Annotated in this window: 99 protein-coding genes and 2 pseudogenes (2 of these 101 cut by a window edge); 57 read left to right on the forward strand and 44 right to left on the reverse strand. The window is 70.8% G+C overall.

Features of this window, described 5'->3' with window-relative positions; genetic code table 11:
* Positions 1–370, forward strand: partial view of a DNA-binding response regulator gene (locus tag ACFXJ8_RS10965; RefSeq protein WP_379643664.1) — the 3' portion only. It extends 236 nt beyond the left edge of the window; 370 of the gene's 606 nt are visible here — the last part of the coding sequence; the start codon falls outside the window, past its left edge; it ends in the stop codon at positions 368–370.
* Positions 371–810: 440 nt separating this feature from the next.
* On the opposite strand, the gene ACFXJ8_RS10970 is transcribed toward ACFXJ8_RS10965, so the two are convergent.
* Both ACFXJ8_RS10970 and ACFXJ8_RS10975 read right to left on the reverse strand, forming a co-directional pair.
* Complete coding sequence (locus tag ACFXJ8_RS10970) at positions 811–1,071, reverse strand: hypothetical protein (protein ID WP_379643665.1); 261 nt, start codon at positions 1,069–1,071, stop codon at positions 811–813.
* Positions 1,072–1,393: 322 nt separating this feature from the next.
* A complete protein-coding gene (locus ACFXJ8_RS10975) occupies positions 1,394–4,948 on the reverse strand; it encodes an AAA family ATPase (RefSeq protein ID WP_379643666.1) in 3,555 nt (1,184 codons plus the stop codon).
* 107 nt (positions 4,949–5,055) lie between these two features.
* On the opposite strand from ACFXJ8_RS10975, the gene ACFXJ8_RS10980 reads away from it, so the two are divergent.
* Positions 5,056–5,874, forward strand: coding sequence for an MOSC domain-containing protein (locus ACFXJ8_RS10980; RefSeq protein WP_379643667.1), 819 nt, complete (start codon positions 5,056–5,058; stop codon positions 5,872–5,874).
* 116 nt (positions 5,875–5,990) lie between these two features.
* Here ACFXJ8_RS10980 and ACFXJ8_RS10985 read toward each other — a convergent pair whose 3' ends face one another.
* On the reverse strand, positions 5,991–7,952 hold the full coding sequence (locus ACFXJ8_RS10985) for an ATP-dependent DNA helicase (RefSeq protein ID WP_379643668.1): 1,962 nt from the start codon (positions 7,950–7,952) through the stop codon (positions 5,991–5,993).
* Positions 7,953–8,275: 323 nt separating this feature from the next.
* Between ACFXJ8_RS10985 and ACFXJ8_RS10990 the strand changes: the two genes are divergently transcribed.
* Positions 8,276–9,493 carry a hypothetical protein gene (locus tag ACFXJ8_RS10990; protein ID WP_379643669.1) on the forward strand — a complete coding sequence of 406 codons (1,218 nt, stop codon included), beginning with the start codon at positions 8,276–8,278 and terminating at the stop codon, positions 9,491–9,493.
* A gap of 58 nt (positions 9,494–9,551) precedes the next feature.
* Entirely contained in the window at positions 9,552–11,120 is a 1,569-nt protein-coding gene (locus tag ACFXJ8_RS10995) for a Na+/H+ antiporter (RefSeq protein ID WP_379643670.1), read from the forward strand.
* Here ACFXJ8_RS10995 and ACFXJ8_RS11000 read toward each other — a convergent pair.
* Entirely contained in the window at positions 11,117–11,374 is a 258-nt protein-coding gene (locus ACFXJ8_RS11000) for a ubiquitin carboxyl-terminal hydrolase 14 (protein ID WP_379643671.1), read from the reverse strand. The two genes, ACFXJ8_RS10995 and ACFXJ8_RS11000, sit on opposite strands and share 4 nt — an antisense overlap.
* A 112-nt stretch (positions 11,375–11,486) precedes the next feature.
* Here ACFXJ8_RS11000 and ACFXJ8_RS11005 point away from each other — a divergent pair, with 112 nt between their 5' ends.
* Genes ACFXJ8_RS11005 through ACFXJ8_RS11035 form a run of 7 tightly spaced genes read left to right on the forward strand, consistent with a single transcriptional unit; the run spans position 11,487 to position 18,711 of the window.
* Complete coding sequence (locus ACFXJ8_RS11005; RefSeq protein ID WP_379643672.1) at positions 11,487–12,263, forward strand: ABC transporter ATP-binding protein; 777 nt, start codon at positions 11,487–11,489, stop codon at positions 12,261–12,263.
* A gap of 35 nt (positions 12,264–12,298) precedes the next feature.
* Positions 12,299–13,048 (forward strand): ABC transporter ATP-binding protein, encoded by a 750-nt coding sequence (locus tag ACFXJ8_RS11010; protein ID WP_379643673.1) that lies wholly within the window; start codon positions 12,299–12,301, stop codon positions 13,046–13,048.
* Positions 13,045–14,889, forward strand: coding sequence for an AMP-dependent synthetase/ligase (locus ACFXJ8_RS11015; protein ID WP_379643674.1), 1,845 nt, complete (start codon positions 13,045–13,047; stop codon positions 14,887–14,889). Before ACFXJ8_RS11010 ends, ACFXJ8_RS11015 begins: the two co-directional genes overlap by 4 nt.
* Positions 14,886–15,773: a branched-chain amino acid ABC transporter permease gene (locus tag ACFXJ8_RS11020; RefSeq protein WP_379643675.1), complete on the forward strand. Its 888-nt coding sequence runs from the start codon at positions 14,886–14,888 to the stop codon at positions 15,771–15,773. The genes ACFXJ8_RS11015 and ACFXJ8_RS11020 overlap by 4 nt, the downstream gene beginning before the upstream one ends.
* Positions 15,770–16,954: a branched-chain amino acid ABC transporter permease gene (locus ACFXJ8_RS11025; RefSeq protein WP_379643676.1), complete on the forward strand. Its 1,185-nt coding sequence runs from the start codon at positions 15,770–15,772 to the stop codon at positions 16,952–16,954. The genes ACFXJ8_RS11020 and ACFXJ8_RS11025 overlap by 4 nt, the downstream gene beginning before the upstream one ends.
* A gap of 14 nt (positions 16,955–16,968) precedes the next feature.
* Entirely contained in the window at positions 16,969–18,270 is a 1,302-nt protein-coding gene (locus tag ACFXJ8_RS11030; RefSeq protein ID WP_379643677.1) for an ABC transporter substrate-binding protein, read from the forward strand.
* Positions 18,271–18,324: 54 nt separating this feature from the next.
* Positions 18,325–18,711 (forward strand): hypothetical protein, encoded by a 387-nt coding sequence (locus tag ACFXJ8_RS11035; RefSeq protein WP_379643678.1) that lies wholly within the window; start codon positions 18,325–18,327, stop codon positions 18,709–18,711.
* Here ACFXJ8_RS11035 and ACFXJ8_RS11040 read toward each other — a convergent pair.
* The gene (locus ACFXJ8_RS11040) at positions 18,708–19,610 is read right to left on the reverse strand and encodes a DUF3500 domain-containing protein (RefSeq protein WP_379643679.1); all 903 of its coding nucleotides are present in this window, start codon (positions 19,608–19,610) and stop codon (positions 18,708–18,710) included. The genes ACFXJ8_RS11035 and ACFXJ8_RS11040 overlap by 4 nt on opposite strands.
* 67 nt (positions 19,611–19,677) lie before the next feature.
* Between ACFXJ8_RS11040 and ACFXJ8_RS11045 the strand changes: the two genes are divergently transcribed.
* The 3 genes from ACFXJ8_RS11045 (at position 19,678) to ACFXJ8_RS11055 (ending at position 20,758) form a co-directional block, all read left to right on the forward strand.
* Entirely contained in the window at positions 19,678–20,010 is a 333-nt protein-coding gene (locus ACFXJ8_RS11045) for a YidH family protein (RefSeq protein ID WP_379643680.1), read from the forward strand.
* A 2-nt stretch (positions 20,011–20,012) separates the two neighbouring features.
* Positions 20,013–20,354, forward strand: a complete 342-nt coding sequence (locus ACFXJ8_RS11050; RefSeq protein ID WP_379643681.1) for a DUF202 domain-containing protein — start codon at positions 20,013–20,015, stop codon at positions 20,352–20,354.
* A gap of 95 nt (positions 20,355–20,449) precedes the next feature.
* Entirely contained in the window at positions 20,450–20,758 is a 309-nt protein-coding gene (locus ACFXJ8_RS11055; RefSeq protein ID WP_379643682.1) for a hypothetical protein, read from the forward strand.
* 279 nt (positions 20,759–21,037) lie between these two features.
* Here ACFXJ8_RS11055 and ACFXJ8_RS11060 read toward each other — a convergent pair whose 3' ends face one another.
* From ACFXJ8_RS11060 to ACFXJ8_RS11070, 3 genes are all read right to left on the reverse strand, one after another.
* Entirely contained in the window at positions 21,038–22,858 is a 1,821-nt protein-coding gene (locus tag ACFXJ8_RS11060; protein ID WP_379643683.1) for an ABC transporter ATP-binding protein, read from the reverse strand.
* Positions 22,855–24,561 carry an ABC transporter ATP-binding protein gene (locus tag ACFXJ8_RS11065; RefSeq protein WP_379643684.1) on the reverse strand — a complete coding sequence of 569 codons (1,707 nt, stop codon included), beginning with the start codon at positions 24,559–24,561 and terminating at the stop codon, positions 22,855–22,857. Before ACFXJ8_RS11065 ends, ACFXJ8_RS11060 begins: the two co-directional genes overlap by 4 nt.
* A 93-nt stretch (positions 24,562–24,654) precedes the next feature.
* A complete protein-coding gene (locus ACFXJ8_RS11070; RefSeq protein ID WP_379643685.1) occupies positions 24,655–25,104 on the reverse strand; it encodes a DUF1772 domain-containing protein in 450 nt (149 codons plus the stop codon).
* Between the two features lie 157 nt (positions 25,105–25,261).
* Between ACFXJ8_RS11070 and ACFXJ8_RS11075 the strand changes: the two genes are divergently transcribed.
* Positions 25,262–26,602 (forward strand): sensor histidine kinase, encoded by a 1,341-nt coding sequence (locus ACFXJ8_RS11075; protein ID WP_379643686.1) that lies wholly within the window; start codon positions 25,262–25,264, stop codon positions 26,600–26,602.
* Positions 26,603–26,623: 21 nt separating this feature from the next.
* The gene (locus ACFXJ8_RS11080; protein ID WP_379643687.1) at positions 26,624–28,045 is read left to right on the forward strand and encodes a pyridoxal phosphate-dependent decarboxylase family protein; all 1,422 of its coding nucleotides are present in this window, start codon (positions 26,624–26,626) and stop codon (positions 28,043–28,045) included.
* A gap of 3 nt (positions 28,046–28,048) precedes the next feature.
* On the opposite strand, the gene ACFXJ8_RS11085 is transcribed toward ACFXJ8_RS11080, so the two are convergent.
* Complete coding sequence (locus tag ACFXJ8_RS11085; RefSeq protein WP_379643688.1) at positions 28,049–29,164, reverse strand: ferritin-like domain-containing protein; 1,116 nt, start codon at positions 29,162–29,164, stop codon at positions 28,049–28,051.
* A gap of 81 nt (positions 29,165–29,245) precedes the next feature.
* On the opposite strand from ACFXJ8_RS11085, the gene ACFXJ8_RS11090 reads away from it, so the two are divergent.
* Entirely contained in the window at positions 29,246–29,890 is a 645-nt protein-coding gene (locus ACFXJ8_RS11090; protein WP_379643689.1) for a TetR/AcrR family transcriptional regulator C-terminal domain-containing protein, read from the forward strand.
* Between the two features lie 48 nt (positions 29,891–29,938).
* Here ACFXJ8_RS11090 and ACFXJ8_RS11095 read toward each other — a convergent pair whose 3' ends face one another.
* Entirely contained in the window at positions 29,939–30,472 is a 534-nt protein-coding gene (locus ACFXJ8_RS11095; protein WP_379643690.1) for a lytic transglycosylase domain-containing protein, read from the reverse strand.
* Between the two features lie 364 nt (positions 30,473–30,836).
* Here ACFXJ8_RS11095 and ACFXJ8_RS11100 point away from each other — a divergent pair, with 364 nt between their 5' ends.
* Both ACFXJ8_RS11100 and ACFXJ8_RS11105 read left to right on the forward strand, forming a co-directional pair.
* Positions 30,837–31,322: a glutathione peroxidase gene (locus ACFXJ8_RS11100; protein ID WP_379643691.1), complete on the forward strand. Its 486-nt coding sequence runs from the start codon at positions 30,837–30,839 to the stop codon at positions 31,320–31,322.
* On the forward strand, positions 31,319–31,717 hold the full coding sequence (locus ACFXJ8_RS11105) for a YchJ family protein (protein ID WP_379643692.1): 399 nt from the start codon (positions 31,319–31,321) through the stop codon (positions 31,715–31,717). Before ACFXJ8_RS11100 ends, ACFXJ8_RS11105 begins: the two co-directional genes overlap by 4 nt.
* On the opposite strand, the gene ACFXJ8_RS11110 is transcribed toward ACFXJ8_RS11105, so the two are convergent.
* Entirely contained in the window at positions 31,683–32,744 is a 1,062-nt protein-coding gene (locus ACFXJ8_RS11110) for a LacI family DNA-binding transcriptional regulator (protein ID WP_379643693.1), read from the reverse strand. The genes ACFXJ8_RS11105 and ACFXJ8_RS11110 overlap by 35 nt on opposite strands.
* Before the next feature lie 167 nt (positions 32,745–32,911).
* On the opposite strand from ACFXJ8_RS11110, the gene ACFXJ8_RS11115 reads away from it, so the two are divergent.
* The 3 genes from ACFXJ8_RS11115 (at position 32,912) to ACFXJ8_RS11125 (ending at position 36,031) form a co-directional block, all read left to right on the forward strand.
* Positions 32,912–34,126 carry an ABC transporter ATP-binding protein gene (locus ACFXJ8_RS11115; protein WP_379643694.1) on the forward strand — a complete coding sequence of 405 codons (1,215 nt, stop codon included), beginning with the start codon at positions 32,912–32,914 and terminating at the stop codon, positions 34,124–34,126.
* A gap of 124 nt (positions 34,127–34,250) precedes the next feature.
* Complete coding sequence (locus ACFXJ8_RS11120; RefSeq protein WP_379643695.1) at positions 34,251–34,805, forward strand: ArsR/SmtB family transcription factor; 555 nt, start codon at positions 34,251–34,253, stop codon at positions 34,803–34,805.
* Positions 34,802–36,031, forward strand: a complete 1,230-nt coding sequence (locus ACFXJ8_RS11125; protein WP_379643696.1) for an MFS transporter — start codon at positions 34,802–34,804, stop codon at positions 36,029–36,031. The genes ACFXJ8_RS11120 and ACFXJ8_RS11125 overlap by 4 nt, the downstream gene beginning before the upstream one ends.
* Before the next feature lies 1 nt (position 36,032).
* Here ACFXJ8_RS11125 and ACFXJ8_RS11130 read toward each other — a convergent pair whose 3' ends face one another.
* Entirely contained in the window at positions 36,033–36,785 is a 753-nt protein-coding gene (locus ACFXJ8_RS11130) for an SDR family NAD(P)-dependent oxidoreductase (RefSeq protein ID WP_379643697.1), read from the reverse strand.
* 85 nt (positions 36,786–36,870) lie between these two features.
* On the opposite strand from ACFXJ8_RS11130, the gene ACFXJ8_RS11135 reads away from it, so the two are divergent.
* A complete protein-coding gene (locus ACFXJ8_RS11135; protein ID WP_379643698.1) occupies positions 36,871–37,329 on the forward strand; it encodes a flavodoxin family protein in 459 nt (152 codons plus the stop codon).
* On the opposite strand, the gene ACFXJ8_RS11140 is transcribed toward ACFXJ8_RS11135, so the two are convergent.
* Entirely contained in the window at positions 37,319–37,612 is a 294-nt protein-coding gene (locus ACFXJ8_RS11140) for a carboxymuconolactone decarboxylase family protein (protein ID WP_379643699.1), read from the reverse strand. The two genes, ACFXJ8_RS11135 and ACFXJ8_RS11140, sit on opposite strands and share 11 nt — an antisense overlap.
* 330 nt (positions 37,613–37,942) lie before the next feature.
* Between ACFXJ8_RS11140 and ACFXJ8_RS11145 the strand changes: the two genes are divergently transcribed.
* Both ACFXJ8_RS11145 and ACFXJ8_RS11150 read left to right on the forward strand, forming a co-directional pair.
* Complete coding sequence (locus tag ACFXJ8_RS11145) at positions 37,943–38,611, forward strand: hypothetical protein (protein ID WP_379643700.1); 669 nt, start codon at positions 37,943–37,945, stop codon at positions 38,609–38,611.
* A 10-nt stretch (positions 38,612–38,621) separates the two neighbouring features.
* Positions 38,622–41,564, forward strand: coding sequence for an AAA family ATPase (locus ACFXJ8_RS11150; RefSeq protein WP_379643701.1), 2,943 nt, complete (start codon positions 38,622–38,624; stop codon positions 41,562–41,564).
* Positions 41,565–41,797: 233 nt separating this feature from the next.
* On the opposite strand, the gene ACFXJ8_RS11155 is transcribed toward ACFXJ8_RS11150, so the two are convergent.
* From ACFXJ8_RS11155 to ACFXJ8_RS11165, 3 genes are read right to left on the reverse strand one after another with little or no spacing between them, the layout of a single operon-like run.
* Positions 41,798–42,445: an HAD family hydrolase gene (locus ACFXJ8_RS11155; RefSeq protein ID WP_379643702.1), complete on the reverse strand. Its 648-nt coding sequence runs from the start codon at positions 42,443–42,445 to the stop codon at positions 41,798–41,800.
* Positions 42,442–42,789: a YybH family protein gene (locus ACFXJ8_RS11160; protein WP_379643703.1), complete on the reverse strand. Its 348-nt coding sequence runs from the start codon at positions 42,787–42,789 to the stop codon at positions 42,442–42,444. The genes ACFXJ8_RS11155 and ACFXJ8_RS11160 overlap by 4 nt, the downstream gene beginning before the upstream one ends.
* Before the next feature lie 10 nt (positions 42,790–42,799).
* Positions 42,800–43,327: a hypothetical protein gene (locus ACFXJ8_RS11165; protein ID WP_379643704.1), complete on the reverse strand. Its 528-nt coding sequence runs from the start codon at positions 43,325–43,327 to the stop codon at positions 42,800–42,802.
* 54 nt (positions 43,328–43,381) lie between these two features.
* Between ACFXJ8_RS11165 and lysS the strand changes: the two genes are divergently transcribed.
* Both lysS and ACFXJ8_RS11175 read left to right on the forward strand, forming a co-directional pair.
* Entirely contained in the window at positions 43,382–45,067 is a 1,686-nt protein-coding gene (gene lysS, locus ACFXJ8_RS11170; RefSeq protein WP_379643705.1) for a lysine--tRNA ligase, read from the forward strand.
* A 9-nt stretch (positions 45,068–45,076) separates the two neighbouring features.
* A complete protein-coding gene (locus ACFXJ8_RS11175) occupies positions 45,077–45,463 on the forward strand; it encodes a thiol-disulfide oxidoreductase DCC family protein (RefSeq protein WP_379643706.1) in 387 nt (128 codons plus the stop codon).
* On the opposite strand, the gene ACFXJ8_RS11180 is transcribed toward ACFXJ8_RS11175, so the two are convergent.
* From ACFXJ8_RS11180 to ACFXJ8_RS11195, 4 genes are all read right to left on the reverse strand, one after another.
* A complete protein-coding gene (locus ACFXJ8_RS11180) occupies positions 45,359–46,222 on the reverse strand; it encodes a hypothetical protein (protein WP_379643707.1) in 864 nt (287 codons plus the stop codon). The two genes, ACFXJ8_RS11175 and ACFXJ8_RS11180, sit on opposite strands and share 105 nt — an antisense overlap.
* Entirely contained in the window at positions 46,207–46,650 is a 444-nt protein-coding gene (locus tag ACFXJ8_RS11185; protein WP_379643708.1) for a hypothetical protein, read from the reverse strand. Before ACFXJ8_RS11185 ends, ACFXJ8_RS11180 begins: the two co-directional genes overlap by 16 nt.
* 73 nt (positions 46,651–46,723) lie before the next feature.
* On the reverse strand, positions 46,724–47,377 hold the full coding sequence (locus tag ACFXJ8_RS11190) for a potassium channel family protein (protein ID WP_379643709.1): 654 nt from the start codon (positions 47,375–47,377) through the stop codon (positions 46,724–46,726).
* A 1-nt stretch (position 47,378) separates the two neighbouring features.
* Positions 47,379–48,722 (reverse strand): TrkH family potassium uptake protein, encoded by a 1,344-nt coding sequence (locus ACFXJ8_RS11195; RefSeq protein WP_379643710.1) that lies wholly within the window; start codon positions 48,720–48,722, stop codon positions 47,379–47,381.
* Between the two features lie 226 nt (positions 48,723–48,948).
* Here ACFXJ8_RS11195 and ACFXJ8_RS11200 point away from each other — a divergent pair, with 226 nt between their 5' ends.
* A complete protein-coding gene (locus ACFXJ8_RS11200) occupies positions 48,949–49,302 on the forward strand; it encodes a hypothetical protein (protein ID WP_379643711.1) in 354 nt (117 codons plus the stop codon).
* 37 nt (positions 49,303–49,339) lie between these two features.
* Here ACFXJ8_RS11200 and ACFXJ8_RS11205 read toward each other — a convergent pair whose 3' ends face one another.
* Complete coding sequence (locus ACFXJ8_RS11205; protein ID WP_379643712.1) at positions 49,340–49,939, reverse strand: TetR/AcrR family transcriptional regulator; 600 nt, start codon at positions 49,937–49,939, stop codon at positions 49,340–49,342.
* A gap of 59 nt (positions 49,940–49,998) precedes the next feature.
* Here ACFXJ8_RS11205 and ACFXJ8_RS11210 point away from each other — a divergent pair, with 59 nt between their 5' ends.
* The 9 genes from ACFXJ8_RS11210 (at position 49,999) to glnII (ending at position 59,767) form a co-directional block, all read left to right on the forward strand.
* On the forward strand, positions 49,999–51,078 hold the full coding sequence (locus ACFXJ8_RS11210) for a calcium:proton antiporter (RefSeq protein WP_379643713.1): 1,080 nt from the start codon (positions 49,999–50,001) through the stop codon (positions 51,076–51,078).
* A 40-nt stretch (positions 51,079–51,118) separates the two neighbouring features.
* Complete coding sequence (locus ACFXJ8_RS11215) at positions 51,119–51,424, forward strand: hypothetical protein (protein WP_379643714.1); 306 nt, start codon at positions 51,119–51,121, stop codon at positions 51,422–51,424.
* The gene (locus tag ACFXJ8_RS11220; RefSeq protein WP_379643715.1) at positions 51,418–52,518 is read left to right on the forward strand and encodes an adenosylhomocysteinase; all 1,101 of its coding nucleotides are present in this window, start codon (positions 51,418–51,420) and stop codon (positions 52,516–52,518) included. Before ACFXJ8_RS11215 ends, ACFXJ8_RS11220 begins: the two co-directional genes overlap by 7 nt.
* Entirely contained in the window at positions 52,515–54,116 is a 1,602-nt protein-coding gene (locus ACFXJ8_RS11225; protein WP_379643716.1) for an ABC transporter ATP-binding protein, read from the forward strand. The genes ACFXJ8_RS11220 and ACFXJ8_RS11225 overlap by 4 nt, the downstream gene beginning before the upstream one ends.
* A gap of 18 nt (positions 54,117–54,134) precedes the next feature.
* The gene (locus tag ACFXJ8_RS11230; RefSeq protein WP_379643717.1) at positions 54,135–54,704 is read left to right on the forward strand and encodes an ECF transporter S component; all 570 of its coding nucleotides are present in this window, start codon (positions 54,135–54,137) and stop codon (positions 54,702–54,704) included.
* A gap of 3 nt (positions 54,705–54,707) precedes the next feature.
* Positions 54,708–55,529, forward strand: coding sequence for an energy-coupling factor transporter transmembrane component T family protein (locus ACFXJ8_RS11235; protein ID WP_379643718.1), 822 nt, complete (start codon positions 54,708–54,710; stop codon positions 55,527–55,529).
* Positions 55,526–56,761, forward strand: coding sequence for an amidohydrolase family protein (locus tag ACFXJ8_RS11240; RefSeq protein ID WP_379643719.1), 1,236 nt, complete (start codon positions 55,526–55,528; stop codon positions 56,759–56,761). The genes ACFXJ8_RS11235 and ACFXJ8_RS11240 overlap by 4 nt, the downstream gene beginning before the upstream one ends.
* A 3-nt stretch (positions 56,762–56,764) precedes the next feature.
* Positions 56,765–58,663, forward strand: a complete 1,899-nt coding sequence (locus tag ACFXJ8_RS11245) for a nitrate- and nitrite sensing domain-containing protein (protein ID WP_379643720.1) — start codon at positions 56,765–56,767, stop codon at positions 58,661–58,663.
* A gap of 84 nt (positions 58,664–58,747) precedes the next feature.
* Positions 58,748–59,767 (forward strand): glutamine synthetase, encoded by a 1,020-nt coding sequence (glnII, locus tag ACFXJ8_RS11250; RefSeq protein WP_379643721.1) that lies wholly within the window; start codon positions 58,748–58,750, stop codon positions 59,765–59,767.
* Between the two features lie 585 nt (positions 59,768–60,352).
* Here glnII and ACFXJ8_RS11255 read toward each other — a convergent pair.
* The 5 genes and pseudogenes from ACFXJ8_RS11255 to ACFXJ8_RS11275 form a co-directional block, all read right to left on the reverse strand.
* Positions 60,353–60,493, reverse strand: a pseudogene (locus ACFXJ8_RS11255) (NUDIX domain-containing protein); the annotation flags it as partial.
* Positions 60,494–60,726: 233 nt separating this feature from the next.
* Positions 60,727–61,587 (reverse strand): hypothetical protein, encoded by an 861-nt coding sequence (locus ACFXJ8_RS11260; RefSeq protein WP_379643722.1) that lies wholly within the window; start codon positions 61,585–61,587, stop codon positions 60,727–60,729.
* Between the two features lie 53 nt (positions 61,588–61,640).
* A complete protein-coding gene (locus ACFXJ8_RS11265; protein WP_379643723.1) occupies positions 61,641–63,626 on the reverse strand; it encodes a CehA/McbA family metallohydrolase in 1,986 nt (661 codons plus the stop codon).
* Between the two features lie 116 nt (positions 63,627–63,742).
* Positions 63,743–65,275 carry an aldehyde dehydrogenase family protein gene (locus ACFXJ8_RS11270; RefSeq protein ID WP_379643724.1) on the reverse strand — a complete coding sequence of 511 codons (1,533 nt, stop codon included), beginning with the start codon at positions 65,273–65,275 and terminating at the stop codon, positions 63,743–63,745.
* Between the two features lie 69 nt (positions 65,276–65,344).
* A complete protein-coding gene (locus ACFXJ8_RS11275) occupies positions 65,345–65,890 on the reverse strand; it encodes a cupin domain-containing protein (RefSeq protein ID WP_379643725.1) in 546 nt (181 codons plus the stop codon).
* A 77-nt stretch (positions 65,891–65,967) separates the two neighbouring features.
* Here ACFXJ8_RS11275 and ACFXJ8_RS11280 point away from each other — a divergent pair, with 77 nt between their 5' ends.
* Genes ACFXJ8_RS11280 through ACFXJ8_RS11300 form a run of 5 tightly spaced genes read left to right on the forward strand, consistent with a single transcriptional unit; the run spans position 65,968 to position 72,868 of the window.
* Positions 65,968–66,966 carry a hypothetical protein gene (locus tag ACFXJ8_RS11280; RefSeq protein WP_379643726.1) on the forward strand — a complete coding sequence of 333 codons (999 nt, stop codon included), beginning with the start codon at positions 65,968–65,970 and terminating at the stop codon, positions 66,964–66,966.
* A 5-nt stretch (positions 66,967–66,971) separates the two neighbouring features.
* Positions 66,972–68,303 carry a DUF5691 domain-containing protein gene (locus tag ACFXJ8_RS11285; protein ID WP_379643806.1) on the forward strand — a complete coding sequence of 444 codons (1,332 nt, stop codon included), beginning with the start codon at positions 66,972–66,974 and terminating at the stop codon, positions 68,301–68,303.
* Positions 68,300–69,367 (forward strand): AAA family ATPase, encoded by a 1,068-nt coding sequence (locus ACFXJ8_RS11290; RefSeq protein WP_379643727.1) that lies wholly within the window; start codon positions 68,300–68,302, stop codon positions 69,365–69,367. The genes ACFXJ8_RS11285 and ACFXJ8_RS11290 overlap by 4 nt, the downstream gene beginning before the upstream one ends.
* A complete protein-coding gene (locus tag ACFXJ8_RS11295; protein WP_379643728.1) occupies positions 69,364–71,742 on the forward strand; it encodes a DUF5682 family protein in 2,379 nt (792 codons plus the stop codon). Before ACFXJ8_RS11290 ends, ACFXJ8_RS11295 begins: the two co-directional genes overlap by 4 nt.
* On the forward strand, positions 71,735–72,868 hold the full coding sequence (locus ACFXJ8_RS11300; RefSeq protein ID WP_379643729.1) for a VWA domain-containing protein: 1,134 nt from the start codon (positions 71,735–71,737) through the stop codon (positions 72,866–72,868). The genes ACFXJ8_RS11295 and ACFXJ8_RS11300 overlap by 8 nt, the downstream gene beginning before the upstream one ends.
* Positions 72,869–72,984: 116 nt before the next feature.
* Here ACFXJ8_RS11300 and ACFXJ8_RS11305 read toward each other — a convergent pair whose 3' ends face one another.
* The 10 genes and pseudogenes from ACFXJ8_RS11305 to ACFXJ8_RS11350 form a co-directional block, all read right to left on the reverse strand.
* Positions 72,985–74,316 (reverse strand): MFS transporter, encoded by a 1,332-nt coding sequence (locus tag ACFXJ8_RS11305; protein WP_379643730.1) that lies wholly within the window; start codon positions 74,314–74,316, stop codon positions 72,985–72,987.
* Positions 74,313–75,986 carry an amidohydrolase gene (locus ACFXJ8_RS11310; protein ID WP_379643731.1) on the reverse strand — a complete coding sequence of 558 codons (1,674 nt, stop codon included), beginning with the start codon at positions 75,984–75,986 and terminating at the stop codon, positions 74,313–74,315. The genes ACFXJ8_RS11305 and ACFXJ8_RS11310 overlap by 4 nt, the downstream gene beginning before the upstream one ends.
* 1 nt (position 75,987) lies before the next feature.
* A complete protein-coding gene (locus tag ACFXJ8_RS11315; RefSeq protein WP_379643732.1) occupies positions 75,988–77,676 on the reverse strand; it encodes an urease subunit alpha in 1,689 nt (562 codons plus the stop codon).
* Positions 77,673–78,251: an urease subunit gamma gene (locus tag ACFXJ8_RS11320; protein ID WP_379643733.1), complete on the reverse strand. Its 579-nt coding sequence runs from the start codon at positions 78,249–78,251 to the stop codon at positions 77,673–77,675. The genes ACFXJ8_RS11315 and ACFXJ8_RS11320 overlap by 4 nt, the downstream gene beginning before the upstream one ends.
* Before the next feature lie 125 nt (positions 78,252–78,376).
* Positions 78,377–79,564, reverse strand: a complete 1,188-nt coding sequence (locus tag ACFXJ8_RS11325) for a PucR family transcriptional regulator (protein ID WP_379643734.1) — start codon at positions 79,562–79,564, stop codon at positions 78,377–78,379.
* Positions 79,565–79,620: 56 nt separating this feature from the next.
* Positions 79,621–80,139 (reverse strand): GNAT family N-acetyltransferase, encoded by a 519-nt coding sequence (locus tag ACFXJ8_RS11330; protein WP_379643807.1) that lies wholly within the window; start codon positions 80,137–80,139, stop codon positions 79,621–79,623.
* Positions 80,140–80,162: 23 nt separating this feature from the next.
* Positions 80,163–80,468 (reverse strand): cupin domain-containing protein, encoded by a 306-nt coding sequence (locus ACFXJ8_RS11335; protein ID WP_379643808.1) that lies wholly within the window; start codon positions 80,466–80,468, stop codon positions 80,163–80,165.
* 79 nt (positions 80,469–80,547) lie between these two features.
* Positions 80,548–82,632: pseudogene (locus tag ACFXJ8_RS11340) on the reverse strand (alpha-L-fucosidase); the annotation flags it as partial.
* Positions 82,629–84,764 carry a family 20 glycosylhydrolase gene (locus tag ACFXJ8_RS11345; RefSeq protein WP_379643735.1) on the reverse strand — a complete coding sequence of 712 codons (2,136 nt, stop codon included), beginning with the start codon at positions 84,762–84,764 and terminating at the stop codon, positions 82,629–82,631. The gene ACFXJ8_RS11345 and the pseudogene ACFXJ8_RS11340, both read right to left, overlap by 4 nt.
* A 78-nt stretch (positions 84,765–84,842) precedes the next feature.
* Positions 84,843–86,279 (reverse strand): MFS transporter, encoded by a 1,437-nt coding sequence (locus ACFXJ8_RS11350; protein WP_379643736.1) that lies wholly within the window; start codon positions 86,277–86,279, stop codon positions 84,843–84,845.
* Positions 86,280–86,398: 119 nt separating this feature from the next.
* Here ACFXJ8_RS11350 and ACFXJ8_RS11355 point away from each other — a divergent pair, with 119 nt between their 5' ends.
* Positions 86,399–87,118: a TetR/AcrR family transcriptional regulator C-terminal domain-containing protein gene (locus ACFXJ8_RS11355; RefSeq protein WP_379643737.1), complete on the forward strand. Its 720-nt coding sequence runs from the start codon at positions 86,399–86,401 to the stop codon at positions 87,116–87,118.
* 187 nt (positions 87,119–87,305) lie between these two features.
* On the opposite strand, the gene ACFXJ8_RS11360 is transcribed toward ACFXJ8_RS11355, so the two are convergent.
* Positions 87,306–88,514, reverse strand: a complete 1,209-nt coding sequence (locus ACFXJ8_RS11360; RefSeq protein ID WP_379643738.1) for an ROK family protein — start codon at positions 88,512–88,514, stop codon at positions 87,306–87,308.
* A 137-nt stretch (positions 88,515–88,651) separates the two neighbouring features.
* Between ACFXJ8_RS11360 and ACFXJ8_RS11365 the strand changes: the two genes are divergently transcribed.
* The 7 genes from ACFXJ8_RS11365 to ACFXJ8_RS11395 all read left to right on the forward strand — a co-directional run bounded on the left by ACFXJ8_RS11365 (position 88,652) and on the right by ACFXJ8_RS11395 (position 95,545).
* Positions 88,652–89,674 (forward strand): substrate-binding domain-containing protein, encoded by a 1,023-nt coding sequence (locus ACFXJ8_RS11365; protein WP_379643739.1) that lies wholly within the window; start codon positions 88,652–88,654, stop codon positions 89,672–89,674.
* A gap of 32 nt (positions 89,675–89,706) precedes the next feature.
* Entirely contained in the window at positions 89,707–90,681 is a 975-nt protein-coding gene (locus ACFXJ8_RS11370; protein ID WP_379643740.1) for an ABC transporter permease, read from the forward strand.
* Entirely contained in the window at positions 90,678–91,454 is a 777-nt protein-coding gene (locus ACFXJ8_RS11375; protein WP_379643741.1) for an ATP-binding cassette domain-containing protein, read from the forward strand. The genes ACFXJ8_RS11370 and ACFXJ8_RS11375 overlap by 4 nt, the downstream gene beginning before the upstream one ends.
* A gap of 37 nt (positions 91,455–91,491) precedes the next feature.
* On the forward strand, positions 91,492–92,376 hold the full coding sequence (locus tag ACFXJ8_RS11380; RefSeq protein ID WP_379643742.1) for a sugar phosphate isomerase/epimerase family protein: 885 nt from the start codon (positions 91,492–91,494) through the stop codon (positions 92,374–92,376).
* Positions 92,373–93,062, forward strand: coding sequence for a nucleoside/nucleotide kinase family protein (locus ACFXJ8_RS11385; protein WP_379643743.1), 690 nt, complete (start codon positions 92,373–92,375; stop codon positions 93,060–93,062). Before ACFXJ8_RS11380 ends, ACFXJ8_RS11385 begins: the two co-directional genes overlap by 4 nt.
* Positions 93,063–93,155: 93 nt before the next feature.
* Positions 93,156–94,532: an MFS transporter gene (locus tag ACFXJ8_RS11390; protein ID WP_379643744.1), complete on the forward strand. Its 1,377-nt coding sequence runs from the start codon at positions 93,156–93,158 to the stop codon at positions 94,530–94,532.
* An 8-nt stretch (positions 94,533–94,540) separates the two neighbouring features.
* Positions 94,541–95,545, forward strand: a complete 1,005-nt coding sequence (locus ACFXJ8_RS11395; RefSeq protein ID WP_379643745.1) for an enolase C-terminal domain-like protein — start codon at positions 94,541–94,543, stop codon at positions 95,543–95,545.
* Positions 95,546–95,568: 23 nt separating this feature from the next.
* Here ACFXJ8_RS11395 and ACFXJ8_RS11400 read toward each other — a convergent pair whose 3' ends face one another.
* Entirely contained in the window at positions 95,569–96,594 is a 1,026-nt protein-coding gene (locus tag ACFXJ8_RS11400; protein WP_379643746.1) for an NADP-dependent oxidoreductase, read from the reverse strand.
* Positions 96,595–96,611: 17 nt separating this feature from the next.
* Here ACFXJ8_RS11400 and ACFXJ8_RS11405 point away from each other — a divergent pair, with 17 nt between their 5' ends.
* On the forward strand, positions 96,612–97,019 hold the full coding sequence (locus tag ACFXJ8_RS11405) for a MarR family winged helix-turn-helix transcriptional regulator (protein ID WP_379643747.1): 408 nt from the start codon (positions 96,612–96,614) through the stop codon (positions 97,017–97,019).
* On the opposite strand, the gene ACFXJ8_RS11410 is transcribed toward ACFXJ8_RS11405, so the two are convergent.
* Positions 97,016–98,443, reverse strand: a complete 1,428-nt coding sequence (locus ACFXJ8_RS11410) for an LCP family protein (RefSeq protein WP_379643748.1) — start codon at positions 98,441–98,443, stop codon at positions 97,016–97,018. The two genes, ACFXJ8_RS11405 and ACFXJ8_RS11410, sit on opposite strands and share 4 nt — an antisense overlap.
* Positions 98,444–98,672: 229 nt before the next feature.
* Between ACFXJ8_RS11410 and ACFXJ8_RS11415 the strand changes: the two genes are divergently transcribed.
* Positions 98,673–99,596, forward strand: coding sequence for an alpha/beta hydrolase (locus tag ACFXJ8_RS11415; protein WP_379643749.1), 924 nt, complete (start codon positions 98,673–98,675; stop codon positions 99,594–99,596).
* Positions 99,597–99,602: 6 nt separating this feature from the next.
* Here the strand turns inward: ACFXJ8_RS11415 and ACFXJ8_RS11420 are convergent, their stop codons facing one another.
* On the reverse strand, positions 99,603–101,096 hold the full coding sequence (locus tag ACFXJ8_RS11420; protein ID WP_379643750.1) for an alpha/beta hydrolase family protein: 1,494 nt from the start codon (positions 101,094–101,096) through the stop codon (positions 99,603–99,605).
* Positions 101,097–101,252: 156 nt separating this feature from the next.
* Here ACFXJ8_RS11420 and ACFXJ8_RS11425 point away from each other — a divergent pair, with 156 nt between their 5' ends.
* From ACFXJ8_RS11425 to ACFXJ8_RS11440, 4 genes are all read left to right on the forward strand, one after another.
* A complete protein-coding gene (locus ACFXJ8_RS11425; protein ID WP_379643751.1) occupies positions 101,253–102,365 on the forward strand; it encodes an exonuclease SbcCD subunit D in 1,113 nt (370 codons plus the stop codon).
* Complete coding sequence (locus ACFXJ8_RS11430) at positions 102,366–107,291, forward strand: AAA family ATPase (protein ID WP_379643752.1); 4,926 nt, start codon at positions 102,366–102,368, stop codon at positions 107,289–107,291. It abuts the gene before it with no gap.
* A gap of 78 nt (positions 107,292–107,369) precedes the next feature.
* Positions 107,370–107,741, forward strand: coding sequence for a VOC family protein (locus ACFXJ8_RS11435; RefSeq protein WP_379643753.1), 372 nt, complete (start codon positions 107,370–107,372; stop codon positions 107,739–107,741).
* Between the two features lie 83 nt (positions 107,742–107,824).
* On the forward strand, positions 107,825–109,123 hold the full coding sequence (locus tag ACFXJ8_RS11440; RefSeq protein WP_379643754.1) for an MFS transporter: 1,299 nt from the start codon (positions 107,825–107,827) through the stop codon (positions 109,121–109,123).
* On the opposite strand, the gene ACFXJ8_RS11445 is transcribed toward ACFXJ8_RS11440, so the two are convergent.
* Positions 109,100–110,314 (reverse strand): LeuA family protein, encoded by a 1,215-nt coding sequence (locus ACFXJ8_RS11445; RefSeq protein ID WP_379643755.1) that lies wholly within the window; start codon positions 110,312–110,314, stop codon positions 109,100–109,102. The two genes, ACFXJ8_RS11440 and ACFXJ8_RS11445, sit on opposite strands and share 24 nt — an antisense overlap.
* Before the next feature lie 53 nt (positions 110,315–110,367).
* Between ACFXJ8_RS11445 and ACFXJ8_RS11450 the strand changes: the two genes are divergently transcribed.
* Complete coding sequence (locus ACFXJ8_RS11450; RefSeq protein ID WP_379643756.1) at positions 110,368–111,543, forward strand: citrate/2-methylcitrate synthase; 1,176 nt, start codon at positions 110,368–110,370, stop codon at positions 111,541–111,543.
* Positions 111,544–111,605: 62 nt separating this feature from the next.
* Here ACFXJ8_RS11450 and ACFXJ8_RS11455 read toward each other — a convergent pair whose 3' ends face one another.
* The 3 genes from ACFXJ8_RS11455 to ACFXJ8_RS11465 form a co-directional block, all read right to left on the reverse strand.
* Positions 111,606–111,962: a hypothetical protein gene (locus ACFXJ8_RS11455; protein ID WP_379643757.1), complete on the reverse strand. Its 357-nt coding sequence runs from the start codon at positions 111,960–111,962 to the stop codon at positions 111,606–111,608.
* 167 nt (positions 111,963–112,129) lie between these two features.
* On the reverse strand, positions 112,130–113,425 hold the full coding sequence (locus ACFXJ8_RS11460; protein ID WP_379643758.1) for a threonine/serine exporter ThrE family protein: 1,296 nt from the start codon (positions 113,423–113,425) through the stop codon (positions 112,130–112,132).
* Positions 113,426–113,540: 115 nt separating this feature from the next.
* Positions 113,541–114,357 carry the 3' end of a chromosome partitioning protein ParA gene (locus tag ACFXJ8_RS11465; RefSeq protein ID WP_379643759.1) on the reverse strand. The gene runs 2,342 nt beyond the window's last position, so the window shows 817 of its 3,159 coding nt (coding positions 2,343–3,159); its start codon lies beyond the right edge, outside the window; its stop codon occupies positions 113,541–113,543.

Here is a 114,357-nt window from a genome sequence, read left to right on the forward strand (position 1 = left end):
GATCCTCACCGGGCTGGGCAGGCCGGGCAACCTGCGGCGGGGCGTCGATGCGCACGTCTCCGGCTTCATGCTGAAGGACTCGCGGCCGCAGGATCTGGTGGAGGCCATCCGCACGGTCGCGGCCGGCGGCCTCGTCGTCGACCAGCAGCTCGCCTACGCGGCGCTCAACGTCCCCGGCAACCCGCTGACCGAGCGCGAGGCCGAGGTCCTGCGCCTGACGGGTGGGGGCGCCACGCCTCGCGACATCGCCCGAGACCTGCACCTCAGCTACGGCACCGTGCGCAACTACCTCGCCTCCGCCGTGACCAAGCTGAACGCCCGCACCCGCATGGACGCGGTCCGCATCGCCACCGAGGCGGGCTGGCTTTGAGACGTGTGCTGCGCGCCGTCACATGGAGTGGCGGTGCCGGTGCTTCCGGCATGCCGATTTCGCTCATGACGGCCCCATCGGCTCGGTGCACGCCGCCCTGGCACGGTGGCAACTCCAGGGGCAACCGTAGTCCGCGACGGTGCATCGAGTGACGCCTCGGTGGTGCTGAGGGTGTCGATGCTCGCGGCACACGCCCATGGCATGTCGCGACAGCTGGATGCGGCCGACGGTCCTCGCCATGTCGGTGCCCGTCTACAGACCCCGGGTTGCCTGCCGGTCCAGAGCAGCGGCGCCCGGCAGCCGGTCCGATACCGCCTGCGGTGTCGGCCCGCGAAAACCGCCGGCATTCTCCTTCCTTCGAGCCGAGTAGGTGAATGGTGTTCGGCGGTTACATTGCGCGGTGTTGCTGGAAACTGGTCGAACTAATTGGTCGGCGCTCTCTAGTCCCAGTACCAGTAGGTCCAGGAACCGTTGTGCTTACGGCAGTCCCACCGGTCCCAGCGCTGGTCTTCCGCGTATGACATGCATCTCGATCTCTTGCCGAACGTGGGCCCCCTGTTCCAGTCGGCCTTCTCGGCCGTGCTCGTCGGCGACGATGCCGCGGCGCTGGCAGGCGCGAGGAGGGGTGTGGCGGTCATGGCGACTGGGGCGACGAATGCCGAAGCCACCATGACACCGGCGGCGAACAGGTTTCTGACCATGATTAACCCCTTTCCGAAATGGTTGGTTAATCTGACCGAGTTACCAGTACCGACCATTGAACACGCTAGATTTCCGGCCTGTGAGTGTCGATCCAGGTCCCGCTAATGGAGGGTCAGGCCTTCGGAAAGTCCCTGAGTGTCTTTTCCTTGGCTATTCACGGCTCCAGGGCGGCCGGGGGCCGTGGCCGGGTGTCCGGTTGGACGTTGAGAGCATGGCGTGGCGGCATGGAGCGAGGGGCCAGGTCCGCCGCGTCGAGCCGCCGGTCGATGCCATGGCCGCTGGACCGACCCACCCGCATCGGTGCGCTGCCGCAGGTCGGGGTCACAACCGCCAGGTGATGGCACTGCCAGGGTCGTAGCGGCACGTCGCGCCGGTGGAGACGGTGGCACGGAGGTGAGCGGCGAGCTCGGGATGGAGCGTGTCGAGCTTCCTCAGGACGTCGCGGATCCTCGCGGTGACCGTCTTACGGGCCCGTTCCGCCTCATCGCCGAGCCTGCGCGTCCGTCCTCCGAGCCCTGCGGCGGCTCGCAGCTCGGCCAGCAAAGCCTCGCGCTCCCCGTCGAGGCGCGCCGCCCGCTCGTCGTCGCCCAGCTCCAGCGCGCGGTCGGTCTCCTCGTCGAGTCTGGCCAGGTGGCGACGGTAGTGAGCCTTTGCCTCCTCGTCGAGCATCGCGTCGCCGCCCATCTGGCGCGCGGCCACCACCACCTCGCCCCCGTCGGGTGCGAGCAGCTGTACGGCAGGCAGGTCGGTCCCCGGCAGGCTCAGCAGGTGGTGGAGGTCCCTGAGCCCCTTCGCGTCAGGAACGTGAACAGTGCGACCGCCGAACGACAGTGACCACACCGACCCCTGCCTGGTGAACTCATGGTGAGCACCAACCGGCACCTGCCGCGCGAACTCAGGGTCGGGGTGCGCAGGCCCGTGCCTCGCGGACTCAGGGTCGGCGTCTGTCGATGACGCGGCCGGATCGCGGTCTGCCGAATGTGCCTGGCGCTCGCCAAGCTCCACGGCCTGGGTGTGGATGGGGGTGTGGGCCTGACGCTCACCTGGCCCGGTGGCCTGCGCGCCGGACGTGCGGGCTTGGTCGGGACCTGCTGTGGTGCTGTGGCCGGACGTGCGGGCTTGGCCGGGACGTGCTGTGGTGCTGTGGTCGGATGGGCGGGCTTGGTCGTGACCGGGTGTGGTGGTCTGGGTCTGATGGTGAACCGGCCCGAAGGCCTGAATGTGGTCGGGGGTGCGGGACTGGTGGTGACCTGGCTTGGTGGCCTGGGCGTCAGCGGGTTCGGTCGGTTCGGTGGGGTGCGCGCTGTCGGCGGCGGCGCGGTGGGCCTGCCGTACCCGATCAAGGCGGTCGGGGAGGTGGCGCATGTCCAGCGTGGCGGCCTCGGCGGCCAGGTCGTCGAGCAGCCGGTCGGCGCTCGCCACGTCGCCGGGGTGAGCGCGGGCGAGCAGGGCCGCACTGAGGTGCAGGCGGGCTTCCGCCGACCAGAGCCGCGCCTGCAGCCGGTCGGCCGAGCGCTGGGCGGCACGGAAGGCAGCGATCGCCTCGTCCCAGCGTTCTTCGGCCGCCTCCACGAGGCCCTGCCAGAGGATCATGGGGCCGCTGACGTCCCAGCCGAAGAGGGAGACCGCCCACTCGTCGAGATGGGGTTCCAGGAGCTCTCTCGCCCGCGCGCACAGCCCGGGATCGCGTGCGGCCGCGGCCGCTTCGGCGAGGTACCGCAACCACAGCGGCCGGATCGACCCGTCGGAAGGCTCGTCGACGACCCGCGCCGACGTCGCCCCGGCTCGCCCCTGCCGCAGGTCGGTGAGCGATTCGAGCAGAGTCGCGTAGGGGTGGCGGCCCAGGCGCAGCTGCTCGTGCAGCGCCCGCAGCTCGTCGAACCGCCCCTGCGCCAGCAGCAGCGCCCAGCGGTGGTGGTCGAGCATGTAGGCGAAGTGGGCGTGGCGGTCTGCACTGCTGACCTCGACGACCTCGTCCAGCAGCGACTCGGCCGTGGCGAAGTTGGCCGACATGAGCTCGATGATGCTCTGGTCGATCGACGTGGACAGGCTGATGTGGGCCTGGTCGCTGCGCCTGCCCGCCGTGATGTAGCCCCTGAACTCGTCGAGGAAACGAGGATCGCCGAGCTCCAGCAGCGCCACCCAGTGGAGTGAGGTGGTGAAGTGTTCCATTCCGGCGTCGTTGCCGCGGCGGGCGAGCGAGCGCAGCTCATCAGTCAGCTCCACGCGCTGCTTGGCGGTGCCGGGGCCCCAGATGGTGTCGTGCAGCGCCCACAGACCGACCGCCAGCGCCTCGTCGTCGTCGCTGTCGCGCGCGCGGAGGGTGATGCGGACCGCGAGGTCCTGCGCGAGGCGGTCGGCGGATTGCCGGTCGTCGTCGCCGTGGTCGGGGGCGAGCCTGCGGTGCGCGTCGCGGAGCAGTTCGAGGCTGGTGCGGGATTGGTCGACGCCGCAGGTGCCGTAGAAGGTCAGCGCGGCGCGGGCCAGCAGCCCGGGGTCGTCGAGCCGGCGGGCGACGGTGATCGCCCGATCGAAGACGCGCGCCGACTCGTCGGCCTCGCCGCCGTGGTGCAGCTCCCTGCCGAACTCGAGGCCTATCTTGACGAACGGCTCAGGCGGCCCCTTCTCGGCCAGCTCCATCGCCCTGCGCCAGTGGATCAGCGACTCGTCCCTGGCCAGCCGGTGTATGGCCTGCCTGGCCGCGGTCACGAGCAGCTCGCACGCGAGCACGGGATCGAGGGCGTCGCCCGCGAGATGGGCGTGGCGGGCCAGCTCGCCCGGCAGCACCTCGGGCAGGCCGCGTAGCGCGTGGACGGTGGCCGCATGCCTGGCGCGCAGGTCGGTCTCGTCGAGCGAGTCGTAGAGCGTCTCTCTGACCAGGTCGTGGGCGAAGGTGAACACGCCGCCGCCGTGGGAGACGACGAGCCTGGCGGCAGCGGCCTGCGCCAGCAGCCGGTCGACATGGGCGGCCGGAGCCGCGGCCGCGGCCGCGAGCACTCGCCGGTGGAACTCGCGGCCGAGCACCGCCGCGGTGGTCAGCAGGTGGACCACGGTCGCGGGCAGCAGCGACAGGCGACGCCAGAGCGTGTCGCGCACGCCTGGCGGGATCGCCGCCACCGAGCCGTTGCTGCGCCACAGCCGGGCGGTCTGCTCGACGAAGAACGGATTGCCGCCCGTGCGCAGGTGGATCTCCTCCACCACGTCGCCGTCGGGCTCGTGGCCGATCGTGCGGGCGATGAGCGCGGCCACCTGCGCCCTGTCGAGCCCGGTGAGAGTGATCATCGTGGCGCGCGCCGACAGCGAGGTCAGCTGCGGCCGCAGGGGATGCTCGCCCTGCTCGACCTCCACGTCGCGGTAGGTGCCGAGCAGCAGGAGCCGCTCGAACCAGGTGTGCTGCGCCGCGAACTCCAGCAGCCGCAGCGACGCCCCGTCGGCCCAGTGGAGATCGTCGAGCACCACCACGACCGGCCGGGTCTGCGACAGCGTCACCAGCGCCGTGGTCACGGCGTCGTAGACCTGGAAGGCGTCGCCCGCCTCGCCGCCCACACCGTCACCGAGCAGCGCGGCGAGGCTGCCGCCCGCCGCCTCCTCGACGGCGGGCCATTCGCTGGTACGGCGCAGCGCGCGGATGACCTGCACCCACGGCCAGTAGCCCGGCGCGGCCTCGGAATCCCAGCAGGACCCGCTCAGCACCAGCGCGCCCTCGTGTCTCGCCTGCTCGGCGGCGCTGGTGGCCAGCGTGGTCTTGCCGATGCCCGCCTCGCCCGTGACCAGCACCAGGCCGCCGTGGCTGGCGGTCACCCTGCTGATCTCGGCACGCAGCAGCTCGGCAGGGTGCTCCCTGCCGATGAGTGCCTGACCGTCATGAATTCGCATCGTGCTCAGAAGGTAGCCGTTGGTGCCGACAAAAACGGTGCCGGATCTCAGGGTACGGCGCGGCGTCAAACCGAGAGAGCGCTCTCCCGGATCGCTACAGTGAAGTCGTGCTGATCACGCAGATCCGTATATATCCCATCAAGTCCATTACCGGACGCGCGGTGGACGGGGCGTATGTCCACCCCTGGGGCCTGGACGGTGACCGTCGATGGGCGGTCGTCGATCCGCACGGCGACAACCTCTGGCTCGGCGAGTATCCCCGCCTGCTGGCCGTCACCGCCGTCGAGCGACCCGACGGCGGCCTCCTGCTGTCCGCGGACGGGCTGCCCGACCTCGTGGTGCCCCCTGCGACGGGGGAGAGCGTCCCCGTGGGGTTCTCGGGACTGGACCGGGCCGTGCTCGCCGCCGACGCGGCCCACGACTGGTTCACCGCGCTGCTCGGCGTACCCGCCAGGCTGGTGTGGCTCGACGACCCCGCCCGCCGTACCATCGACCCGGCGCACGGCGGGCTGCCGGGTGAGGTGGTGACGTTCGCCTGGGACGCGCCGCTGCTGCTCACCTCCGCCGCCTCCGCGCGCAGGCTCGACGAATGGATCGAGGAGGGCGCACGGGAGCGGGGCGAGCCGCCGCCGGAGCCGCTGTCGCCGTTGCGCTTCAGGCCGAGCGTGATCGTCGACGGGGGCGAGCCGTTCGAGGAGGACGGCTGGCGGGAGGTCCGGATCGGCGGCGTCGACTTCCGGGTGTCGGAGCTGTGCGACCGGTGCGCGGTGACCACCATCGACCCCGTCACCCGGCTGAAGGGCAAGGAGCCGCTCCGGACGCTCGCCCGGCACCGCAGGTGGGACGGCAGGACGTGGTTCGGCATCCGCCTGGTCCCGCGCACCCGGGGACAGATCCGCGTCGGCGATCCGGTGTCCCCCCGCTGAACCGCCTGCGGGGCACGCGGGTCGGGCCTGACGGCCCAACGGGCAGCCGCGCCAACCGGATCCCAGAGCCCTGGAGGCTGAGAAGCCGGTTGCCGCAGGTGTCGATGGCAGCCCGGTCAGCCGGTGAGACGGTTCAGGGCAGTACGGACCACTGCGGGGTCGCTGGTCCGCCAGAACGGCGGCAGCGAGTTGAGCAGGAACCCGCTGTAGCGCGCCGTGGCCAGCCGCGGGTCGAGCACCGCGACCACCCCCTTGTCGTCCTGCGCCCGCAGCAGCCGCCCCGCTCCCTGCGCCAGCAGCAGCGCCGCGTGGTTGGCCGCCACCGCCATGAACCCGTTGCCGCCCTTGGCCATCACGTGCCGCTGCCGCGCCGACGTCAGCGGATCGTCGGGCCTGGGGAACGGCACCCTGTCGATGATCACCAGCCGCAGCGAGGGCCCGGGCACGTCGACGCCCTGCCACAGCGACAGCGTGCCGAACAGGCAGGTCGCCTCGTCCTCGGCGAACTGCTTGACCAGCAGCATCGTCGAGTCGTCACCCTGGCACAGCAGCGGCACGTCGAGGCGGTCGCGCAGCGCCTCCGTGGCGGCCTTGGCCGCCCGCATCGAGGAGAAGAGTCCGAGCGTGCGCCCGCCCGCCGCCTCGATCAGCTCGGCGATCTCGTCGACGTAGGCCTGGGGCAGCCCGTCGCGGCCCGGCTGGGGCAGATGCTTGGCGACGTAGAGGATGCCGGCGCGCGGATGGTCGAACGGCGAGCCGACGTCGATGCCGGTCCACCCCTTGTCGCCGAGCCCCCACTGGGCGGCCAGCCCGTCGAAGGTGCCGCCGAGCGCCAGCGTGGCCGAGGTCAGCACGACCGTCCGCTCGCCGAACAGCTTGTCGCGCAGCATCCCGCCCACGCTCAACGGCGCCACGCGCAGGGTCGCGGGACGCCGGTCGGTGCTGCCGTCGAGCCACACCACCTCGGCCCTGTCGACCTCGGAGGCGTGGCCGTAGGCCTCCAGCATGCGCACGGCCGTGTCGTGCACCTCGTCGAGAGCGGTGAAGGCCGCCTTGCGCTGGCCCGCCTTGTCGGGATCGTCTTTGTCGGCCCCGCGCGGCCCCATCGCCGTGATGCACCTGGCCGCACTGTCGCGCACGAGCGCGAGCGTCAGCCCCAGCACCTCCGGCAGGACGTCGATACGGCCGGGCGGCGCGGCCTCGAGCAGCGCCTTGAGGTCTTCGCCCGCCTCCATCAGCTGGTCGGCGATCGGCTGCTCGATGAGCCGCCCGACCCGTCGTACGGCCAGCGAGACCGACGCCTCCGACAGCTCGTCGGTCACCACCGAGGTCACCCTGTCGACCAGCTCGTGCGCCTCGTCGACGACCACGACATCGTGGTCGGGCAGGATCGCCATGCCCTCCATCGCGTCGATGGCCAGCAGCGCGTGGTTGGTGACGACCACGTCGACCTCTCCGGCCCGCGCCTTGGCCTGCTCGGCGAAGCACTCGGCGCCGCTCGGGCAGCGCTGCGCGCCCAGGCACTCCTTGGCGCTGACCGAATACTGCCGCCAGGCCTGCTCGTTGACGCCGGGGACCAGCTCGTCACGGTCGCCCGTCGTGGTCTCCTCGGCCCACTCCTGGATGCGCTGGACCATCCGGCCCGTTGCGCTGACCTCGCGCGGGTCGAACAGCTGGTCCTGCTCCTCCTCGGGCCAGCCCGCCGTCACCTTGTAGCGGCACAGGTAGTTGCGCCGGCCCTTGAGGATGGCGAACGTCGGCTCATGGGGCAGGTCCTTGCCGAGCGTCTCGGCCAGGCGCGGCAGGTCGCGGTCGACGAGCTGCCGCTGCAGGGCGATCGTGGCGGTGGAGACCACCACGGGGGAGTCGGACTCCATCGCGTGCCTGATCGAGGGCACCAGGTAGGCGAGGGACTTGCCCGTGCCCGTGCCCGCCTGGACGGCGAGGTGCTCCGAGGCGTCGATGGCCTGCTGTACGGCCTTGACCATGGTGATCTGCCCTGGCCTGTCGCTCCCTCCCAGGGCGCCTACGGCGATGGACAGCAGCTCTTCGACTGGTGGGAGTGTGGAGTCCGGCACGGCAGAAACCGTACCTGGTCGCGGCGACAGAATTCGCAGCCTTGCGGCGGGGCCACGTCGAGACGCCCCCAGAGCCGTCACAAGAGTCGCCCAAAGGGTGGCAAACGACTGGTCACCTCTCCGTACGGAGGCGAACACATCCTGGCGTTCCAGGCACCCCTGCAGTAGCGGCGTGGCACACTTGCGGGGCGTAACCCGCCCGGTCATAGAAGATCTTCTCGCTGTGTCGCCTGGGGCACATGGTGGGTGTGGAAAGCCCGTTTCGGTAGGGTTTCTCAAGGTTGAGTGGACGAATAAAGGCTGGTTAAAGCAATATGTCTGCCATGTCAGAAGTTGTCCCGTTGCCGTCGTTCGGCGAAGTGTTCTTCGATGCACGAGGTCAGGAGCGGTGTCTCCGGGTCACCTGGCACGAGGGCACCCTGGTGCTCAGCCTGTGGCGAGGGGAGATGTGCACCGGCAGTTTCCGGATGCCGATGGACGACGTCGGGCGGCTGCTCGACACCCTCGACGACGGCTACGCGGAGGCCGCGGGCGAGCAGCCCGACGCCCCTGCCGCCGAACCCGTCGCGGAACCCGTGGCCGCGCCCGTCGAGTACCCGGGCACGGGCCAGTACCACCGCCCGCCGCCCTTCGAGCACGAGCCGCAGCGCGCCCACGACGAGCGGCCGACGGCGACGCTGTCGCCCAACGACGTGCTCGTGGCCCGCGGCGCGCCCGCCGCACAGCAGGACAAGCTCGTCGCCTCCTACAGTGACCAGCGCGAGACGCCCATCCCCGCCGACGGCAGGCCCCGCCTGGCCGAGCAGCCTCCCGTGAGCGCCGAGCCGATGGCCGCCGCGGGCCCCGGCTACCAGATGCCCGACTACCAACTGCCCGACTTCCAGGCGCCCGCCGAGCGCCAGGCCGCCAGGGGCCCGCAGTCCACCGACCCGGTGGGCTTCCCCATGCAGTCGGCAACGCCGTACTCGACCCACTCAGACCCTTTCGCAGCCCAGAGCAACGCCCAGAGCAGCGCCCAGGGCAGCCCCCAGAGCACTCCGCGAAGCACCCACTCCGATCCGTTCGGGAGCACCCAGGGCCACACCCCGCCCAGGCAGGCCCAAGAGCAGTACGGCCAGGATCCCTACACCCAGCCGCCCGCACCGCCGTACACCGACCCCTTCGCGCCGCCGCAGCGCACCGTCCCCACCTCGGCCGGACTCGGCACGCCCATGCACGGCATCCCCGGCGCGGGCCGCAGGGCCGCGGCCCCCGAGCAGTACCCGCAACCCGACCAGTACCCCCAGGCCGACCAGTACGGCCAGCAGGACCAGTACACCCAGCAGGACCAGTACACCCAGCAGGACCAGTACGGCCAGCCGTCCTACCAGCCGATGAACCCCGCCGACCCGCTCGGCCTCGGCCCCGACGCCTACCAGCACCAGCAGCCCGACCCCGCCGTCCACCGCCCCTACGTGACCGACCAGATGTACGTCACGGGCGAACGTCTGCGCCCCGAGCAGCAGTACCGCGACGACAGGACCGACCGCAGGGAGTGGTGACCGCACGCGTGTGAGAAACTGGCCGCCGGGTCAGGCCCGGCGGTAACAGGGGGAGCACGTGGACGCGTCAACGGGTCTGTACTGGCTGCTCGTGGCCGGCGGCTCGATCATCGTGGCGTGGGTCGCCAGGCGAAGGGGCTGGCCCGCGCCGCTGCTGCTGGTGCTCGTGGGCCTGGCGGTCTCGCCGCTGGTGCCCTCGATCGCGCTGGATCCTGAGCTCATCCTCTACGTGTTCCTGCCGCCGCTGCTCTACTCGGCGGCGCTCGACAGCTCCTATCTCAGCCTGCGCGAGAACAAGCGGGCGATCGGCCTGCTGTCGATCGGCCTGGTGCTGTTCACCACGGTGGTCGTCGGCGGCGTGGTGCACCTGATGCTGCCCGACCTGCCGCTGGCCGCAGCGTTCGCGCTGGGCGCGATCGTCGCCCCGCCCGACGCCGTGGCCGCGGTCGCGGTCGGGCGGCGCCTGGGTCTGCCGCGCAGATCGCTGACGATCCTCATCGGCGAGAGCCTGTTCAACGACGCGACGGCGCTGACCGCCTACCGGGTGGCGATCGGCGCGGCGGCCGGACACGGCATCAGCCTGCTGCAGGGCTTCGGCGAGTTCCTCTACACCGCGGTCGGCGGCGTGGTGATCGGCGTCGTGGTCGCCGTGGTGTCCGGCTGGCTGCTGGAGCGGGCGCGCGATCCGCTGGTCGAGAACACGGTCATGCTGCTGATCCCGTTCGCCACCTACCTGGGTGCCGAGTCCGTCCACGCCTCGGGCGTGATCGCGGTGGTGATCGTCGGCCTCTACCTGGGCCACCGGATGCACCGCACGGGCGCGGGCACCCGCCTGGTGCTCACCTCGGTGTGGAAGGTCACCGACTTCCTGCTGGAGTCGATCGTCTTCGCGCTGATCGGCCTGCAACTGGTGCCGGTGCTGAGCGGCCTGGTGGGGCGCAGCCCGTGGGAGGTCGCGGTCTATGTGCTGGTCATCTTCGTGGTGACCGTGCTGGCCAGGTTCGTGTGGGTCTTCCCCGCCGCGTACCTGCCGCTGCTGCGGAGCAGGACGGCGGCGCGGCCGCCATGGCAGGACGTCGTGGTCGTCGGCTGGGCGGGCATGCGCGGCGTGGTGTCGATGGCCGCCGCCTTCGCCATCCCCGACGACTTCCCCGAACGCAACCTGCTGCTGTTCCTCACCTTCACCACCGTGATCCTCACCCTGCTGGTGCAGGGCCTGACCTTCCCCACCCTGATCAGGAAGCTGCGCGTCTCCAGCGAGCGCGAGGAGTACGAGGACAACCTGTCGGAGGCGGCCGCCCAGCAGGCGGCCGTCGAGGCGGGCCTGGCCAGGCTGGAGGAGATCCTCGAGCAGGAGGAGACGGACGAGATCCACCGCGAGGTGATCGACATGCTGCGCGCCAAGTCCGAGCGCAGGGCGCTCACCGCGTGGGAGCGGCTGGGCGGCGGCACCGGCCAGGGCGGCGTCGAGACGCCGAGCCGCCTCTACCGGCGGCTGCGCAGAGAGATGCTCGACGCCGAGCGCGCGGTGTTCGTCCGGCTGCGCGACGAGCGGCGGCTCGACGACGAGGTGCTCCGCCGCGTCACGGCGGAGCTCGACTTCGAAGAGGCGATCCTGGAGCGCTAGCCCATCTTGCTGTCGGCGAAACACCACCGCCAGTCTTCGCCGGGCTCGAAGGACTGCATCACCGGGTGCCCCGCCTCACGGTAGTGCGCGGTGGCGTGCTTGTTGGGCGAGGAGTCGCAGCAGCCGACGTGGCCGCACTCCAGGCAGCGGCGCAGGTGCACCCATCGCGCCCCTGTCGCCAGGCACTCCTCGCAGCCGTCGGGCGTGCGCGCGGGTGGGTCGCCGGCCTTGGAAAGATGCTCGCAAATTGCCATGGCAAGAAGCTTAGGACCAGAACACGGTTCCAATTTGGTCGCACCTATTGATCGGGCGCGTGGCGGAGGCGACTCTTTTCCTCATCGGGGGGTCCCCACCTAGGAGGCCCGCGTGCTTGAGGTTCGCAATCTCGAGGTCGTGTACGACGATGTGATGCTCGTGCTGCGCGGAGTGAGCCTCGCCGTGCGCCCAGGCTCGATCGTCGCGCTGCTCGGGGCGAACGGCGCGGGCAAGACCACGCTCCTGCGCGCCCTGTCCGGCCTGCTCGACGTCCACGACGGCGAGATCACCAAGGGCTCCGTCACGCTCGACGGCGAGCCCATCCACACCATGAGACCCGCCCAGATCGTACGGCTCGGCATCAGCCAGGTCATGGAGGGCCGCCGCATCCTCGGCGAGCTCACCGTCGAGGAGAACCTCAAGGTGGGCGGGCACACCTCGGCCACCTCGCACCTGGACCGGGTCTACACCCTCTTCCCCGTGCTGAAGCAGCGGCGCAGGAGCGTGTCCGGCTACCTGTCGGGCGGCGAGCAGCAGATGCTGGCGGTCGGCAGGGCACTGATGGCCGGGCCCCGCTACCTGCTGCTCGACGAGCCCAGCCTGGGGCTGGCGCCCGCGCTGGTGGCGCAGATCCGCGACCTGGTCGTCGAGATCAACCGGCAGGGGACGACGGTCCTGCTGGTGGAGCAGAACGCGACGATGGCGCTGTCGATCGCGGCCCACGGCTACGTGATGGAGACCGGCAAGATCGTGATGGACAAGCCCGCGGGGGAGCTGCTGGCCGACGAGGACATCAGGGAGTTCTACCTGGGCCTTGGCGCCGAGGGAGCCGCCAGGTCCTTCAGGGACGTCAAGCATTACAAGAGACGGAAGCGGTGGCTCTCATGACCGCCCCCACATCAGAACAGAGCAACATTCTCGACGTGCGCGACATCCGGCTCTCCTTCGCCGGGGTGAAGGCGATCGACGGTGTGTCGTTCGACGTCCGCCCCACGGAGCTGTTCGCCGTCATCGGCCCCAACGGCGCGGGCAAGACCTCCGTCTTCAACGTCCTGTCCGGCGTCTACCGCCCCCAGCGCGGCTCGGTCACCTTCCGGGGCGAGGACCTCCTCACCAAACGCCCCCACGACATCGCCGCCATGGGTATGGCCCGCACCTTCCAGAACGTCGAGCTGTTCGACAACCTGACCGTGCTCGACAACCTGATGCTCGGCCGCCACTGCCACTTCCGGTACGGCGCCCCCGCCGCCATCGCCTGGTTCGGCCGGGCCCGGAGGGAGGAGCTGGCCGCCAGGGCCAGGATCGAGGACATCATCGACTTCCTGGAGCTGGAAGCCTGGCGCAGGCACCCGGTGCGGCTGCTGCCGTACGGGATCCAGAAGCGGGTGGAGCTCGGGCGCGCGCTGGCGATGGAGCCGCGGCTGCTGCTCCTGGATGAGCCGGTCGCCGGGATGAACCTGGAGGAGACCGAGGACATGGCCAGGTTCGTCCTGGACATCCGCGACGAGCTGGGCATCCCCATCGTGCTCGTCGACCACGATATGGGACTGGTGATGGACCTGGCCGATCGGGTGCTCGTGCTCGACTTCGGCCGTCCAGTCGCGCTCGGCACGCCCGCGCGGGTGCAGCAGGACCCGAAGGTCATCGAGGCGTACCTGGGAGGCGCCGCATGACAACGACCCTCACGAGGACGCAGACCGTCGCCACAAGGGTGCGCCGCAGGGCGCAGGAGACTCCTGGCGCGGTCGCGATGCGCCACAAGGACTTCGGCATCTGGAAGGAGGTCGGCTGGCGCGCCTACTGGGCGAACGTGGAGCTGGTCGGCCACGCCCTGCTCGCCCTGGGTGTCGAGCCGGGCGACCGGGTGGCGGTGCACTCGGAGAACCGGCCCGAATGGCTCTACGCCGACCTCGGCATCGTCGCGGCCAGGGGCATCACGGTCGGCCTGTATCCGACCAACCCGCCGGCCGAGGTGGCCTACCTGCTGTCGGACTCCGGCGCGAAGATCCTCCTCGCCGAGGACCAGGAGCAGGTGGACAAGGCGCTGGCCGTCCAGGACGAGTGCCCCGCGCTGGAGCGGATCGTCTACCTGGAGCCGCGCGGCATCAGGGGGCGCTACACCGACCCGCGGCTGCTGTCGTGGCCCGAGCTGCTGGCGGTCGGCGCCGAGCACATGGCCGCGCACCCGGAGGCGCTGGAGGCCAGGATGGCGAGCGCCGAGCCGGACGACGTGGTGACGCTCATCTACACCTCAGGCACGACGGGACCGCCGAAGGGCGTGATGCTCACGGTGGCCAACGTGGAGTTCGCGGTGACGACGCTGGTCGAGAACGGCGGCTTCACCTCGCCGCCGCCTTCCGAGCGCGATCTGGTCGTCTCCTACCTGCCGCTGTGCCATGTCGCCGAGCGTGCGTTCACCGTCTGGTTCAACGCGGCGGCGGGCGTGCAGGTCAACTTCGCCGAGTCGATCGACACCGTCCAGGCGAACCTGCGCGAGGTGCAGCCGACGATCCTGTTCGGCGTGCCGCGCATCTGGGAGAAGGTCCTGGCCCAGGTCAACATCAAGCTCGACTCGGCGTCGCCGCTGAAGCGCGCCGTCACCCGGTTCTGGCTGCGCGTGGCCGACCGCATCGGCGACACGCTGGTACGCACCGGGGGCGTCCACACCACCGGCACGCGGCTGCTCTACGGTGCCGGCTGGCTGATGTGCTACCGGTCGCTGCGCGAGCGGCTCGGGATGCGCCGCGTCCGCTACGCCGCCTCCGGCGCCGCGCCGATCGCGCCCGCCGTGCTCAAGTTCTACATGGGCATCGGCGTGGCCATGCACGAGGTGTACGGCATGAGCGAGAACACCGCCATCGCCACGGGCAACAGGCCTGGCCGCATCAGGCTCGGCACGGTCGGCGAACCACAGCCGGGCACCGACCTGCGCATCGACGAGCTCACGGGCGAGATCCTCACCCGGCATCCGGGCACGTTCGCCGGGTACTGGGGCAATCCGCGCGCCACCGCCGACGTGCTGGACGAGGACGGCTGGCTGCACACCGGCGACGTCGGCGAGTGGGTGGAGGGCACGCACGTCCGCATCACCGACAGGATGAAGGACATCCTGATCACCGCGGGCGGCAAGAACGTCGCGCCCAGCGAGGTGGAGAACGCGCTGAAGGCCTCGCCGTACGTGAAGGAGGCGGTGGTGATCGGCGACCAGCGGCCCTACCTGGTCGCGCTGATCGGCATCGAGCTGGACACCGTGGGGGAGTGGGCGCGCAGACGCGGCCTGTCCTACACGACCTACCGCGACCTGTCGGACAAGCCGGAGGTGCGCGAGCTGGTCCAGGGCATCGTCAACGACGTCAACGCGCATTTCGCCCGGGTCGAGCAGGTCAAGCGGTTCGCGTTCCTGCCCAAGGAGCTCGACCACGAGGACGGCGAGCTGACCGCCACCCAGAAGGTCAAGCGCAGCGCGATAGCCAAGCTCTTCGAGGAGCAGGTCGAAGGGATGTACCGCGGGTGATAGACGTTTTGGAGTCGGTCATCAGGGGGCTGGGCAACGGGTCGGTGTACGCGCTGCTCGCCCTCGGCTTCGTGATCATCTACAAGGCGACGAGGGTGATCAGCTTCGCCCAGCCCTCGCTGATGCTGGCGGGCGCGGTCGCGGTCAGCTACCTGGCCGAGGTCACCGGGTTCTACGCCGCCGTGCTGCTGGCCGCGCTGCTGATCGCGGGGGTCGCGCTGGCGATCGAGCGGATCGCGATCAGGCCGATGGTGGGCAGGCCTGTCTTCGTCGTCGCGATCATCACGCTGGGCGTCGACGTCGTGGTGCGAGTCGTCGTCAACGCCTTCATCGGCAGGGACGTGCGGCAGATGGGCGACCCGTGGGGCTTCACGCAGGTCTCGCTCGGCCCGCTGGTCGTGCAGACCAGGTGGCTGGCCATGCTCGCGGTCACGGCCCTGCTCGTGGGGCTGCTGTTCGCCTTCTTCCGCTTCACCAGGTACGGCCTGGCGATGCGGGCCGCCGCCTTCGACCAGGAGACCGCCCTGGCCCAGGGAGTGTCGGTCGGCATGGTCTTCGCGATGTCGTGGGGGCTGGCGGGCTTCCTGGCGGCGATCGCCGGGATGTTCGTCGGCACCGGCCAGGGCGTGGAGCAGCTCACCTGGATCATCGCGCTCAAGGCGCTGCCGGCGATCATCGTGGGCGGGCTCGACTCCCTCGGCGGCGCGGTCGTCGGCGGGCTGGCGATCGGCGTGGTCGAGTCGCTGTTCCAGAGCTACCAGGGCGAGTTCGCGCCGTGGCTGGGGCAGAACTTCGCGGTGGTCACGCCGTACGTCGTGATGCTGCTCGTGCTCCTGGTCAGACCCTACGGCCTGTTCGGCACGAGAGAGGTGGAGCGGGTATGAGCGAGAGCGAGACGCCGACGAAGGAGCGCGCCCGCGAGCAGGCGCGGGCCCGCGACATACCGACCGGACGGTCTCGGCGGCCGCGCGGGCGGCCGCTGCTCTACACCGCCTACACCCAGGACATGGCGCTGTTCGACACCAGGGCCAAGAAGGTGTGGACCGCGCTGCTCGTGCTGGCCGCCTTCGGGCTGTCGGTGGTCCTGGCCGACCGCTCGCTGGAGGTGCTCGCCGGGGCCTACGTGCTGGCGATCGGCGCGATCGGGCTCAACATCGTCACCGGCTACGCCGGTCAGGTCTCGCTCGGCCACGCCTTCTTCGTCGCGATCGGCGCCTACACGGGGGCCGCGCTCTCGGGCCCTCCAGGCGGCAGGACGATCGGCCTCGGCGTCGCGGAGATCTGGATCTGGCTGCCCGCCGCGGGCCTCGCCGCCGCCGTGGCGGGCGTGCTGGTCGCGCCGCTGGCGACCCGGCTGCGCGGACTCTACCTCGCCGTCGTGACGCTCGGCCTGGTCTTCCTCGGCGAGCACATCTTCAAGGAGTGGGACAGCCTCACCGGCGGCCCAGGCGTCGGCCGCTCGGCCGCGGTGCCCCAGCTCTTCGGCGTGCGGCTGGACGAGGACGGCCCGCTCGGCACCCGCGAGCAGCTGCTCTACCTGCTGATGCTGACCGCGCTCGTGCTCTTCGCGCTGGCCGCCCGCAACCTGGCCCGCTCCCGCGTCGGCCGGGCCTTCATGGCCATCCGCGACCGCGACATCGCCGCCGAGGTCATGGGCGTGCCGCTGACCCGCTACAAGGTGCTGGCCTTCGGCATCTCCTCCTTCTACGCCGGCTGCGCGGGAGCGCTGCTCTACAGCATCACCGGCTTCGTCGAACCCGGCTCCTTCAGCCTGCTGCTGTCGGTGCAGTTCATCGCGATGGTGCTGATCGGCGGGGTCGCCACGGTGTCGGGCGCGATCGCGGGCGCGCTGTTCATCTCGCTGCTGCAGCCGCTGACCAGGTCGCTGCCCGCGCTGGTGCCCTTCGTCAGCGGCGACACCACAGTCACACCCAACGTCTTCCAGGTCGAGACGGTCCTGTACGGCCTGCTGATCATCCTGTTCCTCGTCTTCGAGCCGCGCGGCCTGTTCGGCATCTGGATCCGCGTGCGCAACTACTGGAAAGCCTGGCCGTTCTCCTACTAAGAAAGGAAAATCGAGTGAAGAGTCGCTATGTCGTGACCGGCGTCGCGGTAGTGGCCCTTCTGTCCGCTTGCGGCGTCATCCGGGGGGACGACGAGGGCAGCAAGGGCGGTGGCGGCGCAGCCGTGGCCACGGGAGTCACCAGCGAGCCGTGTCCCAAGGCGGTCGACAAGAACAAGGGTTGCATCTACCTCGGCACGATCTCCGACCTCACCCAGGGGCCCTTCGCGGCGCTGGCCGTCCCCATCACCGACGCCCAGAAGGCCTTCTGGAAGCGGGTGAACGCCGCGGGCGGCATCGGCGGCAAGTACGAGGTCGACGTCGAGACCTACGTCAGGGACAACAAGTACAACCCCGAGACCCACCGGCAGGTCTACAACGAGATCAAGGACAAGGTGCTCGGCCTGGCGCAGACGCTCGGCTCGCCGACCACCGCCGCGATCATCGACGACCTCAAGGCCAACAGCGTCGTGTCCGCTCCCGCCTCGTGGACCTCGGCGTGGGAGTTCGAGGATGTCATCGTCGAGACCGGGTCCAACTACTGCATCGAGGCGATGAATTCCGTCGACTACGCGATGGAGGTCTACCAGCCCAAGAGCGTGATGGCGGTGCACCTGGCGGGCGACTACGGCGCCGACGCCGCGGCGGGCGCGAAGATCGCCGCCGAACGCAACAAGCTGGAGTTCACCGCGGTCGAGACCCCGCCGGGAGCCACCGAGCAGGGCCGCGCGATCACCGAGATCACCAAGAACAAGCCCGACCTGGTGATCCTGACGACCGGGCCCGCCGACGCGGCGGCCATCATCGGCCAGTCGGCCGCGGCGGGCTACAAGGGGCGCTTCATCGGCACCGGGCCGACGTGGAACCCCGCCCTGCTCAAGTCGCCGGCCGCGCCCGCGCTGAAGGCGCTGTACGAGCAGTCGTCACCGGGCAAGCCGTACGGCTCGGACACCCCGGGACACGAGGCCATGCGTGAGGCGCTGCCCGGAGTGACGCCGAACGACGGCTACACCTCGGGCTGGGCCTGGTCCTACCCGCTCAAGGCGGCGCTGGACAAGATGGTCGCCGGGGGCGACGTCAGCCGCAAGGGCCTGCTGGCCGCGGTCAAGACGCTCTCGACCGTCGACTACGAGGGCATGCTGCCGGCCGAGGCGGGCAACTTCGCCGGCGACGCCAACGCCGCCACCTTCCGCCAGACGCTGATCAACAAGGTGGACGAGTCGGCGCCCACCGGGGTCGCGACCGTCAAGGACTTCTTCACGGGAGCGACCGCGCAGGGATACACGATGGACGGCCCCTGCTTCACCAAACTGTCCTGATCAGCACGGTCCTGATCGGCGCGGGGGGCGCGGCCGTTGGCTAGTGTCGGAGACATGCGACTCGTTGCCAGCAGGTTCGTGCCCCTTGCGGCTTTCGCCGTGGTCGTCTTCGCCAGTGGATGCAGCGAGATCAACGCGACGGTCGACAAGGCCCAGGCTTGCTTGGAGGCCCCCAAGATAGTCTCGGAGACCGTCGCCAAGATCAGCGGCCTGGTCGACGACCCCGCCGCGATGGAGAAGGAGCTCGACGCCGCCGCCAAGAAGCTCGGCGAGGTGGCCGACACGGCGTCCAACACCACGCTCAAGCAGGCCACGGACGATCTGGCGGCCAGCCTGGGCAAGCTCGACGTCACCAGCGCCAACCAGGCGGTCGACGCCGTTCAGCAGGTCGGCAACGAGACCGCCGCGTACCTGACCAAGCTGAAGGAGGCCTGCAGCTAGGCCTCGCCCGACAGGTGGGCGGCCAGCAGTCCGGCGCCGAAGTCGGCGCCGGGCCGCCTGATGACGGTGTGCGCGTGGTTGGCGGCGTCCTGGGTGTTGTCGTACTCCACGAGCAGCCCGGGGCCCTGGATCCGGTAGTAGTGGCCCGCGCCCGGCGAGAGCGCGCCCGCCCACGCGAAGGAGAAGGCGGCGGGCTCGTGCGCGCCGCGCAGCGACGGGGCCAGGCGATCCAGGTAGACCTCCAGCAGCCTGCCCAGCAGGTCGCGCTGGGCCGGGGCGAGCGAGCCGCCGCGCACGCCTGCCGGCTCCAGCGCCGCGACCACCGGGGAGGTGCCGGTGAGGATGTCCGACGGCGCCACGTCCGCGACGACCGCCTGATCGCGCAGCGTCGGCGGCAGGCCGGTCACCAGCGCCCTGGCCAGCTCCTCCTCCAGCGGCAGCGGTCTGACCACGGCCGCCGCGCCGTACCGGACGGTCGCCGGGTTCGCGCCGAGGAACAGCGGCGCGACCTCCACCCGCCCGCCCGCGATCGTCGCCGTGACCGACACGTGGTGGCCCTCGAAGCGCCAGCCCCACTCCTCGGCCCCCGGCCTGCCGAAGATCGCCAGGTGGTAGTCGTCGCTGTGGCGGCCGTTGCGTCCTCCCTCGTCGAGGTCGAGCACCTCCTCCATCGCCATGATGGTCACGACCTGCGCGAACGCGTGCCGTGACAGCGCGGTGGCCAGCAGCAGGTGCGCCGCCTTGCGCGCGTCGCGGCCGAGCCCGAGCAGCGACGCCCCGGGCCTGGACGTGGGCAGATAGGTCCAGCGCAGCCGCAGCGGGTCGCCGAACTCGTGGGCGGCCGCCAGTCGCTGCTCGGGGGTCAGGCAGGCAAGGAACCGGGACGCTGTCTCCGCCATGAGCATGGCACCAGGATCGCCTATCCCGGCTTCTCTAGGGGAAATGGGGTCGATTTAGCGTGGACCCATGAACGGCACCGAGCCCGATCCCCGGTTCACCCTCGCCAACGAGAGGACCTTCCTGACCTGGTTGAGCACGTCGCTGGCGCTGTGCGCGGGCGGCGTGGCGATGGCCGCGGTCTCCGACGACATCTTCGTGCCGTGGGTGCGCACCGCGCTGGCCGTCCTGCTGGTCCTGCTCGCCGCGCTGGCCGCGGGCATGGCCTACCCGCGCTGGCGCAACATCCAGCGCGCGCTGCGCAACCAGACGCCGCTGCCGCCGCCGGCACTGGCCGCCGTCTTCGGGTACGGCGTGGCCGCCGTCGCCGTCGTGGCGCTCGTGCTCATTCTGATGGCCTGACCGTGTCGACCGAGATCTGGGATCCGGGGCTGCAGAGCGAACGCACCCGTCTGGCCTGGGTGCGTACCGCCGTCGCCCTGTCCACCGGCGGCCTGGCCGCGGCGGGGCTGGGCGCGCGCGCCGGGCTCGGCCCGTTGTTCATCGCGGTGTTCGCGCTGGCCGCGCTGTGCGGAGGGATCCTGCTGGCGCGCACCGCCGCCCGCTTCCGCCACGTCCAGCGGGCCCTGCACAACGGCGATCCGCTCGACAGCAGGCCCGACGCGCTGGCGGCCTGGATCGGCACCCTGTGCGTGGTGGGCGGCTCGGTCTGCCTGGTCGTCACCATGAGCCTGGCCCACCGCTGAGCACTCCTCCAGGGCGTTTCTTGCCATGTCAACGGGTTGCGAGGGCGGCTGGTAGAGGCGGACACTCGTAGAAGACCAGCTCGGAGGTGATCCACGTGCACGAAGGGTACGACGCACGGGAGACGTGGCCGTTCGAGTGTCAGTGCTGCTGGCACACCTGGCAGGAGGAGTACCTCGTCAAGCACACCACCGACAGCCACGGCAACGACGTCGAGGTGTGGCTGAGGTCCGGGGTGGCCGTCCAGCCGGCGACCTCCGACAGGAGCTGTCCGAAGTGCGGGGCGGTCCAGATCACGACCTTCCCCCCCGGATACGCCACGCACCAGGAACCACCCGTGCCCGCCCCTCGCGAGGTGACACAGGACATGCCGCTGAAGTTCACCTGGCGCGCGGCGATCATGTGAACCACGCCTTCCACGGGCGCGGGGGGGGGGGGGGGCCCCCCCCCCCCCCCGGGGCGGGCCCCCCCCCCGCGCGGGGGGGGGGGGCGGCGGTGGGGGCCGGGCCGGGGGGGGGCCCCCCAGGCCCTCCCCCCGCCGGCCCCCCGCTGGCCCTTCCCACGGCGGGGGCGTCCTCGGCCCGGGTGGCGGCCTTCCTCCCACGCCCCCCCCCGGGGGGGGGGGGGGGGGGGCGCGCCCCCCCCCCCCGCGCCCGAGTAGGACGGCCCGAACAGGCGGAAGGGGTCAGGCCAGGCTGTCGAGCCAGGCCTGGTGCAGGCCCGCGAAGCGGCCCGCCGAGGCGATGAGCACCTCGGGCGGGCCGTCCTCGACGATCGTGCCCCGCTCCATCACCAGCACCCTGTCGGCGATCTCCACGGTCGACAGCCGGTGGGCGATGATGAGGGCGGTCCTGTCGGCCAGGATCGTGCGCAGCGCCCGCTGCACCAGCCGCTCGCTCGGCACGTCCAGCGACGAGGTCGCCTCGTCCAGGATGAGCACCGCCGGGTCGGCCAGGAAGGCGCGGGCGAAGGCCACCAGCTGGCGCTGGCCCGCCGACATCCGGCCGCCGCGCTTGCCGACCTCGGTGTCGTAGCCCTCCGGCAGCGCCGCGATGAACTCGTGCGCGCCGATCGCCTTGGCCGCCTCGACGACCTCGTGGAAGGAGGCGCTGGGCCTGCCGAAGCGGATGTTGTCGGCGACCGTGCCGGAGAACAGGAAGTTCTCCTGCGTCACCATCACCACCGCCCTGCGCAGCGTCGTATCGTCCAGCTCGCGCAGGTCGACCCCGTCGAGCAGCACCCGCCCGCCCGTCGGGTCGTAGAAGCGCGAGATGAGCTTGGCCAGCGTGGTCTTGCCCGCGCCCGTGGCGCCGACCAGCGCCACGCTCTGACCGGCGGGGATGGTCAGGTCGAGGCGCGGCATGATCGGCATCTCCGGCACGTAGGAGAACTCCGCGGCCTCGAAGCGCACCTGCCCGCGCGCCCTCGGCAGCTCGGCGCCCCGCGGAGGCTCGGGCACCGACGGCTCCTCCTCCAGCACGCCCGACAGCTTCTCCAGCGCCGCGCCCGCCGACTGCAGCGTGTTGTAGAACTGGCTGATCTCCTGCATCGGCTCGTAGAACTGGCGCAGGTAGAGCAGGAACGCGGCCAGCACGCCGACCGTGACCTCGCCGTGGAAGGCCAGCCAGCCGCCGTAGATCAGCACACCGGCGATCGTGAGGTTGCCGATGAGCTTGATGCCGGGCATGAACAGCGCGATCAGCTGCATCGCGCGGGCGTTGGCGTCGCGGTAGTCGGTGTTGAGCCGGCCGAAGATCTCCTGGTTGCGCGGCTCGCGGCGGAAGGCCTGGACGGCCTTGATGCCGGTCATCGACTCCACGAAGTGCACGATGACCAGCGCCACCGTCTCCCTCGTGCGCCGGTAGGTGATCGCCGACTGGCGCCGGAACCACCGGGTGAACAGCAGCAGCACCGGCAGCGGCACCAGCGCCACCAGGCCGAGGTGCACGTCGAGGATCAGCAGCAGCGCCGCCGTGCCGAACATCGTCAGCACCGCGGTGACCAGGCCGTCGAAGCCAGACTGCAGCAGCTCGGCGATCGCCTCGATGTCGGAGGTCAGCCGCGAGATGACCCTGCCGGAGGTGTACTTCTCGTGGAAGGCGAGCGAGAGCCGCTGGAAGTGGTCGAAGATCCTGCGGCGCAGCTCCAGCAGGATGTCCTGGCCGATCCGGCCCGACAGCTTGAGGAAGGCCTGCCTGGTCAGCGCCTGGGTGACGGCCGCGGCCAGGATGACCGCGATCACCGTCAGCAGCGTGGCCGGGCCCTGCCCGCGCACCATCGGCGGGATGCCCGAGTCGATGCCGACTTTCACCAGGTAGGGAATGGCCAGGCCGGCGCCGCTGGAGCAGATGATGATCGCGGTGAGCAGCGCGATCGCCCTGCGGTGCGGCCTGAGCAGGTCGGTCAGCAGCGCGCGCGACCGGGTTCGCAGCAGCAGCGAGACCTTCTCCGGCAGCTCGTCCTTGTTCTCCGAGGCGACGCCGCGCCAGTCGGTGGTGGCCGTCATGCCAGCGCTCCTTCCTCGGACAGGTCGGCGTCCTGCGCCAGCAGCGAGCGGTACTCGGGCACCTCGGCCAGCAGGTCCTGGTGCCTGCCGACATGCGTGATCGTGCCGTCGCGCAGCAGCGCCACCTTGTCGGCCAGCAGCACGGTCGAGGCGCGGTGGGCGACCACGATGCCCGTCGCCTCGCGCAGCACGTGGCGCAGCGCCTCCTCGACCAGCGCCTCGGTCTCCACGTCCAGCGCCGACAGCGTGTCGTCCAGCACGAGGATCTTCGGCTTGGACAGCACGGCCCTGGCCAGCGCCAGTCGCTGCCGCTGACCGCCCGACAGCGACATGCCCTGCTCGCCGATGCGGGTGTCGAGGCCCCACGGCAGGTCGTGGACGAACGTCGCCTGCGCCACCTCGATCGCCTCGCGCAGGTCGTCGTCGGAGGCGTCGCGGTGGCCGAGCGTGAGGTTCTCGCGCACGCTCATCGAGAACAGCGTGGGCTCCTCGAACGCGGTGGCCACCACCTCCCGCAGCGCGCTCAGCTTCAGCTCGCGCACGTCGTGGCCGTCGATGGTGACCCTGCCCGAGGTCACATCGATCAGCCGGGGGACGAGCGCGGTCAGCGTGGTCTTGCCCGAGCCAGTCGCGCCCACGACGGCCACGGTCTCGCCGGGCCGTACGTCGAGCCAGACGTCGTGCAGCACCGGGCGGTCGGCGCCGGGGAAGCGGAAGCCCACGCCCTCCAGCCGCAGGTGGCCGCGCGGGTGCTCGATCGTCTCCGTGCCGTCCTCGATGGCGGGGACGGTGTCCATGACCTCCATGACGCGGTCGGCGGAGGTCATCGACTCCTGCGCCATCGCCAGGATGTAGCCGAGGCTCGCGATCGGCCACACCAGCTGCAGCACCAGCGTGGTGAAGGCGACGAGCGAGCCCGTCGACAGCGAGCCTGAACCCACCGCGAGCGCGCCCAGCAGCAGGACCAGGGCGAGCGTGAGGTTCGGGATCACCTCGAGGAAGGTGAAGAAGCGGGCCGACAGCCCCACCTTGTCGATCGAGGTGGCGTAGACCTTGCGCGCGGAGTCGTCGAAGGTGTCGAAGACGTGGTGGCGGCGGCCGAACGCCTTGATCGTGCGGATCCCGATCGCCGACTCCTCGACGAGCGTGGCCAGGTCGCCCTGCTCGTCCTGCACCTGGCGCGAGATCTTGATGTACTTCTTCTCGAAGCGCAGCGACACCCAGACGATGGGTACGGCCGAGGCCGCCACCAGCAGGCCGAGCGGCCAGTACATGTTCAGCAGCACGATCGTCACCGTGGTGAGCTGGATGACGTTCATTACCAGGAAGAGCATGCCGAAGCCGAGGAAGCGGCGGATGGTCGACAGGTCGGTCGTGGCGCGCGAGAGCAGCTGGCCGGACTGCCACTCGTTGTGGAAGGCCATCGGCAGGCGCTGCAGGTGCTCGTAGAGGTCGTCGCGGATCTCGGTCTCGAGGCCGAGGACGGGCTTGGTCTGCACCCATCGCCTGAGAAAGATCATCAACGCTTCGGCGACGCCGACGCCCAGGGCGAGCACTCCCAGGGGGAGCAGGTCGGCGCTCTGCTTGGCGTCGATCACCTCCTTGCCCACCAGGGGAAAGGTGATGCTGGCGGCGATTCCGAGGATGGCCACCAGCCAGATGAACACGAGCTTGCCGAGGTGGGGGCGTAGGTAGGACCGCATACGCCACAGGGAGTTGGAGGAGAGCAGGGGACGGCTGGGTATGTTCGTATCGGGAGGCATCACCATCTAGGTTAATCCTTGGGATCAATCCATTTATTTGCTTCCGCGCCGCAACATCGCGACCACGAGACAGGCCGTCGCCCCCGTCGACAGGACGGCCCGGACGAGGTTCCACGCCACCCACGGGCCCTCGAACTGCGCTCTCGTGACGGTCCCCGCGGCGAGCCCGTCGTTGAGCGGGACGTTGATCGCCGAGGTGGTCACGAAACCGATCAGATAAAGGGCCCATCCCGCCAGGATCCACAGGACGGCAGGTCTGGCGCGGCGGTGACGGATCAGTGCCCACAGGGGCAGAACGGCCGCGGCCAGGAACGGCACGAGAAAGCCGGGGTTGATGATGGCGGTGTTGATCTGGTTCATCACGGCGACGAAGGCGCGGTCGTCGACGGCCGCCAGGCCGGGCATGACCGCGATGGAGAAACCGTAGTAGGTGCCGGCGATCAGGCCGGTCGCCAGCGCGGAGAGGCCCACGATGATTCGCATGCACGTATTCAACGGCCGAGGGCGGCCCGCCCGCCATCGCTGAGACGCTCGCCCGCATGTCCCGCCGTATCACCGGCGGACACCCTTGACCCGCGTGCGACGGTCTCCATGCCACACCCAGACCCGCACGTGAGGCCCTGTCGGTGACCGTGGAAAGGTGCAGCTCAGCAGATTGCGGCCGCGCTCGATCAGAGCCCGCATGACGGCCGCCACCGTGGTCGGCTTCGGCGTCATCCTGCTCATCGGCGTCGTGACGCTCTGCCTGACCGTCCCCGGCTGGGTGCACGACCAACTGGTCAACCGGGCGGCCCAGGCCAGCAGGCACCTCACCCTTCTCGTCGACGACCAGCCGGTGCGCGGCCCGATCCCGCCGCAGCACGGAGTGTCGCTGCTGCAGGTCGTGGACGCGCGCGGCAGGGTGGTGGCCGCCGGCGCCGCGCTGGAGGGCCGGCCCCCGCTCACCACCGTCCGGCCTGACGGAGGCGACCCCAGGGTGCAGACGCGGGTGTGCGGCACGGGCGGGGACGGCTGCCTGATCGTCGTCGGCACCGCCAACAGGACGACCCCGTACGGCCCGGTCATCGCCTACGCCGCGGTCGGGGAGTCGATCCTGATGAACGTCCCGCTGCTCGCCGCGGTCCTGTCCCTCGTGTCGGCCGTACTGACGGCGCTGCTGGGGTGGGCCACGTGGATCGGCGTCGGCAGGGTCCTGGCCCCGGTCGAGCGCATCAGATCGGGCCTGGAGCAGATCAGCGCCACCGAGCTGAGCGACCGCATGCCGGTGCCCGACACCGGCGACGAGGTGGCCGGACTCGCCATCACCGTCAACGACACGCTGGCGCGCCTGGAGGACGCGGTCGACCGGCACCGGCGCTTCGTCTCCGACGCCTCCCACGAGCTGCGCACGCCGTTGACCGCGATGATGGTGCGGCTGGAGGGCAGATCCGAGGGGGAGGACTGCGAGCTGATCATGGGGGAGGTGCTGGGTGACGCCCAGCGGCTGTCGGCCATCGTCCAGGACCTGCTGCTCATGGCGCGTCTGGACGCGGGCGTGCGCGCTCCCTACGAGCTCCTCGACCTCGGCAAGCTGGTGGCCGACGAGGTCGGCAGGCGCCCCTCACGCCTGCCGTTCACCACCTCGATCGAGCCTGGCCTGATGGTGCGCGGCAACCGGCTGCGGCTGGACAGGCTGCTGACCAACCTGCTGTCCAACGCCGACAGGTACGGCGAGAACGCCGTCCACGTCACAGTCGCGCGCGACGGTCCCGACGCGGTCGTCGAGGTCGCCGACGACGGCCCCGGCATCCCCGCCGACCAGCGCGAGGCGGTCTTCCGGCGCTTCACCAGGCTCGACACGGCCCGCTCGCGCGACATCGGCGGCACCGGCCTGGGCCTGCCGATCGCCCGCGACATCGCCACCGCGCACGGCGGCACGCTCCAGGTGGCCGACAGCCGGGACCGAGGAGCCCGTCTCGTCCTGCGCCTGCCGTTGAGGTGATCCGTCATGGACAATCCGGACATGAGTGATCCACTGTTCGAGCGGGACACCGCTCCCGAGGCCCTTGATCTCGTCGCCCGCGCCGCCGCCGCCTTTCTCGGCTCGTTGAACGAGCGCCCCGTCCACGACCACACCGCCGACCACCTCATGGACCTGCTGGAAGGACCGCTCCCCGACAAGGGCGAGGGCACGCTGACGGCCGTCGAGGAGCTGCTCGCCGTGGGCACCCGGGCCTCCACCCAGACCTCGGGACCGCGCTTCTTCCATTTCGTCGTCGGCGGTGCCACACCCGCCGCGCAGGCGGGCGACTGGGTGACCGCGCTGCTCGACCAGGCCAGCGGTCTGCACCTGACCTCGCCGCTGGCCGCGAGGGCGGAGAAGGTGGTGCTGGCCTGGCTGAAGGAGCTGTTCGGGCTGCCCGAGCCGTACGGGGGAGTGCTGACGCCGAGCGCGACCTTCGCCAACCTGACGGGCCTGACGTGCGCCCGGCAGTGGTGGGGTGAGCGGCACGGCGTCGACATCACCTCGCAGGGACTGGCGGGGCTGCCGCGGATGCCGGTGCTGGCCGGTGGCTACATCCACCCCAGCAGCCGCAAGGCGCTGCAGATCCTCGGCGTCGGCCGGGACGGCGTGACGGTGTGCGCGCGCGACGACGCCGGCAGGGTGGACCTGGCCGCGATGGAAAGGGCGCTGGCCGAGCTCGACGGGCCCGCCGTGATCGTCGGCAACGCGGGCGAGGTCAACACCGGCGACTTCGACCCCATCGCCGACCTGGCCGACCTCGCGGAACGGTATGGCGCGTGGCTGCACGTGGACGGCGCGTTCGGGCTCTTCGCCGCCGCCTCGCCGCGGCTGCGGCACCTCGTGGAGGGTGTCGAGCGCGCCCACTCCGTCATCGCCGACGGCCACAAGTGGCTGAACGTCCCCTACGAGAGCGGTTTCGCCTTCGTCCGCGACCAGGACCTGATGTTCAGGTCGTTCGGCGCGTGGGGCGCCCACTACCTGCCCTCCGACGTCAACTACAACAACCTCGGCCCCGAGTCCTCCCGCAGGGCGCGGGCCTTCCCGATCTGGGCGACCCTGCGGGCGTACGGCAGGCAGGGCTACGCCCAGCTCGTCGAGCGCCACCACGACCTGGCCCTGCGCCTGGGCGCGGCCGTGGACCAGGCCCCCGACCTGGAGCTGCTGGCCCCGGTCACGCTGTGCGTGGTGTGCTTCCGCTACGCGCCGCCGGGCGTGGCGGAGGGCGAGCTGAACGAGCTGAACCGCCGGATCGGCGAGGAGCTGATCGCCGACGGGCGCTACTACGCGGGCATCACCACCTACAGGGGGATGACCGCCCTGCGTCCCGCGATCGTCAACTGGCGCACGACCGAGGAGGACATCGACGGCCTGGTGGCGGTGCTGAGGGAGATCATCGCCCGCGTCCACCAGGCCGGTTAGCGGTCAGGAGGCCGAGCCCATGGCGATCGTCTCGGCGACCTCGGCGTGGCGCTCGGCCTCCTCGGCGGCGAAGCGCTCGGCGTCGAGCTTTTCGGCGATGTCCTCGTCCTGCTTCATCAGCGCCTCGAGCGACTGACCCGCCATCTCCAGCACGCCCATGTCCGCGTACGCCTGCTGCAGGCGCGGCGACCACAGCCCGATGTCCTTCACGCACGGCACGATCCTGCTGAACAGCAGCGACCTGAACAGCCGCAGGTACTCCGACTGGTCGACGGCCCGCATCGCCTCGGCCACCTCGGCCTGCGACAGGCCGAGCGTCTCCCAGGTCTCCTTGCCGCGCAGCCGGTCGCGCATGAGGTAGCAGCCCTCGATGACGAAGTCCTCGCGCTCGCGCAGCTCGCTCTCCGACAGGTTGCTGTAGTAGTCACGCAGCGCCATCCGCCCGAACGCGACATGCCTGGCCTCGTCCTGCATGACGTAGGCGAGGATCTGCTTGGGCAGCGGCTTGGTGGTGATGTCGCGCATGACGCCGAAGGCCGCCAGCGCCAGGCCCTCGATCAGCACCTGCATCCCCAGGTACGGCATGTCCCACCTGGAGTCGGTCAGCGTGGAGTCGAGCAGCGCCTTGAGGTGCTCGTTGATCGGGTAGGCCAGGCCCACCTTCTCCTGCAGGAAGCGCGCGTAGGTCTCGGCGTGCCTGGCCTCGTCCATCGTCTGGGTGGCGGCGTAGAACTTGGAGTCGAGGTCGGGCACCGACTCCACGATCCGGGCCGAGCAGATCATCGCGCCCTGCTCGCCGTGCAGGAACTGGGAGAACTGCCACGCGGCACCGTGCCTGCGCACCTCGGCGCGGGTCTTGTCGTCCATGCGCTCCCACAGCGGCGTGCCGTAGATGGCGATGGTGGTGTCGGGGATGCCGAGCACGTCATAGGGGTCGACCTCGAGGCCCCAGTCGATCCTCTTGACGGAGTCCCACTGCTTGTCCTTGCCCTTCTGGTACAGGGCCAGCATGCGGTCTCTGCCGTCGTCGTACTCCCAGGTGAAACGGCTGGACCCGGCCATGTCCACGTTCCACGTGGAGAGCTCTGCGGGAATCGTGTAGAGATCGTGCGTCGACATGCGGCCTCCAGAGGGGACGTACACCGTACGTATGCCTCCGAGAGTTGCACGTACGGTGTACGTGCGTCAATAGAATGAGCTATGCCCACCGAGCCGCTCTCCCGCGCGCGTATCGTCGCCGCCGCGATCGACCTCATCGAGCGTGAGGGCGCGGACGCGGTGTCCATGCGCAGGATCGCCGCCGACCTGAACGTCGGCGTCATGTCGCTCTACAACCACGTGCCCAACAAGGCCTCGCTGCTCGACGGCGTCGCCGAGTCGGTGCTGTCGCAGATCGAGTTCACCGACGACCCCGGCGCCCACTGGACCGACAGGGTGCGCATGCAGGCCAGGGCCTTCCGGCAGATCGCCCACCACTACCCGCGCTCCACGATGCTGGTGGTCAGCCGCCAGCTCCACTCCAACGCGGGGCTGTTCCCCGTCGAGCGGGCGCTGACCACGCTGCGCCAGGCGGGCTTCGACGGCGCCGACGCGGTGCGCATGCTGCGGCTGTTCATCGCCTACGTGATCGGCTCGCTGCTGCGCGAGGTGGGCGTCACGCCGACGTTCGCGCCCGTGCCGGGCGCGCCACCGGTCCGCGACGTGGACCCCGAGCTGTTTCCCCAGGTCAGCGAGCTCGCGTCGCTGCTCGGCTCGTGCGACCACGAGGAGGAGTTCGACTTCGGCCTCGAACTGCTCATCCAGGCCATCGCCGTCCATCTGGAACGGAAGGGCACCCGGGGCTGAGCCCGGATGCCCTCCCTGGGCAGTCGCCACTTCCCCTCGGCGGCTGCCTCAGTACCAGTTGTGCGACCTGAAGTGACCCCAGGCGCCGCACGGCTTGCCGTACCGGCCCTTGATGTACTGCAGGCCCCAGCGGATCTGGGTGGCGGGATTGTGCCGCCAGTCGCTTCCGGCACCCGACATCTTGCCCGCGGGCAGCGCCTGCGGGATGCCGTAGGCCCCCGAACTCGGGTTGTGCGCCCGATGGTTCCAGTTGCTCTCCCTGGTCCAGAGGCTGTCCAGGCACTGGAACTCCCGCATCGACCACGACCTGCGCACCACGAGGTCGAGGGCGATCCGCTTGTTGGTGTCCTTGCCCGGCAGCACGGGCCGCGCCTTCGGCTCGGCTTTGGTCTCCCACGTGGCCGAATGGATCACGTGGGGCGCCACCTGCACCGTCCAGGTCCGCTGGTGGACCAGCCCCGGTGACCAGGTCCGCTGGTGGACCGTCCCGGGCGACTCCGCGTCGGCCAGGGCGATCGTGGATGTCCCGCCGGTGAACGCCGCTGAGGCGATCACCACGGCGAGAGCGCGTTTGCTGTCCAACTCGATCCTTGCTGTCAGGTCGCGTGCGGGCGGGCTCCTGCGAGCAGGAGCCCTGCCGACCCGCGCCCGTGGCTCGGACGAGGATGGCCCGCGCGGCCTTCCAGGACCTTTTCCCGTCCGATCTGGCTGGACGGCCCGGAAGGCACCGCGACGATGTCTCTAGGCGGTTTCTAATACGCCATGTCGCCACAGGTGCGTGATCTCAGACGCCACAAGAAGAGGACTTTGCCGCTGAGCGGTCTCGCCTTGAGCGGGCCCGGCGGCGGGCTGACCATGATTATCCGAACACCGGACGCGGAGATCGGCAGCATCCGCGGCCGTGGGCGCGAGGTCTTCTCGCCGAGCCGTTCAGTAGGGTCGCCTCATGAATCTCCGTGACATTCCGGTCCGCACGCTCGCGGACTCTCCGACCACCCTGGCCGAGCTCACCGGCGACAAGGCCCTGCTCATCGTGAACGTGGCCTCCAGGTGCGGCCTGACCCCGCAGTACACCGGCCTGGCCGAGCTCCAGCGGCAGTACGGCCCGCGCGGCTTCAGCGTCGTCGGCGTGCCGTGCAACCAGTTCATGGGCCAGGAGCCCGGCTCGGCCGAGGAGATCCAGGAGTTCTGCTCCACCACCTACGGCGTCGACTTCCCGCTGCTGGAGAAGTCCGACGTCAACGGCGAGGGCCGCCACGCGCTCTACGGCCAGCTCACCGCCACGCCCGACGCCGACGGCGAGGCGGGCGACATCCAGTGGAACTTCGAGAAGTTCCTCGTCGACCGCGAAGGGTCGGTCGTGGCCAGGTTCAGGCCCGGCGTCGAGCCCTCCGACCCCACGCTCGTCACGGCGATCGAGAAGCTTCTTTGAGTGGCGGGTCCTGCCCGTGTGGGCTGCCCGCGGCCTACGAGGAGTGCTGCGGGCGGCTGCACCGCGGCGAGGCGGCCGCCGAGACGGCCGAGCAGCTCATGCGCTCGCGCTTCAGCGCCTTCGCCGTGGGCGACGCCGCCTACCTGCTCAGGAGCTGGCACCCCTCGACCAGACCGGCCGAGGTCACCTTCGAGCCCTTCCTGCGGTGGAAGAAGCTGACGATCGTGAGCACCAGCGGCGGCGCGGCCGGTGACACCGAGGGGACCGTGGAGTTCCGCGCCCGCTTCAGCCAGGCGGGCAGGGCGGGCGAGTTGCAGGAGGTCAGCAGGTTCGCCAGGCACGAGGGCGCCTGGGTCTACCTCACGGGCGAGGCCCGCAGCTCCCGCGCACGATGAGCTCGGTGGGCAGCAGCACGCCGCGCGGGCGGCGGGCGCCCGCCCTCAGCACCAGTTCGGCCGCCCGGTAGCCGAGGTCCTGGCCGGGCTGGGCGATGACGGTCAGCGGGGGAGAGCACAGCTCGGCCCACGGCACGTCGTCGTACATCACCAGCGACAGGTCGCCGGGGATGCGCAGGCCGAGCTCGCGCGAGGCGAGCACGGCGGCCTCGCCCAGCGCGCTGCCGCCGGCCAGCAGCGCGGTGACGTCGCGGTGGCTCTGGAGCAGGCCGGAGGCGGCGGCGTAGGCGGAGTCGCGGCTGCCGCCGGCGAACACGATCAGCTCCTCGTCGGCCAGCGGGCCCAGCGCCTGCCTGAAGGCGGCCACGCGGCGGGGGTGCCCTGGACCGCCGAGGTAGGCGATGCGGCGGTGGCCGAGGCCCTTGAGGTACTGCACCGCCGTGCGGACGCCCGAGCGGTCGTCGGCCAGCACGGTGGGAATGTCGGCCAGCACGGTGGGGACGGGGCCTTCGGCCCTGGGCGGAGTGCGCACCCCGTCGAGCAGCAGGAGCTCGTCGAGAGGGTCGTCGGCGGGCTCCTGCTCGGGCTGCTCGCCGACGAAGACCACCGTCATGCCCGCCCTGATCGCCGGGCCCCACGCCTCGGCGTCGCCCGAGGGCACCGCGATCACCCTGTCGACGCTCTGCTCCAGCAGCATGCCGATGAGCTCGGCCTCCTGCTCGGGGTCGTCGCCCGTCGAGCCGACCACGACGGGCTCGCCCGCCGAGCGGGCGCACGCCAGCACGCCCTCGGCGAGCTTGCCGTACAGGGTGTCGGTCAGGTCGGGCACCAGCAGGCCGATGCCGCCGGTGCGCTGCTGGCGGAGGTTCCGCCCCAGCGCGCTGGGGCGGTAGTCGAGGTGCGCGGCCACGGCGAGCACCCGCTCGCGGGTCTCGTGGCTGGCCGATCCACCGGACAGCACCCGGGAGACGGTGGCGACGCCAACGCCCGCCGCCTCGGCCACGTCCTTGATGGTGGTGCGCTTCATGGAAACGATTCCAGCACTTGTTCCGTAAGGTTTCCAGCTCGAATGGATAACATCGCCTGGTCCCTTGACAGGGATGTCCCTTTCGGGTGAGATGCATGAAAACGTATCCACAGTGAGTGACACCCCCACGAACGTCCGGGTTCCGGCCCGTTGCGCGAAGGACTGTGATGGCATCCATCGTTCTGAAAAACGTCGACAAGATCTACGCCGGTGGCGTGAAGGCCGTGGACGCGCTCAACCTTGAGATCAAGGATGGCGAGTTCATGGTGCTGGTCGGCCCCTCGGGCTGCGGCAAGTCGACCGCGCTGCGGATGATCGCCGGTCTCGAGGACATCAGCGGCGGCGAGATCTCCATCGGCGAGAAGGTGGTCAACCACCTGCCGCCGAAGGACCGCGACATCGCGATGGTGTTCCAGAACTACGCGCTCTACCCCCACATGACCGTCGAGGAGAACCTCGCCTTCGGTCTGAAGCTCCGCAAGATGCCCAAGCCGGAGATCCAGAAGCGCGTCAACGACGCTGCCAAGATGCTCGGCCTCGAGACCTACCTCAAGCGCAAGCCCGCCGCCCTGTCCGGTGGTCAGCGCCAGCGTGTGGCCATGGGCCGCGCCATCGTCCGCGAGCCGCAGGCCTTCCTCATGGACGAGCCGCTGTCGAACCTGGACGCCAAGCTCCGTGTCTCCATGCGCGCCTCGCTCAACCAGATGCACGAGCGCCTCGGCGTCACCACCGTCTACGTCACGCACGACCAGGTCGAGGCCATGACCCTCGGTGACCGCGTCTGCGTGCTGCGCGACGGTCTGCTCCAGCAGGTCGACACCCCGCAGAACCTGTTCGACAAGCCGGTCAACCTGTTCGTCGCCGGCTTCATGGGCTCGCCGTCCATGAACTTCGCGACCGCGGAGCTGGTGCGCGACGGCGACGGCGCCGCCGTGTCCTTCGCCGGCTTCAAGCTGCCGATCCCCGAGTCGACCTTCAGCGACAAGCCCGGCCTCGACCAGTACATCGGCAAGAAGCTCATTCTCGGCATCCGCCCCTCCGACTTCGAGGACTCCAGCGCCGCCGGCAACCACGCCAACGGCTGGGCGACGCTGCCCGCCAAGGCGGAGGTCACCGAGGAGCTCGGCTCCGAGATCAACGTCCTGTTCCTGATCGACGCCCCGCCGGTCGAGCACAAGGACACCATCGCCGCCCAGGACGCCGATGAGGACGAGGAGGCCGCGCTGCCGCTGGCCGGCGACAAGTCGCTGTGGACCGCCCGCGTCAACGCCCGCAGCCACGTCCGTCCCGGCCAGTCGATCGACCTGGTCGTCGACACGCACAACCTGCACTTCTTCGACGCCACCAGCGGCCTGGCGATCGGCCACGAGGCCAACCGCTAAGCCGATCCCACGAGCATCCCCCCGCCGCGACCCCCTCCCGCGGCGGGGGGATCGTGCTTTCCGCACACTCTAAAGCCAAAGAAGTCTTTGACATCAGCCAAATGTCAAAGCTATCTTTGGGGATGTGAAGATCACGGATCCGCGCGCCATGCGCGCGCTCGCCCACCCCCTGCGGCTCGACCTGATCGACCTGCTCGGCCGCATCGGCCCGGCCACCGCCGCCGAGTGCGCCAGGCGCCTGGGCTCCACCCAGGCCTCGTGCTCGTTCCACCTGCGGCAGCTGGCCAAGTACGGCTACGTCGTCGAGGCCGCCAGCGGCGACGGGCGCGAGCGGCCGTGGAAGGTCGCCGACCTGGAGCAGAGCTGGTCGGCCGGCCAGGGCGGCGTGGCCGCGGCCGAGCTGGAGCGGGTGTTCGTCGAGCGCGAGGCCGGCCGGATGCTCGACTGGTCGCGGACGCGCGATTCGGCCGCTCCCGAGTGGCGAGGCGCGGCCTTCCTCAGCGGCGTCACCGCCCCGATGACCGCCCCGGAGCTGGAGGAGGTGGGCGAGCGCCTGATGGAGGTGCTGGCGCCGTACATCGCCCGCGCGAAGGGCGAGGCCGCGGTTCCGCCGGACGCCAGGTTCGTGCGGGTCCTGCTGTCCGGCCTGCCGGTCCAGGAAGCCGGCGGCGAGCTGTGAAGGCGCTGCGCAACCCCCTCTTCCGCCGCCTGCTGGCCGGCGACGCCATCTCCAGCTTCGGTGACAGCGCGCTCTACCTGTCGCTCGGCATCTGGGCGAAAGACCTCACCGGGTCCGACGCGGCCGCCGGCCTGATCTTCCTGTGCCTCGCCCTGCCGGGGCTGTTCTCGCCCCTGTACGGCCATGTGGTCGACCGCGTGCGCCGCAAGCCGCTGCTGATCGCGATGAACGCCGCCATGGCCCTGGTCGTCACCGCCCTGTTACTGGTGCGCACGGCCGACCAGCTGTGGATCCTCTACGCCGTCGCCCTCGCCTACGGCGTCACCTTCTCCGTCCCCGCCTACGGCGGGCTGCTGAAGGACGTGCTGCCCTCCGACGAGGCCGCCGGCGCCAGAGCCGCGCTCATCACCGTGCGCCAGGGCGTGCGCATCCTGTCGCCGATCGTCGGCGCGGGCGTCTACCTCGGCTTCGGCGGCGGCGTGCTCGCCGTCATCGACGCCGCGACCTTCGTGATCGCCATCCTCTTCCTGGCCTCACTCAAGATCGTCGAGTCCGCGCCCGAACCCGCGGGCGAGCCGTTCCTTCCCTCCCTCACCGCGGGGTTCCGCTACCTGTGGCGGGTGCCGCTGCTGTTCCGGCTGGCCGTCGCCGAGGCGCTGCTCATGGCCACCGCGGGGCTCATGGACACCGCCGCCTTCGCCGCCATCGAACGCGGCCTCGGCCGGCCCGCGGCCTTCTTCGGCGTGCTCACCACCGTCCAGGGCGCGGGCTCGGTCGTCGGCGGCGTGCTGGCGGGCATGCTCGTCAAGCGGCTGGGGGAGTCGCGCGGCTCCGGCGCGGGCTACGCGCTGTTCGCGCTGGGCGCCGGCGCGTTCCTGGCGCCGTCGGCGGTGCTGTTCCTCGCCGGGGCGGCGCTGTACGGCCTGGCGATCCCGATCTTCTCCGTCGCCCTGGCCACCGCCCTGCACCTCTACGTGCCCTCCAGGCTCCAGGGCCGGGTGAGCGCGGCCACGGGCATGCTCAGCACGATCACCCAGACCGCCTCGATCGCCGCGGGCGCCGCGCTCATCGGGGTCGTGGACTACCGGGTCATGTACGGCGTGCTCGGCCTGACCGCCCTGGCCTGCGCCGCGCTCGTGCTCTTCCGCCCGGCCCCGGTGCCCGAGGTCGTCCCCTCCATCGCCGACGAGCGCCCCACACGTGCGGAAGAGACGATCGCGTCGTGAGCTATTCCCTGCCGAGCATGGTGGAGATCCGCTGGGTGAGGCGGCTCGGAATGAGCCTGCCCACCGCCACGATCGCCTTGTAGCGCAGGTCGGGGATCGAGACCACCTTGCCGAGTGCCAGATCCCGCATCGCCTCGTTCACCACGTCGTCGGCCTTCAGCCAGAGGAAGTCGGGAATGCCCGAGACGTCCATCGAAGCCCGCTGGTGGAACTCGGTCCGCACGAACCCAGGGCACAGGGCCATGATCCGGATCTTCGGGTGGTCCACCTCGGCGGCCGTCGACTCGCTGAAGTTGACCACCCACGCCTTGGAGGCGCTGTAGGTGCCGCGGTGGAAGAAGGCCGCCACCGACGCCACGTTGATCACCGCGCCCCTGCCGCGCGAGCGCATGCCGGGCAGCACGGCCAGCGTGAGCCTCAGCACCGCCTCGCAGTGCACCTTGAGCATGCGCGTCTCGTCCTCGACCGGCACCTCGAGGAAGTGACCTGGGTGGCCGAAGCCGGCGTTGTTGACGAGGAAGTCGACGCCGTCGCGCAGGCGGGCCTCGACGTCCTCAAGGCCCCGGTCGGTGGCCAGGTCGGCGGGCAGGACCTCGACGGCGACGCCGTACTTCTGCTTGAGCCGGTCGGCCGCCTCGGACAGCCGGCTCTCGTCGCGGGCGACCAGGACCAGCGAGAAGCCGTCGGCGGCCAGGCGGCGGGCGAAGGCCGCGCCGAGGCCGGCGGTCGCGCCCGTGATCAGTGCGGTAGGCATACGGCCAGCGTAACGCCCGCCCCTGACGGGCTCAGGCGTGGCGCGCGGCGGGGGAGGGCGGTCGCACTGTGAGAGGATCGACGACGTGTGCCGAGCGCTTCTGCTGATCGTCCATCACACCGCCTCGCCCGCCACGCACGAGCTGCTGGCCAAGGTGCGCGAGGGGGCCACGACCGACGAGATCGAGGGCGTCGACGTCGTCACCAGGGCCGCGCTCAACGCCACCGCCTCCGACGTCTTCGCCGCCGACGCGATCATCCTCGGGACCCCGGCCAACATCGGTTACATGAGCGGCGCGCTCAAGCACTTCTTCGACACGATCTACTACCCCTGCCTGGAGGAGACGCGGCGCCTGCCGTACGGGCTGTACCTGCACGGCAACAACGACGCGACCGGGGCGCTGCGCGCGGTGGAGTCGATCACGGGAGGGCTCGGCTGGGAGCGGGCGGCGGCGCCCGTCGTCGTGATCGGCGCCGTGACGAAGGCGGATCTGGAGGCGTGCTGGGAGCTGGGCGCGACGGTCGCCGCGACGATCAGTTCATGATCACGCGATCGATCAGATCCTCCACCTGGCCGTTGAGCCGCGCCCCCCGCGCCCACCCCGCGTAGTGGGTGAGAAAGACGACCGTCTCCCTCAGCTCCTCCACGCTCAGGTCGCCGGTGCGCAACGCGGTCTCCAGTTGCACCTCGACCGCCTCGTCGAGCCCCTGACCGACCAGCAGGCCGATGAGCAGCAACCGGCGGTCGCGGTCGCTGATCGCCTCGCGCGACCACACCTCGGCGAACAGGTGCTCCACGGTCATGGCGAAGTTGATCGGTTCGTTCATGCAGGACTCCGAGGGCGCGGGAGGAGGGTCCGAAGCTTCTTATCCTTCGCCAGTTCGGCGCGAAGAGATAGGTCTACGCCCAGTCATATTGGCCATGATCAGGTTGCGCAAACGTTACAGCAGGGTTGAGATGGCCAAGGAGGTCGTGATCCGGACGTCCTGTGGCTCTCCATATGATCTGTAACAAATGAAGCCAATAGATGGCGGCAATATGGTCAAGACTTCTGGGTGCCCAACAGGAGATTTGCCGCCAGAAATCGGGCACAACCACTGCGTTGGCGGGTAACGCGGAGGTAAGCCCTGGTGAAAAAGACACGGGCTTGGGGAAAAATGGCCGCGACAACGGTCGCGGCCTTCCTGATGGCCGGAATCGCCGCTTGCGGTCAGGCGGAATACACCTACGTGCGCGACAGGGAAGGGACCACCTACTTCAAGGTGCCCTCCACCTTCTCGAAGGTCGACTCCTCGAAGATCGATCTCCTGCTCAGCGGTGACCATCCCAACTCCGAGACGGCCAAGCTCCGCAAGCAGCTCGTCTGGTCGACCGCTTTCGACCAGGCCGCCGTTCCGGGCGTGGACCACCTGTTGGGCTCCCAGGACCCGTTCGTCTACTCCACGGTCCATCTGCTGACCGAGCCGCAGCGGAACATGGTCTCGCTCAACACGATGCGCGACTTCATCCTGCCCGTGACCGAGCAGATGCGTCAGGCCTACACCCAGCGCCTGACAGAAGCGGGCCAGCAGCCCACGCTGACCCAGTTCGAGCTGCTCAACGACCAGCCGATCGCCCTCGACGACGGCGCGCGAGGCGTGCGCGTGCGCTTCAACTACCTGATCGGCGACGCCATCCAGACCTTCGACCAGACGGCCTACCTCGACAGGACCGGCGGGACCGTGTCGGTGCTGCTGATCCGCTGCACCGCCGACTGCTTCACCAAGAGGGCCGCCGAGTTCGACGGCATCGCCGAGTCCTTCAAGCTGCTCAAGATGCCAGGCTGAGGGGGCCACCGTGACCACGACCCACCACGAGGGGCTGCGCGCTCCCGGCAGCGGCCCCAACGACCCCGACGCCGCGACCCGCAAGAAGATGGCCTTCTGGGATCGCAGCAAGTTCCTGCTCGGCCTGGCGCTGGCCTTCCTTGTCCTGGCGTGGAAGGAGATGGCCGACTACGAGGGCATCATGCCCTTCGCCGACGCATTACGGCGGATCGGCGAGAACCATCCGTGGATCTTCTACCTGCTGGCCGCCGAGCTCGTCAGGCAACTGCACTTCTTCGTCAGCGAGCGTTCGGCGGGATACCACCGCTTCTGGAGCAGAAGCGTCTTCGGCGGCTTCGAGCGATGGACCCACCGCAGGTTCAGCGACTGGACGAGGTTCAGGCTCGCCAGAGTGATCAAGATCCTGTTCTGGGTCACCCTGCTGGCGCTGGTCCTGGGCGCGGTCCTCGACCGCAGCCCCTTCCTGGCCCTCTTCCAGGCGCCTGCGCTGGCCTTCCAGGCGCTGCCGTACGTCGCCCAGCTGGCCTTCGCCTTCTTCTTCGTCATCTTCCAGTTCGTCGGACTGTTCTGGTTCCTGTCGCGCGGCGGCATCGAGACCTACTACCCCGACGACATCAAGACCAGGTTCAGGGACGTCTGGGGCCAGGACCATGTGGTCGAACGCGTCAAGGAGAACATCGTCTTCCTGGAGCAACCCGACGCCATCGAGGCGCGCGGCGGCTACGTGCCCAGCGGCCTGCTGCTGTGGGGGCCGCCGGGAACCGGCAAGACGCTGATGGCCGAGGCCGTGGCGGGCGAGACGGGCAAGCCGTACGTCTTCGTCGACCCCGGCGCGTTCATCAACATGTTCATGGGCATCGGCGTGCTGAAGGTCAAGTCGCTGTTCAGGAAGCTGCGAAAGCTCGCGCTGCGCTACGGCGGCGTGATCGTCTTCTTCGACGAGGCCGACTCCCTCGGCCGCCGCGGCCGTCTGGCCGGACAGGCCCCTCCCGGACAGGGCTTCAGCGGCGACGGCTGCCACGGATTCGGCTACCTGTCGGAGTCGTCCAGGTCCGTCCTGTCCACCAGGATCAGGCAGCCGGACACCGAGAGCAGCAGGTTCTTCATGGGCGGCGGCATGAACGGCGGCGGCGACATGGGCACGCTGCAGGCGCTGCTCACCGAGCTGTCGGGCCTGAAGAAGCCGCGCGGCCTGTTCAACCGGCTCGTACGGCGCGCGTTCGGCATGCGGCCCAAGCCGCCGCCCAAGTACCGCATCCTGGTCATGATGGCCACCAACATGCCGGACGCGCTCGACGACGCGCTGCTGCGGCCCGGCCGTATCGACCGCATCTACAAGGTCGGCTACCCGTCAAAGGCGGGCAGGGTCCGCACCTACCAGGGCTACTTCGCCAAGGTCCAGCACGAGCTGACCGACGAGCAGATCGACAAGCTGGCCACCATCACCCCCTACGCCACCGGCGCCACGATCAAGGACCTGGTCAACGAGGCGCTCATCACCACCATCCGCGACGGCCGCGAGACCATTACCTGGTCGGACGTGCTGCGCGCCAAGCGGCTCAAGCAGCTCGGGCCGCCCGAGGACGTCGAGTACATCGAGCGCGAACGGCACGCCGTGGCCGTCCACGAGGCCTGCCACGCCGTCGTCGCCTACCGCACCCGCTACCACCTCGAGATCGACATCGCCACCATCGAGAAGGGCGCCGACTACCTGGGCATGGTCGCCTCGATCAAGCCCGAGGACCAGTTCACCCGATGGAAGTCCGAGCACGAGGCCGACATCATGGTCTCGCTCGCCTCGCTGGCGGGCGAGCGGATGTTCTTCGGCGACGACAACTCCTCGGGCGTCTCAGGCGACCTGATGTCGGCGACCTACCTGGTCGGCCTCATGGAGTCGCACTGGGGCATGGGCACCGGCATCGCCTCCCTGCCCGCGCTGCAGGAGCTCGGCATCCACGCGGGCAAGGCGATGCGCGGCCAGCCCGGCGCGCCGGAGTCCGGCCCCGCGCCGCGCGAGGGCGTCATCCCCGAGCACCTCAGCGAACGGGTCGAGTTCAACCTCGTCAGGCTGCTGGAGCAGACGGAGGAGCTGCTGCGCGAGCACCGGCGCGAGGTGCTGTGCCTGGCGCACGCGCTGGAGACGCACAAGACGCTCAACGGCGAGGACGTCGTCGCCGTGCTCGAAGGTACCAGCGGACCGCTGGTCGACGGCTCGATCTACCGGTCTGACGCGCTCGTCGAGGACATCGAGGAGTACCACCGCGACGCGGCAAGGACGCACCGCGAGCACAGCAGGGTCGAACGCGCGCTGCCCGGGCCCGTGACCGTCGAGGCCGTGCTCGTCGAGCCGTCCTACGACGTGCAGGTCCTGGACGGGTCCGAGGACACCCCCGTCCACGGGGCCGCGCTGGTGCCGGACGAGCGGCGGCCCGAGTTCGTCCCGTGGGCGGAGCCACCGGGCGCGCCCTCCTCCGACCCGCCCAACGGGGGGTCCTCGTTCGGTGCGTCCTCGTTCGGTGCGTCCTCGTTCGGGGCGTCTGCGTTCGGGGCGTCTGCGTTTGGTGCGGCCTCGTTCGGTACGGCGGAGCCGCCGCCCGCCCACCGGTCGGCCGCCACCGTGTGGGTCGTCGTCGGCAGCCTGATCACGCTGGCGGGGCTGGCGCTGTTCGGGGCGCTGGCCGCCATGGGCACGCCGAGCAGCGCGGCCGGAGTGTTCGGCGCGATGTCTCCGGGTCTGCTGCTGGTGTTGTTCATCATCGTGGTGGCGGTGGTCGTGGGCATCGGCGTGGCGCTCATCGCCGTGAAGGCGGTGCGCGCGGCGCAGAAACGGGCCGAACAGGAACGCGACAGGGCCAACGCCCGCGCCCAGCTCCTGGCCGCGGCGATGGACCCGGAGACGGCGATGCGCCTGCTCGGCTACGACGGCCAGCGCGGCCCCGACGAGCGCCCGTAGAGCGACGTCGAAGGGCGGGACTTTCCCGAGTCCCGCCCTTCGCCCTTCGCGAGCCGGCGACCCGATCGGGACTTCCCGGATTGCCGGGACCGAGATACGCCGCGCTTGGAGAAAGGTGGCGGATCGCCGTGGCTCAGGGGGTGGCGGATCGGGTCGGAGATGCGCCGTGCTTCAGGGAGGGCGGCGGATCGGGTTCGGGAGGTTGGTAGATCGGGTCGGGGTTTCGGCCGGTTTCAGGGGGCGTGGTCGACCAGGTCGGGAGTCAGGTCGTCGAGCGTGCGCGCGACCCGCGCGGCCAGGGCGAGGGCGTCGGGAGCGGGCGGGTACCTCGGGTGGGGGACAGCGATCACCCGCATGCCCGCCGCGGCCGCCGAGCGCAGCCCGTTGCTGGAGTCCTCGACGGCCACGCAGTCGCCGGGGTCGACGTCCATCCGCCGCGCCGCCTCCAGATAGCCGTCGGGGGCGGGCTTGCCGTACGCGACCTCCTCGGTGGAGACCGTGGCGGTGAAGAACCCGCCCAGCCCCGTGGCGTCCAGGACCACGTCGATCAGCGTGCGCGGCGACGAACTGGCCAGCCCCAGCGGCCGGTGCTCGGCCAGGCGCGCCACCGCCTCCTTGGCGCCCGGCATGAGCGGGACGCCGTGACGGTAGCGTTCCGCCATCCGCGCGACGACACCCGCGGCGATCTCGGCGGGCGGCATCCCCACGCCCAGCTCGGCCAGGTAGGCGGACCACTCGCCGGTGCTCATGCCCATGAGCCTCGACTGCGTGTCCGGCCGCCACGTGCCGCCGTGCTCGGCGACGAACGCCCTGCGGACCTCCTCCCACACCGGCTCGGAGTCGACGAGCACGCCGTCCAGGTCGAAGACGACGGGCCTCACGAGCGGTGCTCCATCCAGTACTCGACGAACTCCGCGCAGCGGCCGTCGGCGTCCAGCGTGATCAGCCACAGGTTGCTGAAGGCGGTGTCAGGGTAGGTCGTCACGCCCTTGACGACGGCCACGTCGGGGGTGATGGCGACGGGCTCGTACTCGAAGGCGGAGGGGCCGTCGTCGTCCTTGCGCGCCAGCCACTCCTTGACGATCGTGTCCCTGCCCCGCCACGGCTGCGCGTAGGGCTCGGTGTAGTAGGCGGCGTCCTCGGCGAACAGCGCGCCGATGTCGGCGGGGTCGTTGGTGTGCCAGGCCCGGACGTAGGCGTCCATCCAGCTCACGAGATCGGTCATGGACACCTTTCTACCCACCCCTGCTGAAGAGCCGCAGCTCGCAGGTGGAGGCGATCGCCAGCGTCGCGCCCGTGGGGGAGAAGCCGAAGGCCCGCAGCTCGCAGCCCTCCTCCCGGTGGATGTACCACCAGTTCCGCCCTCGGTACGGCTCGTCGTCCTTCGACAGCAGGACGCTCTCGACCGGCCAGTCCGGCGCGACGAGGCGGACGGCCCAGCCGTCGCCGGTCGTGGTGAGCAGGCCGCCGCCCCAGAGCCCGGCCATCCTGATCTCCGCGCCCGCCAGCGGGCCGATGCCCTCGCGGGCCAGCGGGTCGTCCGGACAGACGTCCTCGTAGTCTCGCGCCACCCGCTCGCCGCTCAGGCAGTCGAAGACGCCCCTTCCTGCGCTGGAGGCGACGAGCAGCAGGTCACGGCCCGCGAACCCGAAGCCCACGTCCGTCAGGCCGCCCATCTTGATCGGCGGCAGCGCCCGCCAGGGAGCCGGAGGCGGGCGCAGCGGAGCCTCACGAAAACGGCGGCGTACCGCGGTCCAGTCCATACCTTCGGATTCTTCCGGAAGAATGGGTCGTCACACCTCGATGGAAGGGCTCTCATGACCGACTGGGTCTCCCAACTCGCGGACGACGTCATCGCCGAGTCGGAGCGTCGCGCGCCCGGCGAAACGATCGTCTGCGCCTCGGGGCTCAGCCCGTCGGGGCCGATCCACCTGGGCAACCTGCGCGAGGTCATGACCCCGCACCTGGTGGCCGACGAGATCAGGCGGCGCGGCCTCGACTGCGTCCACCTGCTGTCGTGGGACGACTACGACCGCTTCAGGAAGGTCCCCGCCGGCATCGACCCGTCGTGGGCCGAGCACATCGGCAAGCCGCTCACCTCGGTGCCCGCCCCGCCCGGCAGCGCCTACCCCAACTGGGCCGAGCACTTCAAGACCCCGATGATCTCCGCGCTGGCCCGGCTGGGCGTCACCTACCGCGGCATCAGCCAGACCAAGCAGTACACCTCGGGCGTCTACCGCGAGCAGATCCTCCACGCCATGCGCGAGCGCGACCGCATCGACGCCGTCCTGTCGCGTTACCGCACCAAGCCCAAGACCCAGTCCAAGGCCCATCCGAAGGCCAAGGCCATGGACGCCGACGAGGCCGCGGCGCTCGAAGGCTCGGGCGCGGCCGAGGAGGAGGCGGGCTACTACCCGTACAAGCCCTACTGCGCGCTGTGCGGGCGTGACCTGACGACCGTCACCGGCTACGACGACGAGACGACCGAGCTGGCCTACACCTGCGCGTGCGGCTACGGCGAGACCGTACGGCTGGCCACCCACGACCGCGGCAAGCTGGTGTGGAAGGTCGACTGGCCGATGCGCTGGGCCTACGAGGGCGTCGTCTTCGAGCCCTCGGGCGTCGACCACACCTCGCCCGGCTCCTCCTTCGAGGTCGGCGGCCACCTGGTCGGCGAGATCTTTGGCGGCGCGCAGCCGATCGGCCCGCGCTACGCCTTCGTCGGCATCAGCGGCATGGCCAAGATGAGCAGCTCCAAGGGCGGCGTGCCGACCCCGGCCGACGCGCTGGAGATCATGGAAGCGCCGCTGCTGCGCTGGATGTACGCCCGCCGCAAGCCCGCCCAGTCCTTCAAGGTCGCCTTCGACCAGGAGATCCAGCGCCTCTACGACGAGTGGGACGCCCTGGAGCGCAAGGTGACCGACGGGCAGGCGCTGCCCGCCGACCAACTCGCCCACGCCAGGGCGGTGCGGACGGCCGAGCAGCCGCTGGAGAGCTCCGCGCGGCGCGTGCCGTACCGGATGCTGGCCTCGATCGCCGATGTGACCACCGGCGACGAGGAGCAGACGCTGCGGATCCTGCGCGAGCTCGACCCCGCCGAGCCGATCACCGACCTCGCGCTCGTGCGGCCGCGGCTCGACAGGGCGCAGCGGTGGGTCGCCACGCAGCTGCCCGCCGAGCAGCGGACCACGGTCCGGCAGGAGCCCGACGAGGAGCTGCTGTCCGGGCTCGGCGAGCCGCAGCGGGAGTCGCTGCGGCTGCTGCTCGACAGCCTGGACGCGCACTGGTCGCTCGACGGGCTGACCGACCTGGTGTACGGCGTGCCGAAGCGGCAGGCGGGCCTGCCCGCCGACGCCAAGGCGACACCGGAGCTGAAGGCCGCGCAGCGGGAGTTCTTCGTCCTGCTCTACACGCTGCTCGTCGGCCGCGACACCGGGCCGCGCCTGCCCACGCTGCTGCTGGCCGTCGGGGCCGGCCGCGTTCGCAAGCTGCTCGGGGCGTAGAGTCGGATCATGAGACCTGTGCTCGTCTTCGACGGCGACTGCGCTTTCTGCACCACGTGCGTGCGCTTCGTCGAGCGGTGGCTGCGCACCAAGGCGAAGATCATCGCCTGGCAGTTCGCCGACCTCGACGAGCTGGGCGTCACCCGGGCGCGGGCCGAGTACGAGCTGCTGTGGGTCGACGGGCGCGGCGGCGTCTTCGGCGGCGCGCAGGCCGTGGCCAAGCTGCTCATCGACGCAGGCCTGCCGTGGAGCGCGCTCGGCCTGCTGCTGCGGGTGCCGCCGGTGCGCTGGCTAGCTCACGGGTTCTACCGCGCCGTCGCCAACAACCGCGGCAGGCTTCCCGGCGGCACCCCCGCGTGCGCGCTTCCGGCCGATCGTCGCCCGCTCCAGCGGTAGGAAGGCCGCCAGGCAGATGACGTGCGGCAGGAAGTGGATCGTGATCGCCGCCCACGTCAGCAGGTGGAACAGCCCCCAGAAGGCGACGGCCGCGTACAGCGCCCTGCCGCGCAGGAACAGCAGCACGGGCGCGGCCGTCTCGGCCAGCAGCACGATCCACTGCCCGATCAGCAGCGCGCCCGGGATGGCGGCGACGAACTCGCCGAAGAACGTGCCGCGCCTGGAGATCGCCCACTGGAAGGTGGCGCCGTTCGGCCACTCCCAGCCGCCGTGCCTGATCTTGGCGTAGGCAGACAGGAAGTAGGTGGCCACGACGGCGATCTGGACGCACCGCATCGCCCACCCGGCCGCCTGCTCGCCCGCGCGGGCGGCGGTCGGCAGCACGAACAGGGCCACGACCAGCGCCAGGTGGTCGTGGTCGACCTTGCCGTACGACATCGCCAGCAGCGCCCAGTAGAGGTAGCCGGCCGCGACGACGTACCCGGCCAGGCGCGGCAGCTTCCCCCACGCCGCCACCAGCGCCGCGCCGACCACCACCGCGAACAGCGCGTAGACCAGCGTGGGGTTGGCGCCCGGCAGGTGCAGCAGGCGCGCCACCAGCACCGGCCGGTATCCCGACGGGTTCTCCGCGTGCCCCCACACGCTGCCGGTGAACAGCATCATGTCCAGCGGCAGGAACAGGTAGACGACCATCGAGACGATCCGCACGCGCCGCGCGGGGACGGGCGCGAACCACCAGCGCTCTAGCGCACCACCCATGACACCCTCTCCACGTCCTTGGTCCACGCGGGACGGCGGTCCCTCAGCGTGATCACCCTGGTGACGACGATGAGCTTGGTGAGCCGCGGATCGGCCGGCCGGATGCGCGCGTGGGCGTCGGCCAGGCTCTGGAGCAGCTCGGGCTCGGCGAGGTAGCGGGTGAGCTGGCCTTCCAGCTCGGCGCGGCGGATGCCGACGTAGTAGGGCTCGATCGGGATCTCGACCCTCGTGCCCGCGACGGTCTCGGCCTGCAGATGGAGCGACTTGATCTCGCCGTCGGGCGGGATGCTGAACGCGTACTGCACCATCGGCCCGAAGGGGAACAGGTCGTCGTCGCCCAGGACCGTGCCGTAGCCCAGCGCGGCGAGTACGGCCCCCGCCGTGCCTAACCGCCAGGCCTTGGCCCGTTTTGTCAAGCCACCCCGCATGCGAGCAAGCTAGCAGATCTTGAAGGCGGTGATCATGACATTTCGGATCTTGGCCTGAAGCAGGTCGGCTTGGTCAGGGCAGCTCGGCGAAGCGCTCCACGTTCTCGGTCGTGCCGGAGACGATGATGATGTCGCCATAGGTGAGCTCGGTGTCGGCCGTGGCGTAGGTGAACTCCTCGCCGGGGCTCTTGACCGCCACCACCGTCACCCCGAACTTCTTGCGCAACCCCGACGAGCCGAGCCGCACTCCCACGTACTCCTTCGGCGGCCGCGTCTTGACCAGCGCGAAGCCCGCGTCGACCTGCATGTAGTCGAGCATCCGCCCGCTGACCAGATGCGCCACCCGCTCGCCCATGTCGTGCTCGGGCAGCACCACGTGGTGGGCGCCGATCCGGCTGAGGATCTGGCCGTGCTGCCTGCTGATCGCCTTGGCCCAGATGTCCTCGATCTCCATGTCGACCAGCAGGGACGTGGTCAGGATGCTGGCCTCCAGGTCGCTGCCGATCGCGACCACCACCCGGTAGAAGTCGGGCACGCCGAGCTGTTTGAGCGCCTCGGGGTCGGTGGAGTCCGCGGCGGCGATCTGGGTGATCTGCCCGGACAGGGCCTGCACCACCTTGGCGCGGCTGTCGATGGCCAGCACCTCGGTGCCTCGTCTGGTGAGTTCGAGCGCGAGTGCGGTCCCGAACCTGCCGAGACCGATCACGACCACGGGATCGTTCGTCATGTCAACCAACTATGACCCGTTCCTCCGGTAGTTCGTACCGGCTTGAGCGTTCTTTCAGGGCGAGAGCAGAGCCGAGAGTGAGTGGCCCGATCCTGCCCACGAACATCAGCATCACGAGCAGCAGGTGACCCGCGGGTGGCAGGTCGGCGGTGATGCCGGTCGACAGCCCCGCCGTGCCGAAGGCGGCGATCACCTCGAACAGCACCCTGTCGAGGCTGTGCGGCGTGATCACCAGCAGGATGTAGGTGGACACGGTCACGAACGCCACCGCCATCAGGCTGATCGCGACGGCCTGCCGCTGCGTCGACTCCGCCAGCCGGCGGTGGCCGATGTTCACCTTCGACTCGCCCCGCAGTTCGGCCCAGATGACGAAGGCCAGCAGGCCGAAGGTGGTCACCTTGATGCCGCCCGCCGTCCCCGCGCTGCCGCCGCCGATGAACATGAGCACGTCGGTCACCAACCAGCTTTCCGGGTGCATCTGGGAGATGTCGAGCGTGTTGAAGCCCGCCGAGCGCGGCATGGCGCTGGTGAAGAAGGCGGCCAGCAGCTTGACGGGACCGTCGAGCGGGCCGAGCGTGCGCGGGTTGGTCCACTCGGCCACCAGGAAGGCCAGCGTGCCCCCGGCCAGCAGGATGAGCGACATCCAGACCGTGATCTTGGTGAGGATGGTCCACCTGCTCGGGTGCCGCCAGGCGCGGAACAACTCGAAGACGACCGGATAGCCGACCCCGCCGATGATCACCGCGATGGCGATCGTCAGGCAGATCCACGGATCGCCGACGAAGCGCATCAGGCCGTCGCTCCACAGCGCGAACCCGGCGTCGTTGAAGGAGGAGATCGCGTGGAAGACGCCCAGGTAGATCGCCCTGCCCGGCGGCTCGCCGTACCCGATGAGGAAGCGAAGGGTGAGGATGACGGCGATGATCGCCTCGCAGGCGAGGCTGAAGTAGAGCACCTTGCGCGCGACCCTGCGCATGTCGGCAGTGCCGAGCTTGGACTCCGCCTGGGCCAGCATGCGGGCGCGCAGGCCGAGCCGCCCTGAGACCAGCACGGTGAACATGGTGGCCAGCGTCATGATCCCCAGGCCGCCGACCTGGATCAGCCCGGCGATCACCACCTCGCCGAACATCGACCAGTGGCCGTCGGTGTCGACCGCGGCCATGCCCGTCACGGTCACCGCCGAGGTGGCGGTGAACACCGCGACGATCCAGCCCGCCGACTCGCCCGTGGTCGTGGCCGCGGGCAGCATCAGCAGCAGTGTCCCCACCATGACGGCGAGCCCGAACGCGGTCGCGATCACCGCGGTCGGGCGCTGGAACCGTTCGAGCGCGGTCGAGCCTCTCATCTCATGCCACCTTGCCGACCAGGACCGTCACGAATCTCACGAGCAGACCGTATCGGGCGGGAACGCGGTGGTGAGCTCGGGGTGAACCCGGAGGGCGTGGCGCACGTGAGGGGATGCATGAGAAGACTTGTCGCGGCCGTGGGCATCCTGGTGGCGCTGCCGGGGTGCGCCGCCGATCGCATGTGCACGGCGATCGGCGCCGCCGCCGGGATCTCGGTTCGTGTCGATGCGCCGCTCGCGGGCCGGGTGTCGGCGGGCGTGCTGGGGCGGCTCCTGCCGTACGGCGAGGCTGGAGCTGCACTGGGGGAGCGGCGTGGCGCGGCAGACCTGCGACGGCGAGACCTGTACGGCGGAAAGCGAGCCCACGGGAGACAAGAAGGGGTTCGTTGAGGTCGCGGGGCTGCCGAAGTCGCCGGTGGAGGTGGCGCTGCGGCTGACCGGTCAGGCGGGCGAGGTTCTCGTGGAGCGGGAGCTGACCGTCACGCCCGAGGGCGTCTTTCCCAACGGCCCGGACTGCGGTGAGGCAGGCCCGCAGGCCGTGATCGCCGTCACGGGCGCGGGCCAGGTCGGCGAGGGCTGAGCGCGGGCCGGGCGGGCCGGTCAAGATGGCTCGCCGCTCAGGATGGTTCGCCGCGTAGCGCGCCGTACAGGAAGATCTGGACGAGGTCGCGGGTGGAGAGGTCTCCGCCGGTCCGCGCCCGCGCGGACAGCAGGGCGAGGAAGGCGGCGGCGATCTGGTCGGCCGGCGCGCGCAGCGACGCCGCCTCCGGTGCGAACAGCTCGGCGGTGGCCGCGGTGACGAGCTCCATGGACCGCTGGCGGCCGTCCGGACGGCCCGCGGTGGGGTCGCGGCGGCGGTGACCCGAGGCCATCAGCGCGCCCGCGACGGCGCCGATGCGGTCGAGGTGCGCGTCGAGCGCCTCCGCGGCCTCGGTCAGCCGGTCGGCGAGCGGCTGGTCGATCGGGACGGCGGCGATCTGAGCGACCGCGTGGTCGGGGCGCAGCGCCTCGGCCATGCAGGCGTCGAGCAGCTCCTCCTTGTCGGTGAACACGCGGAAGACGGTCGCCTCGCCGATGCCGGCCGCGCGGGCGATCTGGCTGGTGGTCACGGCGGTGCCGGACTCGGCGACGAGGGGGAGGGCGGCAGCGATGATCATCGCGCGGCGCTGTTCGGGGCTCATGCCGGGCGCGCGGCGTCTGGGAGGTTCGGTCGTCATACGGATCACCGTACGGAGTGAGTACTCACTCCGTCAATATCTCCGATAAGGTGATCCATATGAAGATGCGCTGGACCGTTGTTGTGCCCATCGCCGCCATTCTCGTGCTCGCTCTCACCTGGGGTCGTTCGGCCGGCGGTCTTCTGGTGGCGCTCGTCGCGCTGGCCCTGGTCGGCGCGGTGATAGCCGCCGTGCATCACGCGGAGGTCGTCGCCCACCGCGTGGGGGAGCCGTTCGGCACGCTCATCCTGGCGGTCGCCGTCACCGTCATCGAGGTCGGCCTGATCGTCATGCTGATGAGCGCCAAAGGAGAGGGCTCGGAATCCCTGGCCCGCGACACGGTCTTCTCCGCTTTTATGATCGTCTGTAACGGGGTCATGGGCCTGTGCCTGCTGGTCGGCGCGCTCAAGCACCGCGTGCTGGAGTTCAGGGTCGACGGCGTCACCGCCGCCCTCGCCACGCTGAGCGCGGTGGCCACGCTCGCGCTGGTGCTGCCCAACTTCACCGTCACCACGCCAGGACCGACCTACTCGACCGCGCAACTGGCCTTCGCCGGCATCGCCTCCCTCATCCTCTACGGCGTGTTCGTCTTCATGCAGACCGTGCGCCACCGCGACTACTTCCTGCCCGTCCAGCAGGACGGCGAGGGCGATCCCGGCGAGGAGCACGCCGAGCCGCCGACGGCGCGCACCGCGCTGGTCAGCCTCGGCCTGCTGCTGGTCTGCCTGGTCAGTGTGGTGGGCCTGGCCAAGACCGCCTCGCCCGCCATCGAGGCGAGCATCGCGGCGATCGGCGCGCCGCGCACCACGGTCGGCGTGGCGATCGCGCTGCTCGTGCTGCTGCCCGAGACGGCCGCCGCGGTGCGCGCCGCGGCCCGCAACAGGGTGCAGACAAGCTTCAACCTCGCGCTCGGCTCCGCGCTGGCGAGCATCGGCCTGACGATCCCCTCGATCGCCGTCGTCTCGCTGATAAGCGGCGACCGCCTCGCCCTCGGCCTTGGACCGCTCCAGATGGTGCTGCTGGCGTTGACCGTGGTGATAACAACTCTGACCGTCGCCCCGGGAAGAGCGACACTCATGCAGGGAACCGTACATCTCGTGCTCTTCGGGGCTTTTCTCTTCCTTGCCGTCAGCCCCTGATCTCCCTTTTAATCGGATCCTGCGATTCGGACGGAGACCATTGACCCCGCTTCCTGGCGCGCAGGCCGTCATTCAGACGATCCTGCGGCGTACGAACCTCCTCATGGCGGGCAAGCGCGTAACGATCGCGGGCGACGTGCCAGGGCTGGCCGCCCGCCTGCGCGCCATGGGGGCCCACCCGGGCGCCGCGCTCGCCGAGGCCGACCTCGTGATCGGCGACGACGTCGACCGCGAAAGGCTGCGGCCTGGCGCGATCCTGGCCACCACGCGGCCGGGCCATGGCGAGCGCGTGCGTGAGGGCGTCCTGGCGCAGGGGCGGCTGTTCGTGGTGGACCTGACGTGTTAAGCGACATCCGACACCCCGAGCGCTGGCCGGAGGGGTTGGAGAAGATCGCGTGGGCGCGCCGGTTCATGCCGGTCATGGCGGCGCTGCGCTCCGGGCTGTCGCTCGACGGCGTCAGGGTGGGCCTGGTGCTGGTCCTGGAACCCAAGACGGCCAACCTGGCGCTGACGCTCAGGGACGCGGGCGCGGAGGTGATCGTCACCTGCCCCGGCAGGGAGACCATGGACGACGTGGCCGCCGCGCTCGTCCACGAGGGCGTCACCGTGCTGGCACGCTCCGACTCCGGCCGCGCCCAGGATGACGACCTGGCCAGGCGCATGCTCGACCAGGGGCTCGACGTGCTGGTCGACGACGGCTCGCGGGTCATCAGGCTGGCCCACGCCGAAGACCGGCTCGGCAGGCTGCGGGGCGCGGCCGAGGAGACCACCAGCGGGCTGCGCGCCCTGCGGCGTACGGCCCTGCGCATCCCCGTCCTCGCCGTCAACGACGCCCGCTCGAAGTACCTGTTCGACAACGTCCACGGCACCGGCCAGTCGTGCGTCATGGCGGCGCTCGACCTGACCGGGCTCGACCTCGACGGCGCGACCGTGGCCGTCGCCGGCTACGGCCACGTCGGCCAGGGCGTCGCCCGCTACGCCTCCGCGCTGGGCGCCCGGGTGATCGTGAGCGAGGTGGACGCGCTCGCCGCGCTGCGCGCCTTCCACGACGGCTACGAGGTGCGGCGGCTCATCGATGCCTGCCCCGAGGCCGACCTGCTGTTCTCGGCGACCGGCGAGCCGTACACGATCAGGAGGCCGCACCTGGAAGCGCTCAAGGAGGGCGCGGTCGTGGCCGTCGCCGGAGGCGTCCAGGACGAGGTCGAGCCGGGAGTGGCGGGCAAGTACCTGCTGCTGGCCGACGGCGAGTGCGTCAACTGCGCGGCCGCCGAGGGCAACCCGATCGAGATCATGGACCTGTCCCTGTCGCTGCAGGCCCTCGCCGTCGGACACCTGCTCACCCACGACCTGCCACCGGGGCTGCACCCCCTGCCCGACCGGCTCGACGAGCGGGTGGCCAGGCTGAAGCTCGACGCGCTCGGACTGGAGCTCGACCAGTGATCATCGACATCCGCGACGCCTCCGTCCGCTACCGCACCACCGGGCAGCAGGTGCTCACCGACGTCTGCCTCCAGGTGAGCCCGGGCGACTTCGCTCTGGTCAGCGGCCCCTCAGGGTGCGGCAAGAGCACGCTGCTGCGCATGGTCAACGGCCTGGTCCCGCACTCCTACCGGGCCGAGGTCACCGGCCAGGTGATCGTCGGCGGCACACCCGTCGCCGACCAGACCATCAGGCAGCTGTCCACGGTCGTCGGCACCCTGCTGCAGGACCCGCACAAGCAGATCGTCGGCGCGACCGTCCTGTCCGAGCTCGCCTTCGGCCCGGAGAACCTCGGGCTGCCCCGCGCCGACATCCTCGCCCGCATCGAGGAGGTCGCCGCCAGGGTCGGCATCACCCACCTGCTCGGCCGCTCCACCCACGAGCTGAGCGGCGGCGAGCTGCAGATGGTCGCCTTCGCCGGCGTGCTGGTCATGCGGCCCAGGGTGGTCGTGGTCGACGAGCCACTGGCCAACCTCGACCCCTCCGCCAGCAGCCGCCTGCTGACGGAGCTGCGCGCCTTCGTCGACGGCGGCGGCGCGGCCGTCGTGGTCGAGCACAGGGTGGAGGAGCTGCTGGAGTTCGGCCCCACCCAGGTGCTCTACCTGGAGGACGGACGGCCCCGCTACACCGGCGACGTGCCCGGCTTCCTGCGCGCGGCGCCCGTCGCGCACGTCAAGCTGCCCTTCGAGGCGCTGGTGGCCAGGGCCGACGAGCTGCCCGAGGCGCCCGCCGTACCGCGGGCCGAGGCCTCAAGCGACCCGGCCAGGCTGCACTACCAGCGGGTCACCCTCGGGTACGGCGAGCGGCCCGTCCTGCGCGAGGTCGACCTGGCGCTCGGCGCGGGCGAGCGGGTCGCCGTGCTCGGCCGCAACGGGGCGGGCAAGTCGACGCTGCTGCGCGCCGCCGTACGGCTGATCGAGCCGTCGGCCGGCAAGGTGTTCGTCGACGGCGAGCCCGTCGACCGGCGCTCGACGCTGAGCCTGGCCACCACCTTCGGCTACGTGTTCCAGAACCCCAGCCAGGCGCTGTTCTCCGCCACCGTCGCAGAGGAGCTCGCCTTCGGCCCCCGCAACCTGGGATGGAGCGCCGACCGGATCGCCGAGGTCTCCGAGGAGGCCCTGGCCGCCATGCTCCTGCACCACGAGCCCGACATCATGAAACGCTCGCCGCACACCCTCTCCTACGGCCAGCAGCGCCGCCTCACCGTCGCGCTCGCCCTGGCCATGCGCCCCGAGACGCTCATCCTCGACGAGCCGACCGCGGGCCAGGACCTGCACACCACCACCACGTTCATGGAACGCGTCCTCGGAGGGCTGCGCAGCGTCTACTTCATCACCCACGACGTCGATCTGGCGATCACCTCGGCCGACCGGATCGTGATCGTCGACGGGGGGCGGATCGTCGCGGACGCGTCCCCCGCCGAGCTGGCCCACCGCGAGGAGCTGTGGGCCGCATCGGGCCTGCGTGCCACCAGCCTGGTCCGAGCCGTCCGCGACCGCCTCCCCGGAACGGGCACCATCCCGCACCCCTTCCGATTAGCTCGCCTAACCCCCCAGTGAGGAAGGACTCAACCCCCCATGAGTACTGAGGCAGTCTCACCGCGCGCTCCCCTGTGGGAGATCAACTCCAGGGTCGTCGTGTTCGCGGCCGTCGGCGCCGCCCTCTACGCGGTCCTCGGCCTGATCAGCTTCACGATCCCGGGCACCCAGAACGTCGACATCAGGCCCGCCTTCGCGCTCGTGCCGTTCTTCGGCATGCGGTTCGGCCCGATCGCCGGCTTCTTCGTCGGCCTGGTCGGCAACATCGTCATCGACCAGATCAAGGGCTACGGCGCCCTCACCTACTGGAACTGGAGCCTCGCCAACGCACTGACCGGGCTGCTGGCAGGCATCCTGTTCGCGCTCGTCATCTCCCGCCTGCGCAAGGAGTCGGCCCGCCTGGTCGCCGTCGGCGTGCTCACCTGGATCGCCATGGTCGTCGCCTTCGCCACCACCTTCACCGACATGTGGCTGCAGGGCATGAACTTCGCGACCTGGGCCGGCATCGCGTTCGGTCCGATCCTGCTGAGCAACACGCTGGTCGCGCTCATTCTCACCCCGGCGCTCGACGCGGTCTGGGAACCGATCTCCAAGCGCATCGGCAGGTAGCCGATGGACGTCACGCCACGTTATCTGGGAGGGGACTCCTTCCTCGGACGCCGTGATCCGCGCGTGCTCCTGCTGGTCCCGGTGCTCTACCTCGTGGCAGTGGCGCGCCTCGACGACCTGCGGGTCATCCTGCTGTGCGGCCTGGTGGCCCTGGCCTACTACCTGAGCGCGGGCATCCCGTGGCGGGCGGTCAGGGCCAACTGGGCGTTCGTCCTGACGCTCATGACGATCACCGTGCTGGTCAACAGTGTGTTCACCGACGCCCTCCAGATCGAGACGACCACCGAGGCGCCGACGCTGTTCACCATGCCGGTGACCGGCAACGCGGTCACCGCCGCCACGCTGTCGTACTCGGCGACGCTGCTGGTGCGGTTCGTGTCGCTGGCGATGATGGGCTTTCCCATCGCGTTCTGCGTCGCGCCGGGGGATCTCGGCGTCACCTTCGCCAGGCTGAAGGTGTCGCAGCGGCTGGCGTTCGGCGTCGACCTGACCTTCCGGTTCCTGCCGTCCACGGCGGCCGGCATGCAGGAGATCATCGACGCCCAGCGGGTGCGCGGCTACAACCATCCACGCACCAGCAACCCGATCAAACGCCTGAAGTCGCTCAAGCCGATCGTCATCCCGCTCACCGTCAACGCTCTCATCGACGCCGAGGACACCTCCAACGCCATGGACCTGCGCGGATTCGGCGCCAAGCACCGCACCTGGATGCGCGAGCTGGCCTTCGACAGAACCGACTACCTGGTCCTGGCCGCCTTCGTCGCGCTCACCGTCGCGCTGCTCAGCTACAAGATCTTCGGGAGCGACGTCGTATGGGTGCCGTGACCACCTTCAGCGCCCCGCTCGTCGTGCCCGTCGACGGCCCGCCCGTGCGCGACGGCCGGATCGCGGTGCGCGACGGCCGGATCGAGGCGATCGACAGGGGCAGGGGAGCGGTCCACTACGAGGGGATCATCGTCGCCGGGCTGGTCAACGCGCACACCCACCTGCAGTACACCGCCATGGCCGAGGTCGGCCGCCGCGTCTACACCTCCTTCGAGGAATGGGCCGAGGTCTTCGACCGTGCCTACTTCGGTCGCGAGCAGGGCAGCTGGAACCCCGCCTTCAGGCACGGCGTGTGGGACTGGGCGGCCGGCGCGACCGACGGCGCGTGGCAGTGCCTGCGCACCGGCACCACCGCCGCCGCCGACATCGTCACCGACGTCGAGGCGCTCGTCGACACCCCGCTCGGCGGCCTGCGCTACTTCGAGGCGCTCGGCGACAACGACGCGACCTGGCGCGACGGCGGCCGCGAACGCTTCCTCGACCTGCTGGCCAAGGCCGACGCCATCTCACCGCACGCCCCCTACTCCCTCGACACGGGAGTGCTGGCCGATCTGGGGGCGCTGGCGCGGCAGCGGGACCTGCGGATCCACATCCACCTGGCCGAGTCGGCGCACGAGCGCGAGTTCACCGTCCACGGCACCGGGGCGCTCGAACAGTACATCACCAAGCTCGGCCTCGACTTCGCCATCCTGCGCGACGGCGGCTCGGGGCTGGCGCCGGTCGCCTACATCGACTCCACCGGACTGCTCGGCCCGCACTGCCACATCGCGCACGGCGTCGACCTCACCACCGAGGACCGCGCGCTGCTGCGCGAGCGCGACACCGCCGTCGCGCTGTGCCCCCGCTCCAACCACGTGCTCGGCCTGCCGGGGCCCGACGTGGCCGCGCTCCTGCGCGAAGGCAACCCCATCGCCGTGGGCACCGACTCGCTGGCGTCCTCACCGTCGCTCGACCTGCTGGCCGACGTCGCCGCCCTGCGCGAGCTCGCCGTACGGCAGGGCTACCGCGAAGCCGACCTCGACCAGCGCCTGATCGAGGCGGCGACCATCGGCGGAGCCCGCGCGATGGGGCTGGAGCACGAGATCGGCAGCCTCACCCCAGGACACCGCGCCGACTTCGCGGTGTTCGACCTCGACCCTTCGACCGCGAACCCCTACAGGACCCTCACCGACGGCGCGGGCCACTGCGTCGCGACCGTGGTAGGCGGTTCACCTCTCCCCGAAATGACCTGACCCATGCCCTCCCAGAGTCTCCGTTTCAAGCTGTACTCGCTGCTCAGCGTGCCGATCGTGGCGCTCATCGGTCTGTGGACGTTCGTGGCGGGGCACGTGCTCGGCGACTTCTTCGAGCTTTCCACCGCCACGGCCGTCTTCGAGGAGATCGGCGCCCCCGCCGGGGGGCTCGTCTCCTCGCTGCAGCAGGAACGCAGGGATTCGGCCGTCTTCCTCAGCTCGGGACAGCCCGACGCGTTACGGCTGGCCGCCGCGCGCCGCCGTACCGACCAGGCGGTCGAGCGGTTCAAGCACTCAGCCACCGGCGAGCGGGCCTCGACCGTCACCACACCGGAGCTGCGCGTCGCCATCGACGCGGTCCTCGAACGCACCCAGGGCCTGTCCAGGCTGCGCGAGAAGGTGGACGGCAAGCAGTCCGGCCGGCTCGACACCGTGCAGGCCTACGGCGCCATCAGCGACACCGTCTTCCGCCTCTACGACCAGCTGATCACGGTACCCCGCGTGCAGCTCTACCAGCAGGCCGTCGCCCTGCAGCGGATCGGCCACGCCCGCGACCTGATCTCGCGCGAGGACGCACTGGTCTCCGGCGCGGTGATGTCCGGCAAGCTCGAACACGAGGAGTACGAGGCCATCGAGGTCCTCTCGCCCAACCGGCAGCTGCTGATGAACGAGGGCGTCGCCATGCTCGACACCGAGCTGCGCGCCCCCTTCGAGCGGCTGGTCGACGGCGCCGAGAACAGGCGGCTGGCCGCGCTCGAACACGAGATCGTGGAGGAGGCCAGGCTGCCCCGCGACACCGCCGCCTGGCAGGAGGTCGTCACCCGCCTCGGACCGGCCTTCGACCAGCTCCTCGAATCCCGCATCCAGCTGCTCACCGGCCGTTCCGACGACACCGCGGGCGGCATCATCGCCAGGATCGTCATCGTCGGCGGGCTCGGCATCGCCGCCATCCTCCTCGCCGTCATCTGGTCGGTACGGCTGGGCCGCGGCCTGGTCGAGGAGCTCGACGGCCTGCGCGGCGCCGCCACCGACGTGGCAGAGGTACGGCTGCCGCAACTGGTCGAACGGCTGCGCAGCGGCCAGACCGTCGAGGCCTCCTCGCCGATCGCCGTCCCCACCCCGACCCAGGAGGTGCGCGACCTGGCCAACGCGTTCGAGAGCGTCCGCCGCACCGCCGTCAGCGCCGCCATCGGACAGGCCGAACTGCGCCAGGGACTCAACCGCGTCTTCCGCAACCTGGCCCGGCGCAACCAGTCGCTCGTCCACCGGCAGCTCGGCCAGCTCGACGCCATGCAGCGCAAGACCGCCGAACCCGACCAGCTCAGCGACCTGTTCCGGCTGGACCACCTCACCACCCGCATGCGCCGCCAGGCCGAGGGCCTGGTCATCCTGTCCGGCGCGCCCGCAGGACGCCAGTGGCGCCGCCCCGTCCAGATGCTCGACATCGTGCGCGGCGCGGTGGCCGAGGTCGAGGACTACCTGCGCGTCAACGTCCAGCCCATGCCCGCGGCCCTGCTCACCGGCGGCGCCGCCGCCGACGTCATCCACCTGCTGGCCGAGCTGGTCGAGAACGCGACCGTCTTCTCCCCGCCCAACACCCAGGTCAACGTCAGCGGCGAACTCGTGGCGCGCGGCTTCGCCGTCGAGATCGAGGACCGCGGCCTCGGCCTGCCCGACGCCGAACGCGACGAGCTCAACCGCCGCCTGGCCCAGCCGCCCGAGTTCGACCTGGCCGACAGCGACCGGCTCGGACTGTTCGTCGTGGGGCGGCTGGCCGTACGGCACGGCATCAAAGTCACCCTGCAACGCTCGGCCTACGGCGGCACCACGGCCATCGTCCTCATCCCTCTTTCGCTCATGACCGACCCCTCGGGTGACCTTGCTCACACCAGCACCGATTAACATGCCGTTCACATACGGGCAAAAACCGCGAAACGGCGCACTGGGAATCTCGGCGTGGCTGTGAAACACCCCGAAAGGACCGCCGTGAGCATCAAGGCTGAGTACATCTGGATCGACGGCACCGAGCCCACGGCTCTGCTCCGCTCGAAGACGAAGATCCTGGCCGACGGCGCCACGCCGCCGGTGTGGGGCTTCGACGGCTCGAGCACGAACCAGGCCGAGGGCCACTCCTCCGACCGCGTGCTCCGCCCTGTCTTCACCTGCCCCGACCCGATCCGTGGCGGCGCCCACATCCTGGTCCTGTGCGAGGTCGAGGAGATCGACGGCGAGGCGCACTCCAGCAACACGCGCGCTCAGCTCCGCCCGATCGCCGAGCGTTTCGCCGAGCAGGAGTCGTGGTTCGGCATCGAGCAGGAGTACACCTTCTTCAAGGGCTCGCGCCCGCTCGGCTTCCCCGAGGGCGGCTTCCCCGCCCCGCAGGGCCCCTACTACTGCGGTGTGGGCGCCGACGCGATCTTCGGCCGTGAGATCGTCGAGCTGCACCTCGACCGCTGCCTGGCCGCCGGCCTGGCCATCTCCGGCATCAACGCCGAGGTCATGCCAGGCCAGTGGGAGTTCCAGGTAGGCCCGGCCGGACCGCTCGAGGTCTCCGACCACCTGTGGATCGCCCGCTGGCTGCTGTACCGCACCGCCGAGGAGTTCGGCGTCGAGGCCACCCTCGACGCCAAGCCCGCCCGCGGCGACTGGAACGGCGCCGGCGCGCACACCAACTTCTCCACCAAGGCGATGCGCGAGGGCTACGACGCCATCATCACCGCCTGCGAGGCGCTCGGCGAGGGCGACAAGCCGATGGAGCACGTCACCCAGTACGGCTCCGGCATCGAGTCCCGCCTGACCGGCGCCCACGAGACCGCGCCGTGGAACAAGTACTCCTACGGCGTCTCCCACCGCGGCGCCTCGGTGCGCATCCCGTGGCAGGTCGAGGTGGACAAGAAGGGCTACATCGAGGACCGTCGCCCGAACGCCAACGTCGACCCGTACGTGGTCACCCGCCTGCTCGTCGACACCTGCTGCGCCGCCCTCGAGAAGGCCGGCCAGGTCTAACAGCAAGGTCCCTCGCCTCCGGCTCGGGGCCGGTCTCCCCCGGGGGCTCCCGCCCCCGTCCCGCCCCCGTTGACCACGGCGGCCGGATTGTCCGGGATGTTGAGCATGTGGAAGGCCCATCGCTGATTCGGCGGTGGGCTTTCTCATTGCTCGGGGATCAGAGTCAGGGCCGCTTGCGCTGCTGCCCTCACCGCGCGACCGGGATGGTCCAGGCGATCCTCGTCCTGCAAGCGGCCGCAACTCTGGATGAAAACGCTCAGTGCTGGACCAAGCCGCCGACCGGGACGGGATTGACATGGCCGGTTGCCGGAAGGGTCTGTGCCAGAGCGAGACCGACATCGACCAACGATGATCGGCGGAGGCGTGCAACGTCGGGAATCGGGGTCCAGACCGACTCGGCGGTTTCGCCGTTCGGCTCAGGCCGGAGTTGGCCACCGGTGACACAACCCGGTAGAAGATGCCGACATTCTGGTGCTCGGGCAGGCCGGGCAAAGAGTCGGCCGCGGGAATCACCCTCGAATCCACGCCCAGCAAGCGTTCAACCACTCCGTCACAGCCGGTCTCCTCAGCGACCTCCCGGATGACCGCGTCGAATGGATCCTCCCCGTGCTCGACCTTTCCGCCCGGTAAAGTCCAGTGCCGCTCGCCCTTCGGTCCTAAGTAATGGGCGAGCAGCACTCGTCCGTCCTCGATGCACACGGCGTAGGCCGCCAGTCGGAAGCTCATCGCCGAACGCTATCCCAGCGCTCAAGATCCGCGTATTCGGTTATTGATCTTGGTTGATCTTACCGGGAGCCATTCCGTCGGCCCAACCAAGCGCCACGTTCATCCCAAGCGGCCACGTCGGGCTGGAAATGGCGCACTGATTCTGTTTCAGCCTGACATTCAAACAAGACAGGTGGCCGCTCGCTCGCCGGAGGTTGAAAAGGCTCAGTGTCCGAATACGAAGGTTGGATCGTTCAGGCGAACAGTTCGTCGGTGGAGGTAACGGTTCCTGCGCGGAGGACCCATGCGGCGAGCTGCTCGAGGTCATTACAGCCAAGGATTCGCCGGCGAGCCTCCTCCGAGACGGTTACGCCGTGGTGCTCGAGCAGCATGATGATGCAGTGTGCTTCGCCCTCCGCCTTGCCTTCCTCCTTGCCTCGGTCGTAGTGCTCCTTGGCGAACGGGCTGTAGATCGGCCAGGTGGTGGACGACATGATCTCCTCCAGGAGGCGCTTGGTCGCCGGCGAGGCCAGGCGATATGCGTATTCATAGTACTGCGGAGCGTGTTCGGGATCGACCTTCTCGAGCGATGTGAGGAACACTTCGATCACATCCCGCCGCTCTCCGTGCACCATCACTGACACCGCGGCCAACTCTGGTCGTTCGATCGCGTAGGACAGGTCGGTGACAGCCGGAATGACGTCCGGCCCGAGCACTCGTGGGGTGAGGGTGAACCCCGGGAGGCCCGTGGTGATGGGCTCGGCCGCCCATGCCGCCACCTTGGGATCGGGGCAGACGGCCAGGATGGTCACCGGCCTGCGTAGTCGTAGCCACAGCGCGGCGGCGTATCGCGGCCACGCCTCGCGTTTGCTCTCGAGGGGCGCCTGCTGGATCTCGACCACGATGCCGTGCTCCGGGTCGTGCTGCGAGCCGACGATGATCACTGAGTCGGCCTGGAAGTCGATCGAGAGCCTGTCGTTGAAATCCGCGGGGGCGACGTGTGCCATGGCGCCGTCCAGCGATTCCATTCCGAATAGGTCCGTCAGGATTTCCACGGCGAAAGCTGGACGAGAACGAAACAGCAGATTCAACGTGTCATGTTCTGTAGTGGGCATACACGGAATGTTACCGGTCGTATTCAATGGGTGCAGATGAATTGCGGAAGAACTTAGCCCAGCCGAGCCAGATAAATTCGCCGAGCCTCGTCAATGACCTTCACATAATCATCGAGCTGCCACGCGTAATCGAATTTCCCCGACGTCCGCACCAGTTCCTCCAGCAGGTCGATCCACCGCAGGCAGAACAGCACGTCCTCCTCCCTGGCCACCCGCCGATGCTCCACGTCCAGGTACACCGGGCTCGTGTGCGCGTACACGTGCGTGAACAGCGAGCGAGGGTGCGCGCCGCCGTCTGCCACCGCCACGACGTACGTGGGCCAGTCCACGGTCAGCTCCGCCGTCACCTCCGAGCCGGAGGAGGAGGCCAGCTCCCCGTCGGCCGTCAGCAGCGTCAGCCGCTCGACCTCGGGCCCGATGACGCGGGCCGTTACCTGGACCCGCTCGCCCGGCGTCAGGTCGAGCGTCTCGCCGGGCCCGCGGCCTTCCACCAGCAGTTCGAGGAACGGCCCCGTGGTGGCGAACGTGCGGCCCCGCCGTACGGCATCGGCGTAGGCGGCCGCCGTCAGCGGCCCCTCCACCCGCGCGTAGGTGCGCTCCCAGCCGACGGGACTGGCCACCATCTCCATCCGCTGCCTGGTGAAGGTCAGCATCGAGTCGGTGCCCGCGCCGATCAGCCGCCGGTAGGCCGACGCCGAGCCGGTCGCGCACGAGAAGTGCAGCAGCTCGAACCCGTCGACGAGGCCGAGCGCCGCGTCGACGACCGCCATCCTGGCCGTGCAGCCGGGCGTGCCGACGAGCTGCTCGGGCGTCTCGGTCGGTCCGCGGAAGGCGTGCGCGTAGCCGACGAGCGCGCCCAGCTCCCTCAGCTCCCTGAGGGCCTCGCTCGTCGGCGGCCAGTCGGGCGCGCCCGCGAACCCCGTCGCGTACAGCGAGGGCGGGCCTGCCGGCGCGAAGGCGTGCAGGTGGCCGAACAGGTCGTTGCGGTGCTCGACCCCCATCCTGGCCACGTGGGTCGCGTCCGACCACGGCAGGTCCTGGCCCGCCCAGTGCTCCAGCGCCTCCTTGTCCAGCACCCGCTCGCCCGAGACGTTGGCGGCCAGCAGGCTCAGCACGTGGAGGTCCTCGCCGTGCTGGGAGTCGGCCGCCCACTGCGGCGGCGCCACCAGGTCGCCGACATAGTTGAGGTGGACGTGCAGGTCGCCGCCGTACCAGCCCCTGGCCGCCGCGTCGTAGATGCGCTTGGGGGTCAGCTCGACCAGCGTCTCGATGTGCTCGGGCGGGGTGAGCGTGGTCTCCGCGCAGCCGTACTCCATGCCTCTGGTCACCCTGATCGTCAGCGGCTCGGCGGGGACGAACAGCATCAGGTCGTCTCCGTGGAAGTACGGCACGCCGTTGTAGTCGCGCTTGGGCGGCACGCCCGGCGGGTACCAGCCCTGCCCGTCGGCGTTCCACACGCTCCACCGGCACGGGAACCCGGCACGCAGCCGCAGCGCCGCCCTGGGCGCGGTCCTGGTCAGGCTCGACAGGTCGATGACGCGGCCGTCGACGCGCACGTCCGCCGCCGTGTCGAGCTCGACCAGGCGGGCGCCCTTCGAGGCGACCTCGTACACCTGCTCGCCGACCGTCACCCACGCCTCGTGGTCGCAGGCGCTGTCGATCAGCAACGTGAGGGGCAGCGGCGCGTCTCCCACCACCGCTCTGGTACGGCCCCGCAGGTCGTGGCCGTCGGGCGTGAGGCTGAGCACCGCCAGCCCCTCGGGCGGGATGGGGCCGAGCGCGCCGCGCAGCACCTCGTCGTAGTCGAGCTCGCACTCCAGACGATGCAGCTCGGCCGGACCGGCCTCGGGTGACTGCTGCCTGGCCAGGCGCCTGGCCTCCCTCCAGAAGGGGCCGACGTCCACGAACCGCGACTGGCTCATGACTCTGACGTAGGCGATGGGGGGTTCGCCCCAGGTCATCCCGTGGTCGGCCAGGAGCTGGCGGTACTCCTCCAGCATCCTGGCCACGGGCACTGGCAGCATCGGATCGTCACGCATCGGTTTCTCCCCGTAGTCGCAGGCGCCGTCATCGTGACACACACCGGCGTTGGCCTGCGGTGGGGCGGATGTGGTTTTCCCACACCCGGGTTGACGCAGCTTCGACCCAGATCAACTCAGAGGCGGAAGTCGAGGTCAGGGGTGATCTCGGCGACGTCCATCTGGGCCTTCTGCAGCCTCCCCGAGTGGTCCCAGTTCATCGCCTGCCAGCGGGTGAACTGGTCGAGCACCCACATGCCGGACTGGCGGCTGCCGTTGCCCGACTTGCCGTTGCCGCCGAACGGCAGGTGCGCCTCGGCGCCGCTGGTGGAGTTGTTGACGCTGACCATGCCCGCCGAGACGCCCTCGCGGAAGCGGAAGGCGCTGCGCGGGTCGGTGGTGTAGATCGAGGACGACAGGCCGTATCCGGGCAGGTTGGCCAGGTCGATCGCCTCGTCCAGCGTGCTGAAGGTGGTCACGCCCACGATCGGGCCGAACGTCTCCTCCGTGAACAGCCGGTCGCCCCGCTTGACCCCGTCGACGATCGTCGGGTGGTAGTAGATGCCGCCCTCGCCGGTGAAGGACCCGCGCGGGTTGCCGGCGCTGATCCTGCCCTGCGGGGTCAGCACGGTGTGGTGCGGCTGCACCCAGGTCAGGAACTCCTCGAACGTGTCGGCGAACTTCTGGTCCAGCAGCGGGCCGGCCAGCACCTCGCCCCTCGGGTCGCCGATCTCGGCCTCGGCCAGCGCCCTGGTGAAGCGCTCGACGAACTCGGCATGCACCGACTCGTGGACGATGGCGGTGCCGAGGCTGGTGCAGCGCTGGCCGGCCGTACCGAAACCGGCGAACAGCGCGCCCTCGACGGCCAGGTCGAGGTCGGCGTCCGGCATGATCACCATCGGGTTCTTGCCGCCCAGCTCCAGGCACGGCGACTGCAGATGGCGCCCGCACAGCTCGCCGATCTTCCTGCCGACCTCGGACGATCCGGTGAAGCCGACCTTGTTCACCGTGCCCTCGGTCAGGGCCGTCTCCAGCCCCTCGAAGGTCTGCCGCCCGTCGGCGAAGACGACGTTGAGCACGCCCTCCGGCAGGCCCGAGGCGGCGAACAGCTGGTACATCGCGTGCGCCGACGCGGCGGCGTACTCGGCCGGCTTCCACACCACGGCGTTGCCGCACAGCAGGGCCGGAACGAGGTACCAGCTCGGCACCGCCACGGGGAAGTTGCCCGCCGTGATCACCGCGGCGACGCCGATCGGGTTGCGGAAGGTGAACAGGTTCTTGTCCGGCATCTCCGACGGCACGGTCTGGCCGTAGAGCCTGCGCCCCTCGCCGAGGAAGAAGTCGCAGGTGTCGACGATCTCGCGGACCTCGCCGAGCGACTCCGCGTACGGCTTGCCGATCTCCTCGGTCACCAGCCTGGCCAGTGCCTCGGCGTTCGCCTCCACCAGCCTGCCGATCGAGGCGATCACCCTGCCGCGGACCGGCGCGGGCGTGGCCGCCCACTCCCGCTGCGCCTCCTTGGCGGTACGGCAGGCGGCGGCGAAGGTGGCCGCGTCGGCCAGCCCCACCCGCGCGACGACCTGGGCGGTGTCGGCGGGGTTTGTCGAGTCGTAGATAGTGGTGGAGGCGGCTTCCTTGCCGCCGACTACGGAGACGATCTGACGGGTCACCGGTGACCTCCTCGTGGTTCTTCCTGCCGCAAGCCAATCATTCCGTACGACTTCCGGAAAACAGCTATGTCATGCGGTGAAGTCGGCGAATTCAAACCCCGGAGAGACCACGCAGCTCACCAGCACCTCCTCATCGCCCGCGGGACGCGCCGCCTGCCACACGCCCGCGGGCACCCTGGCCTGCGGCACCTGCCCCTCCTCGACCGCCGGGCCCAGCACGACCTTCTCCTCGCCGATGGTCAGCGTCAGCGGGCCGCCCCTGTGCCACAGCCAGACCTCGTCGGATTTGACCATGTGCGGGACCGACTCCTCGCCCGGCTGGAGCAGGAAGTAGATGCCGGTCGCGCTCGCCCTCGGCCCGTCGTAGCCCTCTGGCTCGAAGGTGACGGCGCTCTTCCACGTCTGCCGGTACCAGCCGCCCTCGGGGTGGGGGAGCAGGTCGAGCGCCTCGGCGATCGGCGGCCGCTCGACGAAGGCGACGGCCCGGCCGCGAACGTCGCGGCGCAGGAAGCGGGTGCGGTCGAGGACGAGCTGGCCTTCGAGGTCGCTGGCCAGCGCTTCCGCCTCATCGGCGACCTGGGTGACGGGGCCGTCCGGATAGATCTTCAGCTCCATGGGGCGAGTCTAGGTCCGGCCGTAGCGATCATCATCGGCCCGCGGAATTGTCGGCGCGGCTCGCTAGTGTGCGGCAGGTGAACGAAGAATCCGCTCCCCAGGGCTCGCGGGTGGCGCCCGCGCGCCACGCGCGGGTGGCGGCTGGGCTGGCGGAGCTGGAGCGGTGGCTCGCCGACCAGATCCGCCACGGGCTCGCGGCGGCCGACGAGCGCGAGTGGGCCGAGCTGTCCAGGCGGCTGGTCGACGCGCAGGCCCCAGGGGTGGCGGGCATCGTCGGCAGGCTGGGCGCGGCCAGGGCCGCCGCCGACTGGCCGGAGCGGCTGCTGGCGGAGTACGCACTGCTCCACCTGCTCGCCGTCGGGTACCGCAGGGCCGCCGACCTGCCCGACGAGCTGGCCAGGACGGTGCGGACCAGGGTGGGCTTTCCCGTCTCCCGCGAGGAGGTGGCGGGCGGGCCTGCCGTACGCGATCGGTGGCATGTCGTGGGGCGGCGCGACGAGACGCACGATCGGCTGGTGGCGCGGCGGGTGTGGCTGAAGGGGAGCAGCACCGGGCGGGCGGCGCTCGTGCTGACGTTCGCGCCGGTGGGGCACGCGCTCGACGACTCCCTGGTGACGGGGCAGGCCGTCGACGCTTCCATGGCCTTCTATCCCGGCGCGTCCCCGCTGCGGGCCCTGGTGTCCGCTCGGCACGACGACGCGTCCTGCTGGCGTGACGGTGCGTCTGGCACGGGTGGCGAGGCTTCCGATTGGCGCGATGGTGCGTCCCGCTCGCACGATGCCGCGACCGTGCCCGCCGGGGCTCCGCCGGGAGTGAGCGAGGAGGAGGCGCTCGCCGAGGTGGCCGCGGCGCTCGCGGGAGACCCGTGGACCGAGTCGTGGCCGCTGGTCCTGGCCGGGGTGGTCCCCTCGGGCGACCGGCTCGGCGGGCTCAGGCTGCATCCCAGGGTCGACCCGCCCTGGCGGCTGATCGCCGTGTCAGGGGGCAGGCCGCTCACCGTGGCCGCCGAGTGGACCCCGCGCGGCCTGATCCCGTTGACCACGTGGGACGAGCGGGGACAGGCGGTGATCCTTTGAGCGAGGTGTGGGAGGAGCTCGTCTCCGCCGCCCTGGTCGGCACCGACCGCAGGCCGCACCACGGGGATCTGCTGGCGGCCGCCGCCGTCGAGCTGGTCCGGCGCAGGGCGGGCCAGGTGCCGTACGGCGAGCGGCCGCCCGCTCCCGCGCCCGCGCGCGAGGAGGAGCAGGAGGCCGTGAGCCCGGCGGCCGCCGCGCGCCTGGGCTGGATCCTCGACGGCCGCCACCCGCGCCTGCTGCCCGAGTGGCTGGCCCTGGCGGCGGCCACCGGGCGCAGGGTGCCGCCGCGGCTGCTGCCCGAGCTGCTCGACAAGGGGGCGCGAGACCGGTCGATCAGGCCGTTCCTCGGCGTGCTCGCGGGCCGGCGCGGCAGGTGGCTGGCCGGGCTCAACCCCGCGTGGTCCTATCTCCTGGCCGAGCCGACGGGTCTCCAGGCAGGGACGGCCGAGAGCTGGGAGCTGGGCGGCCACGGTGACCGCCTCGCCTACCTGGAGCGGCTGCGCGCGAGCGATCCCGGCGCGGCCAGGCGGCTGCTGGAGCAGGCATGGGAGAAGGAGACGCCCGACGACAGGGCGCAGTTCCTGGCGCTGCTGGGGGAAGGGCTGTCGATGGCCGACGAGCCGTTCCTCGAGAGCGTGCTCGACGACCGGCGCAGGGAGGTGCGCCAGCAGGCCGCCGACCTGCTCACCAGGCTGCCGGGCTCCAGGCTCGCGGGCCGGATGGCCGAGCGCGCGGCCGGCTGCCTCGCCGTACGGGATGACCGGATCGTGGTCGAGCCGCCCGCGGCGTGCGACAGGGGGATGGAGCGCGACGGCATCAGGGCCAGGCCGCCCAGGGGCACGGGCGAGCGCGCCTGGTGGCTGCAGCAGGTCGTCGCCAGGGCGCCGCTGCGGATGTGGGACACCGCGCTGCTCAGGGCGAAGATCCCGGAATGGGGTCGGGAGGTGCGTTCGGGCTGGGTGCGGGCGGCCGTGCTGCAACGGGATCCCGTGTGGGCCAGGGCGCTGTTCGCGTGGGATCCGCTCGCGGACCTGCTGGCCGTGCTGCCACCGGACGACCAGGACGAGGTGGCCGCCGACTTCGTGCACAGGCACGGCGTCGACGGCCAGATGATCATGGTGTTGGGCGGGGCCTCGACGCCCTGGGGGAGAGGGCTGGCGCACGCCGTCCTCACCAAGATCGGGAAGGTGGCGGCCACGCAGCCGTGGAACCTCGACGAGCTGGCCAGGATGGCGGGGGAGCGGATCGACCCCGCCGACCGGTTCATGGCCGACGGGCTGAGCGAGGTCTCGAACCTGCTCGCCTTCCGCGCCGAGATGACGAAGGAGCTCAGGTGACGACCGTTCTGCGACCGCACGCCGAAGACCACTACGCCGAGGAGCTGGAGCTGCTGGCCAAGGAGGACGACAGGGTCAGGCCACCCGGCTGGCGGCTGTCGCCGTGGGCGGTCACCACCTACCTGCTCGGCGACGGCGACCGGATCACGCCCAAGTACATCGGCGCGCGCCGCATCGTCGAGGTCGCCGTGGCCACCCTGGCCACCGACAGGGCGCTGCTGCTGCTCGGCGTGCCTGGCACCGCCAAAACGTGGCTGTCGGAGCATCTGGCCGCCGCCATCAGCGGCGACTCCACACTCCTGGTGCAGGGCACGGCCGGCACCGCCGAGGAGGCGATCCGCTACGGCTGGAACTACGCCAGGCTGCTGGCCGAGGGCCCTTCGCGCGACGCGCTGACCCCCTCGCCGGTCATGCGCGCGATGGCCGAGGGCCGCATCGCGCGGGTCGAGGAGCTGACCAGGATGCCGTCCGACGTGCAGGACGCGCTGATCACGGTGCTGTCGGAGAAGACACTGCCGATCCCCGAGCTCAACCAGGAGGTCCAGGCCAGGCGCGGCTTCAACCTCATCGCCACCGCCAACGACCGCGACAGGGGCGTCAACGAGCTGTCCAGCGCGCTGCGTCGGCGCTTCAACACCGTCGTGCTGCCCGTGCCGGCCAGCGCGGAGGAGGAGGTGGCCATCGTCGCCCGCCGCGTCGCCGAGCTGGGCCGCTCGCTGGAGCTGCCGGAGACGTCGGCAGGCATGGCGGAGATCCGCAGGGTCGTCACCGTCTTCCGCGAGCTGCGCGACGGCGTCACCGAAGACGGGCGCACCAAGCTCAAGTCGCCCAGCGGCACCCTGTCGACGGCCGAGGCGATCTCGGTGCTGACCGGCGGGATCGCGCTGGCCGCCCACTTCGGCGACGGCGTCGTGCGCGCGGCCGACGTGGCGGCGGGCATCGTCGGCGCGGTCGTGCGGGAGCCGGTCTCCGACCGGGTGGTGTGGCGGGAGTACCTCGAGACCGTCGTGCGCGAGCGCGAAGACTGGCGCGACTTCTACCGCGCCTGCAGGGAGGTGCCGTGAGCGTTTCCGTGCTCGGGATCCGTCACCACGGTCCCGGGTCGGCGCGTGCCGTACGAGAGGAGCTGCGCCGGCTCCGACCCGACGCGGTCCTGGTCGAAGGGCCGCCGGAGGCCGACGCCCTGCTCGGGCTCGCACCCGAGATGGAGCCGCCGGTCGCGCTGCTGGCTCACGCGCGCGCTCACGCCGTCTTCTGGCCTTTCGCGGTGTTCTCCCCGGAATGGCAGGCCATCCTGTACGGCACGGCGGCCGGGATCCCCGTCCGCTTCATCGACCTGCCCGCCGCTCACACCCTGGCCGCCTCCGCCGCCGCTTCTTCCGCCGAGGACCCGCTGGGCGACCTGGCCGCCGCCGCGGGCTACGACGATCCCGAACGCTGGTGGGAGGACGTCGTCGAACACCGCGGCGACACGCCGTTCCAGGTGATCGCCGAGGCCATGACGGCCGTACGTGAGGGACACGTCCCCGGCGAGCGGGAGGCCCGGCGCGAGGCCCACATGCGCCGCTGCCTGCGGGCGGCGATCAAGGAAGGCCACGAACGCATCGCGGTTGTCTGCGGCGCCTGGCACGTCCCGGCCCTGGCCGGCCCGCTGCCGTCCGCCGCCGCCGACAACGCCCTGCTGCGCGGGCTGCCCAAGGTGAAGGCCGAGCTGACCTGGGTCCCATGGACGTACGGCAGGCTCGCCTCCCGCAGCGGCTACGGCGCGGGCATCACCTCGCCCGGCTGGTACCACCACCTGTTCACCGCCCCCGACCGGCCGGTCGAACGCTGGCTCACCGCAGCCGCGCAGGTCCTGCGCGAGGAGGGACGGGTCGTCTCCGCCGCCCACGTCATCGAGGCGGTACGGCTGGCCGACGGGCTCGCCGCGCTGCGCGGCCGGCCGCTCGCCGGGCTCGGCGAGGTGACGGAGGCAGTACGCGCCGTGCTGTGCGACGGCGACGAGCTGCTGGTCTCGCTGGTCCAGCGGCGCATGGTGGTCGGCGACCGGCTCGGCGCGGTGAGCGAACGCACGCCGATGGTGCCGCTCCAGCGCGATCTGGTGGAGCAGCGCAGGAAGGTGAAACTGAAGGCCGAGGCGGTGGAGCGGGAGCTCGACCTCGACCTGCGCAGGCCGATCGATCTGGCGCGCAGCCACCTGTTGCACCGGTTGCGGGTGCTCGGCGTGGAGTGGGGGCGGCTGGGGGAGACGCGGGGGAAGGGGACGTTCAGGGAGGTGTGGCGGCTGACCTGGCACCCCGAGTTCGACCTGAGGCTCATCGAGTCGGCGGCCCTCGGCACGACCGTGGAGTCCGCCGCCACCCAACGGGCCCGCGACCTGGCGTCCGGACACCTGGAAGGCGGCCCCTCTCACGGAGAGCCGTCACCCGGCGGGTCTGGAGACGGCAGGTCTTCGGGCGGCGGGCCGTCGGGCGGTCCGGCGGGGTCGCTCGCCGAGCTGACCGGGTTGGTGGAGCTGTGCCTGCTGGCGGACCTGCGCGATGCGCTGCCCGACGTGCTGTCGGCGTTGTCGGCGTGCGCGGCGCTCGACACCGACCTCACCCACCTCATGGCCGCCCTGCCCGCGATGGCCCGAGCCCACCGCTACGGCGACGTCCGAGGCACTTCGGCGGCAGGGCTCGAGGCGGTCGCGGAATCGATGCTCGACAGGATCTGCGCGGGGCTGCCCGCGGCGGTGACCGGCCTCGACGACGAAAGCGCGGCGGCCCTGGTCCGGCACCTCGACGCCGTCCACGCGGCCACCGCTCTCCTCACCGACCCTCCACCCCCCGTCGCTATCCCTCCGCCTGCTTCTGGAGACGCCCCCGGCGAGGTCGCTCCGCCCACTACCGGAGCTCCGGCTGGCTCCGGCGGGGCGTCCGAGCCCGGGATGCCAGGTGCCGACGTAAGCCGACGGGCCATGACATCGTCGAGAAAGCGCTGGCTGGCGACCCTGGAGGCCGTGTGCGACCACGCCGGGCCACACGGGCTCATCGAGGGCAGGCTCACCCGCCTCCTCCTCGACGCCGGCGAGCTCGACCCGCGCGCCGCCGGCGACCGCATGTCCAGGGCGATGTCGCACGGCCACCCTCCCGCCAGATCCGCCGCATGGGTCGAGGGGTTCCTCGCGGGCGGCGCGCTCATGCTCGTCCACGACCCCCGCCTGCTTGCCCTCGTCGACGGCTGGCTGTCGGGCCTGACAGACGACCAGTTCATCGAGGTGCTGCCGCTGCTGCGCCGGACGTTCGCCGCCTTCGAGGCCCCGGAGCGGCGCGCGATCGGCGAGCGCGTGCGAACGGCAGGCTCCGGTACGGCGAGCCGTCCGCACGAGGTGGACGAGGGCCGGGCGGCGCCGGCCGTACGAACGGTGCGGATGATATTGGGGGTCGCGCATGGATGAGCGGCTGCGCAGGTGGCGGCTGGTGCTGGGCGGCGGCGACGCCGACGGCACCGGGTTCGCGCCGCATGGCGCCGACGCCAGGATGGACGAGGCGCTCGCCGCCGTCTACGAGGGCGAGCCGGACCGGGCGGGCGGGCTCGGCGTTTCGGCGCCGCGAGTGGCACGCTGGCTGGGCGACATCAGGTCCTACTTCCCTTCCACCGTCGTCCAGGTCATGCAGCGGGACGCCATCGAGCGGCTCAACCTCACCAGGCTGCTGCTCGAACCCGAGATGCTCGAGGCGGTCGAACCGGACGTGCACCTGGTGGGCACCCTGCTCGCGCTCAACCGCGTCATGCCCGACGAGTCGCGCGAGTCGGCGCGCGCGGTGGTGCGCACGGTCGTGGGCGAGTTGCAACGCAGGCTGACCGAACGGACCAGGTCGGCGATCGCCGGAGCGCTGGATCGGGCGGCCAGGACGCACCGGCCGAAGCGCACCGCCGACATCGACTGGGACCGGACGATCAGGGCGAACCTCCGCCACTACCTGCCCGAGCGGCGCACGCTGGTGCCGTCCAAGCTCGTCGGGTACGCCAGGCGGCAGAGCGCCGTGCGCCGCGACGTGGTGCTGTGCGTCGACCAGAGCGGGTCGATGGCCACCTCGGTGGTGTATTCGGGGGTGTTCGGCGCGGTGCTGGCGTCGATGCGGTCGTTGAAGACGTCGCTGGTGGTGTTCGACACGGCGGTGGTGGACCTCACCGACCAGCTGCACGATCCGGTGGAGGTGCTGTTCGGCACGCAGCTCGGCGGCGGCACGGACATCAACAGGGCCGTCGCCTACAGCCAGGAGCTGATCACCCGGCCGACCGATTCGATCTTCATCCTGATCAGCGACCTGTTCGAGGGTGGGGTACGGCAGGACCTGCTGCGCCGGATCGCGACGATGACGCAGGCGGGGGTGCAGGTGATCGTGCTGCTGGCGTTGTCGGACGACGGCGCGCCCTTCTACGACCACGACAACGCGGCGGCGCTGGCGGCGTTGGGGGTGCCGGCGTTCGCCTGCACGCCCGACGCGTTCCCCGACCTCATGGCCGCCGCCATCCAGCGCCAGGACCTCACCCAGTGGAGGGAGCGTCACCTGACCTGACACTCACCTCGTCTCCAGCTCCGGCGTGGTCGGACCCGCGCTTTCCAGCGGAAGACGTGCCGCCGTCCGGCCGGAGCGCCAGAGATGAGAGCGTCAGAGATAAGGGGAAGCCCCGATCAGGCGGCGACGACGTTGTCCTTCACGCGTAGCCGTTCGCCAAGGAATCCGCCGAGTGCCGTGATCAGGGACAGGCCCACCAGCAGCAGAGCCGCCGGCCACGACGCTCCACCGCTGGTCTGCAGGAGCGCGGTCGCGATGAACGGCAGGAACCCGGTCAGCGCGCCGGCCAGGTTGTAGGCCAGGGCGACACCGCTGTAGCGAAGACGGGCCGGGAACAGCTCGGTGAGCAACGCGCCGGAGACCGCGTACGCCACGGAGATCACGCCGATACCGGCCGCCACGGCCAGCACGATCGCCGCCGGGTTCCTGGTGTCGATCAGCCAGAAGAGGGGGAAGGCGCACACGGCACTGAGGAGACCGCCCCACAGCGTGACCCGGCCGGGGCCGAGGCGTTCGGCGAGCCGTCCCATGGCGATGATCACCACGACCTCGACGAGGGCCGCCACCAGGGTGGCGTTGACCATGAGGTCGGCAGGCAAGCCCAACTGGGTCGTGCCGTAGCTGATCACGAAGGTGGTCAGCACGTAGAAGCCGCCGATGCCCAGCAGCGCCGAGGCCATCGCGACCAGCAGCCGCCGCCATGCCGTACGGAAGACTTCCAGCGCGGGGATCTTGGCCCGCTCGTCCTGCTCGATCAGCTGGTCGAACAGCGGCGACTCCTCGACCTTGCGGCGGATGTAGAAGGCGACCGCCATGAGCGGGAAGGCCGCGAGGAACGGCAGGCGCCAGCCCCAGGCGTCGAACTGTTCTTGGGGAAGGAGCAGCACCAGGGCGAACGCGCCGGAGGAGAGCAGGGTGCCGACGGGGGAACCGATCTGCGGCATGGCGGCGTAGCGGCCGCGCTTGTCGAGCGGTGCGTGCTCCACGGCCAGGGTGACGGCGCCGCCCCACTCGCCGCCGACCGCGATGCCCTGGAGCAGCCGGAGCAGGACCAGCAGGAGCGGCGCGGCGACGCCGATGGAGTCGAACGCCGGCAACAGGCCGATGCAGCCGGTGGCCACGCCGATCATGACCACGGTGATCAGCAGGGCGGGGCGCCGTCCGATGCGGTCGCCCAGCCAGCCGAAGATGAGGGCGCCGAACGGCCGGGCCACGAAGCCGACACCGAAGGTCGCGAACGCGGCCATGGTGGCCGCCGTGGGGTCCAGCGTGGTGAAGTACAGCCGGTTGAAGACGATGGCGGCGGCGGTGCCGAAGAGGAAGTAGTCGTACCACTCCAGGGCCGTGCCGACGAAGGCGGCGAAGGCGACGCGTGCCGCGTCCTTGCCGCTGACGACGACCGAGGTACCCGGCGGGGGACCGGCGGCGGCGTGGTCGGGCGTGTTCATGTCTGACTCCTTGCGTCGGGGAGTGTCGATGTCGTGCCATCGGCGATGGCGTCGGCACCGTGGACGCATACGCCGTCCACGAAAGTTGCGATGACCTTGATGGCGCCGATCCGATCGCTGGCGACCTCGACGGGGTCGTCGGACAGCAGCACGAAATCCGCGCACTTGCCTGGGCTGAGGCTGCCGCGCCTGTCCTCGTCGTGGCTGGCCCACGCGGCGTCGAGGGTGTAGGCGCGCAACGCCTGCTCCGAGCTCACCCGTTCGTCGGGGGCGAGCACGGCGCCGGTGCTGCTGAGGCGCTCGACCATGGACTGCATGCCCAGCAGCGGCGCTCCGGGCGCGACCGGCCGGTCGGAGCTTCCTGGCACCCGGATCCCCCGATCGAGGAAGGAGCGGTGCCGGTACATCCACAGCGTGCGGTCAGGGCCGAGCGCCTGGGCCATGGTGTCGCCGACGGCGTACAGGAAGCGTGCCTGCGGTACCGGGACCACGCCGAGTTCGGCGTAGCGGTCGAGCTGGTCGGGGCGGACGACCGCGGAGTGCTCGATGCGGTGCCGTACGTCGGCGCGCGGCATCGAGCGCTGGGCCTGCGCGAACGCATCGAGAGCGAGATCGACGGCGCTGTCGCCGATCGCGTGGGCGGCCACCCGCCAGCCGGCTCGATGCGCCTGCACGATCAGCCGGCGCATGTCGTCGGGGTCGTTCTGGTAGACGCCGACGGCGTGGTCGTGGCCGCAGAAGGGTTGCGACACGGCGGCGGTCCTGCCGATGAGCGAGCCGTCCAGCCAGATCTTCATCGGCCCGAGCCGCAGCCGGTCGTCGCCGAACCCCGTGCGCAGTCCGAGGTCCAGTCCGGTGGTGATGGAATCGTCGGCGTGCGCGCGCAGGGCGTGCATGTTGTCGGCGGCCACCATGAGCTCCACCCGGGTGCGCAGCGTGCCGCGCTCTCGGGCCAGCTGGTAGGCGGCGGCCTCGACCGGGCTGCGGCCGATGAGGCCGAGGCCGATCCCCGCCTCCACGACGTGGGTGAGACCCTCCGCGGCGTAGACGGCGCTGGCCCGGGAGACCGCGTCCGCGAGCTCCGCCACCGGGTACGGCATGACAAGGGCGGACACCAGGCTCTGGGCGCGTTCCTGCAGCAGCCCCGTCGGCGTGCCGTCGGGATCACGGACCACCACGCCGCCGTCGGGCTCCTCGGCGGCCCCGTCGAGCACGCCGGCCAGCCGCAGCACCTCGCTGCTGACCACGCACATGTGGCCGGAGCGGTGTTTCAGCCACACCGGTCGCCCACCGGCCGCCCGGTCAAGCCCGTCCCGGTGGGGGTGGGCGCCCATGACGGTGTCGTCGTAGCCGGAGCCCACGACCCAGGCGTCGGCGGGCAGGGCCGCCGCACGGCGGGCGACGGCCTCGTACGCCTGGTCGAGCGTGGCCGCGTCCGCGAGGTCGAGCTCGCCGAGGGACTGGCCGAACCAGGCCATGTGGTTGTGGGCGTCACCGAATCCGGGGACGACGACGGCACCCGAGCAGTCGAGCGTGGTGCGGGCGGGAAGGTCCTCCACGAGGTCGTCGAGGCCGACGACGCGTCCCGCGAAGACGCCGATGGTGCGGGCGCGCGGGTGACGGTCGTCGACCGTACGGACGCGGGCGTTGCGCAGTTTGAGATCGAGCATGTCAGGCGAGGTTCTGCAGTCGGGTCAGCGGCAGGTCGGCGGCATGGTGGATGTCCACCGGGCGGCCGTCCACCAGCACGGGGTCAGGTGTGGTCGGCACGCGCACGTCGGGCACGGCGGTGTTGGCCACCATGTCGCCGCAGGTGAGCCCGCGGCTGTCGCGCAGAGCCGTGTAGCGGATGCCGGTGGGCAGGGCCTCGCGGGCGGTGCGGTCGTCGAGGCAGGCCCCGGAGACGAAGACGGTCGACAGCCGGCGGGGGGCCGCGCCGAGGCCGCCGAAGTACGGCCCCATCACGCGGGGTTGCGTGAGCCGCGTGGACCCTGATCCCGAGCCGGACAGCCCCCAGGCGACGAATCCGGACTTGAGGACCAGCTCCGGCTGGGCGCCGAACGTCACCGGCCGCCACAGCACGATGTCGGCGACGCTTCCCGGCCGCAGCGACCCCACGTCCATGGCCATGCCGTGGGCGATGGCCGGGTTCAGCGTGATCTTCGCCAGGTAGCGCAGCACCCGCGCGTTGTTGACGACGTCGGGGCCGGTCTCTCCCGCCAGCCGCGCCTGGACGTGGGCCACCTGCCAGGTACGGCGCGCGGTCTCCGCGATCCGGCCCATCCCCATGGAGTCCGAGTTGACGATGCTGATCGCGCCGAGATCGTGCAGGGCGTTCTCGGCGGCGATGGCGTGTTCGCGCACCCGGCTGGCCGCGATGGACAGATCGCTGTCCACGCCGGGGTGGCCGCGGTGGACCGTGAGCGTCATGGGCAGCAGCTCGGCGACGGTCGCGGCGGTCAGCGGCAGCGTGGGCGTGGTGGAGGAGGTCAGGATGTGCGGCTGGGAGACGATCTCGAGGAGGTCGGGATGTCCGCCGCCGCCCTCGACGTGGTAGGCGTGGACGGTCCGTCCCCGGGTGGCGTCCAGGGTGTCGGCGAGGTGGCCCGACTCGTTCAGCGTGTCGGTGTGCAGCGCGACGGGCAGGTCCGATTCCTCCGCGACACCGAGGCAGGTGTCGACGATCCGCGGGGTGGCCCCCCAGTCCTCGTGGATCTTGAATCCGCCGGCCCCGGCGAGCACCGCCCGTTCCAGCAGTTCCTGCGAGGACGACGAGCCGCGAGCCAGGAACGCCACGTTGACCGGCGTGTCGCGCCAGGCGTCGATGAGGCTGTGCAGGTTGTAGGCGGGGTTGGCGCCCACGTCCCATACACCGCCGATGCCCATACCCACCAGGGAGGTGACGCCGGCCGACAGCGCGGCGGGCACGACCTCGGGACTGGAGAGGTGAACGTGGGAGTCCACCATGCCGGCTGTGGCGATGAGCCCCTCGCCGGTGATCATCGCGGTGTGCGAGTCGACGACGAGCTCCACACCGTCGGTGGTGTCCGGGTTTCCGGCGCGGCCGATGCCCACGATGCGGCCGTCCTTGATGCCGATGTTGGTCTTGCGGACGCCGATCAGCGGATCCATGACGACGACCCCGAGAACCACCATGTCCAGCGCGCTGTCGCGGGGCGCGCGGCTCGCGACGAGCAGCCCGTCACGGGCGGTCTTGCCGCATCCGCCGAGGAGTTCCTCGCCGGGCTCGGTGTCGTCGGCCTCCACCTCCACCCACAGGTCGGTGTCGGCGAGCCGGATCCGGTCGCCGGTGGTCGGGCCGTACAGGGACGCGTAGGCGCGCCGCGACATCCGGCTCATCGGACTCCTCCTCGCGCGACGATCGTGACGGTACGGCTCTCGCCAGGCGCGAAGCGGTCGGCGGTTCCGGCGGGGAGGTCCAGCCGGTGGCCGCGGGCGGCGTCGCGGTCGAAGACGAGCGCGGCGTTCGCCTCCTCCAGCGGGAAGTGCGACGAGACCCAGATCGGCCGGACGCCCGTGTTGGTGATCTCCAGCGTGCTACGGGGGCGGCCGGGGGCAAGCTCCACGTCGTCCCCTCCCGCCAGCACCGCCCCGGGACCCATGGGGTCGGCGGGGCCGAACGGCTCGGCGACGTGCACGAGGCTGGAGCCGTGCGGGAAAAGCGCTTCCACCTGCAGGCTGGGTACGGCCTCGGCGACTCCGGGCAGCAGCCGGTCATGCGGGATGATCTCCGGCACCCGCTTGACGATGGTCTCCAGCGGTGTGCCGTCCCAGGCCATTTCCAGGATCTCGTCGCACACCAGGGCGATGGACTCGGTCGCCCCGAGGAGCGCGCCGCGAGCCAGCCGCCGTCGGGCGAGCTCGGCCGCCGCGAAGAGCGTCAGCCTCTCCTGCTCGCGTGGAGTGAGGTGCATGGTGGTTCCCTCGACATCAGGTACGGCCTTAGGGCATGCACAACACGATGCGCGATGAACCATGCACGAACAATGACGAAACGCTCCGCGCTGTGGCACCTCGGATGTGCATGTGCACAACCGGGTCAGGGAACGCGATGGCCGGCGCAGCGCAGGGCGAACAGCACGGTCGCCGCGTCCATCGGCCTGGTCGGCTGGTAGCCGGTGAGGTCGGCGAACCTGTTCAGCCGGTTCAGCACCGTGTTGCGGTGGCAGTACAGGTCACGGGTGGTCGCCGCGATCGATCCCGTCCTGCAGTACGCGATCACCGTCTCCAGCAGCCGGTCACGCTCGTACGGCGGCAGCGGATCGAGACCGGACAGCACCGCCTCGGCCAGCATCCCCGCGATGGGCCCGAGCCGGGCCGCCGCGACGGGCATCCACGCGTCGCTCAGCGCGACGGCGCCCGTCACCTCGCCGTCCAGCGTCGCGGCGATCGCCTCGGCCACCCGCACCATGTCCGGCACCATGGCCAGCCCGTTCGCCACCGGCGCGACCGCACACGGCACGTCGTGCAGCCACCGCGACGGCACGGCGCCCGTCGCGGGCGGCAGCTCGGCGATGAGGACGAGGAAGCCCTTGTGGTCCTGCAGATGGGTGACCCGGGTGGTCAGCCGCGCCGTGACGGCCCTGCGCAGGTCCTGCTGGAACTCCGGCGGCACCACCGCCACCGCGAAACCCGCCTTCGCGCTCACCTGGAGCAGGGTCGCCACCTGGGCCACGAGCTGCGGATCGCGGCCGTCGGACGACAGCAACCTGCCCACCAGGGCGGTACGCTCGCGCTCCTGCTGGCGGGCGAGGACCGCGACCTCGTCGAGGTAGGCGGCGTGCACCGTCACGGTGTGGAACTCCACGGCGTTCCATACCCGTACCGCGCAGCGGGTCAGCTCGGGCAGGTCCGCCGGCGAGATGCGCTCCAGGAAGGCGGTCCACAGCACGCGGAAGTCCATGCGCACCGCCTGCAACAGCCGCTCCAGCGGGACACCCTGATGGGCGCGGTGGCGTCCGAGCCGCTCAGGCACGCCGCGCAACTCGTCGGATACGGGCAGGCCGCCGATCAGCCGCAGCAGCAGCTCGAAGCAGGCGCGCGCGGTCTCACGCAGTTCCTCGGCCGGAACCGTTCCCTGGTAGCCGTCGAGTTCGGCGACCTGGACGACATAGCGTCCGACCAGATCGTCCACATCGTCCAGGCAGTCGCGGACGAGAGCACGCAGCTCCTCGGAGGCCGGTGCGCCGGTGTCCTCCCGCCCGTCGACGCTCGAGAGGTTGTGCATGCGCCCATTATCCGCACTGCAGTCCGGGCGCGGTCACGTCAGGGTCTTGAAGAAGGTCACGTCAGGGTTTTGAAGAAGAAGGTCGACGGGCGCAGGACTCCGGCGGGGTCGGCGGCGTAGTCGGGAACGACGCCCACCTGGCTCCAGCCGGCGGCGCGGTAGAGCTGTTCGGCGGTGCTTCCCGTCTGGGTGTCCAGGAGCAGGAGCGTCGTCCCCCCGCCGGCCGCGGCGCGTTCCGCGACGTCGAGCAGGTCGCGGCCGAGCCCCCGGCCCCGGGCATCGCGGTGGACTATGAGCTTGGCCACCTCGGCGCGGTGCACGCCGTTGGGCTTGCGCCCCAGTTCGAGGCTGACCGTCCCGATGATCCGGTTCCCGCTGCGGGCGACCCACACGATGAGGGAGCCATCGCGGACGGCCGGAGCCTGCGCCTCCCACCAGGTCGTCGCCGCACCATGGTCGAAAGGGGCGAGGAAACCCAGCGAAGCCCCGCCGTCCACCGCGTCCACCAGCAGGTCGCCGAGTTCCGCTGAGGAGGTGAGCAACTCGGTGGCCGACAGGCGGGCGATCGCGTTCATGGTGTCGATTCCTTTCACGGGGGTCACGTGGGCACGATGACGATGGCGTAGCGGACGCTGTCCGGGCCCGGGCAGCGAAAGCGCGAAGGGCCCCACAGCCGGAACCGCATGCAGTCCCCCGCGTGCAGCTCGTGGACCACGCCCTGGACCGTGACCTCGACGGTCCCCTCCAGCACCCAGATGTGCTGCTCCAGTCCCGGCACGGGCGGGCCGTCGTAGGCGATGTCCGCCCCCGGGCGCAGGACGCCCTCGACGACCTCGGCCCGCAGCCCGGCGTGCGGTGGAGACACCGAGCGCCGGACGAAGGCCGATGTCGAGTCGGTCCACACGGTCTGGTCCGCGACGCGGACCAAGTACCTCGGCGAGGGAGAGTGGGTTGGCGGGCGAGGCGAGTTGGATCCTGACGTATCGGCCCCTGGTCCCGTCCGGGAGTTCGACCTTGCTGGGTGAGCCCGCCTGTTCGGTGACGTGGACGGCGGTCACGCCGGGCGCGGTGCGGGCCGTGTCGAGGTCATCGGTGGTGAAGGGCTGCTCGGAAGCCATCACCCAGAAGTCCTTGAGCCGGTCGGCGCAGCAGTCGAGCCGGTTCCAGATGTCCACGCTGTCCAGCGTCGCCGAGGCTCCGAGATCGACCTGCCACCAGGCCTGCCGCTCGGGTTCGGCGGTGTGCGTGGTGGTGCCCGCGCCCCAGTTGCCGTCGGTGTTGCCGTCGACCGCCCTGGAGGCGGGGGCGTCGTAGCCGGTGCTCTTCTGTTCGGCGGGCTTGCCGAGGGAGAGGTTGGGCAGGTTGACGGTCACCTCCAGCGCCATGGTGGTGGACAGGCGTCCCGTTCTCAGCCCGACCCGCAGCGTGTGCGTGCCGATGGCGGCGTCGGCGGGAGCGGTGACGCTGATCGGGATCCGCTCGCTCTCACCGGCGGCCAGCGGCCGGACGCGCTCGGCGCCGAGGTCGGCGCTCCAGCCCTGTGGAGCGGTCGCCGTCAACACGGTCGACGGGGCCTGGCGCCTGCCGGGATTGGTCACAGTGAGGTGGCCGTTGACCGTCTGGCCGGGAGCGATCTCCTTGGGCAGGTCGGTGGAGGTGCGCAGGAGAGTGTGCACGCCAGGGGTCTCGATCTTGAAGACGTAGGCGTGCTGTCCGGTCTGCGCGGGGGTCTTGATCACGACCCGGCCCTGGTCGTCGCGGCCCCAGGACAGCGGCCCGGCCGCGGAGCCGAGCATGGTGACGCGGGTGCTGTGGGTGACCGGCAGGTCGGCTCCGAGGGTGAGCTCGGCGCCGGGCCACTTCAGCGCCGTGGCGTACAGGACGCCGTCCTTGACGGTGTAGCGGACGTCCTTGTCCTCGGCCCGGTTCCAGTACGTGGTGCCGTAGATCGCCTCGCCGTTGACCTTCAGCCAGGACCCGATGGCCAGGAGCCGCTGACGCTGGATGTCGGGAATGGTGCCGTCGGCCTTGGGGCCGATGTCAAGCAGCAGGTTGCCGTTCTTGCTGACGATGTCGACCAGCGAGTCGACGAGCTGGTCGGCGGTCAGATGGTCCTCTTCGGGCTCGTTCTGGTTGTAACCGTAGGAGTGGGCGATTCCTCGGCTGGATTCCCACTTGACCGGGTCGATGTCGGGTTTGACGGTGTACTCGGGCGTCTGGAAGTCGAGTTCGTGGCTGTCGAGGTTGCCGTTCTGGATCTTGCACCGGTTGGCGACGGCGACCTCCTTGCCGCTCCTGCGCGCCTTGTTGTAGAAGTCGGCGATGACACCTGCCGTGTTCCAGTACGAGGCGGGCTTCTCCCACTGTCCGTCGCACCAGAGAATGTCCGGGTCATAGCCGTCGATGAGCTCCCGCATCTGCGGGAGCATGTAGTCCTTGACGTAGTCGCCCACCTTCGGCGCTCCCGTGTACGGCACGGCCGCCCCGGTGTAGGGGTTGGTCGGCTGACGTCCGGTGTAGGAGGGGCTGTACCACTCGTACAGCGAGTAGTAGAAACCGGCCTTCAGCTTCGCGTCGTCCTTGCGCGCGGCGTCGAACAGTTCCTTGGCCAGGTCACGCCGTGGCCCGAGGTCCAGCGTGTCGCGCCCGCTGACCTTGCTGTCCCACAGGGCCACGCCTTCGTGGTGCTTGGACGTCAGGACGAAATACTTCGCGCCCGCGTCCTTGAACAGCTTGATCCAGTCGGCGGCGTCGAACTTCTCCGCCTTCCACTGGTCGACGAAGCTGTCGTAGGGGAGGTCCTGGCCGTAGGTGTCCTGGTGATAGCTGTTGGTCGCGCTGCCACGCGCGTTCATGTAGTTCCAGTACCACTCGGCGTAGCTGCCGCGCGGCCCCCACGCGGGCACCGAGTAGGCGCCCCAGTGGATGAAGATGCCGAACTTGTCGTCGTTGAACCACTGCGGCACCGGGTGGCTGTTGAGCGACTCCACCGTGGGCTCGTACTCGGTCGGTGCCGCCGCAGGCGCGAGGGCCGTCAGCGTCAGGAGTGCCGCGGCGAGGATCCTCATCCGTTCTCCCTGATCTCGTCCCAGGTCATGAGCTCGTCGATGTCTCCGCGCAGGCTGGTCTTCTCGGTGCCCACCGAGCGCATGGGCAGCTTGATCGAGGCGTTGACGGTGCCGACCTTGACCCCGTCGGCGTAGAGGGCGGTGCGTCCCGGCTCGGTGACCCACGAGAGCCGCACCCACCGGCCCAGCGGCAGGGTGTAGTCGAAGCTGTAGTCGGCCACGCCGTACCTGGTGAACCCGACCTTGCCGGTGCCCCACTGCTGCAGCTTGAGCGCGCCGTACTTGGAGCTGAGCAGCACCGCGTCGGCGGTGTTCGCCGACAGCCGGACCGAGACCGACGCCGTCCACGGCTCGGCCACGTCCACCCCGCCGAAACCCACCCCGTCACGATGGTGATCGAACCGCCAGGCCTGCCCCTTCGCGCCGTCGGGGACCAGGGTCGGGTTGTTGATGATGTAGGAGGTGCCGTGCAGTCCGCCCACGACGTCCTCCGCGAAGATCGTGTGCGTCGGCCGGCTGGCGTAGGTCCAGCCCGTGGGGTACGGCGCGGCGTCGAAAGTCCAGTGGTGACTGGGTTTGCCGTCGTTCACCCGGGGCGGGCCGGGCGAGTCGATGGCGGTCACCCGGTTCCTGAAATCGCCGACCGTGTCGGGAGTCGGTGAGCCGTTCCACGTCCGGTCGGCCAGGATCGCCCTGGGCACGGCCGAGTGCTGCTCGAAGTAGGCGTCCTGGCTCCAGAAGTTGTAGTCGCCCCAGTGCATCAGTCCGGAGCCGAGCATGTCGGGCGCGGTGTTCGGCGTCCACGTGTCGTACATCCACCCCTCGTCGGGATAGAGGTTGTGGTAGTTGTTCGGCGTCACGTAGAACGGGCCGATCGCGATCTCGTCATGTCCGGGAATGACCGGCTCGGTGCCGGTGCCTTCCCAGGTGAGGAACACCACCGAGTCGTTGACCCGCTGCTGAGGTGCGGCCATGTGCTCCGAGCCGTTGTAGATCGCCGTCCGCTTGCCGTGCCGCGTGATCACCTCGTCGAGCGTGTTGATGTAGGCGTTCAGCATGTCGCCCATCGTGGTCAGCGACGGGTCGGCCGCCAGATGGCGCCGCACCCGGTCGCAGCCGGCCAGCTGACCTGGCAGTTCGTCGGCGCCGACGCTGAACAGCGGCGCGTCGAACCAGCCCGCGAACTCGTCGACGAGCTGCTTGCTGAGGTCGACGGCGCGCGGGCTGGTCATGTCCAGGATCCAGTCAGGCGTCAGGTGCGAGTGCGTCTGCGCGTCCGTGCACGGATCGGGTCCGTCGCCGAAACCGATCTGGAAGGCGTCACTGATCACCGTGGCGTGGCCCGGCACGTCGATACCCGGCATGAGCTGGACATGCTCCTCGGCCGCCACCCGCTTGAGCCGGTCGATGTCACGACGGGTGTAGCTGCTGCCCTCGTGCGCCAGGCCCGGGAACCTCGGGCTGTTCAGCCGGAACCCCTCCGCGTCGGAGAACTGCATGAACAACGTGTTGAGCTTGAGCTCGCCCATCTTCCTGATGAGCTTCTCCAGGTAGTCGACCTGCCAGAACTTGCGTGCGGCGTCCAGCATCACCATGCGCACGCGCTGGGTGGGCCGCTCCTCGGTCCGGCCGCGCGGCAACGCGCGATCGCGCAGCAGCTGGAGCAGGGTCCGGGTCGCGTAGTACAGGCCGTGAGTCGAGGCCGCCTCGATCCTCACCGGGCCCGTGGTGTCCAGGCGATAGCCCTCGGCGCCCAGCGCGGCGTCGTCGACCAGCCGGAGCACGATGTCGCCGGATGCGGCCCGGTTGACATCGCTGCTGATGCGCGGGCTCAGCTCGCCCGCCCGCTCGAGGTCCGTACGGAGCCGCCCGGCCAGCTCCTGGGTGGATTCGTGGGCCGGACCCGGCAGCTCCGCACGCCCGGCGTCGGTGGCGGACCGGCCTCGCGAGCGAGGGTCGACGAGGATGCCGGAGCCACTCCGCGGCCTCGTCTCCGCCCAAGCGTGCTGCGCAGCCTCGGACCCTTTCGCCCGCCGCCCTGTTCTGGCTGTTGCCCTCCTCCGCCTGGCCGGTAACGTGACCAACGCCAGTGCCGCCCCCGACGACGAGTAGGTCGTCTTGGTTATGGACACCCACGCGGAGGCGTATGTCGCGGCGGTCTCGATGCTCGGGGCCCGGGAGCACGGTCGGCTCGCGTGCCGTACCAGAGGTCAGTGAGAGGACTCCTCGCGAGCGTGGCGGGGCAGGAGGAACGAGAGCGCACAGGTCACCACCAGCAACCCGATCTCCACCCAGACCGTCACCTGCATCGCGTCGCCGAAGCTCCACTGGTTCCTGAGCAGGTTGAAGAAGAGCGTGCCGAGCAGAGCCGCGCCCAGCGCACCGCCCAGCTGCTGGACGGCGGTCAGCGTGCCGGACGCCGAGCCGGACTCGTGGGGTTCGACTCCGGCCAGGACGATGTCGAAGAACGGCGCCATGGTCAGGCCCATGCCGATGCCGACCAGCGCGAGGCCGGGCGCGAGCTGCCAGGCGCTCATGTCGAGTCCGGCGAGGTGGATGGTCAGGCCGAGCACGCCCGCGCCTGCCGCCATGACGACGGTGCCGATCTGCAGGAGGGTACGGCCGAGCTTGGCGACCAGGGCCATGGCGATGGCGAAGCCGGCCACGCCGCCGATCGCCTGGGGAAGGCTGGCCAGTCCGGCCTTGAAGGGGGAGAAGTGCAGGCCCTCCTGGACGTACAGCGTGAAGACCATCGACAGGCCGATCATGCCGGTGAAGAAGGACAGGCCCGCGACGAGGCCGCCGGTGAAGGCGCGCTTGCGGAACAGGCCGGGGGTGACCAGCGGGTCCTTCCCGGCGCGCTGGCGGCGGGACTCGTAGGCGCCGAAGATCGCGAACATCGCGATCGAGCCGGCCATCGAGGCGAACGTCCAGGCGGGCCAGTCCAGCTCCTGGCCCTGGATCAGCGGGAAGATCAGCAGGAAGGCGGCGACGGAGACCAGCAGCATGCCGACCAGGTCGAGCTTGGTGGCGTTGGACAGGCGGAACTCCGGCAGGAACTTCAGCGCGGCCAGCACGGCGGCGATGCCGATCGGCAGGTTGATCAGGAAGATCATGCGCCAGCCGGTGCCGAACAGGTTCGCGTCGACCAGCCAGCCGGCCAGCACGGGACCGCCGACCGACGAGATGGTCATGACGGGGCCGAACATGCCGAAGGCCTTGCCGATCTCCTCTGGCGGGAACATCTCCTTGATCAGGCCGAGACCCTGGGGGATCATCACCGCGCCGAACAAGCCCTGCAGCACGCGTGAGCCGATCAGCATCTCGGGGCTCATGGACACGCCGCACAGCAGGGAGGCGACGGTGAAGCCGATTGCGCCGATCACGAACATCCGCTTGCGGCCGTAGAGGTCGCCGAGCCGTCCGCCGGTGATCAGGCCGACCGCCATGGCAAGGGTGTAGCCGGACACCAGCCACTGGATCAGGCTGGTGGAGCCGCCGAGCTCCTTCTGGATGGTGGGCGCGGCGATCTGGGTGATGAGCGCGTCGACCAGGTCCATGACCTCGGCTGCGAGGATCACGAACAGGGCGGGCCAGCGCCACCGGTAGGGCGTGGACCGCGTGGCGGCGGTGGTGGTCGTCGTCATGGGGGGCTCCTTGGAAGAACGATGTTCTTACTGTCGAACTCCGTTCTTTGAACGAACGGTGTTCGTGGCAAACACTGTTCTATGTACGAACGCTGTTCGTGTCAAGTACATTGTTCGTCATGGAGCCACTGCCTGCGCCTCCGTGGCGGAAGACGCGTCCGGCCAAGCCGGCGAAGCCGCAGCTCAACCAGGAACTCATCGTGGAAACCGGCCTGCGCATCGTGGACCGAGAGGGTCTCGACGCGCTCAGCATGCGCAAGGTCGCGCAGGAGCTCGACACGGGCCCTGCCTCCCTCTACGCGCATGTCGCCAACAAGGAGGAGCTGCTTGAGCTGATCTACGAGAGGGTGCTGGGCGACATCGAGGTGCCCGCGCCCGAGCCCGAGCGCTGGGCCGAGCAGTTGCGCGAGGTGGTGATCGACATGCACAGGGAGCTCAACAGCCACGCGGACGTGGCGAAGGTGTCGCTGGCCCGCGTGCCCCTGGGACCCAACTCGCTGCGCCTCGGCGAGGCGATGCTCGCGATCATGATCGAGGGTGGAGTGCCGCCGGCCATCGCCGCCATCGCGCTCGACCGCATCGTGATGTTCGTCGCGGCCGACGCCTACGAGGGGTCGCTGTACACGACCCGGCAGCGGACGAGCGGGATGGACGTCGAGACGTTCGTCGCCGACTCATTCGGTCAGGTCGCCGACTACGTCCGTGCTCTGCCGGCCGATCGGTTCCCGTATTTCACGCGGTACGCGGACGAGCTGGTGAATCCGGGCGGGGAGGAGCGGTTCGAGCTCGGGCTCGACCTGATGATCGCGGGTCTGGCCACTCACGTCCGATCCGGCTGACGTCTCGCCAGGGTTCAGGGTGCCGGATGTCCGGGTCCGGGGTGTCAGGGGTCCGGGGTGTCAGGGGGTCCGAGGGTGTCGGGTCCCCAGGGTGCGCGGTGGTTCCGGCGTGGTGGCGCGCCGGGAGGGTGCCCGGTGGGCCGCAGCTCGGTGCGGAGGGCCTCGGGGGCCGCCGCCACCACCGCGTCTACACCACCGCGCCGTCGACGAGCTCCTGGACTCGCTGCGGGGCGTAGATGCCGTCCACGAGCAGCTGCGCCAGCCCGAGGATCCCCGCGTGGGGGTCCAGCTCGCTGCGGACGATCTGCAGGTTGCGGGTGGCCAGCGGCAGGGAGCGCCGGTAGACGACCTCCCGGATCCCGGCGAAGAGCAGCTCGTCGGTGTGGGCGAGCTGACCGCCGATCGCGATGACGCGCGGGTTGAACAGGTTGACCGTGTCGGCGATGGCGCCGCCGAGGATGCGGGCCGCGCGCCGGGCGAGCCGTACCGCGACGAGGTCGCCGCTGCGGATCAGGCGCACGGCGTCGTCCACGGTGACCACCGCGCACCCCGCCGCCTGGAGGTCGCGCACGAGTGCCCACCCGCCGGCGTATGCCTCCACGCAGCCGGCGTTGCCGCATCGGCAGGCAGGAGGCTCTGCGGTGTCCTCGACGGTGACCTGGGTGTGGCCGACGTCGCCGGCCGCGCCGTCGGCGCCGCGGTGCACCTGGCCGCCGGCGACGAGGCCGGTGCCGACCCCGGTGCCGACCTTGACCATGAGCAGGTGCGGGACGTCCGGGTATCGCAGGCGCTGCTCGCCGAAGGCCATGGCGTTGACGTCCTTGTCGACCAGGACGGGACAGCCGTAGCGGGGGGCGAACCATCCGGGGATGTCGAAGCGGTCCCACCCCGTCATGATCGGCGGGCTGACCACCCGCCCGGTGGCGAAGTCGACGGGTCCCGGCACGTCGACGCCGATGCCGAGCACGGAGCCGGGACGGTGACCACCTTCCTCGAGGATCTCGGTGAACAGCTCGTCGACGATGCCGAGGATGGCCTGCGGGCCCGCCGTCACGTCGGCGCGGGCCGCACGCTCTGACCGCACCCTTCCGCCCAGGTCGCACAGCGCGGCGCGCAGGCCGGTGGCGCCGATGTCGGCCACCAGCAGCACCCCGCGGTCGTGGTTGACGACGAACTGGCCCGCAGGCCGGCCGCGGGTACGCGCGTCCTCGGGGGCGGGCATCAGCAACCCCGCGGCGAGCAACCCGTCGAGGCGCTGGTTGACCGTGGTGCGCGAGAGGCCGGTCCTGCGCATCACGTCCGCCTTCGTGAGGCCGTCGGACACGCCGCGGAAGAGGCCGAGGATCTCGCCCGCGCTGACTCCCATCCGTGGGGTGACGACGCTGCTTATGTCCACCGGACCACTGTAGCCATGGCAGATAGTGGGCGTAAGTCAAGAAACTTTCGATTTCTAAAGTCAAAAGATGGGTTGTCTGATTTCAGAAGCGCGCCTTACGGTCGTTCCATCGACGCTGAAAGGGGCAACCGATGCACATGAACAGCAAGAGGGTGGCAGTGGGCGCGGTCGTGACCCTGGAGGCGCTCGTGCTGGGGGCGTTCGCTTCCGGCGAGGCGGCCGCGGGCAGCGGCCAGGCCGCCCAGCCAAGGATCGCCGCTGTGATCAAGGGGCTGGACAACCCGTTCTTCCAGGCCATGAAGCAGGGCATCGACGACCAGGCCCGCGCGGGCGGTGTGACGGTCACGGTCCAGGCGGCCAACTCCATCACCGACACCACGGGCCAGGCCGACAAGCTGAACGGCCTGGCAGGGCAGGACTACTCCTGCTACGTGGTCAACCCGATCTCAGGTACCAACCTCATCCAGGGCCTGGCCAGGCTCTCCGCGCTGAACAAGCCGATCGTCAACATCGACAGCCCCGTCGACCCGGCCGCGGCCAAGAGCGCCAACGTCAAGCTCGCCACCTACATCGGCACCGACAACGTCGAGGCGGGCATGATGGCCGGCCGGCGGATGACCGAGCTGCTGCCTTCGGGCGGCGAGGTCGCGGTCGTCGGCGGCATCGCGGGAGATGTCACCAGCGGCGCCAGGGTGGAGGGATTCCAGAAGGGGATCGGCCCAGGGCTCAAGGTCGTCCAGACCGTCGCGGCCAACTGGGAACGCCAGGCCGCGCTCACCGCGGCGACCGACGTCATGCGGGCCAACCCGAATCTGGCCGGCTTCTTCGTCGCCAACGACGACATGGGACTGGGCGTGGCACGTGCCATCGCCAACTCCGGCAAGACGGGCCAGGTGAAGGTCATCAGCGTCGACGGCAACAAGGAGGCGCTGGAGGCGGTCAAGGCAGGCACGCTGGACGGGACCGTCTCGCAGTACCCGTACGCGATCGGCCTGATGGGCGTCGAGGCATGCCAGGCGGCCACGGCGGGCAAGACGCTGCCTCCCAACGTGAAGGCACCCGTCGAAATGATCACCAAGGACAACGCCGACCAGGCGCTCGCGTCCACGCCGAAGCCGTTCGGCCCCTATGACGACCCGTTCAAGGCCCTCGTCCAGTAGTGGCGACCGTGGACGCTGCAGAGAGAACAGACATGGCAAACGCAACACTCGCGGCACCCGATCGCGAAGCCTGGTCGGCCCGGCTGAAGGATCTCGGCTTCTGGGCGGAGTGGGCGGCCCTCGTCGGGCTCGTCGCCCTGGTGATCGTCTTCCAGGTGCTGAACCCGACGTTCCTGAGCCCAGGAAACATCGCGTCGATGCTGGTAGCCGCAGCGATCCTGATCGTTCTCGCGGTCGGCCAGACGTTCGTCATCGCCACGGCGGGCATCGACCTGTCGATCGCCTCCACCATGACCCTGGGCGCGGTCGCCTTCGGCCAGGCCTACGCGGCCGGGTGGGGGCTCGTGCCGGCGTGCCTGCTCGGGATCGCCGCCGCCGGTCTGGTCGGCGTGGTCAACGGGGTGATCATCGCCCGAGGCAGGATCACGGACTTCATCGTGACGCTCGGGACGCTGTCGGCGGCCTCGGGGCTCGCCCTGATCCTGGCCGACGGCAAGCCCGTGACGATCATCGATACGGTACTGCTGCGCCTGTCGACCGGAGGCATCGGCATCTTCGGCTGGCCGTTCATCATCGCGGTCGTGGTCGCGCTGGCGGCGCACGTGACGCTGTTCCACACCAGGTTCGGCACCCACCTGCTGGCCACGGGCGGCGCACCGGAGTCGGCGACCGCCATGGGCATCAGCACCGCGCGCATCAAGATCGCGGTCTATGCCATCAGCGGAACGCTCGCCGGGCTCGGGGCGATCCTGCTGGTCGCGCGGATCGGCGCCGCCGAGCCCGCCGCCAACACCTCCTTCCTGCTCAACTCCGTGGCCGCGGTCGTGCTCGGCGGCGTCAGCCTCTTCGGCGGGAGAGGGACCATCGTCGGCCCCTTCATCGGCGCCCTGCTGCTGGTGGCGCTGGTCAACGGCCTCACCCTGCTCGGCGTCTCGCAGTTCTACCAGCCCCTGGCCGTCGGCATCGTCGTGGTGCTGGCCGCACTCCTGACGAGGTTCCAGCGATGACCGCCCAGCCCGAGCCCGGCACCCTGGCCGGCGACACCCTGCTCAGCTGCGAGGACGTCTCCCTGTCCTTCGGCAACGTCCGCGCGCTGGTGGAGGTCTCGCTGACGCTGCGCCGGGGCGAGATCACCGCCCTCGTCGGCGACAACGGCGCGGGCAAGTCCACGCTGGTGCGGTGCATCTCGGGGATCCACCGGCCGCACAGTGGACGGATCGTCTTCGACGGCACGGAGATCGACTTCCACTCTCCGGAGGACGCCCGCGAGGCGGGCATCGAGACCGTGCACCAGAACCTCGCGCTCGTCGAGGACCTCACGGTGTGGCAGAACCTCTTCCTCAACCGCGAGATCGTCCGCCGCGTGGGTCCCGTCGCCCTTCTCGACCGGCGGGCCATGCAGTCCCGCGCGAGGGAGATGGTCTCCACGCTCGCGGTCAACGTGCCCGCCGTCCGGTCACGCGTCAGGCGGCTGTCCGGCGGTCAGCGCCAGGCCGTGGCCATCTGCCGCGCGGCGGGCTTCAGCTCCAAGCTCGTCATCATGGACGAGCCCACGGCGGCACTCGGCGTCCAGGAGACCGCCCGCGTCGAGGAGCTCGTCGTCCGGCTGCGCGACGAGGGCCACGCCGTCCTGCTCATCAGCCACAACTTCGCCCAGGTGATGCGGCTCAGCGACCAGGTGTGGGTCATGCGCGCCGGCCGCTGCGTCGGCGGGCGCCGTACGGCCGAGACCTCCGGCGAGGAGATCGTCTCCCTCGTCACCGGCGCCGCCGTCCAATGACCACCCGACCCCCGAGGACACGAGGACACGAGGAAACATGACCACCGATACCACCCGGACCAGCCCGATCGGCGTGCACGCCCTGGTGTGGACCGGCGACACCAGCCCGCCGTCCCTGGCCGCCGCGATCGAGAAGACCAGGGCCACCGGGTTCGACCTGCTCGAGATCTCCCTGCACGACTCGGCCAACCTCGACGTCGGCGCCGCGCGCGCCGCCCTGGCAGCCGCCGGACTGGGCGTGGCGTGCTCGCGGGGCCTCGCTTTCGACGCCGACATCTCCAGCGACGACCCGGCCGTGGTCGAGAGGGGAGAGAAGCTGCTGCACGACTCCCTGGCCGTGACCGGCGCGCTCGGCGGCTCGCACTTCACCGGCGCTCTCTACAGCGCCCTGGGCAAGTACGACCACCCGCTCACCGCCGGGGGGCGGCGCAACGTGGTGGCGGTGCTGCGCGGGCTGGCCCAGGAGGCCGGACGGCGGCGCATGACGCTCGGCCTGGAGATCTGCAACCGCTACGAGACCAACGTCATCAACACCGCGCACGACGCGCTCGTCCTGGCCGACGACATCGGCGAGGACAACGTGCTCATCCACCTCGACACCTACCACATGAACATCGAGGAGGACGATTTCGTCCGGCCCGTGCACGAGGTCGGGGACCGGCTCGGCTACGTCCATATCGGCGAGAACCACCGCGGCTACCTCGGCTCGGGTCACCTGGACTTCACCTCGTTCTTCCACGCGCTGGCCGACATCGGCTACCGTGGCCCGATCACCTTCGAATCCTTCTCCTCGGCGGTCGTGATGCGTGGTCTGTCCAACGACCTGGCCATCTGGCGCAACCTCTGGTCGGACGGCGAGGACCTGGCCCGTCACGCCCATGCCTTCATCGTCGACCAGCTCCACACGAGCCGCTCGCGATGACGGTCCTCGACGATCTGGCCAACCGGGCCCGCTCCCTCGTCAGGGGCGGCCACCGCGCGGTGCTCGGCATCGCGGGTGGTCCTGGCTCGGGCAAGACCACGCTCGCCGAGAACCTGGTCGCCCTGCTGCGGCGGACGCCTCCGGCCGGCCTGCGGCCGCTGGAATGGGTGGCCTACGTGCCGATGGACGGCTTCCACCTGGCCGACGTCGAGCTCGAACGGCTCGGGCGGCGCGACCGTAAGGGAGCGCCCGACACCTTCGACGCCGCCGGCTACGCGGCGCTGCTGCGCCGCCTCGGGGCCGACGAGGACGACGTGATCTACGCGCCCGCCTTCGAACGCGACCTGGAGCAGCCGATCGCCGGGAGCATCCCGGTCGAGCGGTCGGCCAGACTGGTCGTCACCGAGGGCAACTACCTGCTGCTCGACCAGGGCGACTGGGCGCGCGTGCGGCCCGCGCTGCACGAGGTCTGGTACTGCGATCTCGGCGCGGACGAGCGCGTGCGCCGCCTCATCGCCCGCCACGAGCGGTTCGGCAAGGACCATGACGCGGCCGTGGCCTGGGTGCTGGGCACCGACCAGCGCAACGCCGACCTCATCGCCACGACTCGAGCCCGCGCCGACCTGGTCATCCCGGACGCCGTCCTGCGCGCGATCGGCGACCGGGACCGGGCGATGATCGACTGACGGTCGCGGGCCCCGGCGCGCCGTACGTCGGACTAAATGCCTAGGACCGCTGCCCGATGTGCCGACCCCCGCCCCGGCCATACGTTTTCCGGCATGACAACGACCCTGGAAGCCGCGCCCCCCGTCAGCGTGGTCTCGCGCGCTTATCGATCCCTCAGCTTCGGTCTGGTCGCGCTCGTCATGCTGGTGGCCTTCGAGGCGATGGCGGTGGCCACGGCCATGCCCGTCGTCGCCAGGGACCTCGACGGCATGCACCTGTACAACCTGGCCTTCAGCGCCACCCTGGCCGCCAGCGTGATCGCCACCGTCCTGGGCGGCCGTTGGGCCGACGTGAAGGGCCCGATGCCGCCCATCGCCGTCGGCGTGGTCACCTTTGTCGCCGGACTGCTGGTCGCCGGGTTCGCCCCGAACATGGAGGTGTTCGTCGGCGGCCGGTTCATCCAGGGTCTTGGCGCGGGTCTGATCCAGGTCTCCCTGTACGTCCTGGTCGCCAGGGCCTACCCGCAGGCGATGCACCCCAAGGTGTTCGCGTTGTTCTCGGCCGCGTGGGTGATCCCGTCCATGGTCGGCCCCGCGATCGCGGGGCTGGTCGTGGAGAACGTCGACTGGCGCTGGGTCTTCCTCGGCGTGGCCCTGATCGTGGTCCCCTCCGCCCTGGTCCTCTGGCGCGGTACGGCGGGCCAGCGCCTCGACACCGGCAACGCCCAGCCCGCGCCGGGCCTGGGCGGCAAGCTCGTCTGGGCGACGCTGACGGCCGTGGCCGCCGCCCTCATCCAGTACGGCAGCGCGCTCGGGCTCAGCGGCGTCCCGCTGCTGGCCGTCGGCATCGTCCTGCTGGTCGTCGCGCTGCCCAGGCTGCTGCTGCCCGGCTCGCTGAAGGCCGCTCGGGGCCTGCCGACCGCCCCCGTGCTGCGCGGTCTGGCCTTCGGCTCGCTGACCGCCTCCCAGGTGCTGATCCCGCTCATGCTGATCAACGAGCGGGGCCTTTCGCCGATCGGTGCGGGTGTCGTCCTGACCGTCGGCGCGCTCGGCTGGTCCACCGGCTCGTGGATCAAGGGCCGCGGCACCGTCAGCAACCTGACCGCGCTGCGCGGCGGCGCGCTGCTCATCGCCGTCGGCATCGCGCTGATCACGCTCGTGCTGTTCGACGCCGTGCCGATCGCGCTCGCCTACGTCGCCATGGCGATCTCCGGTCTCGGCATCGGCGCTCTGCACCCCACGGTCTCCGTGCTGGTGCTGGAGATGTCCAAGCAGGGCGAGGAGGGCCAGAACACCGCGGCCGTCGGCGTCGGCGAGTCCGTCTTCACCGTCGTGGCCGTCGCCTTCACCGGCGCCCTGTTCACCGCCAGCGGCGAGCACTACGTCGTCGGCTTCGCCTTCACCTTCGCCCTCGCCATCCTCGCCGCGGTGATCGCCCCCCGTTTGGCGCAGTCCGCCGCTACGGGCACCATGGAAGGAGTCCGTTCTTAGGGGGAAACATGCCGCGAGTGCGCGAGCTGGAAGTCTTCCGGCTGGTCCTGCCGTACGGCAGGCGGCCGGAGACCCTGCTCGTCCGCCTCACCGACCACGGGGGGATGAGCGGATGGGGCGAGATCGTCTCGCCCGAGCCGAAGCTGTGGGGCACCCTGGAGGAGGGGCTGGCCGCGCAGCTCGTCGGCGTCGACTGGGAACACCCCGACCAGGTGCCCGGCTGGGGCAGCGCGGTCGACATGGCGCTGTGGGACCTGTGGACCAGGATGCGCGGCGTCCCCCTGTCCGAGGCGCTGGGCGGGGCCGGCACCTCGCTCATGGCGACGGTACGCCTCGGGCTCGACCCGTCGATCGAGAGCCTCGTCGCCAGGGTGAACCAGCAGGTCTGCGGCGGCTACGCGCATGTGACGCTGGACGTGCGACCCGGGTGGGACGTCGAGCCCGTGCGTGCCGTACGGCAGGCCTATCCGGCCCTGAGCCTGGCGGTCGACTGCGGCGGCGCGTACACCTCGCCCGAGCAGCTGGTCGCGCTGGACGACTACGGCCTCGAAGTGATCGAGCGGCCGTTCGCCGTCGAGGACGCCTACGCCCACGCCGACCTGCAGGACAACGTGCGCGCCTCGATCGCGGTGGAGCCCAGGTCGACGGCCGAGCTGGACGACTACCTGACGTTGCGGGCGGCGAAGGTGCTGCTGCTGCGCCCGGCGGCGCTGCCGTCCCTGAGCGACGCCAGGAGAGCACACGACCGGGCCGCGGCGGCGGGCTGGGACATCCAGTGCGCCGGTGGTCACGGTGCGGGGCTCGCGCGGGCCGCGGCGGTCGCGGTGGCCAGCCTGCCGGGCTGCACGCTGCCGTGTGACGTGACGCAGCCGCCGCGCAGCGCGCAGATCGTGACGCCCGCCGTGGGGGCGGCGGGCGGCGTGGTGGCGGTGCCGCTGACCCAGCCGGGGCTGGGGCACTCGATCGACGAGGAGCGGGTGCGCCGGCTGGCGAAGGACTCCTTCCGCGGCTGACCGAGGGCAGGAGAACCGCCGGGCTACAGGCGGACGATCATCTTCCCCGTGTTCTCTCCACGCAACAGCCCCAGGAAGGCCTCCGGCGCGTTCTCCAGGCCGTCGACGATCGTCTCCTGGTGCGACAGCCTGCCCTCGCGCAGCCAGCCGCCGACCTCCGTCACCATGTCCCGCATCCGGTCCATGTGGTCGGTCACGATGAAGCCCCGCAACGTCAGCCGCTTGCCCACGGCCAGCGCCAGGTTGCGCGGCGCGGCGGGCGGCTCGGTCGCGTTGTAGACCGCGATCGCCCCGCACATCGCCACCCTCCCGAACGTGCGCAGCGACCCGATCGCCGCCTCCAGGTGGTCGGCGCCCACGTTGTCGAAGTACACGTCGATCCCGTCCGGCGCCGCCGCTCTGAGCTGTTCGGCCACCGGCGCGTCCTTGTAGTTGAACGCCGCGTCGAACCCGATGGCGCGCAGGTACTCGACCTTCTCCGCCGACCCCGCGCTGCCGATCACCCTGGACGCGCCCTTCAGCTTGGCGATCTGCCCGGCCATGCTGCCGACCGCGCCCGCCGCGCCCGAGATGAAGACCGTGTCGCCCTCCTTGAGGGCGGCCACGTCGAGCAGGCCGGTGTAGGCGGTCAGCGCGGTCATGCCGAGGACCGCCAGGTACGCCGAGTTCGACATCCCCTCAAGGGGCGCCACCTTGCGCGCCTTCGCGCCGTCGAGCACCGCCTCGTCGCGCCATCCGAGGCCGTGCAGGACGAGGTCGCCGGGGGAGTAGGCCGCCGAGCGCGACTCGATGACCTCGCCCACCGCGCCGCCGTCGAGCGGCTGCCCGATCTGGAACGGCGGGACGTAGGACTCGACGTCGTTCATCCGGCCCCGCATGTAGGGGTCGACGGACATGAACTGGTTGCGGACCCTGATCTGTCCGTCCTCCAGTGGCTGCGCGGCCACCTCCACCAGTGCGAAGTTGCCGGCGGTCGGCCAGCCGGACGGGCGTGAGGCCAGGGTGAACTGACGGGGCATGGTTGATCCTCCTAAACAGTTGATGTGCATCAACTATACTCGAAGGCATGAGCGTGACACGGGAGGTCGTGGCCCTGATGGCGGAGGTGGCGGCCAGGTACAACGAGGGCTACGAGCGGGCGGCCGCCGACCGTCAGCTGACCGCGCTCCAGGCCAAGGCGCTGGTCCTGCTGGCCCGCGAACCGCTGCCGATGCGGCGGATGGCCGAGCTGTTCCAGTGCGACCCCTCGAACGTGACGGGCATCGTCGACAGGCTGGAGCGGCGCGGGCTGGTCAGCCGCGAGCCGAGCGCCGCCGACCGCAGGGTGAAAAGCGTCACCCTGACCGAGGAGGGGAAGGGCGTGGTCGAGGAGCTGAAGGGCGTGCTCGGGTTCGCCGCCGAGCCGCTGGCGGCGCTGACCGAGGCCGAGCGGGTCCAGCTCAGGGCCCTGCTGCTGCGCATGCTCGGCCGCTAGAGTCCGCTGCAGCCGTCCGTGATGCCCTTCGGCGCGGCGAGATCGCTCGGTTTCGGCTTCTGGCTGGTCGTGTCCGACGGCTTCTCCAGGGGGGTGGCCGAGGCGGCGGGCCGGGGCGCGACCGAGTCCTTCAGCGCCTTGAGGGTCACCGCGCGGATCTTCCCCCAGTCGGGATAGCCGGTGTTGATCAGCGGCGGCACGAACTGCACGCTGGTCACCCTGGCGTTCTGCACCTTCAGCGCGAGCGGCACCAGGTGCTCCAGCATCGTGCGAGGGATGTCCGTCTGCACCAGCTCCCTCGTGGCCAGCGCGATCTTGTTGAACCGGGTCAGCACCGTCGCGGGGTCGGCCTGGGTGAGCAGCGCGCCCAGCACGCAGCGCTGCCTGCGCATCCGCGTGAAGTCGTCGCTGTAGGTGCGCGAGCGGGCGTACCACATGGCGTCGGCGCCCTTCAGCTTGCGCGTGCCCGCCTTGACCAGCCCCTCGTTGTACTTGCCGAACACCACGTCCCGCTCGACGGTGATCGTGACGCCGCCGATCGCGTCGATGAGCCTGGCGAAACCCCACATGTTGACCAGCGCGTACCAGTCGATCTTCAGGCCGAGCGTCCAGCCGATGGCGTCCATCAGCGCCTTCGCGCCCTGCCCCTTCTTGCCGCCGAAGATCTCCGGATGCGCGTCGGCGTACTCCCACACGCTGTTGAGCAGGTCGCTGCGCCCACCGGCCGGGTCGGTCGGCAGCCTGAACCCCTGCGGGAAGCGCCTGGCCATGGGGCTGTCCGGCGGAAAACGCACGTCCTCCAGGTTGCGCGGCAGACTGAGCAGCACCGTGTTGCCGGTCTTCACGTCGATGCTGGCCATGTTCATGCTGTCGGTCCGCACGCCGATCCTGTTGTCGTCGGCGTCGCCGCCGAGCAGCAGGATGTTCACCCGGGTCCGTCCCGCCCACGGGTCCTCGGGCCGGTGCCGGGCCGCCTGCGGCTCCGTCGGCTCCTTGAAGACGCTGTTGATCGTCTCCTGTGAGATCCAGACGTACTGCGTGGCCAGCCCGAACGGCAGCATCACCGCCACCGCGAGCAGACCGGCGACCGATCCGGTGACGATCTGCCCCGCCTGCGGTAGCTTGCCGGGCGACAGGATCAGGTAGGAGTGCAGGACCAGCGCGAACCACGCCAGCCCGAGCACCGCCAGGGCGATGGTGGCCGTGGTCATGACCGCGTCGTTGGTGAGCTTGCCGACCAGGTCGCCGTCGGCCGACAGCCACAGCCAGAGGGCGCCGAGCAGCAGGGCGGCGTAGCAGCCCAGCAGCGCGAAGCCGGTCCTGCGCCATCCGGCGCGCAGGTGCGCGGCTCCGGGGGCGATCGCGGAGAGCAGGGTCCAGCCCAGCACCGCGCGCGAACCGGCCGGTCTCGTCCTGTGCCCCACGCCCTACCCGCTTCCCCGTGAGCTTCGTCCTAGGCCGACCGGAGCCTACTGACTTGTACGAAATATCTACCTATGCGTGGGTTAACGTCCAGCAAACCCCTGTCGGCCGAACAACCATTGAAATCGCCCCGAACGGCGGAACGTGGTGATCCACACGGTGGATTGCAGCTTTTGACCTGTCCGATACCGATGGCAGGGGATATGCCGTTCAGGCCCGAGAATCCCTAGGGTGACTAGCGTGTACGAGACCACCGTCCTGAACCTGCCGGCCGACTTCGAGGGCGACGTCATCGCCACCCTGCTCTCCCGGACAGCCGGCTCGCGCCGCGCCGTCCTCTACCTCCACGGCTTCACCGACTACTTCTTCCAGGACCACCTGGCCGACTTCTACCTCGACCAGGGCATCGACTTCTACGCCCTCGACCTGCGCAAGTACGGCAGGTCGCTGCTGCCGCACCAGACCAGAGGGCTGATCAGAAGCGTCACCGACTACTTCCCCGAGATCGACCAGGCCGTACGGATCATCCGCGAGAGCCACGACGAACTCGTCGTCAACGCCCACTCCACCGGTGGCCTGGTCGCCGCGCTGTGGGCCGACAGGGTCCGCGGCCGCGGCCTGGTCGACGGGCTCGTGCTCAACAGCCCGTTCTTCGACCTCAACGTGCCCTTCCCGCTGCGGCTGGCCGCCGACCTGCTCAAGACACCCCTGTCCTACACGACGCGGCCCCTGCCGCTGGGCATCAGCACCGCGTACGGCCAGAGCATCCACCGCGACCACGGCGGCGAGTGGGACTTCGACCTGGAGCTCAAGCCCCTCGGCGGGTTCGACGTGCACGCCGCGTGGCTGGCCGCCATCCGCAGGGCGCAGCGGCGGCTGCACCGCGGGCTCGCCGTCGACGTGCCGGTGCTGGTGCTGGCCTCCTCGACCGGTCTGCGCGTGCGCGACTTCGTCCCCGAGGCCCGCTCGGCCGACATCGTGCTCGACCCGCGGCAGATCGCCCGCTGGGCCACCTCGGTCGGGCCGCACGTCACCTGCGTGCGCGTCCAGGACGGCGTCCACGACCTGGTGCTGTCGGCCGAGCCCGTGCGCAAGCAGGTCTTCGACCACATCGAGCGGTGGCAGCGCGCCTACCTGACTCACCAGGACCGCTGAGTCACCTCACCAGGGGAAGGCGAACAGGCCGTAGTAGGCGGCGGCCACCAGCAGCAGGCCCGTGCCGCCGAGCACGCCCGCGATCGCCACGTGCTGCCACCTGCTCGGCCGCATGCCCTCGCGCAGGCCCGACACGACCGCCGCCACGGCCGTCACCTCCTGCAGCAGCATGAGGACGGCCAGCACCCGCACGACCAGCCAACCGGCCAGCACGGCGGGCCACGCGCCCGCCTGGTTGATCGAGAACATCACCAGCAGCGTGATGAAGGCGAGCACGGCGGCCAGCAGGCCGACGCCCGTCCACGCCATCTTCCGCAGCCTGCGCCTGATCGGCGGCCACAGCCTGGCGTTGGTCTCCTCCAGCGTGGTGTGGCGGCCGCGCAGCCGGACGAACATGACCGCGACGGGACCGGCGACGTAGCCGACGGCCGCCAGGCAGATCGTCAGCCCGAGCATCGCCCCCCCGGCGTACCAGGGGGCGGCGGGCACGTCGCTGGCCGCGAAGCGCTGCACGGGCGTGGCGCCCGCCAGATGGATCGCGGGCTCGGCTGTCTCCGGCAGGCCGAGGATCCAGTTGCCGAGCGTGTCGAGGTAGCCGGGCGCGAACGGGCCGCCGCTGATGCGCATCGCGTGGTCGGCCCTGGCCAGGTAGCGGATCGTGTAGCTGTCGTTGCCCGCCTCGGTCAGGCCCTTGATCAGGGCCTCGGTGCTCTCGACGAACGGGATGGACGGGTCGGCCGTGCCGTACAGGGCGAGAACGGGTTGCCTGATCCCCTCCAGCGCCGGCATCGCGTCGTAGCGCAGGAAGGTGAAGCCCACGCCGCCCATCGCCCTCGTCAGCAGGTCGCGCGCGCCGATCGGGGCGTGCAGGCGCAGCAACTGCTCGTTCAGCGCCCAGGCGACCTGGCGCAGCGGGGAGACGTTCGGCGAGGAGACCAGCACGATGAACCCCACGGCCGAGCTCTTGGCCGCGGCGATCGGCACCACCCAGCCGCCCTCGCTGACCCCCCACACCCCGGTGCGGGCCGGATCGACGTCCGCCCTGGCGCGCAGGTGCTCCACCATGCGCAGCACGTCGTCGGCGAGCAGGCCGAAGTCTCTGCTGCGGAAGTTGTAGCCGACCTCGCGCTTGTCGTAGGCGAGCGTCACCACCCCGGCCTTCGCCAGGAACTCGGCCTGCGGCGCGAACTCCTCCCTCGACCCGTTGCCCGAGCCCGACACGAACACCATCGCCGGATGCCTGCCCGGCGTCAGCGGCGCCCTGATCGTGCCGTGCAGCCACTGGCCCTCGGCGGGCAGCGAGAAGCGCTCGGTGCGGAAGGCGCCGGTGGCCCGCACCGGCCGCGTCTCGGCTGCGGGCTGCGGCGGCAACGACTGGAACACCGGGTCGGCGGCGAGCGGCGGGGGATCGAAGGCGGGAGGCAGCGCGTATCCAACCGTGGCGAGAGCCATCAGCACCAGGCCGACCGCCACGCTCAAAGTGCCTCGGCCGGGTCGCATCGGCCTCTCCATGTGAGTTGGTGTGCCCGCTGATCTTTCAGCCTACTCCCGGCGACCCCGCCGATGCTCGGTGTCGTTGAGCCTGCGGTTGTCGTTGAGCCTGCGTTTTGTCCGTGAGCCTGTTTTTGTCGGTGAGAACTGTTAGCTTCCTGCGACATGCGCCTCCTGCACACCTCCGACTGGCACCTCGGCAGGTCCTTCCACCGCGAGAGCCTCATCGAGGGGCAGGCGGCCTTCGTCGACCACCTGGTCGAGACCGTGCGCGCGGAGAAGGTGGACGTCGTCGCCGTCTCGGGAGACGTCTACGACCGGGCGCTGCCGCCCGTCGACGCGGTCGCGCTGTGCAACGAGGCACTGCGCAGGCTCGTGTCCGCCGGCGCCCGCGTCGTCATGATCAGCGGCAACCACGACTCCGCCCGCCGCCTCGGCTTCGGCGCCGACCTGATCGACGCGGCGGGCGTCCACCTGCGCACCGACCCGTCCCGCGCGTGGGAGCCCGTGGTCATCGGCGACGTCGCCCTCTACGGCATCCCCTACCTGGAGCCCGAGCTGGTGCGCGGCCCGTGGGAGCTGGCCGAGCGCGGCCACACCGCGGCCCTGTCCCATGCGATGGGGCTGATCACGGCCGATGCCGTACGGCACCGCCGCTCCGTCGTGCTCGCCCACGCCTTCGTGGCAGGCGGCACGGCCAGCGACAGCGAGCGCGACATCAGCGTCGGCGGCCTCTCCCACGTGCCGCAGACGGTCTTCGACGGAGTCGACTACGTCGCGCTCGGCCACCTCCACGACCGCCAGCGGATGGCCGACCACATCCGCTACTCCGGCTCGCCGCTGGCCTACTCCTTCTCCGAGGCCGACCACGTGAAGGGGTCGTGGCTGGTGACGGTCGGCTCGCCCGGGGCCGACTTCGTCCCCGCGCCCGTGCCGCGCCCGGTCGGCAGACTGCGCGGCACCCTCGACGGCCTGCTCGCCGACCCCGCGCTCGCCGTACGCGAGGATCACTGGCTGCAGGTCACGCTGACCGACGCGGTGCGCCCCAGGTCGGCGATGGACCGGCTGCGCGCCCGCTTCCCGCACACGCTCGCGCTCGCCTTCGACCCGCAGGGCGCCGCCCCCGCCCGGCAGTCCGTACGGCTGGCGGGGCGGCCGGAGGTCGAGGTCGCGCTCGACTTCGTCCGCGAGGTCAGGGGCGAGCCCGCCGACGCGATGGAGGAACGGCTGCTGCGCGAGGCCGTCGAGGCGTCCAGGATCAAGGAGGTCATGGTCTAGATGCGCCCGCACCGGCTGACCCTCACCGCGTTCGGGTCGTTCCCCGGCACCGAGACGGTCGACTTCGACGCCCTGGCGGAGGCGGGCCTCTTCCTCGTCCACGGTCCCACGGGCGCGGGCAAGACCACGCTGCTCGACGCGCTGTGCTTCGCTCTTTACGGCGTGGTTCCCGGGCAGCGCAACAGCGCCCGCAGCCTGCGCTGCGACCACGCGCCGCCCTCGGTCGGGCCTTCGGTCACGCTGGAGGTGACGCTGCGGGGGCGGCTGCTGCGCGTCCAGCGCTCGCCCGCCTGGACACGGCCCAAGCTCAGGGGCACGGGGGTCACCGAGGAGAAGGCCAAGGTGATCGTCTCCGAGCATTTGCGCGGGGTGGGGTGGCAGGGGTTGACCACGCGCGCCGACGAGGCGGGTGACCTGGTGGGCGGGCTGCTCGGGATGAACGCCGACCAGTTCTGCCAGGTCGCGATGCTGCCGCAGGGTGACTTCGCGCGCTTCCTGCGGGCGGACGGAGAGGAGCGGCGGCGGCTGCTGGAGCGGCTGTTCACCGTGAAGGTGTTCACCTCGGTCGAGGCGTGGCTGGCCGAACGGCGCAAGCAGACGTGGCGGGAGTCGCAGGAGGGGCGGCAGGAGGTCGAGTACGCGGTGAAGCGGTTGGAGGAGGCGGCGGGCGACGTCCTGTCGGCCGCGTCCTGGCCGGGCGGCGAGCCGCTTGTTCTCCCTGCTCCGCGTGGCGACTCGTCGGGTGGCGTCTCCAGCTCGCGTGCTGAGTTGGCAGGTGATGTCCGTGGCACACCCGGTGACGCCGCAGGTGACGCTCCCGGCATGCGTGGCGACTCGGTGCGGGAGGTTGGCGGAGTTGGTGGCTCGCGCGGCGACTCGGCGGCCGACGGTCGCGGCTCGGGCGCCGGGGCTCTGGGGGCCGTTCCCGCTCCGCGCAGCGGGTCCGACGACGCGGAGGCTCCGACGGCCTCGGACGAAGCGGAGGCTCCGACGGCCTCGGACGACACGGAGGCTCCGACGGCCTCGGACGACACGGAGGCTCCGACGGCGGAGAGCGACCCGCTGGCGTGGTCGGGCCTGTTGCGAGCGGCGGCGGAAGCGGTCGTGGGACGCGCCACCGAGGCGTGGTCGTCGGGGCAGGCCGCGCTGCGGGAGCACCGCGAGAGGTCGGAGCGGGCGAGCGCGCTGGCCGACAGGCAGCGCCGTCACGCCGAGGCGGTGGCGCTGCGCCGTACTCTCGACGACCGGGCGGAGGAACGCTCGGACCTGCTGATGGTTCTCGACGAGGCGGCACGGGCCGAACGCGTCCTGCCCCTCATCAACGCCGCCCGCCAGCGCGCCGCCGCGGCGGGCAAGGCGAGGGGGCTGGCCGCCGACGCGATCGCCCGCGCCACCCCCCTCCTCGCCTCCCTCTCGTCGGACTCCCACACGGAGTCCCGCGTAGAGCCCCGCATGGGCTCCGGTCTACCTGTGGGTTCGGGTCGGCTGCTGGGCAGCGATCCCGGCGGGCGGGTTGTTGGTCCCGACGTGCTCGCCGGGCTCGAGCGGGAGCGGTTGAGCGAGATCACCAGGGTCTCCGAGTTGCTGGCCGACGAGAGCAGGCTCGACCGGCTCCGGCGCGACCTGGGCGCGGCCGAGCAGGAGATCGTGACGCTGTCCGCCAGAGAGCAGGCGGCCGCCGCCCGTCTGGCGGAGCTGCCCGCTCTGGTCAAGGCGGCCGACGACGCCGCAGACAGAGCCAGGCTCGACGCGGCCGTGATCCCGGCCGCCGAGGCCGCCAGGTCTGCCGCCGCCGCGCGCCTCGAAGCGATCGAGCGCCGCGACCGTCTTGTCGCCGACCTCGCCACAGCCCAGAAGGACCTGACCACCCGCCTGCACGATCCGGCCCTCGTCCGCGCGTTCGCGGAGTCAGCACGCGAGCTCGATGACCCGGCGCTCGCCCACGCGTTCGTGGAGGGAGGAGCCGGGCTCGACGGCTCGGCTCTCATCCGCGCGTTCATACGGTCGGGAACGGGTCTCCATGATCCCGCTCTCATTCGCCAGTTCGTCGAGTCGGGAGCTCGACTCGACGATCCTGCTCTCGCCGATCAGGAGGCGTGGCCGCGGGAGTCCGGCGATGTGGCGCACGTAGGTGCCGATCCGCTCGTCGGCGAGGTGGAGGGCGCGTGGCGGGCCGTCAGGGACATGGCCCGGCTGGCCGAACGCGCCACGGGCGACCGGCTCGCCGCTCTCGAAGGGCTGCGTGCCGAGGAGTCCAGGCTGGCCGAGCTCGACGAGCGGCTCGCCGTACTCACCGCCGAGATCGACACGCTCGCCGAACGCGAGGGCACGGGCCGGGCGGCGATGGACGAACTGCCCGCCGCCCTCAACGACGTGACGGCACGGCTGGCCGAGGCGCGCGCCGCCGCGGGTCGGCTGCCGTCGGCGATCGCCGCACGTGACGCGGCGGCGTCCTGGCTGGCCACGGCGAGCCGACGGCACGACCTGCAGGGCGAGGTGGAGGCCGCGCGCGCCGCTCACGGCGTGGCCGTCGAACAGGCGCAGGACCTGCGCGACCGCTTGCAGGAGGTGCGCCAGGTCCGCATCGAGGGGATGGCGGCGGAGCTGGCGGCCGAGCTGTCGGAGGGGCAGCCGTGCGCGGTGTGCGGGTCGGCCGAACACCCCGCACCGGCCGCGCCCGCCGAGAACGCCTACGCCGCCGACGACGAGATGGCGGCACAGGCCGCCTACGACGCCGCGCTGGCCGAACGGCAGGCGGCCGACGGTCTGCTGTCCTCGCTCACCTCGCGGCTGGACGAACTCTCCGACGCTCCCGAGCCCGAGGAGGCGCAGGCCGAGCTGTCCACCGCCGAGGCGGAGGTGGCGGCGCTCACAGAGCTGGCCGGGCAGGAGCCCGCCTGCGAGCGGGCCGCGCTGGCGCTGGAGGCCGAGCTGGAGCAGTCCCGCGATCAGCTCCACGAGACGGAACGGCGGCTGACGGAGTCGCGGGCGGCGCTCGCGGCGCTGGCGGGGGAGCGGGACCGCGTCCACGCCCGCCTCGAAGGGGCACGTGGCGACGACGCCAGCCTCGGCGCGCGCAGACGGCGGCTCGGTGGCGAGATCGCCCTGCTGGGAGAGCTGGCCCGGGCCGCCGAACGGGTGGGCGAGATCACCGCCCGGCTCGAAGACGCCCTTGCCACCCTCACCCGCCTCCTGGCCCCTTCCCCTTCCGCCGCGGCCTTCACTACCACCGCTTCGGCTCCGGCCTCCGGCACCTCGGCCTCCACGGCCTCCGGCACCTCGGCCTCCACGGCCTCCGGCACCTCGGCCTCCACGGCCTCCGCCTCGACGGCCTCCACCCCTGGCTTCGACCCGGCGGATGACGAGCCGGGGCTGACGGGACCCGATGGAGTGCGGGGCGATGTGCCGCCTTGTTCGGGGGCTGGTAGGTCCGGTGGCGAAGGGCGAGCTGCGTCGCTCGATCGTTCGGCGCTGGGTCGGTCCGGTGTCCGCGGGGACGAGGATTCTGCGCGAGATGTGTCGCTTGGCCGTCAGGGGTCGGGTCGGTCCGGTAGCGCGGGGGATGATGGGTCTGCACTCGACGGTCCGGAGTCGGGTAGTGCGGACCCACGGGCTGCCTTCCACGATGCCGATCCGCGGCAGCGAGCCGTCGAGGTCACCGTGGCGTGGGCCGCCGCCGAGCTGGACGCCGCCGAACGGGAGGTGGCGAGGCTGCGGGAGGCCGCTGCCGCGCACCCTCGGCTCGCGACCCGGGCGACGGAGTTGGCCGACGAGCAGGCGAGGACCACTCACGCCTTCCATGAGCTCGGCCTCCGGCTGGCCGCGGGCCGTACCAGAGCTGACGAGCTCCAAGCCGAAGTCGCCCGCCTCGCCGCCCGCATCGACGACGCGAGGGGCGCCGACGCCACGCTCACCGCCAGGCTCGACCGGCTGCGAGACGAGGCGCAGCTCCTGCGCGAGGCCCACGAGGCGACGCAGGCGGCCGAGTCCGCCACGGCCGAGCACAGCAAGGCGGTCGAGGCGGCGGAGCAGGCGGCTGTGGCGGCGGGGTTCGTGGACGTGGAGGACGTGCTGCCCGCCGTACGCACGCAGGACGAAAGGGAGGACAAGGCCGAGCGGTTGCGCGAGCTGGACGCCGCGCACGCCGCGGTGACGCGCACGCTGGCCGATCCGGAGCTGGTCGCCGCCGCGGCGGAGCCCGCGCCCGATCTGGCGGCGGTGGAGTCCGCGAGGGAGGAGGCGGAGCGGGCCTACACCGCGCTCGCCTCCGCCCGCGACCGGGCCGAGCGGCGGGTGCGCAGGCTCGCCGAGCTGCACGAGGAACTGATGGCGTGCCTGGGTCGCTGGCAGCCCGCCGCCGACAGACACCGACTGGCCGAACGGCTGGCGGCGCTGGCCAGCGGCACCTCGGGCGACAACCAGTGGAGCATGAGCCTGTCGTCGTACGTGCTGGGCGAGCGGCTCAGGCAGGTCGTCGACGCCGCCAACGAACGCCTCGACCACATGTCGGGCGGTCGCTACCAACTTAAGCACGACCTGCGCAAAACGGCGGGCGCGCGGGGAAGGGCGGGTGGCGGGCTCGGTCTGCGCGTGCTCGACGCGTGGACGGGGGTCGACCGCGACCCCGCGACGCTGTCGGGTGGCGAGAGCTTCATCACCTCGCTGGCGCTTGCGCTGGGCCTGGCCGACGTGGTCAGCGCGGAGGCAGGCGGCGCGGAGATCGGGATGCTGTTCGTGGACGAGGGGTTCGGCACGCTCGACGAGGACACCCTCGACGGGGTGCTCGACATCCTCGATGGGCTGCGCGATGGCGGGAGGGCGGTGGGCATCGTCAGCCATGTGGGTGAGCTGCGGACGCGGATCCCCGCCCAGCTCAAGGTCACCAAGGCGCGGGCGGGCTCGACGCTGACGGTCACCGCTCCCTGACCCGAGCCCGCCCAGCGATCGCGAGGCGCGGCCCCCGGTCAGCGGGTGCCGGAGGCGGACGCCTGACAGGATGGGCAGATGGTGAGCATTGGACAGGTGGTGCTGGGCGTCACGGAGATGCCGAGGGCCGTACGGTTCTGGACGCAGGCGTTGCACTACATCCCCAGGGCAGGCGCGGCCACGGAGAAGTGGACGATCCTCGACCCGGTGAACGGCCTCGGCGTCCCGGTGGCGCTGGGCCTCAGCTCCTCGCCGGTGCAGCAGGTGCCGCGCATCCATCTGGACCTGTTCGCCGAGACCACGCAGGAGCACCGGCAGGAGGTCGAGCGGCTGGTGGCGCTGGGCGCCGAGCTGGTCGAGTGGGAGCTGTATCCCGACAATCCGGACTTCGTGGTGCTGGCCGACCCCGAGGGCAACAGGTTCTGCGTCATCGATCTCAGCCACGGCTGACGCCGGGTCGAAGGCGCGTCTGACGAGCTGATACGGTCGGCGGACCACCTCGTAAGACGCAATCCCGCATAGTGAGACGCAGCATGTCCCAAGCCCCCACCGCTCCCGCCCCCACCAGGACCCGCATCGCCGCGGCGAGCCTCATCGGCACGGCGATCGAGTTCTACGACTTCTACATCTACGGCACCGCCGCCGCCCTGGTGCTCAACGCCGCCTTCTTCCCCGAGATGGACCAGGTGGCGGGTACCTTGGCCGCCTTCTCGACCTTCGCGGTGGCTTTCATTTCCAGGCCGCTCGGCTCGGCGATCTTCGGGCACTGGGGCGACCGCATCGGCCGTAAGTCCATGCTGGTCGTGTCGCTGCTGCTCATGGGCCTGTCCACGGTCGCGATCGGCCTGCTGCCCGGCTACACGGCCATGGGCGTGGCCGCTCCTGTGCTGCTGGTGCTGCTGCGCTTCACCCAGGGCATCGGCCTAGGCGGCGAGTGGGGTGGCGCGGCGCTGCTGGCCACCGAGCACGCGCCGCCCGGCAAGCGCGGCCTGTACGCGATGTTCCCGCAGCTCGGGCCATCGGTCGGGTTCATCGCCGCCAACGGTCTGTTCCTCATCCTCGGCGGGGTGCTGAGCGACGAGCAGTTCGTGGAGTGGGGCTGGCGGCTGCCGTTCATCGCCAGCCTGCTGCTCGTGGTGATCGGCATGTACGTCCGGTTGAAGATCTCCGAGACGCCGGTCTTCCAGGCCGCCATGGACGAGCGGAAGATCGCCAAGGTGCCGATCGCGGGCCTCATGCGCCACCAGTGGCGCAGGGTGCTGCTCGGCGCGGGCGCGATGGTCATCACCTACACCCTCTTCTACACGGCCACCACCTACTGCCTGTCGTACGGCACGGCGACGCTGGGCATCCCGCGGACCACGATGCTGTCGCTCACCATGATCGGCGTGGTGTTCATGGCTCTCGGCACGGCCGTCTCCTCGATGGTCTCCGACCGGTTCGGCCGCCGCCGTACCCTCATCGTGGGCGCCAGCGTCGCGATCGGGTGGGGCCTGGTGATGTTCCCCCTGATGCAGACCGCCTCGGTGCCGCTGATCGGCGTCGCGCTGGCGGGGGCGCTCGGCCTGATGGGCCTGATCTTCGGCCCGATGGGCGCCTATCTGCCCGAGCTGTTCCGCACCGAGTACCGCTACAGCGGCGCGTCGGTCGCCTACAGCCTGGGCGGCGTCCTCGGCGGCGCGGTCCCGCCGCTGATCGCCACCCAGATACAGGCCAGCGGGCTGCCCGTCTTCTACGTCGGCGGCTACGTCTCCGCGATGGCCGTGCTCAGCCTGCTGTGCCTGCTCGCCCTGCCGGAGACGGGCGCGCTAGAGATGTCCGGGGAACAGTAGGCACAGCTCTCTCGGGTGGGCCGCGATCAGGCGAAGCTCGTCGTCGGTCAGCGGCCTGCCCGTCATCGCGTTGCAGAGTTGCACCAGCTCGAACGTCAGCTCCTCCTCCTTCACCTCGATCCCCAGCCCGTCCATGACGTGCCGGAACCCGGCCTTCCCGCCGTACTCGCCGGTCAGCACCACCCGCCCGCGGCGCGCGTGCCAGTCGTCGGGGAAGGGGCCGAGCGTGCTCTCGTCGTACAGCTCGTAGTTGCCGTGGTCTTTCAGCGCTCCGTCGGCGTGGATGCCCGACTCGTGCGCGAAGGCGTTCGCACCCACCCCCACCTGGTTGTACGGCATCGCCTGCCCGAAGGCGTACCCCGCCCACAGCGTGAACCTGCGCGCCCACGACAGGTCGAGCGCGTCGCCGATCTCCGCCTCCAGCCCGAAGCCGTGCCGGAAGGCCAGGATCGTCGAGAGCAGGTCGGCGTTGCCCGAGCGCTCGCCGATGCCGTTGACGCAGGTGTTGATCCACGCGTCCTGACCGGCCTCCAGATCGCCGAGCGCGCCGGACACCGAGTTGGCCACGGCCATGCCCAGGTCGTTGTGGCAGTGGGTCTCGATCGGCATGCCGGTGGCCGCGGCCAGCGCGGCGAAGCGCTCGCGGATCCTGCCGGGGGTGTCGCCGCCGATCGTGTCGCAGTAGCGCACCCTGTCGGCGCCCGCCTCCTTGGCCGCCAGCGCGAACTCCAGCAGGAACCCGGCGTCGGTACGCGAGCCGTCCTCGGCGTTGACGCCGATCGTCTCGGCTCCTCCCGCCTTCGCCACGGCCACGGCCGCGCTCATCTCCCTGATGATCGCGGCCCGGTCGAGCCGCCCCTTGAACTTGTTCTGGATCATGTAGTCGGAGGTGGAGATGGACAGGTTGTAGTGCCTGAGGCCCAGCGGGAGCGCCTTCTCCACGTCACCCGCCACACCCCGGCACCAGCCCGACAGCCGCAGCCGGCCGAATGCGCCCGCCTCGGCCAGCGCGACCTGGGCCTTGACGTACGGGACCTCATGGAACAGGAAGGGGAATCCGATCTCCGACTGCGCCACGCCCAGCTTGGCCAGATAGAAGTTGACCATGGTCTTGCCGAACTTGGACAGGCCGGTCCGCGCGGTCTGCACGCCGTCCCTGTTGGTGACATCGAGGAAGTGAATACGAGGCATGCGGCCACGTTGACACCGCTTGTCGAGGTGGATCAATATTGATTTTCATCAATATGAATGAGTGGATCGACGCGGGGGCGGCCGCCGAACGGCTCGGCGTGAAGCCCGCCACCCTCTACGCATACGTCAGCCGTGGGGTGCTGCGCCGAAGGCGGGCCGACGACGGGCGGCGCAGCCTGTTCTCCCTGGCCGAGGTCGAGCAGCTCGCCAGGCGGGGGCGGCCGCGCAACCCACAGCCCGAGTTGGTCATCGAGTCGCGGGTCACGACGCTGGGCGTCGACCGGCCGTACTATCGCGGGATCGACGCGCTGGAGCTGGCGCGCACGGCGACCTTCGAGAGCGTCGCCGAGTGGCTCTGGACGGGGGAACCGGCTCGGGCCGTGGAGTGGGCCCATGATCCCGAAGGCGTGCGGGCCGCGATCGCCGCCCAGCGGGCGCTGCCGGACGGACTGCTGCCGATCGACCGGCTCCAGGTCAGCACCACCGTGCTGGGCGCCACCGACTCGCTGCGCTACCAGCTCGACGCCGCATCGGTCGCCGCCACGGGCCGCCGGCTGATTGCGGGCCTGGTCGACTCCCTCCCCCCTCTCGACCGGACTCATGGTGAGTTGGGGGTGGCGCGCCGGTTGTGGGAGCGGTTGTGTCCCGCGCCGCCGACCCCGGCGCTGCTCGCGGCGCTGCAGTCCGCGCTCGTCCTGCTCGCCGACCACGAACTGGCCGCCTCCACCCTCGCCGCCAGAGTCGCCGCGTCCGCCAAGGCCGACCCCTACGCCGTCGTCCTGACCGGCCTCGGCGTGCTCGGCGGGCCGCTGCACGGCGGCGCCTCCTACGACGCCGAACGCCTCCTGGCTGAGGTGGGCGGCCCCGGCCGCGCCGCCCGCGTCATCGCCGACCGCATCCGGCGGGGCGAGCGCATCCCCGGCTACGGCCACAGCGTCTACAAGAATGGCGACGCCAGGGGCGCACTGCTGATGGACCTGGTCGAAGCCGCGGTCCCCGGACACGAAAGGCTGGAGGCGGCCCGGGCCCTCACTGCCGAGGTACGCCGAAGGCGGCTGCCCGAGCCCAACATCGACTTCGCCCTCGCCTGCCTCACCGCGGTCAGCGGCATGATCCCCGGCGCCGGTGAGGCGATCTTCGCGGTGGCCAGGACCGCGGGCTGGCTTGCCCACGCCATGGAGGAGTATGGCAAGGGCACCCTCCTGCGCCTGCGCGCGTCATCTCGCTGACCCTCCCCGAAGATCGGGCGCCGGAGCCTGCTGGGTCGAACTGCTACGCCGTGCTCAAGCCCTTATCCGTCGGCGATCGATCCCCAGCCCTCGTTCCAGATGTTGTCCCAAGGGGCCTTCACGATGAGCTTGTACGTGTGCGTCAGACCGCTGATGGTCTTCACGCAGGGCTTGGTGTAGTTGTTGCACGAGAAGGAGCCGACGGACACGTTGTTGATGGTGTCCCATACGGTGCCCCTGACGTTGCCCCCCAGCTTGGCGACGACGTAACCCTTGGGGACTGAGACGGTTCCGGTCGTGCAGGAGGAATCGCCGTTGAGCCAGCAGGTCGTGCTTCCCGCGCTGGCCGGTGTCGCCGAGACAGTGGCCAACACGGTGGCGATGGCGAACGAGGCCGCTGCAAGGTGCCTGAACTTCATGGGATCTCCTGACGCGAAGGCGGCCGGTGACGGCCGAACGGATGTAAGCGCCACGCTAGAGATCAGCTGTTGGACGCCCGTTGGGCAGCCGTTGGGCCACCGCCGGTCACCATGCGGCCCGGCTCGCGCCGCCGGTCAGGGTGTCGCGCGGGGTGGGACGGTGACCATCAGTAGCCGCGGGTACGGCGGGAGGCCGGGCGGGTCCTGCGGGCCAGGCCGCGCCCGCGGAAGGCGCGCAGGATCTCCGCGCCCAAGATGACTCCGGCGCCGATGCCGACCGCGATCGACAGCGCCTCGACCAGGTGCAGCGCACCGGCCGACACGTTGTCGAGGCTCAGCTCCAGCATTCCCCTGTACAGTGCGGACCCCGGCAGGAGCGGGCCGATCGACGGGATCACGAACACCGCCGACGGCACGCGCACCCTGCGCCCATAGGCCGTGCCCAGCAGGCCGACCACCGCCGCCGCGATCGTCGTCGCGCCGAGCGCGGGCACCCCGTTGGCCGTCAGCGACACGAACGTGAGCCAGATCAGCCCGCCTCCCAGCGCTCCCGGAAGCAGATGGCGGGGCGGAACCAGCAGCGCCACCGCGAACGTCAGGCTCAGCGCCAGCGCGCCCACCAGCTGGGGCGGCGCCAACGACAACGGAGCCGACGGAACGCTCTCCACGGTGATCGGCACCCCGAGCCTGACCGCCACCGTCAGCGTCGTGCTGATGCCCGCGACGACCGCCGCCACGATGAACACCACCTCGGACAGCCGCGCGGTCGCCGTGACGTACTCGCCCGCGATGCCGTCCTGCACGCACGCCACCAACGGCCGTCCGGGCAGCAGCGCGACCACCGCGCCGACCACCACCGCGGACGCCTCCACGGGAACGCGCTGCCAGATGAGCAGCACCGCCACCACCGAGCCGAACATCGCGGCCACCGCCGTCTGGAAGAACTCCGCCACACCGCGCCGCCCGAGCCACGCGGCCGCCCTGTCGCCCAGCACCGTCGCGACGAACGCCGCGCCCGCCACGGTCGGGCCGCCGCCGATCAGCACCGCCGCCGACGCCGCGATCAGCGCCGACGACGTCACCACCGCCCAGTCGGGGTAGACGCGCACCCGCCTGGTGATCTCCCTCAGCCGCTCCTCGGTCTCGCCGAGCGACAGGCTCTGCGCGTTCACCTCGCCGACGAGGTTGTGCACCGCGATCAGGCGGTCGTAGTCGGGCTGGCGCCTGCGCACCCTCCGTTCGGCCGTCGCGGGCGGCCTGCCGTCGGACGGGACGTGCGACAACGTGATCGCCGACAGGTTGACGTCCGCCTCGACCTGGCGCATGCCGTACGACTCCAGGATCCTGCGCATGGCGCCCGCGACGTTCTCGGTCGCCTCGCCGCTGCCGAGCAACAGCTCACCGACCCGCAACGCCAGCGCCATGGCACGGTGCCCTTCGGCATCCGAAGCGGAGTATGTCATCGCATGGCGTCATACCCGCGCCCCCGCCCTTTGATCGACCCCGGCCGAGCCCTCTCGTGCGGCGTGGTACCGCCTTGTGGTTGGGGGTCCTGTGGTCCGGACTGCGGCGGGTGCGTCAGGGTGCGGGGTCCAGGGTGTGGGGGCGGCCCACGTACGAGGCCAGGGCGCGGACCCGTTCCGCGTGCTCGTCGTGGCCCACGATCACCGGCGGCTCGTTGTAGGCCATCGCGTCGGAGCTGCGCCGCAGCTTGATGTACTGCCCGCACGCGTCGATCGCGTAAGGCTCCATGTCGTCCTGGAGCGCGCCGATCACCGTGATCCCGTACGTCTCGCCGATCCTGCGGAACAGCGCCACCGCCTCCCGACGGTGCTCCTTGCCCAGGTTGCGGCCCAGCTCGTCGAGCACCAGGCACAGGTGCCCGCCGCCCGAGGACGCGATGGCGGCCGCGCACACCAGTTTGACCGCCTTCTCGTCCATCAGCGCCGTGTTCGCCCGCCGGTTGTACGGCACGAAGCCCTGCCCCTCGCCGCGCCGCCACTTCGGCGTGACCCGCCACTGCCAGCGCTGCTCGGGATCGGCGGGCGCAGGCGGCACGGGGAACTCCAGCGTCGCGCCGTAACCGCCGTAGGAGGTGTCGAGCTTCTCGAACTCCTCGGCCACTCTGGCCAGCCGTGCCCTGATCGCCGCCGTCAGCGCCGCCCTGTGCACGGCCGTCGACTGCGCCGCCTCCTCGGCGCCCTTCTCGGCCGCCGCCAGGTCGCGCTGCCTGGTCACGATCTGCGACTCGATCTGGCGACGCTGGTGCTTCTCGTACTCCTCCTGCCCGCGCAGGTAGGAGGCCAGCGACCCGCACACGGCCGCGAACGTCGCCTGCTCCCTGCTCGCCCGCCCCGTGCGCTCGCCCATCAGGAAGCGCAGCTCCTCGGGTACC

This window comes from Nonomuraea sp. NPDC059194, from assembly GCF_042754765.1.
Classification (GTDB): domain Bacteria; phylum Actinomycetota; class Actinomycetes; order Streptosporangiales; family Streptosporangiaceae; genus Nonomuraea.

Coding starts and splice junctions, on each gene's coding strand:
- ACFXJ8_RS11045 (WP_379643680.1), top strand. CDS start 19,678: ATGAACGGCACCGAGCCCGATCCCCGGTTCACCCTCGCCAACGAGAGG.
- ACFXJ8_RS11110 (WP_379643693.1), bottom strand. CDS start 32,744: ATGAAGCGCACCACCATCAAGGACGTGGCCGAGGCGGCGGGCGTTGGC.
- ACFXJ8_RS11100 (WP_379643691.1), top strand. CDS start 30,837: ATGAATCTCCGTGACATTCCGGTCCGCACGCTCGCGGACTCTCCGACC.
- ACFXJ8_RS11130 (WP_379643697.1), bottom strand. CDS start 36,785: ATGCCTACCGCACTGATCACGGGCGCGACCGCCGGCCTCGGCGCGGCC.
- lysS (WP_379643705.1), top strand. CDS start 43,382: ATGACCGACTGGGTCTCCCAACTCGCGGACGACGTCATCGCCGAGTCG.
- ACFXJ8_RS11210 (WP_379643713.1), top strand. CDS start 49,999: ATGAAGATGCGCTGGACCGTTGTTGTGCCCATCGCCGCCATTCTCGTG.
- ACFXJ8_RS11310 (WP_379643731.1), bottom strand. CDS start 75,986: ATGCTCGATCTCAAACTGCGCAACGCCCGCGTCCGTACGGTCGACGAC.
- ACFXJ8_RS11430 (WP_379643752.1), top strand. CDS start 102,366: ATGCGCCCGCACCGGCTGACCCTCACCGCGTTCGGGTCGTTCCCCGGC.
- ACFXJ8_RS11390 (WP_379643744.1), top strand. CDS start 93,156: ATGACAACGACCCTGGAAGCCGCGCCCCCCGTCAGCGTGGTCTCGCGC.
- ACFXJ8_RS11160 (WP_379643703.1), bottom strand. CDS start 42,789: ATGACCGATCTCGTGAGCTGGATGGACGCCTACGTCCGGGCCTGGCAC.
- ACFXJ8_RS11370 (WP_379643740.1), top strand. CDS start 89,707: ATGGCAAACGCAACACTCGCGGCACCCGATCGCGAAGCCTGGTCGGCC.
- ACFXJ8_RS11405 (WP_379643747.1), top strand. CDS start 96,612: ATGAGCGTGACACGGGAGGTCGTGGCCCTGATGGCGGAGGTGGCGGCC.
- ACFXJ8_RS11165 (WP_379643704.1), bottom strand. CDS start 43,327: ATGGACTGGACCGCGGTACGCCGCCGTTTTCGTGAGGCTCCGCTGCGC.
- ACFXJ8_RS11425 (WP_379643751.1), top strand. CDS start 101,253: ATGCGCCTCCTGCACACCTCCGACTGGCACCTCGGCAGGTCCTTCCAC.
- ACFXJ8_RS11025 (WP_379643676.1), top strand. CDS start 15,770: ATGAGCGAGAGCGAGACGCCGACGAAGGAGCGCGCCCGCGAGCAGGCG.
- ACFXJ8_RS11230 (WP_379643717.1), top strand. CDS start 54,135: ATGAGTACTGAGGCAGTCTCACCGCGCGCTCCCCTGTGGGAGATCAAC.
- ACFXJ8_RS11455 (WP_379643757.1), bottom strand. CDS start 111,962: ATGAAGTTCAGGCACCTTGCAGCGGCCTCGTTCGCCATCGCCACCGTG.
- ACFXJ8_RS11080 (WP_379643687.1), top strand. CDS start 26,624: ATGAGTGATCCACTGTTCGAGCGGGACACCGCTCCCGAGGCCCTTGAT.
- ACFXJ8_RS11380 (WP_379643742.1), top strand. CDS start 91,492: ATGACCACCGATACCACCCGGACCAGCCCGATCGGCGTGCACGCCCTG.
- ACFXJ8_RS11320 (WP_379643733.1), bottom strand. CDS start 78,251: ATGCACCTCACTCCACGCGAGCAGGAGAGGCTGACGCTCTTCGCGGCG.
- ACFXJ8_RS11000 (WP_379643671.1), bottom strand. CDS start 11,374: ATGGCAATTTGCGAGCATCTTTCCAAGGCCGGCGACCCACCCGCGCGC.
- ACFXJ8_RS11305 (WP_379643730.1), bottom strand. CDS start 74,316: ATGAACACGCCCGACCACGCCGCCGCCGGTCCCCCGCCGGGTACCTCG.
- ACFXJ8_RS11450 (WP_379643756.1), top strand. CDS start 110,368: ATGAATGAGTGGATCGACGCGGGGGCGGCCGCCGAACGGCTCGGCGTG.
- ACFXJ8_RS11175 (WP_379643706.1), top strand. CDS start 45,077: ATGAGACCTGTGCTCGTCTTCGACGGCGACTGCGCTTTCTGCACCACG.
- ACFXJ8_RS11260 (WP_379643722.1), bottom strand. CDS start 61,587: ATGCCCACTACAGAACATGACACGTTGAATCTGCTGTTTCGTTCTCGT.
- ACFXJ8_RS10975 (WP_379643666.1), bottom strand. CDS start 4,948: ATGCGAATTCATGACGGTCAGGCACTCATCGGCAGGGAGCACCCTGCC.
- ACFXJ8_RS11440 (WP_379643754.1), top strand. CDS start 107,825: ATGTCCCAAGCCCCCACCGCTCCCGCCCCCACCAGGACCCGCATCGCC.
- ACFXJ8_RS11385 (WP_379643743.1), top strand. CDS start 92,373: ATGACGGTCCTCGACGATCTGGCCAACCGGGCCCGCTCCCTCGTCAGG.
- ACFXJ8_RS11035 (WP_379643678.1), top strand. CDS start 18,325: ATGCGACTCGTTGCCAGCAGGTTCGTGCCCCTTGCGGCTTTCGCCGTG.
- ACFXJ8_RS11085 (WP_379643688.1), bottom strand. CDS start 29,164: ATGTCGACGCACGATCTCTACACGATTCCCGCAGAGCTCTCCACGTGG.
- ACFXJ8_RS11145 (WP_379643700.1), top strand. CDS start 37,943: ATGGCCGCGACAACGGTCGCGGCCTTCCTGATGGCCGGAATCGCCGCT.
- ACFXJ8_RS11090 (WP_379643689.1), top strand. CDS start 29,246: ATGCCCACCGAGCCGCTCTCCCGCGCGCGTATCGTCGCCGCCGCGATC.
- ACFXJ8_RS11040 (WP_379643679.1), bottom strand. CDS start 19,610: ATGGCGGAGACAGCGTCCCGGTTCCTTGCCTGCCTGACCCCCGAGCAG.
- ACFXJ8_RS11315 (WP_379643732.1), bottom strand. CDS start 77,676: ATGAGCCGGATGTCGCGGCGCGCCTACGCGTCCCTGTACGGCCCGACC.
- ACFXJ8_RS11435 (WP_379643753.1), top strand. CDS start 107,370: ATGGTGAGCATTGGACAGGTGGTGCTGGGCGTCACGGAGATGCCGAGG.
- ACFXJ8_RS11015 (WP_379643674.1), top strand. CDS start 13,045: ATGACAACGACCCTCACGAGGACGCAGACCGTCGCCACAAGGGTGCGC.
- ACFXJ8_RS11275 (WP_379643725.1), bottom strand. CDS start 65,890: ATGGAGCTGAAGATCTATCCGGACGGCCCCGTCACCCAGGTCGCCGAT.
- ACFXJ8_RS11355 (WP_379643737.1), top strand. CDS start 86,399: ATGGAGCCACTGCCTGCGCCTCCGTGGCGGAAGACGCGTCCGGCCAAG.
- ACFXJ8_RS11190 (WP_379643709.1), bottom strand. CDS start 47,377: ATGACGAACGATCCCGTGGTCGTGATCGGTCTCGGCAGGTTCGGGACC.
- ACFXJ8_RS11330 (WP_379643807.1), bottom strand. CDS start 80,139: ATGAACGCGATCGCCCGCCTGTCGGCCACCGAGTTGCTCACCTCCTCA.
- ACFXJ8_RS11245 (WP_379643720.1), top strand. CDS start 56,765: ATGCCCTCCCAGAGTCTCCGTTTCAAGCTGTACTCGCTGCTCAGCGTG.
- ACFXJ8_RS11300 (WP_379643729.1), top strand. CDS start 71,735: ATGGATGAGCGGCTGCGCAGGTGGCGGCTGGTGCTGGGCGGCGGCGAC.
- ACFXJ8_RS11375 (WP_379643741.1), top strand. CDS start 90,678: ATGACCGCCCAGCCCGAGCCCGGCACCCTGGCCGGCGACACCCTGCTC.
- ACFXJ8_RS11180 (WP_379643707.1), bottom strand. CDS start 46,222: ATGGGTGGTGCGCTAGAGCGCTGGTGGTTCGCGCCCGTCCCCGCGCGG.
- ACFXJ8_RS11185 (WP_379643708.1), bottom strand. CDS start 46,650: ATGCGGGGTGGCTTGACAAAACGGGCCAAGGCCTGGCGGTTAGGCACG.
- ACFXJ8_RS10990 (WP_379643669.1), top strand. CDS start 8,276: ATGTCAGAAGTTGTCCCGTTGCCGTCGTTCGGCGAAGTGTTCTTCGAT.
- ACFXJ8_RS11140 (WP_379643699.1), bottom strand. CDS start 37,612: ATGAACGAACCGATCAACTTCGCCATGACCGTGGAGCACCTGTTCGCC.
- ACFXJ8_RS11350 (WP_379643736.1), bottom strand. CDS start 86,279: ATGACGACGACCACCACCGCCGCCACGCGGTCCACGCCCTACCGGTGG.
- ACFXJ8_RS11060 (WP_379643683.1), bottom strand. CDS start 22,858: ATGACGGCCACCACCGACTGGCGCGGCGTCGCCTCGGAGAACAAGGAC.
- ACFXJ8_RS11365 (WP_379643739.1), top strand. CDS start 88,652: ATGAACAGCAAGAGGGTGGCAGTGGGCGCGGTCGTGACCCTGGAGGCG.
- ACFXJ8_RS11195 (WP_379643710.1), bottom strand. CDS start 48,722: ATGAGAGGCTCGACCGCGCTCGAACGGTTCCAGCGCCCGACCGCGGTG.
- ACFXJ8_RS11265 (WP_379643723.1), bottom strand. CDS start 63,626: ATGCGTGACGATCCGATGCTGCCAGTGCCCGTGGCCAGGATGCTGGAG.
- ACFXJ8_RS11395 (WP_379643745.1), top strand. CDS start 94,541: ATGCCGCGAGTGCGCGAGCTGGAAGTCTTCCGGCTGGTCCTGCCGTAC.
- ACFXJ8_RS11235 (WP_379643718.1), top strand. CDS start 54,708: ATGGACGTCACGCCACGTTATCTGGGAGGGGACTCCTTCCTCGGACGC.
- ACFXJ8_RS11205 (WP_379643712.1), bottom strand. CDS start 49,939: ATGACGACCGAACCTCCCAGACGCCGCGCGCCCGGCATGAGCCCCGAA.
- ACFXJ8_RS11070 (WP_379643685.1), bottom strand. CDS start 25,104: ATGCGAATCATCGTGGGCCTCTCCGCGCTGGCGACCGGCCTGATCGCC.
- ACFXJ8_RS11400 (WP_379643746.1), bottom strand. CDS start 96,594: ATGCACATCAACTGTTTAGGAGGATCAACCATGCCCCGTCAGTTCACC.
- ACFXJ8_RS11445 (WP_379643755.1), bottom strand. CDS start 110,314: ATGCCTCGTATTCACTTCCTCGATGTCACCAACAGGGACGGCGTGCAG.
- ACFXJ8_RS11420 (WP_379643750.1), bottom strand. CDS start 101,096: ATGCGACCCGGCCGAGGCACTTTGAGCGTGGCGGTCGGCCTGGTGCTG.
- ACFXJ8_RS11200 (WP_379643711.1), top strand. CDS start 48,949: ATGCGCCGCTCGCGGGCCGGGTGTCGGCGGGCGTGCTGGGGCGGCTCC.
- ACFXJ8_RS11460 (WP_379643758.1), bottom strand. CDS start 113,425: ATGACATACTCCGCTTCGGATGCCGAAGGGCACCGTGCCATGGCGCTG.
- ACFXJ8_RS11115 (WP_379643694.1), top strand. CDS start 32,912: ATGGCATCCATCGTTCTGAAAAACGTCGACAAGATCTACGCCGGTGGC.
- ACFXJ8_RS11065 (WP_379643684.1), bottom strand. CDS start 24,561: ATGCGGTCCTACCTACGCCCCCACCTCGGCAAGCTCGTGTTCATCTGG.
- ACFXJ8_RS11325 (WP_379643734.1), bottom strand. CDS start 79,564: ATGCACAACCTCTCGAGCGTCGACGGGCGGGAGGACACCGGCGCACCG.
- ACFXJ8_RS10970 (WP_379643665.1), bottom strand. CDS start 1,071: ATGGTCAGAAACCTGTTCGCCGCCGGTGTCATGGTGGCTTCGGCATTC.